This is a genomic window from Allobosea sp. MMO-172, assembly GCF_037147855.1.
Lineage (GTDB): Bacteria > Pseudomonadota > Alphaproteobacteria > Rhizobiales > Beijerinckiaceae > Allobosea.
Window position 1 is genome coordinate 504,005 of record NZ_JBBCUM010000001.1, and the last position, 109,770, is coordinate 613,774.

Annotated in this window: 109 protein-coding genes and 1 tRNA gene (2 of these 110 only partly in view); 45 read left to right on the forward strand and 65 right to left on the reverse strand. The window is 67.1% G+C overall.

Features of this window, described 5'->3' with window-relative positions:
* Nucleotides 1–1,042, reverse strand: the 5' portion of a protein-coding gene (locus WFK61_RS02345) for an ABC transporter substrate-binding protein (protein WP_336809918.1). Its footprint begins 341 nt before the window's first position; only the first 1,042 of its 1,383 coding nucleotides appear in the window; its start codon is at nt 1,040–1,042; the stop codon falls past the left edge of the window.
* Nucleotides 1,043–1,277: 235 nt separating this feature from the next.
* On the opposite strand from WFK61_RS02345, the gene WFK61_RS02350 reads away from it, so the two are divergent.
* From WFK61_RS02350 to WFK61_RS02360, 3 genes are all read left to right on the forward strand, one after another.
* Complete coding sequence (locus WFK61_RS02350) at nt 1,278–2,258, forward strand: ABC transporter substrate-binding protein (protein ID WP_336809919.1); 981 nt, start codon at nt 1,278–1,280, stop codon at nt 2,256–2,258.
* A 31-nt stretch (nt 2,259–2,289) separates the two neighbouring features.
* A complete protein-coding gene (locus WFK61_RS02355) occupies nt 2,290–4,041 on the forward strand; it encodes an ABC transporter permease (protein ID WP_336809920.1) in 1,752 nt (583 codons plus the stop codon).
* Between the two features lie 67 nt (nt 4,042–4,108).
* Nucleotides 4,109–5,410, forward strand: a complete 1,302-nt coding sequence (locus WFK61_RS02360; RefSeq protein WP_336809921.1) for a GGDEF domain-containing response regulator — start codon at nt 4,109–4,111, stop codon at nt 5,408–5,410.
* Nucleotides 5,411–5,412: 2 nt separating this feature from the next.
* Here the strand turns inward: WFK61_RS02360 and WFK61_RS02365 are convergent, their stop codons facing one another.
* Nucleotides 5,413–6,342 carry a LysR family transcriptional regulator gene (locus tag WFK61_RS02365; protein WP_336809922.1) on the reverse strand — a complete coding sequence of 310 codons (930 nt, stop codon included), beginning with the start codon at nt 6,340–6,342 and terminating at the stop codon, nt 5,413–5,415.
* A 122-nt stretch (nt 6,343–6,464) separates the two neighbouring features.
* Between WFK61_RS02365 and WFK61_RS02370 the strand changes: the two genes are divergently transcribed.
* Both WFK61_RS02370 and WFK61_RS02375 read left to right on the forward strand, forming a co-directional pair.
* On the forward strand, nt 6,465–7,961 hold the full coding sequence (locus WFK61_RS02370; protein ID WP_336809923.1) for a CoA-acylating methylmalonate-semialdehyde dehydrogenase: 1,497 nt from the start codon (nt 6,465–6,467) through the stop codon (nt 7,959–7,961).
* A 222-nt stretch (nt 7,962–8,183) separates the two neighbouring features.
* Nucleotides 8,184–9,338, forward strand: a complete 1,155-nt coding sequence (locus WFK61_RS02375) for an isobutyryl-CoA dehydrogenase (RefSeq protein WP_336809924.1) — start codon at nt 8,184–8,186, stop codon at nt 9,336–9,338.
* A 2-nt stretch (nt 9,339–9,340) separates the two neighbouring features.
* Here WFK61_RS02375 and WFK61_RS02380 read toward each other — a convergent pair whose 3' ends face one another.
* Both WFK61_RS02380 and WFK61_RS02385 read right to left on the reverse strand, forming a co-directional pair.
* The gene (locus WFK61_RS02380; protein WP_336809925.1) at nt 9,341–9,679 is read right to left on the reverse strand and encodes a HigA family addiction module antitoxin; all 339 of its coding nucleotides are present in this window, start codon (nt 9,677–9,679) and stop codon (nt 9,341–9,343) included.
* Nucleotides 9,654–9,932, reverse strand: coding sequence for a type II toxin-antitoxin system RelE/ParE family toxin (locus WFK61_RS02385; protein ID WP_336809926.1), 279 nt, complete (start codon nt 9,930–9,932; stop codon nt 9,654–9,656). The genes WFK61_RS02380 and WFK61_RS02385 overlap by 26 nt, the downstream gene beginning before the upstream one ends.
* 58 nt (nt 9,933–9,990) lie before the next feature.
* Between WFK61_RS02385 and mmsB the strand changes: the two genes are divergently transcribed.
* From mmsB to WFK61_RS02400, 3 genes are read left to right on the forward strand one after another with little or no spacing between them, the layout of a single operon-like run.
* Complete coding sequence (mmsB, locus tag WFK61_RS02390) at nt 9,991–10,878, forward strand: 3-hydroxyisobutyrate dehydrogenase (protein WP_336809927.1); 888 nt, start codon at nt 9,991–9,993, stop codon at nt 10,876–10,878.
* A gap of 43 nt (nt 10,879–10,921) precedes the next feature.
* Nucleotides 10,922–11,878, forward strand: a complete 957-nt coding sequence (gene nudC, locus WFK61_RS02395; protein ID WP_336809928.1) for an NAD(+) diphosphatase — start codon at nt 10,922–10,924, stop codon at nt 11,876–11,878.
* Between the two features lie 25 nt (nt 11,879–11,903).
* Nucleotides 11,904–12,281: a PaaI family thioesterase gene (locus WFK61_RS02400; RefSeq protein ID WP_336809929.1), complete on the forward strand. Its 378-nt coding sequence runs from the start codon at nt 11,904–11,906 to the stop codon at nt 12,279–12,281.
* Nucleotides 12,282–12,380: 99 nt separating this feature from the next.
* Here WFK61_RS02400 and WFK61_RS02405 read toward each other — a convergent pair whose 3' ends face one another.
* Nucleotides 12,381–13,235, reverse strand: a complete 855-nt coding sequence (locus tag WFK61_RS02405; protein WP_336809930.1) for a prephenate dehydratase — start codon at nt 13,233–13,235, stop codon at nt 12,381–12,383.
* A 56-nt stretch (nt 13,236–13,291) separates the two neighbouring features.
* The gene (locus WFK61_RS02410) at nt 13,292–14,026 is read right to left on the reverse strand and encodes a 3-deoxy-manno-octulosonate cytidylyltransferase (protein WP_336809931.1); all 735 of its coding nucleotides are present in this window, start codon (nt 14,024–14,026) and stop codon (nt 13,292–13,294) included.
* Between the two features lie 203 nt (nt 14,027–14,229).
* Between WFK61_RS02410 and WFK61_RS02415 the strand changes: the two genes are divergently transcribed.
* From WFK61_RS02415 to WFK61_RS02440, 6 genes are all read left to right on the forward strand, one after another.
* Entirely contained in the window at nt 14,230–14,769 is a 540-nt protein-coding gene (locus WFK61_RS02415; RefSeq protein ID WP_336809932.1) for a c-type cytochrome, read from the forward strand.
* 178 nt (nt 14,770–14,947) lie between these two features.
* Complete coding sequence (locus tag WFK61_RS02420) at nt 14,948–16,816, forward strand: extracellular solute-binding protein (RefSeq protein WP_336809933.1); 1,869 nt, start codon at nt 14,948–14,950, stop codon at nt 16,814–16,816.
* A gap of 7 nt (nt 16,817–16,823) precedes the next feature.
* Nucleotides 16,824–17,912: a microcin C ABC transporter permease YejB gene (locus WFK61_RS02425; RefSeq protein ID WP_336809934.1), complete on the forward strand. Its 1,089-nt coding sequence runs from the start codon at nt 16,824–16,826 to the stop codon at nt 17,910–17,912.
* A gap of 2 nt (nt 17,913–17,914) precedes the next feature.
* Nucleotides 17,915–19,090, forward strand: a complete 1,176-nt coding sequence (locus WFK61_RS02430; protein ID WP_336809935.1) for an ABC transporter permease — start codon at nt 17,915–17,917, stop codon at nt 19,088–19,090.
* Nucleotides 19,087–20,715 carry an ABC transporter ATP-binding protein gene (locus tag WFK61_RS02435; RefSeq protein ID WP_336809936.1) on the forward strand — a complete coding sequence of 543 codons (1,629 nt, stop codon included), beginning with the start codon at nt 19,087–19,089 and terminating at the stop codon, nt 20,713–20,715. The genes WFK61_RS02430 and WFK61_RS02435 overlap by 4 nt, the downstream gene beginning before the upstream one ends.
* Nucleotides 20,716–20,717: 2 nt before the next feature.
* Nucleotides 20,718–21,935, forward strand: a complete 1,218-nt coding sequence (locus WFK61_RS02440) for a phosphopentomutase (protein WP_336809937.1) — start codon at nt 20,718–20,720, stop codon at nt 21,933–21,935.
* A gap of 3 nt (nt 21,936–21,938) precedes the next feature.
* On the opposite strand, the gene WFK61_RS02445 is transcribed toward WFK61_RS02440, so the two are convergent.
* Nucleotides 21,939–23,396, reverse strand: a complete 1,458-nt coding sequence (locus WFK61_RS02445; protein ID WP_336809938.1) for a methyl-accepting chemotaxis protein — start codon at nt 23,394–23,396, stop codon at nt 21,939–21,941.
* On the reverse strand, nt 23,393–23,719 hold the full coding sequence (locus WFK61_RS02450; RefSeq protein WP_336809939.1) for a hypothetical protein: 327 nt from the start codon (nt 23,717–23,719) through the stop codon (nt 23,393–23,395). The genes WFK61_RS02445 and WFK61_RS02450 overlap by 4 nt, the downstream gene beginning before the upstream one ends.
* 227 nt (nt 23,720–23,946) lie before the next feature.
* Here WFK61_RS02450 and WFK61_RS02455 point away from each other — a divergent pair, with 227 nt between their 5' ends.
* Both WFK61_RS02455 and WFK61_RS02460 read left to right on the forward strand, forming a co-directional pair.
* Nucleotides 23,947–24,375, forward strand: coding sequence for a TadE/TadG family type IV pilus assembly protein (locus tag WFK61_RS02455; protein WP_336809940.1), 429 nt, complete (start codon nt 23,947–23,949; stop codon nt 24,373–24,375).
* Nucleotides 24,376–24,411: 36 nt separating this feature from the next.
* Nucleotides 24,412–26,145 (forward strand): pilus assembly protein TadG-related protein, encoded by a 1,734-nt coding sequence (locus tag WFK61_RS02460; protein WP_336809941.1) that lies wholly within the window; start codon nt 24,412–24,414, stop codon nt 26,143–26,145.
* A gap of 3 nt (nt 26,146–26,148) precedes the next feature.
* On the opposite strand, the gene WFK61_RS02465 is transcribed toward WFK61_RS02460, so the two are convergent.
* From WFK61_RS02465 to WFK61_RS02490, 6 genes are all read right to left on the reverse strand, one after another.
* Nucleotides 26,149–26,553 carry an arsenate-mycothiol transferase ArsC gene (locus WFK61_RS02465; protein WP_336810098.1) on the reverse strand — a complete coding sequence of 135 codons (405 nt, stop codon included), beginning with the start codon at nt 26,551–26,553 and terminating at the stop codon, nt 26,149–26,151.
* A 41-nt stretch (nt 26,554–26,594) separates the two neighbouring features.
* The gene (locus WFK61_RS02470) at nt 26,595–27,083 is read right to left on the reverse strand and encodes a UPF0262 family protein (protein WP_336809942.1); all 489 of its coding nucleotides are present in this window, start codon (nt 27,081–27,083) and stop codon (nt 26,595–26,597) included.
* A 103-nt stretch (nt 27,084–27,186) separates the two neighbouring features.
* Complete coding sequence (hisD, locus tag WFK61_RS02475) at nt 27,187–28,479, reverse strand: histidinol dehydrogenase (RefSeq protein WP_336809943.1); 1,293 nt, start codon at nt 28,477–28,479, stop codon at nt 27,187–27,189.
* Between the two features lie 38 nt (nt 28,480–28,517).
* Nucleotides 28,518–28,964 (reverse strand): DUF2948 family protein, encoded by a 447-nt coding sequence (locus WFK61_RS02480; RefSeq protein ID WP_336809944.1) that lies wholly within the window; start codon nt 28,962–28,964, stop codon nt 28,518–28,520.
* Between the two features lie 31 nt (nt 28,965–28,995).
* On the reverse strand, nt 28,996–30,285 hold the full coding sequence (gene murA / locus WFK61_RS02485; protein ID WP_336809945.1) for a UDP-N-acetylglucosamine 1-carboxyvinyltransferase: 1,290 nt from the start codon (nt 30,283–30,285) through the stop codon (nt 28,996–28,998).
* Between the two features lie 61 nt (nt 30,286–30,346).
* Nucleotides 30,347–30,508, reverse strand: a complete 162-nt coding sequence (locus WFK61_RS02490) for a hypothetical protein (RefSeq protein WP_336809946.1) — start codon at nt 30,506–30,508, stop codon at nt 30,347–30,349.
* Between the two features lie 439 nt (nt 30,509–30,947).
* Between WFK61_RS02490 and WFK61_RS02495 the strand changes: the two genes are divergently transcribed.
* The 4 genes from WFK61_RS02495 to WFK61_RS02510 all read left to right on the forward strand — a co-directional run bounded on the left by WFK61_RS02495 (nt 30,948) and on the right by WFK61_RS02510 (nt 37,405).
* The gene (locus WFK61_RS02495) at nt 30,948–31,889 is read left to right on the forward strand and encodes an enoyl-CoA hydratase-related protein (protein WP_336809947.1); all 942 of its coding nucleotides are present in this window, start codon (nt 30,948–30,950) and stop codon (nt 31,887–31,889) included.
* 166 nt (nt 31,890–32,055) lie between these two features.
* Nucleotides 32,056–34,392, forward strand: coding sequence for a putative bifunctional diguanylate cyclase/phosphodiesterase (locus tag WFK61_RS02500; RefSeq protein ID WP_336809948.1), 2,337 nt, complete (start codon nt 32,056–32,058; stop codon nt 34,390–34,392).
* A 107-nt stretch (nt 34,393–34,499) separates the two neighbouring features.
* Nucleotides 34,500–35,945, forward strand: coding sequence for an FAD-dependent oxidoreductase (locus WFK61_RS02505; protein WP_336809949.1), 1,446 nt, complete (start codon nt 34,500–34,502; stop codon nt 35,943–35,945).
* An 11-nt stretch (nt 35,946–35,956) separates the two neighbouring features.
* Entirely contained in the window at nt 35,957–37,405 is a 1,449-nt protein-coding gene (locus tag WFK61_RS02510) for a sensor histidine kinase (RefSeq protein ID WP_336809950.1), read from the forward strand.
* A 12-nt stretch (nt 37,406–37,417) separates the two neighbouring features.
* On the opposite strand, the gene WFK61_RS02515 is transcribed toward WFK61_RS02510, so the two are convergent.
* Nucleotides 37,418–38,047: a S24 family peptidase gene (locus tag WFK61_RS02515; protein WP_336809951.1), complete on the reverse strand. Its 630-nt coding sequence runs from the start codon at nt 38,045–38,047 to the stop codon at nt 37,418–37,420.
* A gap of 166 nt (nt 38,048–38,213) precedes the next feature.
* Between WFK61_RS02515 and WFK61_RS02520 the strand changes: the two genes are divergently transcribed.
* Both WFK61_RS02520 and WFK61_RS02525 read left to right on the forward strand, forming a co-directional pair.
* The gene (locus tag WFK61_RS02520; RefSeq protein WP_336809952.1) at nt 38,214–38,558 is read left to right on the forward strand and encodes a DUF952 domain-containing protein; all 345 of its coding nucleotides are present in this window, start codon (nt 38,214–38,216) and stop codon (nt 38,556–38,558) included.
* Nucleotides 38,555–39,643: a quinone-dependent dihydroorotate dehydrogenase gene (locus WFK61_RS02525; protein WP_336809953.1), complete on the forward strand. Its 1,089-nt coding sequence runs from the start codon at nt 38,555–38,557 to the stop codon at nt 39,641–39,643. Before WFK61_RS02520 ends, WFK61_RS02525 begins: the two co-directional genes overlap by 4 nt.
* Before the next feature lie 3 nt (nt 39,644–39,646).
* Here WFK61_RS02525 and WFK61_RS02530 read toward each other — a convergent pair whose 3' ends face one another.
* The 3 genes from WFK61_RS02530 to WFK61_RS02540 form a co-directional block, all read right to left on the reverse strand.
* Nucleotides 39,647–39,901 carry a DUF6460 domain-containing protein gene (locus tag WFK61_RS02530; protein WP_336809954.1) on the reverse strand — a complete coding sequence of 85 codons (255 nt, stop codon included), beginning with the start codon at nt 39,899–39,901 and terminating at the stop codon, nt 39,647–39,649.
* A gap of 102 nt (nt 39,902–40,003) precedes the next feature.
* A complete protein-coding gene (locus tag WFK61_RS02535) occupies nt 40,004–40,684 on the reverse strand; it encodes a response regulator (protein WP_257733878.1) in 681 nt (226 codons plus the stop codon).
* Between the two features lie 130 nt (nt 40,685–40,814).
* Nucleotides 40,815–42,452, reverse strand: a complete 1,638-nt coding sequence (locus tag WFK61_RS02540) for a cisplatin damage response ATP-dependent DNA ligase (protein WP_336809955.1) — start codon at nt 42,450–42,452, stop codon at nt 40,815–40,817.
* 107 nt (nt 42,453–42,559) lie between these two features.
* Between WFK61_RS02540 and WFK61_RS02545 the strand changes: the two genes are divergently transcribed.
* Nucleotides 42,560–43,342 carry an SGNH/GDSL hydrolase family protein gene (locus WFK61_RS02545; RefSeq protein WP_336809956.1) on the forward strand — a complete coding sequence of 261 codons (783 nt, stop codon included), beginning with the start codon at nt 42,560–42,562 and terminating at the stop codon, nt 43,340–43,342.
* A 136-nt stretch (nt 43,343–43,478) separates the two neighbouring features.
* Here the strand turns inward: WFK61_RS02545 and WFK61_RS02550 are convergent, their stop codons facing one another.
* Entirely contained in the window at nt 43,479–44,549 is a 1,071-nt protein-coding gene (locus WFK61_RS02550; protein WP_336809957.1) for a ligase-associated DNA damage response exonuclease, read from the reverse strand.
* Nucleotides 44,550–44,572: 23 nt separating this feature from the next.
* On the opposite strand from WFK61_RS02550, the gene WFK61_RS02555 reads away from it, so the two are divergent.
* From WFK61_RS02555 to WFK61_RS02575, 5 genes are all read left to right on the forward strand, one after another.
* Nucleotides 44,573–45,532, forward strand: a complete 960-nt coding sequence (locus tag WFK61_RS02555; protein ID WP_336809958.1) for a class I SAM-dependent methyltransferase — start codon at nt 44,573–44,575, stop codon at nt 45,530–45,532.
* Nucleotides 45,533–45,818: 286 nt separating this feature from the next.
* Complete coding sequence (gene argC / locus WFK61_RS02560; RefSeq protein ID WP_336810099.1) at nt 45,819–46,793, forward strand: N-acetyl-gamma-glutamyl-phosphate reductase; 975 nt, start codon at nt 45,819–45,821, stop codon at nt 46,791–46,793.
* 171 nt (nt 46,794–46,964) lie between these two features.
* Nucleotides 46,965–49,451 (forward strand): ligase-associated DNA damage response DEXH box helicase, encoded by a 2,487-nt coding sequence (locus tag WFK61_RS02565; protein WP_336809959.1) that lies wholly within the window; start codon nt 46,965–46,967, stop codon nt 49,449–49,451.
* A 50-nt stretch (nt 49,452–49,501) separates the two neighbouring features.
* On the forward strand, nt 49,502–50,164 hold the full coding sequence (pdeM, locus tag WFK61_RS02570; RefSeq protein WP_336810100.1) for a ligase-associated DNA damage response endonuclease PdeM: 663 nt from the start codon (nt 49,502–49,504) through the stop codon (nt 50,162–50,164).
* A gap of 111 nt (nt 50,165–50,275) precedes the next feature.
* Nucleotides 50,276–50,350 (forward strand) — tRNA-Thr (locus tag WFK61_RS02575).
* A 157-nt stretch (nt 50,351–50,507) separates the two neighbouring features.
* On the opposite strand, the gene WFK61_RS02580 is transcribed toward WFK61_RS02575, so the two are convergent.
* The 5 genes from WFK61_RS02580 to WFK61_RS02600 form a co-directional block, all read right to left on the reverse strand.
* Nucleotides 50,508–51,158 (reverse strand): ATP-binding cassette domain-containing protein, encoded by a 651-nt coding sequence (locus tag WFK61_RS02580; RefSeq protein ID WP_336809960.1) that lies wholly within the window; start codon nt 51,156–51,158, stop codon nt 50,508–50,510.
* Nucleotides 51,158–51,904: an ABC transporter ATP-binding protein gene (locus WFK61_RS02585; protein WP_336809961.1), complete on the reverse strand. Its 747-nt coding sequence runs from the start codon at nt 51,902–51,904 to the stop codon at nt 51,158–51,160. The genes WFK61_RS02580 and WFK61_RS02585 overlap by 1 nt, the downstream gene beginning before the upstream one ends.
* On the reverse strand, nt 51,901–52,824 hold the full coding sequence (locus tag WFK61_RS02590; RefSeq protein ID WP_336809962.1) for a branched-chain amino acid ABC transporter permease: 924 nt from the start codon (nt 52,822–52,824) through the stop codon (nt 51,901–51,903). Before WFK61_RS02590 ends, WFK61_RS02585 begins: the two co-directional genes overlap by 4 nt.
* Nucleotides 52,825–52,830: 6 nt before the next feature.
* Entirely contained in the window at nt 52,831–53,730 is a 900-nt protein-coding gene (locus tag WFK61_RS02595; protein WP_336809963.1) for a branched-chain amino acid ABC transporter permease, read from the reverse strand.
* A 75-nt stretch (nt 53,731–53,805) separates the two neighbouring features.
* A complete protein-coding gene (locus WFK61_RS02600) occupies nt 53,806–55,098 on the reverse strand; it encodes an ABC transporter substrate-binding protein (RefSeq protein ID WP_336809964.1) in 1,293 nt (430 codons plus the stop codon).
* Between the two features lie 206 nt (nt 55,099–55,304).
* Between WFK61_RS02600 and WFK61_RS02605 the strand changes: the two genes are divergently transcribed.
* Nucleotides 55,305–55,991, forward strand: coding sequence for a DUF2848 domain-containing protein (locus tag WFK61_RS02605; protein ID WP_336809965.1), 687 nt, complete (start codon nt 55,305–55,307; stop codon nt 55,989–55,991).
* Nucleotides 55,992–56,049: 58 nt separating this feature from the next.
* Nucleotides 56,050–56,715: a GntR family transcriptional regulator gene (locus WFK61_RS02610; protein ID WP_336809966.1), complete on the forward strand. Its 666-nt coding sequence runs from the start codon at nt 56,050–56,052 to the stop codon at nt 56,713–56,715.
* 18 nt (nt 56,716–56,733) lie between these two features.
* Here WFK61_RS02610 and WFK61_RS02615 read toward each other — a convergent pair whose 3' ends face one another.
* From WFK61_RS02615 to WFK61_RS02630, 4 genes are read right to left on the reverse strand one after another with little or no spacing between them, the layout of a single operon-like run.
* Nucleotides 56,734–58,086: an amidase gene (locus WFK61_RS02615; protein ID WP_336809967.1), complete on the reverse strand. Its 1,353-nt coding sequence runs from the start codon at nt 58,084–58,086 to the stop codon at nt 56,734–56,736.
* Between the two features lie 7 nt (nt 58,087–58,093).
* Nucleotides 58,094–58,474, reverse strand: a complete 381-nt coding sequence (locus WFK61_RS02620) for a DUF4437 domain-containing protein (RefSeq protein WP_257733863.1) — start codon at nt 58,472–58,474, stop codon at nt 58,094–58,096.
* A 17-nt stretch (nt 58,475–58,491) separates the two neighbouring features.
* Nucleotides 58,492–59,955 carry a 4-hydroxyphenylacetate 3-hydroxylase family protein gene (locus tag WFK61_RS02625; protein WP_336809968.1) on the reverse strand — a complete coding sequence of 488 codons (1,464 nt, stop codon included), beginning with the start codon at nt 59,953–59,955 and terminating at the stop codon, nt 58,492–58,494.
* Nucleotides 59,956–59,985: 30 nt separating this feature from the next.
* Nucleotides 59,986–60,504, reverse strand: a complete 519-nt coding sequence (locus WFK61_RS02630) for a flavin reductase family protein (protein WP_336809969.1) — start codon at nt 60,502–60,504, stop codon at nt 59,986–59,988.
* Between the two features lie 95 nt (nt 60,505–60,599).
* On the opposite strand from WFK61_RS02630, the gene WFK61_RS02635 reads away from it, so the two are divergent.
* Both WFK61_RS02635 and WFK61_RS02640 read left to right on the forward strand, forming a co-directional pair.
* Complete coding sequence (locus WFK61_RS02635) at nt 60,600–61,148, forward strand: MarR family winged helix-turn-helix transcriptional regulator (RefSeq protein ID WP_336809970.1); 549 nt, start codon at nt 60,600–60,602, stop codon at nt 61,146–61,148.
* Between the two features lie 59 nt (nt 61,149–61,207).
* The gene (locus WFK61_RS02640; protein ID WP_257733860.1) at nt 61,208–61,597 is read left to right on the forward strand and encodes a RidA family protein; all 390 of its coding nucleotides are present in this window, start codon (nt 61,208–61,210) and stop codon (nt 61,595–61,597) included.
* Here the strand turns inward: WFK61_RS02640 and WFK61_RS02645 are convergent.
* Genes WFK61_RS02645 through WFK61_RS02655 form a run of 3 tightly spaced genes read right to left on the reverse strand, consistent with a single transcriptional unit; the run spans nt 61,576 to nt 63,977 of the window.
* Complete coding sequence (locus WFK61_RS02645; RefSeq protein ID WP_336809971.1) at nt 61,576–62,793, reverse strand: cyanate transporter; 1,218 nt, start codon at nt 62,791–62,793, stop codon at nt 61,576–61,578. The two genes, WFK61_RS02640 and WFK61_RS02645, sit on opposite strands and share 22 nt — an antisense overlap.
* Before the next feature lie 4 nt (nt 62,794–62,797).
* The gene (locus WFK61_RS02650; RefSeq protein WP_336809972.1) at nt 62,798–63,271 is read right to left on the reverse strand and encodes a nucleoside deaminase; all 474 of its coding nucleotides are present in this window, start codon (nt 63,269–63,271) and stop codon (nt 62,798–62,800) included.
* Between the two features lie 13 nt (nt 63,272–63,284).
* Nucleotides 63,285–63,977: an ankyrin repeat domain-containing protein gene (locus WFK61_RS02655; protein ID WP_336809973.1), complete on the reverse strand. Its 693-nt coding sequence runs from the start codon at nt 63,975–63,977 to the stop codon at nt 63,285–63,287.
* Nucleotides 63,978–64,147: 170 nt separating this feature from the next.
* Here WFK61_RS02655 and WFK61_RS02660 point away from each other — a divergent pair, with 170 nt between their 5' ends.
* Nucleotides 64,148–65,005, forward strand: coding sequence for a LysR family transcriptional regulator (locus WFK61_RS02660; RefSeq protein ID WP_336809974.1), 858 nt, complete (start codon nt 64,148–64,150; stop codon nt 65,003–65,005).
* 6 nt (nt 65,006–65,011) lie between these two features.
* On the opposite strand, the gene WFK61_RS02665 is transcribed toward WFK61_RS02660, so the two are convergent.
* From WFK61_RS02665 to WFK61_RS02705, 9 genes are all read right to left on the reverse strand, one after another.
* The gene (locus tag WFK61_RS02665) at nt 65,012–65,896 is read right to left on the reverse strand and encodes a DMT family transporter (RefSeq protein WP_336809975.1); all 885 of its coding nucleotides are present in this window, start codon (nt 65,894–65,896) and stop codon (nt 65,012–65,014) included.
* A complete protein-coding gene (locus WFK61_RS02670) occupies nt 65,893–67,182 on the reverse strand; it encodes an ArgE/DapE family deacylase (protein WP_336809976.1) in 1,290 nt (429 codons plus the stop codon). The genes WFK61_RS02665 and WFK61_RS02670 overlap by 4 nt, the downstream gene beginning before the upstream one ends.
* Before the next feature lie 28 nt (nt 67,183–67,210).
* Nucleotides 67,211–68,827, reverse strand: a complete 1,617-nt coding sequence (locus WFK61_RS02675; RefSeq protein WP_442896251.1) for an ABC transporter ATP-binding protein — start codon at nt 68,825–68,827, stop codon at nt 67,211–67,213.
* Entirely contained in the window at nt 68,827–69,663 is an 837-nt protein-coding gene (locus WFK61_RS02680; RefSeq protein WP_336809978.1) for an ABC transporter permease, read from the reverse strand. The genes WFK61_RS02675 and WFK61_RS02680 overlap by 1 nt, the downstream gene beginning before the upstream one ends.
* Complete coding sequence (locus WFK61_RS02685; protein WP_336809979.1) at nt 69,660–70,637, reverse strand: ABC transporter permease; 978 nt, start codon at nt 70,635–70,637, stop codon at nt 69,660–69,662. Before WFK61_RS02685 ends, WFK61_RS02680 begins: the two co-directional genes overlap by 4 nt.
* Nucleotides 70,638–70,791: 154 nt before the next feature.
* Nucleotides 70,792–72,360, reverse strand: coding sequence for an ABC transporter substrate-binding protein (locus tag WFK61_RS02690; RefSeq protein WP_336809980.1), 1,569 nt, complete (start codon nt 72,358–72,360; stop codon nt 70,792–70,794).
* A gap of 124 nt (nt 72,361–72,484) precedes the next feature.
* Nucleotides 72,485–73,279, reverse strand: a complete 795-nt coding sequence (locus tag WFK61_RS02695) for a bestrophin-like domain (protein ID WP_336809981.1) — start codon at nt 73,277–73,279, stop codon at nt 72,485–72,487.
* A 115-nt stretch (nt 73,280–73,394) separates the two neighbouring features.
* Entirely contained in the window at nt 73,395–74,003 is a 609-nt protein-coding gene (locus WFK61_RS02700) for a helix-turn-helix transcriptional regulator (RefSeq protein WP_336809982.1), read from the reverse strand.
* Between the two features lie 185 nt (nt 74,004–74,188).
* Nucleotides 74,189–74,962 (reverse strand): GntR family transcriptional regulator, encoded by a 774-nt coding sequence (locus WFK61_RS02705; RefSeq protein WP_336809983.1) that lies wholly within the window; start codon nt 74,960–74,962, stop codon nt 74,189–74,191.
* A 70-nt stretch (nt 74,963–75,032) separates the two neighbouring features.
* On the opposite strand from WFK61_RS02705, the gene WFK61_RS02710 reads away from it, so the two are divergent.
* A complete protein-coding gene (locus tag WFK61_RS02710) occupies nt 75,033–75,974 on the forward strand; it encodes a ribokinase (RefSeq protein WP_336809984.1) in 942 nt (313 codons plus the stop codon).
* A gap of 120 nt (nt 75,975–76,094) precedes the next feature.
* The gene (locus WFK61_RS02715) at nt 76,095–77,231 is read left to right on the forward strand and encodes a helix-turn-helix transcriptional regulator (RefSeq protein WP_336809985.1); all 1,137 of its coding nucleotides are present in this window, start codon (nt 76,095–76,097) and stop codon (nt 77,229–77,231) included.
* Nucleotides 77,232–77,388: 157 nt separating this feature from the next.
* Here WFK61_RS02715 and WFK61_RS02720 read toward each other — a convergent pair whose 3' ends face one another.
* The 4 genes from WFK61_RS02720 to WFK61_RS02735 all read right to left on the reverse strand — a co-directional run bounded on the left by WFK61_RS02720 (nt 77,389) and on the right by WFK61_RS02735 (nt 79,381).
* Nucleotides 77,389–77,697, reverse strand: coding sequence for a DUF1330 domain-containing protein (locus WFK61_RS02720; protein WP_257733845.1), 309 nt, complete (start codon nt 77,695–77,697; stop codon nt 77,389–77,391).
* A 3-nt stretch (nt 77,698–77,700) separates the two neighbouring features.
* On the reverse strand, nt 77,701–77,988 hold the full coding sequence (locus tag WFK61_RS02725) for a DUF1330 domain-containing protein (protein WP_336809986.1): 288 nt from the start codon (nt 77,986–77,988) through the stop codon (nt 77,701–77,703).
* Between the two features lie 102 nt (nt 77,989–78,090).
* Nucleotides 78,091–78,798, reverse strand: coding sequence for an orotidine-5'-phosphate decarboxylase (gene pyrF / locus WFK61_RS02730; RefSeq protein ID WP_336809987.1), 708 nt, complete (start codon nt 78,796–78,798; stop codon nt 78,091–78,093).
* 115 nt (nt 78,799–78,913) lie between these two features.
* Nucleotides 78,914–79,381: a hypothetical protein gene (locus tag WFK61_RS02735; RefSeq protein ID WP_336809988.1), complete on the reverse strand. Its 468-nt coding sequence runs from the start codon at nt 79,379–79,381 to the stop codon at nt 78,914–78,916.
* Nucleotides 79,382–79,635: 254 nt separating this feature from the next.
* Between WFK61_RS02735 and WFK61_RS02740 the strand changes: the two genes are divergently transcribed.
* Nucleotides 79,636–80,400 carry a sulfite exporter TauE/SafE family protein gene (locus tag WFK61_RS02740; RefSeq protein ID WP_336809989.1) on the forward strand — a complete coding sequence of 255 codons (765 nt, stop codon included), beginning with the start codon at nt 79,636–79,638 and terminating at the stop codon, nt 80,398–80,400.
* A 585-nt stretch (nt 80,401–80,985) separates the two neighbouring features.
* On the opposite strand, the gene WFK61_RS02745 is transcribed toward WFK61_RS02740, so the two are convergent.
* The 3 genes from WFK61_RS02745 to epmA are packed head-to-tail and all read right to left on the reverse strand — an operon-like array spanning nt 80,986 to nt 83,794.
* The gene (locus WFK61_RS02745) at nt 80,986–81,648 is read right to left on the reverse strand and encodes a DsbA family oxidoreductase (protein ID WP_336809990.1); all 663 of its coding nucleotides are present in this window, start codon (nt 81,646–81,648) and stop codon (nt 80,986–80,988) included.
* Between the two features lie 17 nt (nt 81,649–81,665).
* On the reverse strand, nt 81,666–82,733 hold the full coding sequence (locus WFK61_RS02750) for a lysine-2,3-aminomutase-like protein (RefSeq protein ID WP_336809991.1): 1,068 nt from the start codon (nt 82,731–82,733) through the stop codon (nt 81,666–81,668).
* Nucleotides 82,730–83,794 carry an EF-P lysine aminoacylase EpmA gene (gene epmA, locus WFK61_RS02755; protein WP_336809992.1) on the reverse strand — a complete coding sequence of 355 codons (1,065 nt, stop codon included), beginning with the start codon at nt 83,792–83,794 and terminating at the stop codon, nt 82,730–82,732. The genes WFK61_RS02750 and epmA overlap by 4 nt, the downstream gene beginning before the upstream one ends.
* A 179-nt stretch (nt 83,795–83,973) precedes the next feature.
* Here epmA and efp point away from each other — a divergent pair, with 179 nt between their 5' ends.
* The 3 genes from efp to WFK61_RS02770 all read left to right on the forward strand — a co-directional run bounded on the left by efp (nt 83,974) and on the right by WFK61_RS02770 (nt 85,647).
* On the forward strand, nt 83,974–84,543 hold the full coding sequence (efp, locus tag WFK61_RS02760; protein ID WP_336809993.1) for an elongation factor P: 570 nt from the start codon (nt 83,974–83,976) through the stop codon (nt 84,541–84,543).
* A gap of 90 nt (nt 84,544–84,633) precedes the next feature.
* Complete coding sequence (locus WFK61_RS02765; protein ID WP_336809994.1) at nt 84,634–85,152, forward strand: DUF1993 domain-containing protein; 519 nt, start codon at nt 84,634–84,636, stop codon at nt 85,150–85,152.
* 15 nt (nt 85,153–85,167) lie between these two features.
* On the forward strand, nt 85,168–85,647 hold the full coding sequence (locus tag WFK61_RS02770; protein ID WP_336809995.1) for a GNAT family N-acetyltransferase: 480 nt from the start codon (nt 85,168–85,170) through the stop codon (nt 85,645–85,647).
* 508 nt (nt 85,648–86,155) lie between these two features.
* On the opposite strand, the gene WFK61_RS02775 is transcribed toward WFK61_RS02770, so the two are convergent.
* The 10 genes from WFK61_RS02775 to WFK61_RS02820 form a co-directional block, all read right to left on the reverse strand.
* Nucleotides 86,156–86,809, reverse strand: a complete 654-nt coding sequence (locus tag WFK61_RS02775; protein WP_336809996.1) for an MBL fold metallo-hydrolase — start codon at nt 86,807–86,809, stop codon at nt 86,156–86,158.
* Nucleotides 86,810–86,840: 31 nt separating this feature from the next.
* Nucleotides 86,841–87,164, reverse strand: a complete 324-nt coding sequence (locus WFK61_RS02780) for a hypothetical protein (protein ID WP_336809997.1) — start codon at nt 87,162–87,164, stop codon at nt 86,841–86,843.
* Nucleotides 87,161–88,777: a fumarate hydratase gene (locus WFK61_RS02785; RefSeq protein ID WP_336809998.1), complete on the reverse strand. Its 1,617-nt coding sequence runs from the start codon at nt 88,775–88,777 to the stop codon at nt 87,161–87,163. The genes WFK61_RS02780 and WFK61_RS02785 overlap by 4 nt, the downstream gene beginning before the upstream one ends.
* Before the next feature lie 119 nt (nt 88,778–88,896).
* The gene (ptsN, locus tag WFK61_RS02790) at nt 88,897–89,358 is read right to left on the reverse strand and encodes a PTS IIA-like nitrogen regulatory protein PtsN (protein WP_336809999.1); all 462 of its coding nucleotides are present in this window, start codon (nt 89,356–89,358) and stop codon (nt 88,897–88,899) included.
* Nucleotides 89,359–89,443: 85 nt separating this feature from the next.
* On the reverse strand, nt 89,444–90,028 hold the full coding sequence (gene hpf / locus WFK61_RS02795; RefSeq protein WP_336810000.1) for a ribosome hibernation-promoting factor, HPF/YfiA family: 585 nt from the start codon (nt 90,026–90,028) through the stop codon (nt 89,444–89,446).
* Nucleotides 90,029–90,158: 130 nt separating this feature from the next.
* Nucleotides 90,159–91,688, reverse strand: coding sequence for an RNA polymerase factor sigma-54 (gene rpoN / locus WFK61_RS02800; protein ID WP_336810001.1), 1,530 nt, complete (start codon nt 91,686–91,688; stop codon nt 90,159–90,161).
* 160 nt (nt 91,689–91,848) lie between these two features.
* Nucleotides 91,849–92,811 carry an LPS export ABC transporter ATP-binding protein gene (gene lptB / locus WFK61_RS02805; RefSeq protein WP_442896246.1) on the reverse strand — a complete coding sequence of 321 codons (963 nt, stop codon included), beginning with the start codon at nt 92,809–92,811 and terminating at the stop codon, nt 91,849–91,851.
* Nucleotides 92,741–93,457 carry an LptA/OstA family protein gene (locus WFK61_RS02810; RefSeq protein WP_336810002.1) on the reverse strand — a complete coding sequence of 239 codons (717 nt, stop codon included), beginning with the start codon at nt 93,455–93,457 and terminating at the stop codon, nt 92,741–92,743. Before WFK61_RS02810 ends, lptB begins: the two co-directional genes overlap by 71 nt.
* 1 nt (nt 93,458) lies before the next feature.
* Nucleotides 93,459–94,235 carry an LPS export ABC transporter periplasmic protein LptC gene (gene lptC / locus WFK61_RS02815; RefSeq protein WP_336810003.1) on the reverse strand — a complete coding sequence of 259 codons (777 nt, stop codon included), beginning with the start codon at nt 94,233–94,235 and terminating at the stop codon, nt 93,459–93,461.
* A gap of 158 nt (nt 94,236–94,393) precedes the next feature.
* On the reverse strand, nt 94,394–95,008 hold the full coding sequence (locus WFK61_RS02820; protein WP_336810004.1) for a ribonuclease D: 615 nt from the start codon (nt 95,006–95,008) through the stop codon (nt 94,394–94,396).
* A gap of 233 nt (nt 95,009–95,241) precedes the next feature.
* On the opposite strand from WFK61_RS02820, the gene WFK61_RS02825 reads away from it, so the two are divergent.
* The 3 genes from WFK61_RS02825 (at nt 95,242) to WFK61_RS02835 (ending at nt 97,534) form a co-directional block, all read left to right on the forward strand.
* The gene (locus tag WFK61_RS02825; RefSeq protein ID WP_336810005.1) at nt 95,242–95,670 is read left to right on the forward strand and encodes a DUF805 domain-containing protein; all 429 of its coding nucleotides are present in this window, start codon (nt 95,242–95,244) and stop codon (nt 95,668–95,670) included.
* Nucleotides 95,667–96,881, forward strand: coding sequence for a succinyl-diaminopimelate desuccinylase (gene dapE, locus WFK61_RS02830; RefSeq protein ID WP_336810006.1), 1,215 nt, complete (start codon nt 95,667–95,669; stop codon nt 96,879–96,881). Before WFK61_RS02825 ends, dapE begins: the two co-directional genes overlap by 4 nt.
* Before the next feature lie 68 nt (nt 96,882–96,949).
* Nucleotides 96,950–97,534, forward strand: coding sequence for a hypothetical protein (locus WFK61_RS02835; protein WP_336810007.1), 585 nt, complete (start codon nt 96,950–96,952; stop codon nt 97,532–97,534).
* A 12-nt stretch (nt 97,535–97,546) separates the two neighbouring features.
* Here the strand turns inward: WFK61_RS02835 and truA are convergent, their stop codons facing one another.
* The 3 genes from truA to def all read right to left on the reverse strand — a co-directional run bounded on the left by truA (nt 97,547) and on the right by def (nt 99,915).
* Nucleotides 97,547–98,299, reverse strand: coding sequence for a tRNA pseudouridine(38-40) synthase TruA (truA, locus tag WFK61_RS02840; protein WP_336810008.1), 753 nt, complete (start codon nt 98,297–98,299; stop codon nt 97,547–97,549).
* Nucleotides 98,299–99,228, reverse strand: a complete 930-nt coding sequence (gene fmt, locus WFK61_RS02845; protein ID WP_336810009.1) for a methionyl-tRNA formyltransferase — start codon at nt 99,226–99,228, stop codon at nt 98,299–98,301. Before fmt ends, truA begins: the two co-directional genes overlap by 1 nt.
* A gap of 150 nt (nt 99,229–99,378) precedes the next feature.
* Entirely contained in the window at nt 99,379–99,915 is a 537-nt protein-coding gene (gene def / locus WFK61_RS02850) for a peptide deformylase (RefSeq protein WP_336810010.1), read from the reverse strand.
* Nucleotides 99,916–100,028: 113 nt separating this feature from the next.
* Here def and WFK61_RS02855 point away from each other — a divergent pair, with 113 nt between their 5' ends.
* Nucleotides 100,029–101,213, forward strand: a complete 1,185-nt coding sequence (locus tag WFK61_RS02855; protein WP_336810011.1) for a DNA recombination protein RmuC — start codon at nt 100,029–100,031, stop codon at nt 101,211–101,213.
* Between the two features lie 307 nt (nt 101,214–101,520).
* On the forward strand, nt 101,521–103,590 hold the full coding sequence (locus WFK61_RS02860; protein WP_336810012.1) for a HAMP domain-containing methyl-accepting chemotaxis protein: 2,070 nt from the start codon (nt 101,521–101,523) through the stop codon (nt 103,588–103,590).
* Nucleotides 103,591–103,635: 45 nt separating this feature from the next.
* Here WFK61_RS02860 and WFK61_RS02865 read toward each other — a convergent pair whose 3' ends face one another.
* The 5 genes from WFK61_RS02865 to WFK61_RS02885 all read right to left on the reverse strand — a co-directional run bounded on the left by WFK61_RS02865 (nt 103,636) and on the right by WFK61_RS02885 (nt 107,668).
* Nucleotides 103,636–104,151 carry an OsmC family protein gene (locus WFK61_RS02865; RefSeq protein ID WP_336810013.1) on the reverse strand — a complete coding sequence of 172 codons (516 nt, stop codon included), beginning with the start codon at nt 104,149–104,151 and terminating at the stop codon, nt 103,636–103,638.
* A 42-nt stretch (nt 104,152–104,193) separates the two neighbouring features.
* Nucleotides 104,194–104,901, reverse strand: coding sequence for an ATP-binding cassette domain-containing protein (locus WFK61_RS02870; RefSeq protein WP_336810014.1), 708 nt, complete (start codon nt 104,899–104,901; stop codon nt 104,194–104,196).
* A gap of 158 nt (nt 104,902–105,059) precedes the next feature.
* Complete coding sequence (locus tag WFK61_RS02875) at nt 105,060–105,842, reverse strand: ABC transporter ATP-binding protein (protein ID WP_336810015.1); 783 nt, start codon at nt 105,840–105,842, stop codon at nt 105,060–105,062.
* 15 nt (nt 105,843–105,857) lie between these two features.
* Nucleotides 105,858–106,688: an ABC transporter permease gene (locus WFK61_RS02880; protein WP_336810016.1), complete on the reverse strand. Its 831-nt coding sequence runs from the start codon at nt 106,686–106,688 to the stop codon at nt 105,858–105,860.
* Nucleotides 106,689–106,705: 17 nt separating this feature from the next.
* Nucleotides 106,706–107,668, reverse strand: a complete 963-nt coding sequence (locus WFK61_RS02885) for an aliphatic sulfonate ABC transporter substrate-binding protein (RefSeq protein WP_336810017.1) — start codon at nt 107,666–107,668, stop codon at nt 106,706–106,708.
* Between the two features lie 308 nt (nt 107,669–107,976).
* On the opposite strand from WFK61_RS02885, the gene WFK61_RS02890 reads away from it, so the two are divergent.
* Nucleotides 107,977–109,770: the 5' portion of a [protein-PII] uridylyltransferase gene (locus WFK61_RS02890; protein ID WP_336810102.1), read on the forward strand. 975 nt of this gene lie beyond the right edge of the window; only the first 1,794 of its 2,769 coding nucleotides appear in the window; the start codon lies at nt 107,977–107,979; the stop codon falls past the right edge of the window.

The following is a 109,770-nucleotide window of genomic DNA, read 5'->3' on the forward strand; positions in this document are numbered from 1 at the left end:
CTTCGGCGAAGATCACCGCGGTCTTGACGGCGGCGAGGTTGGTCATCTTGCTGCCATCCGCCTTGAGCGGGAACTCGGCGGTGCGGATGTTGTCCTCGTAGTTCTTCTTGGCCGCGGCGCGCTGCTCGGCGGTGAGCGCCTGGTTGCTCATGTCGTCCATGTGCTTGCCGGCGATCGAGATCGTGGCGTTGTGCGTGGCGACGGTGGTGCGGTTGTGGAAGGCGACGTTGTTGTCGGGATCCAGCCAGTTCACCGAGGATGGCGGGGTGCAGCCACGCTGGAAGACGTTGGCGTAGGACTTCACCGCCTCGACCATCGCCTTCTTGTTCTCGGGCTGGTCGAGCACGATCTTGCCGTTCTCGTCGACGACCTTGGCATTATAGGCGTTGGCGAAGGTCAGGAACGAGTAGAAGGTGTCGGACGCCGCGATGCCCATCGGATGGCCGATGCCGTAGACGCGCTTGCCCTTGGCGCGCATCGCGCCCTGGACCTTGTCGCACCAGAAATCCCAGTAGCCGTTCCAGGTCTTGGGGATGTCGGCCTCCTTGAAGCCGGCCTCCTCCAGCATGTCCTTCCAGTAGGTGATGTGCATCATCTGCTGCTCGACCGGGAAGGCATAGTATGACTTCTTGCCGGCCTTGCCGTTCATCAGGAAGGTGGTCGAGAGCGCCATCGGCTGGAACTCGCCCTTCAGCGGCTCGATCACGTCCGAGACGTCCTCGAGCTTGCCGTCATAGGCCCATTTGCCGGTGGTGCGGAAATCGTAGGTGGTGCAGAAGCCGACATCCGGCGGCGTGCCGGCATCGACGGCGCCGACCGACTTGGTGACGCAGTCCTCGGTCGCGTAGAGCGAGAGCTCGACCTTGACGCCCGTCGCCTTCTGGAACTTGTCGACGACAGCAAGCAGCGCGTCGTCCTCGCCCTTGTAGAAGCCCTTGGTGAACCAGGCCGTCAGCGTCTCCTGCGCCATTGCGGCGCCGGACCAGCCTGCGACCACAGCCGCGACAGCCGTTCCCATGGCAAAATGCCGTACAAGCTTCATCCGATATCCTCCCGTTTAAACCGTTTTAAAGCGACCTTATGGTCGTCTTGCCGCGAGCCTAGTCGAAAAGCCCGGCACGAAACAAGCCGTGCCAGCCGGCTCGAAATAGTATTTCTAATTCCAGACTGCACAACCGTTCTACCGGAGAAACATTCGGCCACTTCATGGAACTGTCATGTGACGGGTCTACCGGCAGCGCCATCTCGCAACAGCGATCAAGAGATGGAGTACCGACATGCAGCGCAAGGCCCTGAGCGCCTTCATCCTCGCGGCGGGCCTGGCGGCCGCCCCGCAGGCCTTCGCCACTGAGGGCAAGCTGGTGCTCTATACCAGCCAGCCCAATACCGACGCCCAGCAGACGATCGACGCCTTCAAGGCGAAATACCCGAAGGTCGACGTCTCCTTCGTCCGCGACGGCACGCCGCGCGTGATGGCGAAGCTGAAGGCCGAGTTCGAGGCCGGCGCGCCGCAGGCCGACGTGCTGCTCATCGCCGACGCCGTGACCATGGAAGGCCTGAAGAAGGACGGGCGCCTGCTCGCCCATGACAAGGCCGACGTCGCGGCCTATCCCGCCGGCATCCACGACCCGCAGAAGATGTGGTTCGCGACCAAGCTGATCACCACCGGCATCGTCTACAACACCAAGGCCGCGATGAAGCCCGCGAGCTGGACCGATCTCGTCAAGCCGGAGGCGAAGAACCAGCTGGCCATGCCGAGCCCGCTGAACTCGGGCGCCGCACTGATCCACACGATCACGCTGACCAGCAACCTGAAAGACGGTTGGGGCTTTTACGAGAAGCTGAAGGAAAACGGCACACTGGCGGCCGGCGCCAATGGCGACATCCTGCGCCAGGTCGCCACCGGCGAAAAGCTCTACGGCATGATCGTCGACTTCATGCCGATCCGCGAGAAGGCCAAGGGCGCGCCAGTCGAGTTCGTTTTCCCGAGCGAAGGCGTCTCCGCCGTCAGCGAGCCGGTCGCGATCCTGAAGAGCAGCAAGAACCCGGAAGCCGCCAAGGCCTTCATCGACTTCCTGCTCTCGAAGGAGGGCCAGGAGCTCGCGCTGAAGCAGGGCTATGTCGCCGCTCATCCGGACGTCGCCCTGCCGGCCGGCTATCCCGCCCGCAGCGCGATCAAGCTGATGGCCTTCGACGCCGCCAAGGCGCTCGCCGACGAGAGAGCCGCCCGCAAGCGCTTCGGTTCGATCTTCGAGTGATGACGCATTCGCTGTCGCAGCGGCCGGCACGATGACGCTGGCCCTTGCCCGAAACAGCCGGCGGGAGCCCGCGATCGCGGCCCCGCCGGCTCCACGTTTGCGCCTGCCGGAAGGCTGGGGCCTGCCGGCGCTCGTCGTCGCGGTCGCGCTGCTGCTCGGCGGCCTGCCCTTCTTCCGGCTGGTTGCGGCTGCCTTCGCGCCCAGCTGGCAATTCGCGCCGGGCGAGGCCTTCGCCGAGATGACGAGCCGCGCGGCGATGACCGCGACCTGGCATACGCTGGAGACGGCCTCGCTCTCGGCGCTCGGCGCGCTTCTCGTCGGCGGCATCGTCGCGCTGGCGCTCGGCGTCACCGATGTCAGGGGCAAGCGCCCACTCGCCTTCGCCTTCGTCTTCTCGATGATGATCGCGCCGCAGGTGGCGGCGCTCGCTTTCCTGAGCCTGCTCGCGCCGAACTCCCAGATCCTGTCGCTGATCGGGCTCGCGCCGCCGCCGGGCACACCGAACCCGCTGCTCGGACGCGGCGGCGTCATCCTGGTCATGGCGCTGCATCACGCGCCGCTCGTCGCGATCACGCTCTGGACGGGCCTGCGCAGCATCCCGCAGTCGCTGGTCGAGGCTGCGCAGATGGAAGGGGCAGCGCCCGCGACCATCACCGCGCGGATCGTCATCCCGGTGCTGCGGCCACAGATCATCGCCGCCGGGCTGATCGCCTTCGTCGCGGGCGTCGGCAATTTCGGTATCCCCGCCCTGCTCGGCCTGCCCGTGAATTACCTGACGCTGCCGACGCTGATCTATCGCCGGCTGTCGAGCTTCGGCCCGTCGAGCCTCGGCGAGACGGCGGCGCTGGCCGTGCTCGTCGGCGCGGTCGCGGCGCTCGGCATCGTCGCGGCGGCGCTCGCCGCCCGCAACCAGCGCGGCAAGGTCGAGATCGAGCGCCCGCTGGAACCGTACTGGCTGCTCGGTCCGGCCCGCCCGCTGGTCGCCGCGGGCCTCTGGTTGCTGCTCACTCTCAAGCTTGGATTGCCGCTGCTCGCCCTGTTGAGCGAAGCGCTGACGCCGGCGCTGGGCGTCGCTCTCTCCTGGCAGACCTTGACCTTCGACAAGTTCACGGAAGTTCTGTTCCGGCAGGCCGTGACCATGCGCGCCTTCCGCAATTCGCTGCTCTTCGCCGGCAGCGCCGCCTTGATCCTCGCGATCCTTGCGATCGTCTTCGCCTATGCGCTGGAGAAGCGGCTCGGCAAGCTCCGGCGCGCGGTCGAACTGATGATCGAACTGCCCTATGCCCTGCCCGGCATCGTGCTCGCCATCGCCTGCATCCTGATCTTTCTGAAGCCTTTGCCGCTCGTCGGCGTCAGCATCTACGGCACGCCCTTCATCATCCTCTTCGCCTATCTCGCCCGCTTCCTGCCGCTGGCGCTGAAGGCGCCGGTCGCGGCGATGGCGCAGATCGAGGCGCATCACGAGGATGCCGCGAAGCTCGACGGCGCCGGTCTCACGCAGATGCTGCGCTTCATCGTCGCCCCGATCCTGGCGCCGGCTGCGGCGGTCTCGGCGCTGATGGTCTTTCTCGTCGCCTTCAACGAGCTCACCGTCTCGGCGCTGCTCTGGTCATCCGGCACCGAGACGCTCGGCGTCGTGCTGTTCAGCCTGAAGGAAGCGGGGCTTGCCGGCGAGGCGGCGGCGGTCGCGATCAGCGCCTGCGCCGTCATCCTCGCCGTGATGCTGGCGCTCGACCTGATCGGCCGCAACCGGCAGCACAACATCCTGCCCTGGCGGATTTGACGGGTCGCATAAGGCCTGACGGGCAGATGTGACGGAAAATTAAACTTGCGAGCGCCCTAGATGGAGCATGGGTGCCCATCAGACATTGCAGGCCAGGCCGGAGCCCGTACCGGACGACCGCCAGATCCTCGTCATCGAGGACTCGCGGACATTCTCGCTCGCGCTGCGGCAGTTGCTCCAGGCCGAGACCGGGCTGCCGGTCACGACCTGCGCCTCGCTGAAGGAAGTCAGCGACCTGATCGTCGCTGCGCCCGGCGCCTATGCGATCGCCGTCGTCGACCTCAACCTGCCCGACGCCCCGCGCGGCGAGGCACTCGACTGGACCGTGACCCACGGCATTCCCTCGGTCGTCTTCACCGCGACCTTCGACCTCGCGACGCGCGGCCGGATCATGGAGCGGGAGGTCATCGACTACGTCCTGAAGGACAATGAGTTCGCACTTCCCAACATCGTCGGCACGGTCCGGCGGGCGCTGAACAACCGCAACACCCGAATCCTCGTCGTCGACGACACCCGCACCACCCGCAAGGTGCTCGCGCGCATGCTGTCGATCCAGCAATATGCTGTGGTCGAGGCCGGGTCCGGGCAGGAGGCGCTGGCGGTCCTGGAGAGCAACCCCGATATCCAGCTCGTCGTCAGCGACTACTACATGCCCGATATGGACGGGTTCGAGCTGGCGCGGCGCATCCGCCGCCAGCATCCGGCGGTGCGCGTCCTCGGCATCTCCTCCTCGACAGACCGCCAGACCTCGGCCGGGTTCCTCAAGGCCGGCGCGCATGATTTCGTCTCGCGCCCCTTCGTGCTGGAGGAGCTGCAATGCCGCATCGCCTCCAATGTCGAGGTGCTCGACCAGCTCCGGCAGTTGCAGGACCTTGCGGCGCGCGACTTCCTCACCGGCCTGTTCAACCGCCGCCATTTCTTCGCGCGCGGCCGGCAGCTCGTCGGTGAAGCCCGCGACATGGGCCTGCCGATCTCGGTCGCCATCCTCGACATCGATCACTTCAAGCGGCTCAACGACCGGCATGGCCATGACGGCGGCGACAAGGCGCTGACGGCCGTCGCGCGGACGCTCAGCGTGATGGCCGAGCGCGGCTTCAACCTGCTCGCCCGCATCGGCGGCGAGGAGTTCGCCATCATCTTCCCGGGCGCCGATCTCGCCGAGGCCGAGCGCCTGTGCGGCGACATCCGGGCGGCGATCGCGAGCGCGCCCCTTGTCATCAACGGAGAGACCCTGCCGCTCACGGTCTCGATCGGCGTTGCCGCACTGACGCATGACGCCATGCTCGAAACCTGCCTCGGCCAGGCGGACGAGGCGCTCTACGTCGCCAAGCAGGACGGGCGCGACCGAGTCCGCACCGCCGCGGCCTGAACTTACTCCGCCGCGATGCGCGGCTCGGACCGCGGCTCGCCCATCAGCAGGGCGCGCGAGGCCTTCACTTCGCGCACGACGAAATCGACGATGGCACGCACCCGCGCCACGTCCTTCAGGTCGGCATGGACGAGCAGCCAGAAGGACCGCGTGATCGAGACCGTCTCGGGCAGGACGGGCACGAGCCGTTTCTCCCCTTCCGCCATGAAATGATGGATCACGCCGATGCCGGCGCCGGCCGTCACCGCGTTCATCTGGGCGATGACGCTGGAACTCTGGACATGGGCCCGCAGGCCCTTGGCGACCTCGTCGAGATAGTCGAGCTCGGGCGAGAAGATCAGGTCGTCGATATAGCCGATGATGCGGTGCTCGAAGAGATCCTCAGGCTTCGTCACCGGCGGCATCGCCGCGAGATATTCCGGCGAGGCATAGAGGCCAAGGCGATAGTCCGAGAGCTTGCGGGCGACGACCTTGCCCTCCTTGGGCGGCGCAAGCGTGATCGCGACATCCGCCTCGCGCTTCGACAGCGAGAGCAGGCGCGGCATGGCAATGAGCTGGATCTCCAGCCCCGGATAGGATTTCGCGAACAGTGCAAGCCGCGGCGCCAGGAACGAGGTGCCGAAACCGTCCGGCGCGCCGATCCTGACCGTGCCGGAGAGCGCCATATCGGCACCACCGATATCGCTCTGGATCGCCAGCGCCTCGGTCTCCATGCTCTCGGCCTTGGCGAGCAGGCGCTCGCCATGAGCGGTCAGCGTGTAGCCCTGCGGGCGGCGTTCGAAGAGCTTGGCCTTCAGCGCCTCCTCCAATGAGGTGATGCGGCGCGAGACGGTGGCATGATCGGCGCCGAGCCGGCGGGCGGCCGCAGTCAGGCGGCCCGAGCGCGCCACGGCCAGAAAGAAGCGGAGGTCGTCCCAGTCGAAGCGCTCCAAGGCTCTCTCCCATATTTGTGTTTTCGCACGACCAGCGTTTCACACTCGCTATAGCCGTGCACAAACGAGAATGGTAGGGAGATGGCAAGATCAACACACCACCAATTCGTAGGGAGGGCGCGATGCGTCAGGTTGGGCATTTCATCGGCGGCAAGCATGTCGCGGGCACTTCGGGCCGCACGGCCGACATCTACCAGCCGATGGACGGCACGATCATCGGCAAGGTCGCGCTGGCCTCGACCGCCGAACTCGACGCCGCCGTGCAGAATGCCGCCGAGGCGCAGCCGAAATGGGCCGCGACCAATCCGCAGCGCCGCGCCCGCGTGCTGATGAAGTTCCTCGACCTCATCGCGCAGAACAATGACGAACTCGCCGAGCTGCTTGCCCGCGAGCACGGCAAGACCATTCCCGACGCCAAGGGCGACATCCAGCGCGGCGTCGAGGTGATCGAGTATTCGCTCGGCGTGCCCGGCCTGATGAAGGGCGAGTACACCGACGGCGCCGGCCCCGGCATCGACATCTATTCGATGCGCCAGCCGCTCGGCGTCTGCGCCGGCATCACGCCGTTCAACTTCCCGGCGATGATCCCGCTCTGGAAGCTCGGCCCCGCGATCGCCTGCGGCAACGCCTTCATCCTGAAGCCCTCCGAGCGCGACCCCGGCGTGCCGATGCGCCTGGCCGAGCTCTTCATCGAAGCGGGCGGCCCTCCCGGCATCCTCAACGTCGTCAACGGCGACAAGGAATCGGTCGACGCCATCCTCGACAATCCCGAGATCAAGGCGGTCGGCTTCGTCGGTTCGACCCCGATCGCGGAGTACATCTACAGCCGCGGCTGCGCGAACGGTAAGCGCGTGCAGTGCTTCGGCGGCGCCAAGAACCACATGATCATCATGCCCGACGCCGACATGGACCAGACGGTCGATGCGCTGATCGGCGCCGGCTTCGGCTCGGCCGGCGAGCGCTGCATGGCGATCTCGGTCGCGGTTCCCGTCGGCAAGGCCACCGCCGACGAGCTGGTGAAGCGCCTGATCCCGCGCGTCGAGAGCCTGAAGATCGGCCCCTCGACCGACCTCACCGCCGATTACGGCCCGGTCGTGACCAAGGCGGCGATGGAGAAGATCAAATCCTATGTCGATATCGGCGTCCAGGAAGGCGCGAAGCTCCTGGTCGATGGCCGCGACTTCAAGATGCAGGGCTACGAGAACGGCTTCTATGTCGGCGGCTGCCTGTTCGACAACGTCACCAAGGACATGCGCGTCTACAAGGAGGAGATCTTCGGCCCGGTGCTCTCGGTGCTGCGCGCCGATACCTATGAAGAGGCGCTGAAGCTCACCAACGACCACGAATACGGCAACGGCACCGCGATCTTCACCCGCGACGGCGATGCGGCGCGCGACTTCGCCTCGAAGGTCCAGGTCGGCATGGTCGGCATCAACCTGCCGATCCCGGTTCCGCTGGCCTATTACACCTTCGGCGGCTGGAAGCGCTCGTCCTTCGGCGACCTCAACCAGCACGGCCCGGACTCGATCCGCTTCTACACCAAGACCAAGACGGTGACCGCGCGCTGGCCGAGCGGTATCAAGGACGGTGCGAGCTTCGTCATCCCGACGATGAATTGAGGCGCCACCAACGGAGGAGGCCATGGAGCGACCGCTGCGGAGCATCGCATCGTCGCTTCCGTCCTCCTTTCACACGCCTCGGCCAACCGACAATGCAGCCGGCGCATCGCGATCCGCCGGCCGCCCTTCCCCATCCCGATCCGACGTGAACAGGCCCGGCCTTTCGTCGCGATTGCGCACGGCTGCGCTACGGGACTATCTCAACGATCAGGAGGGCCAGCCTTGAACGCCTTCGCTCTCACCGAAGACCAGATCGCCATCCGCGATATGGCGCAGGACTTCGCCGCCGAGACACTGGCGCCCCATGCCGCGCGCTGGGACGAGGAGAAGCATTTCCCGATCGAGGAGATGCGCACCGCCGCGGCGCTGGGCATGGGCGGCATCTATATCCGCGACGATGTCGGCGGCTCCGGCCTGACGCGGCTGGATGCGGCGCTGATCTTCGAGGCGCTCTCGACGGGATGCCCGACGGTCGCGGCCTATATCTCGATCCACAACATGTGCGCCTGGATGATCGACCGCTACGGCGAGGACGAGCAGCGCCAGCGCTTCCTGCCGAAGCTCTGCACGATGGAGCATCTGGCGAGCTACTGCCTGACCGAACCCGGCGCCGGCTCCGACGCCGCCGCGCTGAAGACCAGGGCCGTGCTGGACGGCGACCACTATGTCCTCGACGGGCAAAAGCAGTTCATTTCCGGCGCCGGCGTCTCCGACATCTATGTCGTGATGGCGCGCACCGGCGAGGCCGGGCCCGGCGGCATCTCGACCATCGTCGTCGAGAAGGACACGCCCGGCCTCTCCTTCGGCGCCAACGAGAAGAAGATGGGCTGGAACGCCCAGCCGACGCGGGCGGTGATCCTCGAGAACTGCCGCGTGCCCGTGGCGAACCGGCTCGGCCCGGAAGGGATCGGGTTCAAGATCGCCATGGCCGGGCTCGACGGCGGACGGCTCAATATCGGCGCCTGCTCGCTCGGCGGGGCGCAAGGCGCGCTCGACCGCTCGCTCGCCTATGCCAAGGAGCGCAAGGCGTTCGGCTCGGCCATCGCCGATTTCCAGGCGCTGCAGTTCAAGCTTGCGGACATGGCGACGGAGCTGGAAGCGGCCCGCAGCCTGCTCTGGCGCGCGGCAGCGGCCCTCGATGCCAAGACGCCGGACGCGACCAAGCTCTGCGCCATGGCCAAGCGCGTCGCCACCGATACCGGCTTCGAGGTCGCCAACGACGCCCTGCAGATCCATGGCGGCTACGGCTATCTCGCCGATTACGGCATCGAGAAGATCGTCCGCGACCTGCGCGTCCACCAGATCCTCGAGGGAACCAACGAGGTGATGCGGATGATCGTCGCGCGCGGTCTGGTCGGCCGGTCCAAGGGTAACTGAGCCTATGCTGCGAGCGGCCTCACCCGGCTCTCGATCTCGCGGCCGGAGGCCAGCCGGGCTATGCGCAGGTCGTAATCGCTCTGCAAGGTCATCCACATTTCCGGCGATGTCGCGAAGAACTGCGCGAGGCGTAGCGCCGTGTCGGCCGTGATCGCCCGCTCTCCCTTGACCACGCCGGCGATGCGGCTGACCGGCACGTCGATATCGCGCGCCAAACGGTTCTGGGTGATGCCGAGCGGCTTCATGAATTCTTCCAGCAGGATTTCGCCGGGCGGAATCGGACTGAGAGCCGTCTCGCCGGCAGGCCCCTGCGGATCAGTGATAGTCGACGATTTCGACATCGTGCGGCTCTCCGTCCTTCCAAACAAAGCAGATCCGCCACTGATCGTTGACGCGGATCGAATGCTGCCCTGCCCGGTCGCCGCGCAAGGCCTCCAGCCTGTTGCCTGGCGGGATGCGCAGATCGTCCAATCTGGCAGCGGCGTGAAGCAGCAGAAGCTTGCGGCGGATGATACGTTCGATCGCCGCGAAGCGCCGGACCGGTCTGTCGTTGAAGAGCAGCTCGACGTCGCGCTGCGCGAAGGATCGGATCATCGACCGCTACACTATTCCGTTATGAGTATTCCGTCAAGAAGAATGGGAGAAGCGCAGCATGACCAACATCGCCTTCATCGGCCTCGGCAATATGGGCGGCCCGATGGCCGGGAACCTCGTCAAGGCCGGGCATAGCGTCAAAGCCTTCGATCTCGCGCAGGCCTCGAAGGATGCCGCCGCCGAGATGGGCGTCGGCATCACCGGCTCGGCGAAGGAGGCGGTGGCCGAGGCGGAGGTCGTGGTGACGATGCTGCCGGCCGGCAAGCATGTGCTCGCGGTCTGGGCCGATATCCTGCCGGCGGTGAAGCCCGGTACGCTCTTGATCGATTCCTCGACCATCGACGTCGAGAGCGCCCGCAAGGCCCATGCGCTGGCGGCCGAGCGCGGCTGCCTTTCGCTCGACGCGCCGGTCTCCGGCGGCACCGGCGGCGCCAAGGGCGCGACGCTGACCTTCATGGTCGGCGGCACGGAGGATGCCTTCGGCAAGGGCGAGCCGATCCTCGCCAAGATGGGCCGCAAGATCGTGCATTGCGGCGGCGCCGGCAACGGCCAGGCGGCCAAGATCTGCAACAACATGATCCTGGGCATCTCGATGATCGGCGTCTCCGAAGCCTTCGTGCTCGGCGAGAAGCTCGGCCTGTCGCATCAGGCGCTGTTCGACGTCGCCTCGACCTCGTCCGGCCAGTGCTGGTCGCTGACGACCTATTGCCCGGTGCCGGGGCCGGTGCCGACCTCGCCGGCCAATAACGAGTACAAGCCCGGCTTCGCCTCGGCACTGATGCTGAAGGACCTCAAGCTGGCGCAGGAAGCGGCGCAGGCGGCGGGCGCTTCGACCCCACTCGGCGCGGCGGCGGCGCAGCTCTTCGGGCTGCACAATGCCTGGGGTGAAGGTGGCACGGATTTCTCCGGCATCATCCACCTCCTGCGCGGACGCGGGGAGGCGTGAGAGGCGCTTGCGCGGCAAGGCGTCGCGGGTCTAGACCCGAAGCATGAACGACGCCCTGCCTCGCCGCGAACGCTCCTCCCTCACCGGCTTCGCGATCAACCGGCTCGACCGGCGCGAAGACCTGCGCAACAAGCCCGACGCGGTGACGGCCCTGCGCCACCGCTCGGATACGCGGATCGCGGTCGTCGCCGGCGAGACGCCGATCCTCAAGCGCCTCGACGGCGAGGCGCTGACGGTCTGGTTCAGCCATGGCGAGACCGAGATGCTCGGCCCGGCCGCCGAGGAAATCTTCATGGGGATGGCCGAGGACGGCACGCCCCGCTTCGGACGCCTGCTCGACAAGGCGCTGGCCGAGCCGCTGAAGGAACGCTCCGAGCTGTGCGTCACCGACCTGCGCTCGGTCGCGCTGAAGCGCATCGTGCCGGAGGACGAGGTCGGGCCCCTCGGCGAAGCGAAGGCCGTGCTCGACTGGCATGCCCGCCACCGCTTCTGCGCCCAGTGCGGCGGCTCGACCGTTGCCGGCGCCTCAGGCTGGCGGCGCGAATGCACCTCCTGCGGCGCGATGCATTTCCCACGCACCGACCCGGTCGTGATCATGCTGGTGACGCGCGGCGATGCCTGCCTGCTGGCGCGCCAGGCCCGGTTCGCGCCGGGCATGTATTCCTGCATCGCCGGCTTCGTCGAGCCGGGCGAGACGCTGGAGGACGCGGTCAGGCGCGAAAGCTGGGAAGAGGCGGGTTTGAGGGTCGGCAATGTCCGCTACCTCGCCTCGCAGCCCTGGCCCTTCCCCTCGTCGATCATGATGGGCTGTATCGCCGAGGCGCTCGGCGACGAGATCACGCTCGACATGACCGAGCTGGAAGAAGGCCGCTGGTTCCCGCGCGAAGAGGTGCTGCAGATGCTGGAGGGCAAGCACCCGGACGGGCTCACCTGCCCGCAGCATATCGCCATCGCCAACACGCTGGTGCGCGCCTGGGCGCTGGAAGGCGAGCGCATCTAGCCCGCCTCACATTGGAGCACCGGACATGACCTCCGAGCAGCATGCTATCGAGGAGCGCATCCGGTCGAGCTTCGCCAGGCAAGGCCTGATGGCGACGCTGGGAGCCAGCCTCGGCAGCATCGCGCCGGGCCGTGTCGAGATCGTGCTGATACCGGGCCCGGCCGTATCCCAGCAGCATGGATTCGTTCATGCCGGCGCGGTCAGCGCCATCGCCGATTCCGCCGCAGGCTATGCCGGCTTGAGCCTGATGCCGGCCGGACGCGGCGTGCTGACGACGGAGTTCAAGATCAATCTCGTCGCGCCAGCCCTGGGCGAACGCATCATCGCGCGCGGCGAGGTCGTGAAGAGCGGCCGGACGCTGACGCTGGCCCAGGCCAAGGTGTTCGCCGAGACGGGCAGGTAAGAGAAGCTCGTGGCCCTGCTGACCGCGACATTGATGGCCATCGAAGGACAGGAAGGCGTCAGCGACTGACGCCTTCCCCGATATGCCGGGAAGCGCGCCTTACTCGCCGGCTTCCTCGATCGTCGAGCGGAAATCATTGGCGGGATAGACGCCCATGATCTTCATCTCCTTGGAGAAATAGGAGAGTTCGTCGAGCGCGCGCCGCAGCGCCGGATCGTCGGGATGGCCCTCGACATCGGCATAGAACATCGTCGCCGAGAAATGACCGTCGACCATGTAGCTTTCCAGCTTGGTCATGTTGATGCCGTTGGTGGCGAAGCCGCCCATCGCCTTGTAGAGCGCCGCCGGGATGTTGCGGACGCGGAACATCAGCGTCGTGACGGTCTTGCCGACACCCTGGCGGGCATATTCCGGATATTTCGAGAGCACGACGAAGCGCGTGGTGTTGTGCTTCTCGTCCTCGATATCCTCCATCAGGATGTCGAGGCCGTAGACATCCGCCGCGATGCGCGGGGCGATGGCCGCGCGCGTCATGTCGTTGGCCTCGGCAACCTGCCGGGCGGAGCCGGCGGTGTCGGCCGCGACCTCGGCCTTGAGGCCGAGCTTGCGGATGATCTTCCGGCACTGGCCGAGCGCATGGATATGGCTCTGCACCGTCTGGATGGTCGCCAGCGTCGCGCCCTTCGCCGCCATCAGGTGGAAGCGGATCGGCAGGAAATGCTCGCCGATGATGTGCAGGCCCGAGCGCGGCAGCAGATGGTGGATATCGGCGACGCGGCCGGCGATCGAGTTGTCGATCGGGATCATGCCGTAGCGGGCCTTGCCGTCGCTGACGGCCGAGAGCGCGTCCTCGAAGGTGGCGCAGGGCAGAAGCTCGCAGTCCGGAAACACCTGGAGGGCCGCCTGCGAGGAGAAGGCTCCGGGCTCACCCTGATAAGACACGACGAAGGACATGGGACGACTTCAGGCTCCTCGGCTTCTTGTTATGACGCGGCTTGGCCGATCCGGCCTCAGCGCGCTTTCAGGACCGCGCGGGCGCGATCGAGATCGGGGGGCGTGTCGACGCCACGCGGCACATGGTCGATGACCATGGCGTCGATGCGCATGCCGTCTTCCAGCGCGCGCAGCTGCTCCAGCTTCTCGCGCAGCTCCAGCGGCGATTGCGGCAGGCTGACGAAACGGTCGAGCGCGGCGCGGCGATAGGCGTAGAGGCCGACATGGTGATAGAGCGGCCCCTCGCCGTAGGGCGCCGTGGCGCGGGTGAAATAGAGCGCGCGCATGTGGCCGGGCGCGATCTCGCTGCCGATGAGCTTCACGACGCTCGGCGCCGTCTTCTCCTCCTCGTCGTCGATCACGCCGGCCAGCGTCGCGATATCCACAGCCGGATCGGCCAGCGGCTTCACCGCCGCGGCGATGGCGGAGGGCGCCAATGTCGGGAAATCGCCCTGCACATTCACGATGATGTCGTAGTGACGCTGCGGATCCAGGGTGTCGGCAGCTTCCTTGATCCGGTCCGAGCCGGTCTGGTGATCGGCGCTGGTCATCACCGCCTTGCCGCCGGCCGCCTCGATCGCAGCCGCGATTTCCGGCGCATCGGTCGCCACCGCGACGTCTCCGGCCCCGGATTCGACCGCGCGGCGCCAGACATGGACGATCATCGGCTCGCCATGGATGTCGGCGAGCGGCTTGCCGGGCAGGCGCGTCGCCTGCATGCGGGCCGGGATCAGGATCAGCGGATGGGCCATTTTCTGAAGCGTGCTCGGCTGGGCTGCCACTGGCGAAAACCGGTGGCGGCAAAAAGTCTCAAAGAGTGCGTGCTTATACGAGTTGCAATGAAGCGCGCAAAGCGGTTAAGCAACGGCGGAAGCTGGAGCCTTTCAAGACTCCGGCCAAGCGCTATCTCGTCTCCCGCGCCCTGGGCCGCGGAGGGCACCAGGGTTCGGACACGATGAACATCGAAGCCAACAAGATTGCCGGCGCGGTTCTTTCCACGCTGCTCGTCGTGATGGGCCTCAACATGACGGCCGGCATCGTCTTCGCGCCCCGCAAGCCGGCCGTGCCGGGCTTCGACCTGCCGAGCGAGGAGCCTGCCGCGGCGGGCGGAGCGGCCGCCGCCGTGGCCGAAGAGCCGATCGCGGTGCGCCTCGCCAAGGCCGACATCGCCAAAGGCGAGAAGGCCACCGCCGCCTGCAAGGCCTGCCACACCTTCGACAAGGGCGGCGCCAACAAGGTCGGCCCGCATCTCTTCGGCGTTTTCGGCCGCAACGAAGGCTCGGTCGCCGGCTTCGGCTACTCGGCTGCGATGAAGGGCCGCACCGACAAGACCTGGGATGCCGACGCGCTCGACCATTTCCTGAAGAACCCGAAGGCCTACGTGCCCGGCACGATCATGGCCTTCGCCGGCATCGCCAAGCCCGAGACCCGCGCCGATGTCGTCGCCTACCTGAACTCGCTGGCGGATTCGCCGGTGCCGCTGCCGAAGCCCTGAGACGGCGCGGCCAACGGCTCATCAGCGATCACGAAGCCGGGCTTTGCCCGGCTTTTTCGTTTCCGCGCCTTGCTCCCGCCCCGCGCCTGCCCGCACAATCCGCCTCCTGCCAGCCATTGCCGTAACCTTGCGCGCAGGCGACACAGGACAACGGCGAATCAGACGGAGACGCGAAACGATGGCGATGCGCATCACACGCCGCAGATTGCTGGAAGCCGCAGGTACCGCGACCGTCGCGGGCACCCTGTCCCAGCTTCCCCAGGCGGCGCTGGCGCAGGAAACCGAATCGCACGGGCTCTCGACCTTCGGCGAGCTCGCACTGCCCGCCGACTTCCCGCATTTCGCCTATGTAAATCCCAAGGCGCCGAAAGGCGGCTCGCTGACGATCCAGATCAAGCGCGGCGGCGGCAACCAGAGCTTCGACACCTTCAACACGCTCAACACCTTCGTCCTCCAAGGCGACGGCGCGGCCGGCATGGAGGCCTGCTTCGACAGCCTGATGACCGGCTCCGGCGACGAGCCGGGCTCGCTCTACGGCCTGCTGGCGAAGAGCGTCGCGGTCTCCGCCGACAAGCTGACCTATCGCTTCCGGCTGCGGCCCGAAGCGAAGTTTCATGACGGATCGCGGGTGACGGCGCGCGATGCCGCCTTCTCGATGAACATCCTGAAGTCGAAGGGGCATCCGTCCTATCGCCTGCTGCTCAACGAACTCATCTCGTCGGAGGCCGAGGGCGACGACATCCTCGTGGTGAAACTCTCGCCCAAGCGCGGGCGCGACCTGCATCTCGTTGTCGCCGGCCTGCCGGTCTTCTCCGAAAAATACTGGTCGACGCGGGACTTCACGGCCTCGACGCTGGAGCCTCCGCTCGGCTCCGGCGCCTACAAGGTCGGGCGCCTCGAACAGGGCCGCTTCATCGAGTTCGAGCGCGTGCCGGACTACTGGGCGAAGGACCTGCCGGTGAATATCGGCACCAATAATTTCGACCGGGTGCGCTGGGAGTATTTCCGCGACCGGCAGGTGGCCTTCGAGGCTTTCAAGGGCGGCGCCATCACCTTCCAGGAGGAATTCACCTCGCGCATCTGGGCCACGGCCTATGATTTCCCGGCCGTGCACGAGGGCAAGGTCAAGAAGGAGACCTTGCCCAAGACCGAGCCGGTCGGCTCGCAGGGCTGGATCTACAACACGAGGCGCGAGAAATTCGCCGATCCGCGCATCCGCGAAGCGCTCGGCCTCGCCTTCGACTTCGAATGGACGCGCAAGAACATCATGTTCGGCTTCTTCGAGCGGATGACGTCCTATTTCGAGAACTCGGATTCGAAGGCCGTCGGCAAGCCCTCCGCCGAAGAGCTCAAGCTGCTCGAGCCCTGGCGCGGCAAGGTGCCGGACGAGGTCTTCGGCGAGCCCTTCCTGCCGCCGGTCTCGGACGGCTCGGGCAGCGACCGCAACCTGCTGCGCAAGGCCGACGAGATGCTGCGCGCGGCCGGCTGCAAGCGCGACGGCAATGTGCTCAAGCTGCCGAACGGGCAGCCCTTCGAGATCGAGTTCCTCGATTCCAACCCGGCCCTGCAACCGCATACGCAGCCCTTCCAGGCCAATCTGAAGCGGCTCGGCATCAACGCCACATCCCGCCTCGTCGACGCCGCGCAGTACCAGCGCCGCCTCGACGAGTTCGATTTCGACATCATCAGCCGGGCGCTCTCGGGCGGCGCGATCCCCAGCGACACGATGCGCATCGTCTATGGCTCGGAAGCGGCGAAGACCAAGGGCTCGCGCAATGTCGGCGGCATCAGCGACCCCGCCATCGACGCGATGATCGAGGCGATCGGCCAGGCCAGGACCTATGCCGACTGCATCATCGCCGCGAAATGCCTCGACCGGCTGCTGCGCGCCGGGCGCTACTGGATCCCGATGTGGTGGAACGACGAGGAATGGCTGGCCTATTGGGACATGTACGACCGGCCGGCGACCAAGCCGAAATTCGCCTCGGGCGCGCCGAGCATCTGGTGGTTCGACGCCGAGAAGGCCAAGCGGATCGGAAAGGCGTGAGCGGGGCATGCTGAGCTATATCGCCCGGCGCCTCGCGCTGATGGTACCGACCCTGTTCGGCATCCTGCTCGTCTCCTTCGTCATCGTGCAGTTCGCGCCGGGCGGGCCGGTCGAGCGTGTGATCTCGCAGCTGCAGAACCCGAACAGCGGCGGCGCGGCCGATCGTGTCGGCGGTGGCCAGATGGGCGATGCCGGTGCGCAGGGCGACGGATCGGCCTATCGCGGCGCGCAAGGGCTCGACCCCGCCTTCATCAAGGAGCTGGAAAAGCAGTTCGGCTTCGACAAGCCCGCGCATGAGCGTTTCCTGAAGATGCTCGGCGACTATGTCCGCTTCGATTTCGGCCGCTCCTATTTCCGCGACGCACCGGTGCTGCAGCTGATCAAGGAGAAGCTGCCGGTCTCGATCACGCTCGGCCTGTGGATGACGCTGATCTCCTACGCGATCTCCATTCCGCTCGGCATCCGCAAGGCGGTGAAGGAGGGCTCGCGCTTCGACACCTGGACGAGCGCCGTCGTCATCGTCGGCTACGCCATCCCGAGCTTCCTCTTCGCGATCCTGCTGATCGTGCTCTTCGCCGGCGGCTCCTTCTGGCAGATCTTCCCGCTGCGGGGCCTGACCTCCGACAACTGGGCCGAGCTCAGCCTGTTCGGCAAGGCCAAGGACTATCTCTGGCACATCACGCTGCCGGTGCTGGCGATGGCGCTCGGTGCCTTCGCGACCTCGACGCTTCTGACCAAGAACTCCTTCCTCGACGAGATCCGGAAGCAATACGTCCTGACCGCACGGATGAAGGGCCTCAGCGAGCGCGGCGTGCTTTACGGCCATGTCTTCCGCAACGCGATGCTGATCGTCATCGCCGGCTTCCCCGGGGCCTTCGTGCACGCGCTCTTCGCGGGATCGCTATTGATCGAGACGATCTTCTCGCTCGACGGGCTCGGGCTCCTGTCCTTCGAGGCGATCGTCAACCGCGACTACCCCGTGGTCTTCGCCAATCTCTACATCTTCTCGCTGATCGGCCTCGTCGTGCATCTCATCACCGATCTGACCTATAGCTGGGTCGATCCCCGCATCGATTTCGAGAGCCGGGAGGCGTGAGCATGAGCGACACGCTGATCGACGCCCCGCCCCCCGCACTGCGCAGCGACGTGCCCCTCGCGCCGACCGAGGCCAAGCAGGGCTGGCTCAAGCTCTCGCCGATCAACCGGCGCCGGCTCAACAACTTCAAGGCCAACAAGCGCGGCTGGTGGTCGCTCTGGCTGTTCCTCGCGCTGTTCGTGCTGTCGCTCTTCGCCGAGTTCATCGCCAACGACCGGCCGCTCGTCGTACGCTACAAGGACGAGTGGCTGTTCCCGGTCGCGGTGAACTACCCGGAAGAGAAGTTCGGCGGCTTCCTCGCCACGACCGATTACCGCGACCCGGTCATCGCCAAGGAGATCGCCGCCAACGGCTTCGCGATCTGGCCCCCCATCCGCTACTCCTATCGCACGCATAATCTCGACCTGCCGGTGCCGGCACCGGCACCGCCGACCTGGCTGCTCAAGGACGAGCAGTGCAAGACAATCGCGGAGCGCAATGGCGGATCGACCTGTCGCGACCTCGAATGGAACTGGCTCGGCACCGACGACCAGGGCCGCGACGTCGTCGCACGATTGATCTACGGCTTCCGCATCTCCGTGCTGTTCGGCTTGATCCTCTGCGCCTTCTCCTCGGTGATCGGCATCACGGCCGGCGCCATCCAGGGCTATTTCGGCGGCTGGACCGACCTGATCTTCCAGCGCCTGATCGAAATCTGGACCTCGATCCCGGCGCTCTACCTCTTGATCATCGTCGCCGCGATCATCACGCCCGGCTTCTTCGTGCTGCTCGGCATCCTCCTGCTGTTCTCCTGGGTGGCGCTGGTCGGCGTCGTCCGTGCCGAATTCCTGCGGGCACGCAATTTCGAATATGTCCGGGCGGCCCGCGCGCTCGGCCTCTCCAACCGCACCATCATGATCCGGCACCTGCTGCCGAATGCGATGGTGGCGACGCTGACCTTCCTGCCCTTCATCCTGAACGGCTCGATCACCACGCTGACCTCGCTCGATTTCCTCGGCTTCGGCCTGCCGCCGGGCTCGCCATCGCTCGGCGAGCTGCTGGCACAGGGCAAGTCGAACCTTCAGGCGCCCTGGCTCGGCCTGTCCGGCTTCATCGTGATCGCGTTGATGCTGTCGCTGCTGATCTTCATCGGCGAGGCCGTGCGCGACGCCTTCGACCCGCGGAAGACCTTCGCATGAGCGCGCCGCTTCTCTCCGTCGAAGACCTCTCCGTCGCCTTCCGCCAGGGCGGGCGGGAGACGCTTGCGGTCGATCATGTCTCCTTCTCGATCGCCAAGGGCGAGACGCTCGCGCTGGTCGGCGAGTCCGGCTCGGGCAAGTCGGTCTCGGCGCTCTCGATCCTGAAGCTCCTGAACTATCCGGCGGCGCATCACCCGTCCGGCAAGGTGCTGTTCAACGGGCAGGACCTGATCGCGGCCGACGAGGACGCGATGCGCAAGGTGCGCGGCAACGACATCACCATGGTGTTCCAGGAGCCGATGACCTCGCTCAACCCGCTGCACACGATCGAGCGGCAGATCGGCGAGATCCTCGAACTGCACAAGGGCCTGCGTGGCGAGAAGGCGCGCGCCCGTACGCTGGAACTGCTCGACCTCGTCGGCATCCGTGACGCGGCGAGCCGGCTCGATGCCTATCCGCACCAGCTCTCCGGCGGGCAGCGCCAGCGCGTGATGATCGCGATGGCGCTCGCCAACGAGCCGGAGCTGCTGATCGCCGACGAGCCGACGACCGCGCTCGACGTCACCGTGCAGGCGCAGATCCTGAAGCTGCTCAAGGAGCTTCAAGCACGGCTCGGCATGGCCATGCTGTTCATCACCCATGACCTCGGCATCGTCCGGCGCATCGCCGACCGGGTCTGCGTGATGCTGAAGGGCAAGGTCGTCGAGCATGGCCCCGTCGCCGAGATCTTCGCCAACCCGCAGCACGACTACACCAGGCGCCTGCTCGCGGCCGAGCCGAAGGGCCGCCCTGCCCCCGTCCCGGCGGACGCCGCGACGCTGCTGGAGGCCGGGCCGGTCAAGGTCTGGTTCCCGATCAAGTCCGGCCTGATGCGCCGCGTCAGCGGCCATGTGAAGGCGGTCGACGGCATCTCGGTGAAGGTCCGCGAGGGCGAGACGCTCGGCGTCGTCGGCGAGTCCGGCTCGGGCAAGACCACGCTCGGCCTCGCCATCCTCAGGCTGATCGCCTCGGAAGGCCCGATCGTCTTCCTCGGCGACCGGATCGACGGCTTGTCCAGCAAGCAGGTGCGGCCGAAGCGCAAGAACCTTCAGGTCGTCTTCCAGGACCCCTATGGCTCGCTCTCGCCGCGCATGTCGGTGGCCGAGATCGTGGCCGAGGGCCTCGCCATCCAGCAGCCCGATCTCAGCTATCAGCGCCAGCGCGAGATCGTGGCGCAGGCGCTCGCCGATGTCGGTCTCGATCCCGCGGCGATGGATCGCTATCCGCATGAATTCTCGGGCGGCCAGCGCCAGCGCATGGCGATCGCGCGCGCCATGGCGCTCGATCCGAAATTCGTCGTGCTGGACGAGCCGACCTCGGCGCTCGACATGTCCGTGCAGGCGCAGATCGTCGAGTTGCTGCGCGGGCTGCAAGCGAAGCGCAAGCTGGGCTATCTCTTCATCAGCCACGACCTCAAGGTCGTCAGGGCGCTGTCGCATCGGGTGGTGGTGATGCAGAACGGCAAGGTGGTCGAGGAAGGCCCGGCCGAGGCGATCTTCGCCCAGCCGCGCGAGGCCTATACGCAGGCGCTGCTCGCGGCCGCGCTCAACCTCGACACGGCCAGCACTGCCGCAGTGAGGGACTGAGCATGGCCCGCGCGCTCCTGATCGTGCTGGATTCGGTCGGCTGCGGCGGCGCGGCCGATGCGGCCGCCTATGGCGATGCCGGCTCCGACACGCTCGGCCATATCGCCGAGGCCTGCGCCGATGGGCGCGGCGACCGCGAGGGCCTGCGCAGCGGGCCGTTGAAGCTGCCGAACCTCGTGCGGCTCGGCCTCGCCCATGCCTGCGAGGCTTCGACCGGCAGGCCGTTGGCTGGCATCGCAAGGCCGGAGCGACCCGAGGGCCGCTGGGGCTATGGCGTCGAGGTCAGCCAGGGCAAGGACACGCCATCAGGCCATTGGGAGATCGCCGGCTGCCCAGTGCCGTTCCAGTGGGGCTATTTCACCGATCTCGAGAACTCGTTCCCGCCGGAACTCGTCGCCGGCATCGTCAAGGAAGGCGCGCTCCCCGGCATCCTCGGCAACAAGCATGCCTCGGGCACCGCGATCATCGACGAACTCGGACCCGAGCATATCCGGACGGGCAAGCCGATCTGCTACACCTCGGTCGACTCGGTGCTGCAGATCGCGGCGCATGAAGAGCATTTCGGGCTCGATCGGCTCTATGCCCTCTGCAAGGTGGCGCGCGGGCTCGTCGATCCCCTGCGGATCGGCCGCGTCATCGCGCGGCCCTTCGTCGGCTCGCCGGAAGAAGGCTTCACCCGCACCGGCAATCGCAAGGATTTCGCGATCCCGCCGCCGGACGAGACGATCCTCGACCGGCTGGCGACGCACGGGCGGACAGTCGTGACCGTCGGCAAGATCGGCGACATCTTCGCCCATCGCGCCACCGGCACCGAGATCAAACCCTTCGGCAACGCGGCGATGCTGGATGCGGCGCTGGAGGCCTGGGACGGCCTGCCGGATGGCGGCTTCTGCTTCGTCAATCTCGTCGATTTCGACACCGAATTCGGCCACCGGCGCGACATCCCCGGCTATGCCGCCGCGCTCGAAGCCTTCGACCGCCGCCTGCCCCATATCGAAGCCGCATTGAGGCCGGGCGACATCGCCGTCATCACCGCCGACCACGGCAACGATCCGATCTGGCCCGGCACCGACCATACCCGCGAGCATGTGCCGATCATCGCCTTCGGGCCGGGCATCGGTGCCGAGCCACTCGGGCGGCGCGGCAGCTTCGCCGATATCGCGGCAAGCCTCGGCGGTTTCCTCGGGATCGGGCCGGTCGGCCCCGGCCGCTCCTGGTAAGGATCAGGCGGTAGCCACGCGCCCGCAGAAGCTCGCGACGTCCTGACGGATGTCCTGCGCCTGCTGGGCGAGCGCGCTGGCAGCGCTCTGCAACTGCTGGGCGGCGCCATGGGTCTGGCGGGTCATGACCTCGAAGCCGCCGGCGACATCGGCGCTACGCTGCGCGCCTTCGAAGGACAGGCGAACCTGATGGGCGATCTCGGCCGTGGCGCGGCTCTGCTCGTCGACGGAGAGCGCGATCGCATTGGCGACGCTCTCGACATCGCCGATCGCGTCGACGATGTCGCGGATCGCCTTGAGCGAGCGCTGCGAGGCCTGCTGCATCGTGCCGATCTGATGCGAGACCTCGTCGGTCGCCTTGGCGGTCTGGGCCGAGAGCGTCTTGACCTCGCTGGCGACAACCGCGAAGCCGCGACCCATCTCGCCGGCACGCGCCGCCTCGATCGTGGCGTTCAGCGCCAGCATGCTGGTCTGGGCGGCGATGCCACGAATGATCTCGACGACGGCGCCGACATTCTCGCTGCTCTGCGCGAGATGCTCGATCTCGGCGCTGGCACGGCGCGCAAGCTCCGCGGCCACCTTTGAACCATCGGCCGACTGGCTGGCATTGCGGCCGATCTCGCCGATGGAGGCGACCAGCTCCGTGCTCGCAGCCGAGAGATGATCGATGCTGTCCATGGTGCCGGCCGCGGAATCGGAGACCATCGCGGTCTGGCGCCGGACATGGTCGGACGTGTCGGTCAGCGCGCCCGCCTCCGTCTTCATCGCGGCGGCCGAGTTGTCGAGCACCGCCATCGCCTGCTCCATCTGCGAGCGGAAGCCGGCGACGACATCGCGCAGCATCTCGGCGCGCCGCCCGAGTTCCTCGGCGAGGTTGCGCTCCTTGTCGCCGGCGATGCGCTCGCGCTCGGCCACTTCCCGCGCCCGCGCCAGATTCTGCTCGTTCACGGCGAACATGCGTTGCAGCACCACGGCGAAGATCGCGAGGAATGCCGTCTCGATGATGACGATCACCGCATGGAGCAGCACGCGCAGCAGGCTGCCGCCCTGATAGAACACCGCAGCCGGCAGGACATATTGCAGCACGAGATGGTGCGCGGCGGTCAGCGCGGCTCCCATCAGGATAGGCCGCCAGTCGCAGAAGCCGGCGAGCAGCGCCAGCACCGCGAAATAGTACATATGGATGTCCGGCTGCCAGGGATGGCCGGCGAAGCTGAACACCAGGATCGAAACCTGCCCGATCAGCATGGTGGCAACGATCAGCTGCGTGACGATGGCCGGCCCAGCCAGGCGATAGCTCGCTATAGCCACGAGAACGATCAGCGCCGCCATGGCGACCGGGATCGTGCCCGAGCCGCCATTGACCCAGAAGCCCAGAGCCAGGAGCGGCACATGCAGCAAGCCGAGCGCGAGCAGGGCCTGCGTGACCCGATGGCGCACCGCTGACAGGGTCCAGATCATGACGTGGCTTCCGTGCGGCCGGGATTATCGAGGCATCCGGCGAGACCGGCGAGGACAAGCGAGAACCATGCGCCTTGCGGCAATGCGGCGACCTGCCCGCTCGGTGTCGGCGCTACGACGACGATCGCGGAAAGGCGACCGCTGCGCAGGACACGATGGCCGGCGGCGAAACTGCGCGCGATAGCCTCGGTTCCGTCGGTCCAGGGCGGGAAGACGATGGCGACCGGCACAGTGCCGTCGGCCGGCCGGGGCAGGCTCGCGAAGGCGCCGAGGGTGACCAGGAGGCAGATCAGCCCAACGAGGAAGCCACCGGCAGGCGACAACCGCTCCGCGCAAGCCGCACTGGGTTCCGCAGGGGATGTCGAAGGCATTGGCGGGGATTCACTCGGGACAGCGGCGACGTATCCGCGAAGCAATCGCAGCCGTGTAAAATTTTACTTAAGCCGTTCACCCGCCCTGAAGGCCAACTGCTTGCGCGGCCACGCATTTACCTTTCATCAACGGGAGAAAATTACAACTAATAGTTGTATTCATTCTGCGAGGAACGGCCATGCTGCCTGCCCTGTCCCGCTTCCGCCGAAACCAGCGCGCAACGTCTGCCATCGAGTTCGCCTTCGTCGCGCCGATCCTGCTGCTGCTGCTCTTCGGCATCATGGGGTACGGCTATGTCTTCGGCATCTACCACAGCATCCAGCAGATCGCGGCGGAGGCGGCACGCTCGTCCGTATCGGGCCTGAGCGACACCGAGCGCTCGCAGATCGCCCGTGACTTCATCACGGCCCATGCCGGCTCCTACGCCTTCATCGACCCGGCGAAGCTGAGGGTCCGCACCGGCCAGACCGGGCCACAGATGCAGAGCTTCGAGGTCGCTGTCGCCTACGACATGAGCGGCTCGCTCTACGACAGCTTCAGCCGAATGGTTTCCCTTCCTCAACCCATGATTGAACGCCGGGCCATCGTCCAGCGCGGCGGATACTGAACGTATTTTCGAGAACTCAAGGCGCGGGGGGCACCCATGCTCAGGCTCAAGAACTTCGCCCGGAACCAGAAGGGCGGCGCGGCCATCCTGTTCGCGATCTCCGCAACGGTGGTGATCGGCTTCGGTGCAATGGCCGTCGATGTCGGCAACTTCTTCTACGAGAAGCGCAAGCTGCAGACCGCCAATGACCTCGCAGCCCTCGCGGCGGCGAGCGATCTGCCGCGGGCGCAGGCCGCGGCACAGGCCAGCACGACGCAGAACGGCTTCCCGGGAAGCACGATCCAGCTGCTGCAACCCGGCATCTACACGCCCGATCCGAACAAGGCGCCGAACGCGCGCTTCGTCCCAAGTTCGGTCACGGCTGCGAATGCCGTCAGGATCGACATGCGGACGACCACGCCGCTGCTGCTCGGCCGGGTCCTGTCATCGTCCACCACCACCACGCCGGCGCCGGGCACCGTTCCGCCCCAGGCGGGGAACACGACCGTCGCGAGCTTCAGCAGCGGCGACGTGCCGATCGGCTCCAGCGCGGTCGCCTTCCAGGATGCCCAGGCCTCGTTCGCCGTCGGTTCGCGCCTGCTCAAGCTCGATGGCGGCCTGCTCAACGGCCTTCTGGGCGGATTGCTCGGCGGCGGCGTGTCGCTGACGGTCATGGACTATGACGCGCTGGTCAAGGCGCGGGTCGACCTGTTCGACTTCTCGAAGCGCCTCGCGACCCGCCTCAATCTCACGGCAGCGACCTATGACGACGTCCTGAAGGCCGATGCCGAGCTCGGCGACGTGCTGGCCGCCGTGGTCGACGCTTCCCGCGACCACGACACCCGCAGCGGCACCGCGACGGCCGCGCTGGGCCGGCTCGCCGCGGCATCGGCGAGCGGCCTGCCGGTCAAGCTGTCCTCCCTGATCTCCTTCGGCCCGGCCGGCGACAAGCCGCTCTCCGGGCCGAAGCCGCTGGCGGCCTCGCTCTCGGCGCTCGACATCGTCTCGGCCGTCGCGCAGATCGCCAATGGCAGGCGCCAGATCGATGTCGGGCTCAACCTCAACCTGCCCGGCATCGCCGCGGCCTCGCTCAAGCTCGGCATCGGCGAGCGACCGGTCGGCACCAGCCTGATGCGGGTCGGCCGCGCCGGCGCGAGCGTCCATACGGCGCAGACGCGCCTCCTGCTGACCGTCGATCTCGTCGGCTCGGGCGCAGCCTCTCTGGTCCGGCTGCCGCTCTATCTCGAGCTCGCCTCGGCCACCGCCCGGCTGACCGGCATCCAGTGCAACCCGGGCGCCGTCTCGACCTCGCGGGTCACGCTGGGCGTGACGCCGGCCCTGGTCGATGCCTGGATCGGGCAGGTCTCGATGGCAGAGTTCAACAATTTCAGCACGGCACCGAACCCGCCGGCCGCGACGCTTCTCAACGTCGCCGGGCTCGCCAAGGTCTCGGGCCGCGCCCATGTGACGATGACCAACCTCTCGGAGGCGGCGGTCAGCTTCAGCTATCCCGAGATCCTGCGCGGCGACAAGAAGACGACTTCGACCCAGAACTTCGTCGCAACCCTGCTCGGGCGCCTCGTCGGCGACCTGGAATTGCGTGTGGAGGCGCTCGGGCTCGGCCTCGGGCTGCCCGGGCTCGACGGGCTGGTCAGCGGCGTGATCGCCAATGCCGCGACGCCGCTCGACCAGATCCTCAACGGCGTACTCGGTACGCTCGGCATCGGGCTCGGCCAGGCCGACAGCTGGGTCACCGGCGTGCGCTGCGGCGGGGCGGTGCTGGTGCAGTGACCTTCAGCTCTGGAGCCGCTGCTTGATCCGCTTGATCAGGCCGTCCCGGACGTCGCGATAGGCATCGAGCTTCTGCTCGCGTGAACCCTGGAACACGGTGGGGTCGACGGTCGGCCAGTACTCCACCTCGGCGGCATGGGTCCGCGTCAGGTCCAGCGCCTTGTGATGGGCCTCGGGCGAGAGCGTGATGATCAGGTCGAAATTGAGCCCCTCCCACTCCTCCAGCTCCTCGATCGATTTCGGCTTGTGGCGGCTGAGATCGATCCCGATCTCGTCGAGCACCGTCGCCACGAAACCATCGACCTCGCCTTTGCGGGCGCCGGCCGACTGGACATAGATCGACTTGCCGAAGAAGTGCTTGGCCAGAGCCTCCGCCATGGGCGAGCGCACGGCGTTCATCGCGCACATGAACAGCACGCTCTGGACCTTGCGCGGGGCCTCCAAGCGCGTCAGCCCTTCCAGTGCAGGGCGTAGATCAGCGTGAAGAGGCGGCGGGCCGTGTCGAAATCGACCTCGACCTTGTTGGCGAGCCGCTCGGCCAGGATGCCGGCTGCCTCGTCATGCAGGCCGCGCCGGCCCATGTCGATCGCCTCGATCTGCGTCGGCGTCGCGGTCCGGATCGCCGCGTAATAGCTGTCGCAGACCAGTTCGTAGTCCTTGATGATGCGCCGGAACGGGCTGAGCGAGAGGTGATGCGTTACCACCGGCGCGCCATGAGCCTCCTTGATCTCGAAGACGAGACGCCGTTCGACCATGGCCAGATGCGCCAGATAAGGCCCGCCGTCATGGCCGGGAACGACGAAGCTGTTGCGCTCGATCAGGTCGTAGATCGCGACGGCGCGCTCATGCTCCTGATCGGGCGTGCCGCGACCGAGGGAGTTCTCGTCGAGGGTCAGGCCGACCAGACGCTGGGTGGTGGCAGTCGAGACGTCGGACATCGCTCCTCCGGCCATGGCGCCGCCTGTCGGACGGAGCCGAAATCACTAAGCTTCAGAGCATTGCGCTTGCGAAAAACCGGTTCCCGCTTTCTCGCGCAATGCTCTAGCGATTCAGCCTGATCGTCACGGATCGGCCGTGCGCCTGCAAGCCCTCCGCTTCCGCCAATTGCGTCGCGGCGGAAGCCAGCGCGCGCAGCCCCTCGGGGCCGCATTTCAGAAGCGAGGTCCGCTTCATGAAATCGCCGACGCCGAGGCCCGAGGAGAAGCGGGCCGAGCGGGCCGTCGGCAGGACGTGGTTGGGGCCGCCGACATAGTCGCCGATCGCTTCCGGCGTATGACCGCCGAGGAAGATCGCGCCGGCATTGCGGATCAGTCCGGCGAGGCGATCCGGATCGGCCGTCATGATCTCCAGATGCTCGGGCGCGAGCCGGTCGACCAGCGGCACGGCGGCCTCGAGATCGGCGACGTGCAGGATCGCGCCGAATTCCTGCCAGCTCCTGCCGGCAATCTCCGCCCGCGGCAGCGTCGCGAGCTGCGCCATGACCGCCTTCTCGACCTCGGCGGCGAGCGCGGCATCGTCGGTCATCAGGATCGACTGCGCGGAGACGTCATGCTCGGCCTGCGCCAGCAGGTCTGCGGCGATCCAGTCGGGATTGGCGTTGCGGTCGGCGATGACCAGCACCTCGGAGGGTCCGGCGATCATGTCGATGCCGACCTGACCGAAGACGCGGCGCTTGGCTGCCGCGACATAGGCATTGCCGGGGCCGACGATCTTGGCAACAGGCGCGATCGTGGCCGTGCCATAGGCGAGCGCCGCGACGGCCTGCGCGCCGCCGATGCGGTAGACCTCGTCGACGCCGGCGAGACGGGCTGCGGCAAGCACGAGCGGATTGGTCTCGCCACGCGGTGTCGGCGCGACCATGACGATGCGCGGCACGCCGGCGACCTTGGCCGGAATGGCGTTCATCAGCACCGAGGAGGGATAGCTCGCCGTGCCGCCGGGCACATAGAGCCCGACCGCCTCGATTGCGCTCCAGCGCCAGCCGGTGCCGACGCCAGCCGCGTCCTCGAGCCAGGAATCGGCCGGCTTCTGGCGGCGATGATAGGTCTCGATGCGCTCCCGCGCCGTCTCAAGCGCGGCCAGAAGTTCGGGCGAGCAGGCGGCGACGGCCGCGTCGATCTCGGCCTCGGAGACGCGCAGGGTCTGCGGCGTCAGGTCGAGCGCGTCGAAGCGGGAGGTATAGTTGATCAGCGCCGCATCGCCCTTCTCGCGGACATCGGCAATGATGTCGGCGGCGACGCGATCGACCTCCTCCGAGACCTCGCGCTTGGCGGAGAGCAAAGCCGCGAAGCCCTCAGCGAAGCGGGCATCCCTGTCGTCGAGCCTGATCGGCATCGCTTGGGTCCTTCGGTGATGTCGGAAAGGCTGGAGGTTCAGGCGCCGTCGGGATGGCCGGGCGTCGCCACGGCTTCCCAGACCGGGCCGAGATCCTTCATCTGGGCCTCGATGCATTCGACTGAAAGGCGGATCGCCGCCCCTTCCGAGAAATGCAGGGTCACGTCGCCGGCCGGCTCCTCGCCCAGGTCGAAGGTGACGGCGAGGAGGTTCAGGACCTTGTCGGGATCGTTCTTGTCGAGCTTGGCACTGCGCACGGACTGGACGCGGTCGAAATGCAGCGCGGTCAGGCGGCGGCGGCGCTGGCCGCGCTGTGCCCCTTCCCAGTCGAAGCGGCGCAGCGCGAGCGCAAAGCGCTTCTCGCGCGGAAGATAGACGATATCGGCCGCCTTCAGCACCGCATCCTGGAGATGGGCTGAGACAATCGCGAGATCATCGGCATCGAGTGCGATGAGCTTGAGCGGGTCGGCGGCATCGTCTGACATGATTTTGTTCTGACGAGCCGCCCCGAGAAAATCAACCGCTGATGCGCTCCACCAGCGCGCCGCAGCGGCTGAGCTTGGCTTCCAGCGCCTCGAAACCGCGGTCGAGATGGTAGACGCGGTTGATCGTGGTGTCGCCTTCGGCCGCCAGACCGCCGATGACCAGCGAGACCGAGGCGCGCAGATCGGTCGCCATCACCGGCGCGCCGGTGAGCTTCTCGACGCCCTCGACATGGGCGACATCGCCGTCCAGCCGGATCTTCGCGCCGAGCCGGGCGAGCTCCTGCACATGCATGAAGCGGTTCTCGAAGATGGTCTCGCGGATGCGCGAGGTGCCCTTGGCCCGCGTCATCAGCGCCATGAACTGCGCCTGCAGGTCGGTGGGGAAACCCGGGAAGGGATCGGTATCGATATCGACCGCCGTCAGGCCATGGCCATTGCGGCGCACGCGGATGCCCTCGTTGGTCGAGTCGATCTCAACGCCGGCCTTGGTAAGCACGTCGAGCGCCGACTGCAGCAGCTCGGGCCGGGCGCCTTCCAGCACGACGTCGCCGCCGGTCATCGCCACGGCCATCGCATAGGTGCCGGCCTCGATGCGATCCGGCAGCACGGCGTGATGCGCGCCGCCGAGGCGCGCGACGCCGGTGACCACGATGCGCGAGGTGCCGGCGCCCTCGATCTTGGCGCCCATCTTGACGAGGCAGGCGGCGAGATCGGTGACCTCAGGCTCGCAGGCGGCATTCTCGATTACGGTCGTGCCCTGGGCGAGCACGGCGGCCATCAGCGCCGTATGGGTGCCGCCGACTGTGACCTTCGGGAAGACGATCTCGCCGCCCTTCAGCCCCTTCGGCGCACGCGCCAGCGCGTAGCCGTTCTCGATGGCGATCTCGGCGCCGAGCTTCTCCAGCGCCATCAGCAGCAGGTCGACCGGGCGCGTGCCGATGGCGCAGCCACCCGGCAGCGAGACCTTGGCCTCGCCCATGCGGGCCAGGATCGGCGCGATCACCCAGAAGCTCGCGCGCATGGTCGAGACCAGCTCATAGGGCGCGCAGGTATCGACGATCTGGCGGGCGGTGAGCGCGATGGTCTGGCCGGTCTCGGCGGACTGGCCGATGCGCTTGCCGGCGACGGTGCGGTCCACGCCCTGGTTGGACAGGATGCGCGAGAGCGCCGTCACGTCCGAGAGGCGCGGCACATTGGTCAGCGTCAGCGTCTCGTCCGTCAGCAGGCTCGCGATCATCAGCGGCAAGGCGGCGTTCTTCGCGCCTGAAATCGGAATGGCGCCATTGAGGCGCTGGCCGCCGGTGATGCGGATCTTGTCCATCGTCGGGTCCTGCTCGGCCGGCCGGGCACAAGGCCGGCGGCACATGGGAGAATAAGGAAATTCAGGTCCGGGAGGTATCGGCCTGAGAGGGCGGCGCCGGCTCACGCGCTTGCGCTTCGTCCGAACGGCGAGCGCGAGCCTGGGCCTTGCGGCGCTTCAGGTTCTCGCGGAGCGCGGCGGCAAGGCGCGCCTGCTTCTCGTCCTCGGCTGTCTGGCGGGTCACGGCGTCAGCTCGACTTTGGGTGTTTGATTTGGGTGTTTGAACGCGGGAACGCGGCGAATTCGCGGCGGTATCGTTAGACCCTGCGCCGCCGTCGGACAAGCGCCTGAGCGGCCAGACGGCCATCTGCCTCATCCTGGGCCAGCACCGTCCCGGATGAGGCCAGCTCCGGCCTCCCCTCCCTTCGCCGGGAACAATCCTTCTCCGTTGAGCGGCGGGACGATCCGTTTGCTTCACCCCATCAGCCTGACGCGAAATTTTCGTTCGGGCCGCGACGGCGCAGCTCTTGCTGAACTTCATCCGGCGGCGGCTCCGAAGGCCCCGCCTGACGCTTGGTCAAGTAAAAATCCTTAATGCTATTAACCATTTCCGGGAGATTTCGTTTACACTTCGTTAAGAACGTTTACGTTGCCCGTCATCAAGGAGTTTGTGGGGTAGCGTCATGTTGCAGTCCTTGAAGTTGGGAACAGGAAGCCTCGCACCGACCCTGTTGGAGAGCTGCGAAGTCATCGATGCGATCCGCTACAAGGCGGGCTTCCTGCCGGAGGTGGAGATCGCCTATGAGCCGGAGATCAAGACGCTCTGGGTCACGATCCGGCCGGAGCTGAAGCCGGTCTTCACGCTGCAGTTGCTCGACAGCCTGGTGAAGATTCAGAGCGCGATCGTCGCGCTCTGGGGGGCTCCGGATCAGTATCACCGCGCTCCGGTGCGCTTCCTCGCCTTCCGCGGCGCGGGGCCGTTCTTCACGCTCGGCGGCGATCTCGATTTCTACCTGGACTGCCTGGCCAAGAACGACCGCGCCTCGCTGGCGGAATATGCCCGGCTCTCGGCGGAAGGCGCGATCTGGAATTCCGGCGGCCTCAACGGCCTCGTGGTGACGCTCTCGACGATCCACGCCAAGGCGATCGGCGGCGGCATCGACGCGCCACGCTCATGCAATGTCATGATCGCCGAGGAACAGGCCTCGTTCGTCTACCCGGAGATCAAGTTCAACCATTTCCCGATCACGGCGGTGGCGATCCTGTCGCGGCGCATGGGCCAGCGCGCAGCCGAGCAGATGCTGCTCTCCGGCGAAGAGATGAGCGCGCAGGACTTCATGGCGGCCGGTGGCCTCGAGGCGGTCGTCCCGACCGGCACCGGCGAGGACTGGATCCGCAAATACTGCGCCGACTCGCTGCCGATCCACGCCGCCAAGACCGCCCTGTTCTCAGCCTTCAACCGCCGCTCCGGCGACCTGCGCGAGGAACTCGGCCATCTCGGCCAGATCTGGACGGACTGCATGCTGCGCCTCAGCCCGAGCGCGATCTCGAAGCTGCAGCGCATCGCCCAAACCCAGGACCGGATGCTGGCGCGCGTCTACCAGCGCCACCTCGCCCCGGTCTGAGCGCCGCAGAAAATCCGAGCCGAAGAGCTCGCCGCAAGCCTCCGGGGACAACAGCCCCCGGAAAACCACACGAAGCATTTACCTCTGCTCTCGTACAAACCTCGCATGATGCGCGACGTGCGGAATCCGCACATCGCACCGCGCGGGGCGGCAAAGGCAGGAGTAGATGGCAGGCGCTCTCAAGCGACTGATGATTGCGGGCGGGCGCGAGCAGGGCGAGAACATCGACCTGACCGGCTATACGCTGCTGGTCAGTTCGCTGTTTTCGTCGCCGGCCTCGATCATCCCCGGCGGCATCGCCGGCATCCTGACGCCGTTCCTGTGCTGGATATCCACCGGCATGGATATCTTCATGAGCCTCACCATCCTGGTGACGCTCATCGTCATCCTGCGCATCGTGACGGTGATCGCTTACCGGCGACGCAACCACGCCAATGACAGCTATGCGCAGACCCGGCGCTGGGATCGCGACTATTTCATCGGCGCCACGATGTTCAGCGCCGTGCTCGGCTACAGCTGCTATGTCGCGCTGGTTCAGACGGACGATCCGGCCGCACATATCACGTCGGTGGCTTCGACCATCGCGCTGGCCTCGGGCTATGTCGCGCGCAATGCCGGCCGGCCGAAATTCGTCGCGGTGCAGCTCCTGACCTTCTGCATACCGATGGCCATCGGACTGATCGGCGCCCATAACCCCTATTACCGCTATATCGGCTATTTCGCCTTCCTCTACGTGGCGGCCAATATCGCGATCACCAATTCGCTGCACCGGAACCTGCTGGCGTTGAGCGACGCCAACAAGCAGTCCAAGGCGCTGGCCTCGGCCCTGCATTCGCAGAACCTGACGCTCGATGCCGCGCTCAACACCATGATCGACGGGCTGGCGATGTTCGATCGCAGCCTCAAGCTCGCGGTCAGCAACGCGCCTCACAGCACGCTTTACGGCCTGCCGGAGACGCTCGCCCTGCCCGGCACGCCCCTGACCGCGATCGCGCGCTTCCTGGTCGAGCGGCAGGTGATAAGCCAGGAGCAATTGCGCGACATCCGCACGGCATTGACCGAAGTGCAGACGACGCAGCAGGCCACCAGCCGCGAAGTGGTGACGCGGGGCGGGCTCGTGCTGGTCGTCACGCTCGCGCCCGCGGCCGAGGGTGGCATCCTGATGCTCACGGAGGATGCCACCGAGCGCAAGGCGACGGAGGCGCGCATCGAGCAGATGGCGCGCTTCGACGAATTGACCGGGCTCGCCAACCGCTTCGAGTACACCACGCAGATCAACGAGACCTTCGCCAAGCTGGAGCGCACGGGCGACGGTTTCGCGCTGCTCTATCTCGATCTCGACGGCTTCAAGCAGGTCAATGACAGCCTGGGCCACGATATCGGCGACCATGTCCTGATGGAGACCGCGAGCCGCCTGCGCGGCGCGATCCGCAGCAACGACATGCTCGCCCGCTTCGGCGGCGACGAGTTCCTGCTGATCCTGCCCTCCTCGGACCATCTCGTCGTCACCGCCATCGCCCAGCGCATGATCGACGTGATGGCGCGGGCCTTCGATGTCGACGGCAAGACCGTCTACGTGACCGCCAGTATCGGTATCGCGATGGCGCCGCTCGATGGCGGCAACCCGGCCGACCTGCTGCGCCATGCCGATACCGCCCTCTACAAGGCCAAGTCCGCCGGCCGGAACATGCTGATGTTCTTCAACCCGGCCATGGCCGAGGAGATGATGGAGCGGCATGAGATCGAGGTCGATCTGCGCAAGGCCTGCATCGACGGGTCGCTCGAGCTCTATTATCAGCCGATCATCGACCTGAAGACCCAGAAGGTCGTGTCGCGCGAAGCGCTGATGCGCTGGCGCCACCCCACGCGCGGCATGGTGCCGCCGAGCGTGTTCATCCCGATCGCCGAACAATCCGGCCTGATCGCCGGCATGGGCGACTGGGCGATCCGCCAGGCCTGCCGCGATGCCGCGAGCTGGGAGCCGGGCATCGGCGTCTCCGTCAACGTCTCGCCGCTGCAGTTCCGCGAGCCGCGCCGGATCGTCGAGACGGTCAAGGAGGCCCTCCTCGCCTCGCAGCTCGAATCGCGGCGTCTGATGCTGGAAGTCACGGAATCGCTGCTGATCGAGGACGACAAGCTGGCGCTTTCGGTGCTCGACGAGTTGCGGGCGCTGGGCGTGACCTTCGCGCTGGACGATTTCGGAACCGGCTATTCCTCGCTCGCCTATCTCTCGACCTACCCGTTCGCGCAGGTGAAGATCGACCAGAGCTTCGCTCGCGAGGTCCATACCAACGAGGCCTCCAAGGCCGTCATCGAAGCGGTCTGCCAATTGGCACGCCGGCTCCAGATGAGTGTCGTGGTCGAGGGCATCGAGACCGAGCAGCAGCGCATCGCCGTCCAGTTGCTCGGCGCCCACCGCGCCCAGGGCTTCCTGTTCGGCCGCCCGGAGGCGCTGGCCAGCATCAAGGACCGCAACGGCAGCGGCAATCGCAGCGTCGCCTGAGCCGGCCGACCTTTCGCTTTAATTCGGGAACGGCGGTGCAACGGCCTTGATTCCGCCGGCCCGGCGACGCATCAGCGTTCAGGGACGACAGCGAAACGGGACATCCGGTGAGCGACGGCACGGCCAAGGCGGCGAAACCAGCCGCGTTGACACCCGATATCTGCGTCATCGGCGCGGGCGGTAACGGCATCGCGCTGGCGATCGCCGCGGCGGCTTTCGGCGCCCCCGTCGTCCTGATCGAGCGGGACGCCATCGGCGGCGACATAGGCGCACTCGCCATTCGCGCGCTGATCGAGAGCGGAGCGCGTGCGCAAGAGCTGCGCGAGGCCGGGCGGCGTGGTCTTGCGGCAGCCGAGCCGCAGCCGAAACCGGCCCAGATTCACGACCATATCCAGCGGGCCCTGACGGCTGACCGGGCCAATCACACAGCCGAGCGATTGGCCACGCTCGGCATCATCGTCATCCGGGGCGAAGCCCGTTTCACCAGCCGCAGCACGGTCACCGTCAACCAGCAGCCGATCAAGGCGCGCCGCTTCGTCATCGCCACAGGCGCTCGCGCCGTCCCGCCCGCGATAGCGGGGCTCGATGCGGTGCCGGTTCTCCGCGAGGCCGATCTTGCCGGCCTGACCCGGTTGCCGGAGCGGCCGATCGTGCTGGGCGGCGCGGGGGCTGCCCTGGCCCAGGCCCTGCGCCGGCTCGGCTGCGCCGCGACCCTCGTCGCGCCCGAAGGCTTGCTGGCGGGCCATGACGCCGAAGCGGCGACGATCCTGCGCCGCCGCCTGCTGCGCGAGGAGCTGGCACTTTACGAGGACGGCGAGCCGCTGCGGGCGGAACGCACGCGCTCCGGGCTTCGCCTGATCCTGGCCTCGCCTTCCGACGAAACCACGGTCGAGGGTTCGCATCTCATCCTCTGCGGCCCGCGCCGCCCTGCGATCGATGCACTCGACCTCGATCTCGGCGGCATCCGCCACGATGCTTCCGGCATCACCGTCGATCGCAGCCTGCGGACGAGCAATCGACGTGTGCATGCGCTGGGCGCCTGCGCGGGCGGGGCGGCGACCGCCCCATTCGATCGTGCGGGCGACGACCATGTCGGGCTCGTGCTGCGCAGCATCCTGTTCCGCCAGCCGGTGAAGATCGATCCGGCCAGCGAGCCGCGCGTCGTCTGGAGCCGACCGCAGGTCGCCTCGCTCGGACTGTCGGAGGCTCAGGTCCGCAGGACGGCCGGGACGGTCCGGGTGCTGCGCTGGCCGTTTTCCGAGAATGCAGCAGCCCAGGCGGCTGGCGAGACCGAGGGCTTCGTCAAGGCGATCGTCGATCGCAAGGGCCGCATCCTCGGCGTCACCATCGTCGGCGAGGCTGCGGGCGAATTGATCGCACCCTGGTGCATCGCGATGCGGACCGGGCTCGGCATCGGCGATCTCGCCGGCATCCCCCTGCCGGCCGATGCCCGCTCGGATGCATCACGCCGCGCCGCCCTCTCCTTCCATGCGGCTTTGACCACGCGGCCGGCTTTACGCCGCCTCATCGGCTTTCTGCGTCGTTTCGGCTAAGATCACCGGCGATGCATGCACCCAAGTCAGCCTTGTCGGTCAGCCAGCCGCGCGGCCTCACGCGCCTCGGCCTCTCGGCCAAGCTGCTGCTCGTCACCGTGCTCTTCGTCATGCTGGCGGAGGTGCTGATCTACCTGCCCTCCATCGCGAATTTCCGGCGCAACTGGCTGCATGACCGGATCGCCGCCGCCCAGGTCGCAGCACTGGTGCTGGAGGGCGCCCCCGAAGACGGCCTGCCCGAGGGCAGCGAAAACCGCCTGCTGATGGGTGTCGGCGCCCGCGCGATCGCGGCGCGCGTCGGCGGGGCGCGGCGCCTGCTCAGCCTCGATTCGATGCCGCCGCCGGAGGTCTCGCGTTCGGTCGACCTGCGCAATCTCAGCTGGCTCAGCGCGATCGAGGAGGCGCTCGCCGTACTGGTCTCGCCCGCGACCATGCCGATCCGCGTGGTCGGCGAGGCGGTGGGCGGCGCCGATTTCGTCGAGATCGTCATCGACGAGGCGCCGCTGCGCCGGGCAATGCTGAAATTCTCGTGGAGCCTGCTGCTGATCTCGCTGCTGATCACCGGCCTGACCGCGCTCGCCGTCTATATCGCGCTCAATGCCCTGATCATCGGGCCGATCCGGCATCTGGCGGCGAACGTCATGGAGTTCGAGGCGGACCCCGAGAACCCCCGGCGGATCATCGAACCCTCTTTGCGTGCCGACGAAATCGGCGAGGCGGAGCGCGCACTCGCTCGCATGGAAGCGACGCTCGCCGACGAATTGCGCACCAAGAAGCACCTCGCCGAGCTCGGCCTCGCCGTCTCCAAGATCAACCACGACCTGCGCAACATGCTGGCGGCGGCGCAGCTCATGTCCGACCAGCTCATCGAGACCCGCGACGCCAAGATCCGCCGCTTCGCGCCGCGCCTGATCGCGACGCTGGGGCGCGCCATCGATTTCTGTCAGGCGACCCTCGCCTATGGCCGCGCCGCCGAGGCGACGCCCGCGATCCGCGACGTCCCGCTGCGGCAGCTCGTCTCCGAGCAGGCGGAAATGCTCGGCCTCGGCGAGGGCAAGCAGCCGCGCTTCGAGAACCGGGTTCCGCCCGAATTGTCGGCCCCCTGCGACCCCGACCAGATGGCGCGCGTGCTGACCAACCTGATGCGTAACGCGATCCAGGCGCTGACGCGCGCGGGGGCCGAGGCCGGCGACCTGCCTGTGCTGATGGTCACGGCCGGGCCGGAGAACGGCTCGGTCGCCTTGCGCGTCATCGACAACGGTCCCGGCGTGCCGGAGCGGGCGCGTGCCAACCTGTTCCAGGCCTTCCGCGGCTCGGTGACGCCCGGCGGCACGGGGCTTGGGCTGGCTGTCGCGGCCGAGCTGGTCCGGCTCCATGGCGGCTCGATCGCGCTGGAACCCTCAAATACGGGCGCGGTCTTCGCGGTGATGCTGCCGGCGCGGCGCGCCAACGGGCACTGACCGGCGGCGTGTCTACTGGCTCGCCCAGATCACCCGCGCCATGAAGGCGATCTCGGCATTGTTCAGCACGCGGTCGGCATGCTCCGGATTGAGCGAGGCCAGCTCCACCGTCTTGGCCGTCTGGCGCTTGAGCTGCTTGGCCAGCACCTCGCCCTCCACCGTCTTGACCACGACCCGGTCGCCACGCCTCACCGTCGCGGTCGGCGAGACGATGATGGTGTCGCCATCGCGATAGAGCGGCAGCATCGAATCGCCGGAGATTTCCAGCGCATAGGCCTTCTCGTCGGCGACGCCGGGAAAGGCGACCTCCTCCCATCCGGTGCCGACGGGAAAGCCGCCATCGTCGAAGAAGCCGCCCGAGCCGGCCTGAGCGAAGCCGATCAAGGGGATCGTGCGCGCCGGCGCCGGCTCCCGGCGCAGCACCACGCTCATGAACTCGTCGAAGGAGGCGCCGGTCGCGGCCAGGATCTTGGAGATCGATTCGGTCGAAGGCCAGCGCTCGCGCCCGTCGGGGGCGACGCGCTTCGAGCGGTTGAAGGTGGTGGCGTCGAGCCCGGCCTTGCGCGCCAGACCCGAGGCGGTGAAGCCGTAGCGCTGGGCCAGCGTGTCGATCGCCCCCCAGATCTGGTCATGTGACAGCATCGCTGAGGGCCTCGCTTCGCTCTTGCCGTCCGGCGGGGATTGAAGATAGGAAATATCCCCTATCGTATAAGATTTCAATCCGAATCTCGCCACAATCGGACAACGGCTTGCGGAATCCTCCTGCCAGCGTTTAAGCCGTTGCCGACATTCGCGCGCGAGACCTCCGGTGCCCCTGATCTACAAGATATGCCCTGCCGCGCTCTGGTCGGAAGCCGAGGCCAAAGGCCGCTTCGACGGCGCCCCGGTCGATCTCGCCGACGGCTATATCCATTTCTCCACGGGCGCCCAGGTCGCCGAGACTGCGGCGAAGCATTTCGCCGGGCAGGACGGGCTCCTGCTCATCGCCATCGATGACGAGCGCCTCGGCCCGACCCTGCGCTACGAGCCCTCGCGCGGCGGCGCCCTGTTCCCGCATCTCTATGCCCCGCTCGATCCGAAGGTCATCCGCTGGATCGCCCCCATGCCGCTGAAGACCGACGGCAGCCACATTCTACCGGAGACGCTCGCATGATCGGCGGCCTGTTCAACCTCGCGCGCCCGCTGATCCACCGCATGGATGCGGAGACGGCGCATCGTCTGACCGTCACGGCGCTGGCCACGGCGCCCGCGCTCAAGCCGGGGGCGGACGACCCCGTGCTCGCCACCGAGGCGTTCGGGCAGTCCTTCTCCAACCCGGTCGGCCTCGCGGCCGGCTTCGACAAGAATGCAGAAGCGGTCGACGGTGCGCTGGGTCTCGGCTTCGGCTTCGTCGAGGTCGGCGGCGTGACGCCGCTGCCGCAGCCCGGAAACCCGCGCCCGCGCGTCTTCCGCCTGTTGGAGGACGAGGCCGTCATCAACCGTTACGGCCTCAACAGCGAGGGCATGGAGGCGGTGGCGAAGCGGCTCGAGGCCCGTCTGCGCCGCAATGGGCTCGTCGGCGTCAATCTCGGCGCCAATAAGGAATCGGTCGACCGTGCCGCCGATTACGCGACTTTGGCACGCCGGCTCGCCCCGCTCGCCGATTTCCTGACGATCAACGTCTCCTCGCCGAACACGCCGGGCCTGCGCGACCTGCAGGCGGAAAGTGCGCTCGACGATCTCGTGGCGCGCACGCTCGCGGCGCGGGACGAGGTCGCGGTCGGCGGCAGGCCGACGCCGATCCTCATCAAGATCGCGCCGGACCTGACATTGCCCGAGCTCGACGGCATGATCGCGGTTGCCCGCAAGCGGAATATCGACGGGCTGATCGTCTCGAACACCACCATCGCGCGCCCGGACAGCCTGCGCAGCGCCAGCAAGGCCGAGACCGGCGGGCTTTCCGGCAAGCCGCTCTTCACCGCCTCGACCCGCATGCTCGCCGAGGCCTTCCTGCGCGTCGAAGGGCAGTTCCCGCTGGTCGGCGTCGGCGGCGTCGATTCGGCCGAAGCCGCCTTCGCCAAGATCCGCGCCGGAGCGACGCTGGTGCAGTTCTATTCGGCGATGGTGTTCAAGGGGCCGGGGCTGGCGAAGGAGATCAAGACCGGCCTCGCCACGCGGGCACGGCGCGCCGGGCTGACGCGCCTGACCGCACTGATCGGGCGGGATGCGGCTGCGATCGCGCGCGGCGAAAGGCTGTAAAGCTTACTTCCGCGCCGCGAAGAGCCGCATCAGCAGCCAGAGCGGCACGACGATCAGCGCGCCGGTGATGACCCATTGGCCTACTTTGCGCACCGTATCGAAACCTAGGCCGGTGATCGAACGGACAAAGCGCACGGCCGATTCGTAGAGATCTGGAGGCGACAGGTCGAGGTAAGTCATGGCCGCGCCGACCAGCAGCGAGATGAAGATCAGGCGGACGAGGACGCTGAGGGGCGAGCCGCCGAGAAACCGTTCCATGGAAGCAATCGCCATCCTGTTGCGCCCCAAGCCTATGCGGGGCGCTTCCGCGCTGTCTTAACCTGAAACCCGTTGCGCTTGAACGGGGACTGAACGGGCGCGTCAGGCGGTCGCCGCGGCCCCTGCCGTCGCCCAGGCGGTGCCGGCGATCTTCGAGGCGGCGATCACCGCCTGCGTGCGGCTGTCGACGTCGAGCTTGGTCAGGATCGCCGAGACATGCGCCTTCACCGTCGCCTCGGAGACGCCAAGCTCATAGGCGATCTGCTTGTTGAGAAGTCCCTCCGACAGCATCATGAGCACGCGCACCTGCTGCGGGGTCAGCGTCGAGAGGCGGCGGACCATGTCGGCGACCTCGGCATCCACAGGCGCGGAGAGATCGACGCCGGGCGGTGTCCAGACGCCGCCGTCGAGCACGGCGCGGATCGCCTCGCCCATCTGCGCGACATCCGCCGTCTTGGGCAGGAAGCCGAGCGCACCGAACTCAATGCAGCGGCGAATCACCGCCGGGTCGTCATTGGCGGAGACGACGATGACCGGAATCTCGGGATGGTCGGCGCGCAGAAAGAGCAGGCCGGAAAAGCCCTGCACGCCCGGCATGGTCAGATCGAGCAGGACGAGATCGGCGTCGCCGCCGCTGGCCAGCGCCTCGGTCAGGGCTTCGAGCGAGCCCACTTCGCTGACCTCGGCTCCGCCGATGGCGCTCGACACTGCCTGACGCAGCGCGCCGCGAAACAGCGGGTGGTCATCCGCGATGACGATCCGCGTCGAAGGCTGCTTGCTCATGGCCCCACTCCCTAAAGCCTGCCCCGGCTCCGTCCGAACCGGGCCGATGCCTTGTTCGACCCGGACATTTTGCCCCAGCCCGGGCGTGCACCACAAGCACTGCAAACGCAAGGCTGCAACCCGTCACGGCTCAACCATTGGTCGGCAACAGCGCCTCCAGCACCTCGATATGGTCCGCCTCAACAGGCGGCTTGTCCCAGCGGATGCGGTTGATCCGGGGAAACCGCATGGCGAGGCCGGATTTGTGCCGCGTCGAGCGCTGCAAGCCCTCGAAGGCGACCTCGAAGACGAGGCCAGCCCCAGCCTCATGCGTGACCTCGCGCACCGGGCCGAAGCGATTCAGCGTGTTCTTGCGGACATATTTGTCGATCTCGATCAGCTCCTCGTCGGTGAAGCCGAAATAGGCCTTGCCGACCGGGACCAGCTCCTGCCCGCCATCCTCGTCCACGCGCCAGACGCCGAAGGTGTAGTCGGAATAGAAGGAGGAGCGCTTGCCGTGGCCGCGCTGGGCATACATCAGCACGCAATCGACGAGCCGGGCATCGCGCTTCCATTTCCACCAATAGCCCTTGGGGCGGCCGGGCAGATAGGCTGAATCGCGGCGCTTGATCATGCAGCCCTCGACCGCTTCCGCATCGGCGCCCGCTCCTGCCCCCGCCGGATCGGCGCGGGCCGCCGCCAGCTCATCCCAGGAGGCGAAGGGGATCACCGGCGAGAGATCGAAGCGGGGGCTGGCGAGGCGCGACAGGAAGCCCCCCAGCCGCTTCCGCCGCTCCTCCAGCGGCAGATGCCGGACATCTTCCTCGCCGTCGACGAGCAGGTCGTAGACACGGATATGGGCGGGGAATTCGCCCAGCATCTTGGCGGTGACGGTCTTGCGGTTCAGCCGCTGCTGGAGGGTGTTGAAGCTCTGGACCGTGCTCTCGCGCATCACCAGCAATTCGCCGTCGAGCGCGCCATCTGTCGTCAGCTCTTCCACGAGGTCTGGAAAGGCGGCGGCGATGTCCTCGCCGGTGCGCGAATAGAGCCGCGTCACGCGCGAACCGTCGGCTTTGCGGCCGCTGACGGCCTGGACGCGGATGCCGTCCCATTTCCATTCGGCCGCGAATTCGGCCGGGTCGAGCTTGTCGAAATCGCCGTCCTCGATCGGATGCGAGAGCATGACCGGGCGGAACGGCGCGGGATCACGCGCCTCGGGCCGCGCGCCCCTACCCTCCAGCCAGGCGAAAAGCTCGGCATAGGGCGGCTCCAGCCCGTGCCAGACCTGTTCGACCTCGTCTGGCGGCACGCCGCCGAGGCTGGCAGCGGCCGTCTTGGCGAGGCGGGCGGAGACGCCGATGCGCAAGGCCCCGGTGATGAGCTTGAGCAGGGCCCAGCGCCCGGTCTCGTCGAGCGCATCGAGCCAGCCGGCGACGAGACGCGGCAGGTCGGTCTTGCCGGCCTCTCTCAAGCCCTCGACCACCTCCGGCAGATGCGGCACCGCATTGGCGCCGTGCCGGGCCGGCCACATCAGCGCAACCGTCTCCGAGAGATCGCCGACATAGTCATAGGACAGCGCGAAGAGCACGGGATCGGTGCGCTCGGCGATCAGGGCGCGGATCAGCCCGGCCTTGGCGTTGCGGAAGACGAGCCCGCCCGTCATCGCCGCCAGCGCATAGCCGCGATCGGGATCGGGTGTCGTACGCAAGTAATCGGCGATCAGCGCAATCTTGGCGTTGCGGCGCGGCTCATAAGCGAGGCGATCGAGCAGCCAGGCGAAGCGGTTCATGCTGTCGCCCCCGCGCCACACCGCATCGGTTCGTTTCTGTTGCACCGCATCGTTCAGATACCGTTCATGAAGCAAACCTTAACGGCAGCGGAGTAGCTGGGAGAGCCATGCCGATGCGCGTAGCGATGCGGTTTCTTGCCTTTGCCTTGCCTGCCATCGCTGCCACGTTTTCGGTCGGAGCCCCCGCGCAGGCGGCGAGCTTCTCCTGCCGCGAGACGCCGATCGTGCGCTCGAACGCCGCGCTTGCGCCGCTCTCCGCCAAGGTCTCGCAGGGCAAGGCCCTGACGATCCTCGCCATCGGCTCGTCCTCGACCGAAGGCGTCGGCGCCAGCGCCAAGGACAAGACCTATCCCGCCCGCCTGCAGGCGCTGCTCGCCAAGTCCTGGCCCAAGTCCCAGATCGAGATCGTCAATGCCGGCATCGGCGGCGAGACCGCGCCGCAGACGCTCGCCCGGCTGAAGGCTGCCCTCGCCGCGCGTCCCTACGACCTCGTGATCTGGCAGGTCGGCACCAACGACGCCGTCAGGGGTGGCGATCTCGATGCCTTCAAGGCGATGATCGGCGAAGGCATCGCGCTCGTCCGCGAGGCCGGCCCGGCTCTCACCATCCTCGACCCGCAGTTCTTCCCTTCGGTGCGCGACCCGCAACGCTACGGCCAATATGTCGAAGCGGTTGGCGAGGTCGCCCGGCGCGAGGCTGTGCCGGTGTTCGGCCGCTACGACGCGATGCGCGAATGGCATCGCAGCGATGCCGAGGCCTTCAAGGCCGCGCTCTGGACCGACGGCTTCCACATGAGCGATGCGGGCTATGACTGCCTCGCCCGCGACATGGCCAATGCCATGGTCGGCATGGCCGCGCCCGCGCGCCCTGTGGTTGCGGCCTCGCGCTGATCCAACCTTCAAGCCCTCATCCTGAGGAGCGCTTCCCAGAAGCGCGTCTCGAAGGATGATCCAGCAATCTCCAGAGCCTCCTGGAGCATCCTTCGAGACGCCGCTGCGCGGCTCCTCAGGATGAGGGCTGGAGGAACTAGCTGGCATTCGCATCGGCCGCCTCCCCGACCGGATCAGCCTCGCCCTCGTCGCCATAGCCGACGAGATGCAGCGGCTTGGCCTTCAAGCCCGCCGTGCCGCACCAATGGACGAGCGCGTCCGCCTCGCCATGGGTGACCCAGATCTCGCCCGCCTGAACCTCCCTGATCGTCGCGAGCAGGTCGTCCCAGTCGGCATGGTCCGAGACGACGAGCGGCAATTCGACGCCCTTCTGGCGCGCCCGCGCCCTGATCCGCATCCAGCCCGAGGCGAAGGCCGTCACCGGATCGGGAAAGCGGCGCGCCCACAGGTCCTGCGTCGCGCTCGGCGGGCAGATGACGATCTCGCCGCCCAGTGTCTTGCGATCCGTATCCGCGACCAGCCTGACCTCGCCGAGCGGGATGCCTTCGGCCTCGTAGAACGCCGTGATCTTCTCGACGGCACCGTGGATATAGATCGGGCGTTCGTAGCCGGCCTCGCGGATCAGGGCCATGACGCGCTGCGCCTTGCCCAGCGAATAGGCCCCGACGATATGCGTTCGCTCAGGGAAGAGCCTGACCGATTCCAGGAGCTTGGCCACCTCCCCCGCCGCCCGCGGATGGCGGAAGACCGGCAAGCCGAAGGTGGCCTCGGTGATGAAGATATCGCAGGGCACGGGCTCGAAACCGGCGCAGGTCGGATCGCGCTCGCGCTTGTAGTCGCCGGAAGCGACGATGCGCAGGCTCCGGCTCTCGACGGCAATCTGGGCGGAGCCTAAGACATGCCCCGCCGGCACGAAGGTGAAATCGACCTCGCCGATACGGACGCTCTCGCCGGGCACCGCGACCTGCTGCGAACCGGCGAAACCCTCGCCATAGCGCAGGGCCATGATCGCCAGGGTCTCCCGCGTCGCCAGCACGGCGCCATGCCCGGCACGGGCATGGTCGGAATGGCCATGGGTAATGAGAGCCCGCGCCACGGGCCGCACAGGATCGATATGGATGTCGGCCGGCGGGCAATACAGCCCGGCCGGCGTCGGCAGCAGCAATTCGGAGGGGCGCCAACGGGCGCTTTGTCTGGCCAGCGTCACACTCCTGGGCTAGATCGGACGGTATGACCGATACAGGCTCGACCACGCATTTCGCCTCGTCCGGCGACCCCGTGCTCGACCGCCGCTATGGCTGGGCCGAGGCTGCGCTGAAGGACGGGGACGCGCAAGCGGCCGTCGAGATCCTCGACCAGACCCTGTCGCAGGCCTATCACTTCACCGCGGCATGGCATCTCTACGGGCTGGCGCAAGAGGCGCTCGGCCACAGGGAGGACGCCGCCACTGCTTGGCGGCAATGCCTCGATCTCGACCCCAACGACCATTTCGGTGCGCGGCTCGATCTCGCCCGCATCGGCGCCCTGCCGGCCGAGCAGGCGACCTCGGAGAATTTCTCCGGTGCGCTGTTCGACGCCTATGCCGACCGTTTCGACAGCCATCTCACGCAAACCCTGCATTACAACGCGCCCGACCTGCTGAAGGCGGCGCTCGTCCGCTGCTGCAGCAACGCCGGCCGGCCCTTCCGGTTCGACATCGTCTACGATCTCGGCTGCGGCACCGGGCTGATGGGCGAGGCGATCCATGAGCAGAGCGGCTTCATCGCCGGCTGCGATCTCTCGCCGCGCATGATCGAGCGGGCCCGGACCAAGCTCGCGCCGGACGGTACGCCGCTCTACGACAAGCTCGCCGTCGCCGGCCTGACGAGCTTCCTCTCCAGCCGGCCGGACGCTTCCGCCGACCTCGTCGTCGCAGCCGATGTCTTCGTCTATCTCGGCGAGCTCGCCCCCTGCTTCGCCCAAAGCGCGCGCGTGCTGGAACCCGACGGGCTGCTCGCCTTCACGGTGCAGAGCCATGACGGCGAAGGCGTCGTGGTGGGTGATGACAGGCGGTTCGCGCATGCGGAAGGCTGGCTGAGGGAGCGGCTGGTGGAAGCCGGGCTCACTCCCGTACTCGTCGAGCCCGCCAGCACGCGGCAGGATCGCGGCGCGCCCGTGCCGGGGCTGCTGGTAGTGGCCGAGAAGCGGTGAGGCTGGGCGCTGCCCGAAACCGCCAGCGGACATTCCGCTTGACGATGAACAGGGGCCGCGACAGTGTCGCCGGACATGCTCAGGAACCGGACAGTTTGTGATCGACGCCGACGTCGCTGCACCCATGCGGCGGCTCTTCAGGCTGCGCGTCGTTCAGTGCCCTTCCGCGTGGTGGCGGCCTCACGATAGGTCCACATGCCGAAGCGGCCCCCGGCCCGCGTTCCTGAACCTCCGCAGCCCTCGGCTCCGGGGGTTTTCTTTTGCCTGCACCCAGAAGGACCTCATCATGAGCATTCGCGTCGGCATCGTCGGCATCAGCGGTTTTGGCGGCGGCGAAGCGCTGCGCCTGATCGCGAGCCACCCGTCCTTCGAGCTGGTCTACGCTGCCGGCGAGAGCAGCGCCGGCAGCCGGCTGCTGGAGCGCTTCCCCGGCGTGCCGGCGAAATTGGCCGAGCTGGTAATCGAGCAATGGAATCCGGCAACCCTGCCGAAGCTCGACGTGCTGTTCGCATCACTGCCCACGGGCGCCTCGGCCGACGCACTGGCGCGCGTGCCCAAGGACGTGAAGATCGTCGATATCGGCGGCGACCATCGCTATGTCGAGGGTTGGGCCTATGGTTTGGCCGACATCTGGCCAGCCGAGATCGAAGGCCGGACCCGCGTGGCCAATCCCGGCTGCTTCCCCGCCGCAACGCTGAACGCGCTGGCACCGCTCCTCGCTAACAAGCTGATCGAGCCGGGCAACATCGTGATCGACGTGAAGACGGGCATCTCCGGCGCCGGCCGGGGCGGCGACAGCAAGTTCGGCTATGCCGAGAGCAACGAGAACCTGGTGCCCTACGGTCTGCTCAAGCACACCCACATGCCCGAGATCGCCAGCACGATCGAGCGGCTGAGTGGCGGCAGCGCGGCCGGACTGGTGTTCACGCCGCATCTGGTGCCGATGACCCGCGGCATCCTTGCCACCATCTACTGCCGCGGCCGCGCCACCACGGATCAGTGCCTGGACGCGGCCCGGCGCTTCTATGCCGGGCGCTCCTTCGTCCGCGTGACCGAAAAGCCGCCGCAGACCAAATGGGCGACCGGCTCGAACCTCGCCTTCGTCAGCTATGCGGCCGATCCGGAGCGTAACCTTGTGATCGCGATGGGCGTAGTCGACAATCTCGGTAAAGGCGCGGCGGGCCAGGCCGTGCAGAACGCGAACCTGATCTGCGGCCTGCCCGAAACCGCAGGGCTGGACGGCTTGCCTGTCTGGCCCTGACAAACACAGGCCTCCGGGGCAGTAGACCAAGCTACTGCGTGGGACCGCGACGGGTCGAAGCGATCCGTCCGGTAGCCACGCAGCAACGGTCCCCCAGCCTCGCGGCGAGTGTCTTGCGCGATCCTTGATTCCCCTTTCGTTCTCCCTCATCACCCCCTATCTTCGGCCGGCATGGCCGCCCCCTCCCCGCTCCCTCCTGCCTTCGAGGCCTGGTTCACCGGCCGCGGCTGGAGCGTGCGGCCGCACCAGCTCGCCCTGCTGGAAGAGGCCCGCGCCGGACGCTCGACCCTGCTGGTTGCGCCGACCGGGGCCGGCAAGACGCTCGCCGGCTTCCTGCCCTCGCTGGTCGAGCTGGCCGAGCACAAGGGCAAGCATGACGGCCTGCACACGCTTTACATCTCGCCGCTGAAGGCGCTCGCCGTCGATATCGCCCGCAATCTCGAAGCGCCCGTGGGTGAGATGGGACTACCGATCACCATCGAGACGCGCACCGGCGATACCTCCGCCGCCAAGCGCACGCGCCAGATCCGTACGCCCCCGGATATCCTGCTGACGACACCGGAGCAGCTCGCGCTGCTGGTCTCGCATCGCGACGCGGCGCCCTTCTTCGCCAGCTTACGCCGCATCGTGCTCGACGAATTGCATGCGCTCGTCACCTCCAAGCGCGGCGACCTGCTGGCGCTCGATCTCGCGCGCCTGAAGGCATTGGCGCCGCAGGTCTCAGGCGTAGGCCTTTCGGCGACGGTGCGCGAGCCGGCCGATCTCCAGCGCTATCTCGGCGGCGCCGCGACACCGGCCGGGCTCGTCACCGTCGCAGGCGGGGCAAAGCCGCGCATCGGCATCCTCGACACGCAACGGCGCCTGCCGATCGCCGGCCACACGACACTGCATGCGATGGCCGAGGTCTATGAGGCGATCCGCACGCACAAATTGACGCTCGTCTTCGTCAATACGCGCATGCAGGCGGAATTTGCCTTCCAGGCCTTGTGGAACCTCAACGACGACAGCCTGCCGATCGCGCTGCATCACGGCTCGCTCGACGCCCAGCAGCGCCGCAAGGTCGAGGCCGCGATGGCCGACGGACGCCTCAAGGCCGTGGTCTGCACCGCGACGCTCGATCTCGGCATCGACTGGGGCGATGTCGATCTCGTCGTCAATCTCGGCGCGCCCAAGGGCGCGAGCCGGCTGATCCAGCGCATCGGCCGCTCCAACCACCGCATGGACGAGCCCTCGGAGGCGCTGCTGGTGCCCTCCAACCGCTTCGAGCTGCTGGAGTGCCGCGCCGCGCTCGAAGCCGTCCACGAGGCTGCGCAGGACACACCGCCGCCACGCATCGGCGCGCTCGACGTGCTCGCCCAGCACATCCTCGGCGTCGCCTGCTCCGATGGTTTCGAAGCAGACGCCCTCTACGAGGAGGTCCGCACCGCCTCGCCTTACGCCGATCTCGCCCGCGCGGATTTCGACGCCGTCGTCAATTTCGTCGCCACCGGCGGCTATGCGCTGAAGAGCTATGAGCGCTTCGCCAAGCTCCGGCAGGACAAGGCCGGCCTCTGGCGCGCCAGCCATGCCCGCGTCATCCAGCAATACCGCATGAATGTCGGCACCATCGTCGAGGCGACGATGCTCAAGGTCCGGCTCGGCCGGGCGCGCGCCGGAAAGCCAGGCCAGCCCGGCATGATCACGCGCGGCGGGCGCGTGCTCGGCGAGATCGAGGAATATTTCGCCGAGACCATGGTGCCGGGCGACACCTTCGTCTTCGCCGGCGAGGTGCTCCGTTTCGAAGGCATCGTCGAGAACGAGGCGGTCTGCTCGCGCGCTGCGGCAGGCACCGATCCGAAGATCCCCTCCTATGACGGCGGCAAGTTCCCGCTCTCGACCTTCCTTGCCGCCCGGGTGCGCGCCATCCTGGCTTCGCCGGGCCTCTGGCACACGCTGCCGGAGGAGGTCTCGGCCTGGCTGCACGCACAGAAGCGGATATCGCGCCTGCCGCAGCCCGGCGAATTGCTGGTCGAGACTTTCCCGCGTGCCGGGCGCTTCTATCTCGTCGCCTATCCGTTCGAGGGCCGCCTCGCGCACCAGACACTCGGCATGCTGCTGACGCGCCGGCTGGAGCGCGCCCGCATGCGCCCGCTCGGCTTCGTCTGCAACGATTACGGCATGGCCTGCTGGGCGCTGGGCGACATGACGGCGGCGATCGCACGCGGCGCCCTTAATCTCGACGAGCTCTTCGCGCAGGACATGCTCGGCGACGACCTTGAGGACTGGATGGCGGAATCGGCGCTGATGAAGCGCACCTTCCGCTCCTGCGCCATCATCGGCGGGCTGATCGAGCGCCGTTTCCCCGGCCAGGAGAAGAGCGGCCGGCAAGTGACGATCTCGACCGATCTCGTCTACGACGTGCTGCGCCGGCACGAGCCGGACCATATTCTGCTCAAGGCGGCGCGGGCCGATGCGGCGACGGGCCTGCTCGACATTCGCCGGCTTGGTGAGATGCTGACACGGATCAGCGGCCGAATCGTGCATCAGCCGCTCGACCATGTCTCGCCGCTCGGCGTCTCCGTGATGCTCGAGATCGGGCGCGAGGCGGTCTATGGCGAAGCGGCGGACGAGATCCTGGCGGAAGCAGAGGCGATGCTGACGGAAGAGGCGATGGCGTGACGGCGGCGGCAGCGCTGACCGAAAGGTCCGGAGAGACGAGCGAGGCCTTCATGCTGGGTCGGCTCGCGCTCGTGCCTGACCTGTCGGGCGCGCTCTGGCTGCCGGAGGAGCGCACGCTCGTCGTCGCCGATCTGCATCTGGAGAAGGGCTCCGCCTATGCGGCGCGCGGCGTGATGCTGCCGCCCTATGATTCGACCGCGACGATTGCCACGCTGGCCGCGGCGATCCGGCGCCATCAGCCGGCGCGCGTGATCGCGCTCGGCGATAGCTTTCATGACCGCGATGCCGAAAACCGCCTCGCCCCGGAGGCGCGCGCCGCACTCGGCGCGCTGCAGCAGGGCCGCGACTGGCTCTGGATCACGGGGAACCATGATCCAGCCATCGGCCGTGCCATGGGCGGCGAGAGCGCGGCGGAGATCGTGCTTGCCGGCGTGACCCTGCGCCATGAGCCGACCGCGTCGGAAGGTGGCTGCGAGATCGCCGGACATCTGCATCCGGCGGCCAAGGTCCGGATGCGCGGACGGGCGATCCGGCGGCGCTGCTTCGCGCTTTCGGCGCGGCGCTGCGTGATGCCGGCGATGGGCGCCTATGCCGGCGGCCTCAACCTGCGCGACGCCGCTTTCCGGCCGTTGTTCCGCAGCGGACTGAGCGCGCATCTCCTCGGCGACGGCCGGCTCTTCCGGATCGATCCACGGTTATTGTTGCCGGATTGATCGAGCGGGTTGCGTCCGTCACAAGGTTGTGGCATCAGGGCGCCGCTTCGGAACGACGCCAGCGCCCGCAACCGCCTCAGAGCAACCGCGAACGCCCCGGCCGCCGGACCTGCTGCGGTAGCTCAGTGGTAGAGCACTCCATTGGTAATGGAGAGGTCGAGAGTTCAATCCTCTCTCGCAGCACCAGCATTCTCTGACAGGTCTACAAAATTCGACGGCGCGCTAAACCGTGCGAATGCCGATATCGGCCTTCGCCAAGGCGCCATCAGCAATCGACCCGCCGCACGCCATCAAGCGCGGGCGGGCCGGAATATTGTGAAGGGCCGCGCCGGGCCGGGTCGGCTCAGTTGATCTCGCCGCGCTCGATCTGGAGCGTCTCGTCGGCGATGGCGTCGAGCAGTGCCGGCGTCGATTCCGTGACGAGGATGGCGAGGTCGGGGCGGTTGCGCCGGAGCTCGCCGAGCGTGCGCGCATATTCGAGCGCCAGCGCCGGAGCGAGACCCTGGAAGGGCTCGTCGAGTAGGAGCGCCGTGCGGGCAACCATCAGCGCGCGGCCGAGCGCCACCATCTTGCCCTGCCCGCCCGAGACGCCGCCGCCCGGCCGCTTGCGCATGGTCTTGAGCTGCGGCAGCAGCGCATAAACCTCGTCGAGACGCCGCCCTCTCTCGGTCGCCGGCAGGCTAAGCGCCAGCGCCGGCAGCAGAATGTTGTCCTCGACGGTGAATTCGGGAACCAGCCTGCGATCCTCGGGCGCGTAGCCGATACCCTGCGCCGCGCGGCGATAGGCCGGCGTCGTGCCGATCTCCTCGCCGCCGAGCCGAACCGTGCCGCCCTGCACCGGCAGCAGGCCCATGATCGCCCTGAGCGTCGTGGTCTTGCCGGCGCCGTTGCGGCCGATCAGGATCGTCGTCTTGCCCGATGCCAGTCCGAGCGAGACCGAGCGCAGCACCTGCACGCCAGCGATCGCGGCGCTTACCCCTTCGATCCGAAGCATCACGCCACCCCCACGACGTTGCGCAGCACCCGATCGTCCTTGAACACCACGGAAGGCGGGCCCTCGGCCATGACGCTGCCGGAATCCCAGACGACAACGCGGTCGGCATAGCGCTGCACCACGTCCATGTCGTGCTCGACGAAGAGCGCCGTGACCTTGGCCTGGCGCAAGGCTCCCATCAGCGTCTCCATCAGGGTGAAGCGCTCGATCGTGCTGACGCCGCTGGTCGGCTCGTCGAGCAGGACGAGGCGCGGCTTCAGCGCCAGCGCGATGACGATGTCGAGCAGCTTGCGCCGCCCTTCCGGCAGCGTGCCGGCGAGCTGCCCGGCCTCACGGTCGAGCCCGACCAGCGCCAGCAGCTCCTCCGCCTCCCGGCGGCGCCCCTCGGCACCGAGCGCGCGAAACGGCACCCAGATGCCGCGCCGCGCCGCGACCGCGATCATCAGGTTGTCGAGCACCGTCTGGTCGAGGAAGAGCTGCGGGATCTGGAAAGCCCGCGCGATGCCGCGCCTTGCGATGGTGCGCGGCGCCATCGCGGTGATCGGCTTGCCGTCGAGATAGACCTCGCCCGAGCTCGGCCTGAGATAGCCGGTGCAGAGATTGAGGAAGGTCGTCTTGCCGGAGCCGTTGGGCCCGATGATCGCGAGGAACTCGCCCTCGCGGATTTCGAGATTGACGCCGTCGGCCGCCTTCACGCCGTAGAAGGCGATGCGCAGGTCCTTGGCCTGGAGGAGAGGCGTGGTCATGCCGGTTCTCCGCTGCGGCGCCGGATGAGGCCGTAGAGCCCGCTCGGCAGGAAGAAGATGACGCCGATCAGCGCGACGCCGATGATCAGGTTCCAGGCATCGGTGACGCCGACCGCGACGGTGTGCAGCACTTCGAGGAAGAGCGAGCCGATGAAGGGGCCGGCGACGCCGCCGATGCCGCCGAGCACCGCGACCAGCACGAGATGGCCGGACGCCGTCCAGAAGGCGAATTCCGGCAGGATATGGCCGATCGCCAGCGCCGCGATCGCCCCGCCGATGCCGGCGAGCGCGGCCGAGATCGTGTAGGCGATCAGCAGCACGACCCGGACGGGCACGCCGAGATATTCGAGCCGGAGTTCGTTGGTATGCACGGCCGAGAGCGCATGGCCGAGCGGGCTTGCGAGATAGCGCTGCACGCCGTAGCCGACGCCGACCATCAGCACGATGCCGGCATAGTAGAGCGCGGTGTCGAAGCGCGGCTTGTCGAGCGTGATGCCGAAGAAGCTGGGCACCGCGACGCGCATGCCATCCGTGCCGCCGGTGATGCCGTAGAGCTTCGAGATCAGCGCGTAGAGCACCATCGACATGGCGAGGTTGAGCATGGCGAAGAAGATCGCGCGGTAGCGCACCAGGAAGGCGCCGACGACGAGGCCTGCGACCGCCGAGGCCAGCGTGCCGAGTAGCAGCAGCAGGACGAATTCGTTCACCCCGGCCCGGGCCAGGAAGGCGATGGCATAGGCGCTGACGGCGTAGAACATGGCATGGCCGATCGAGATCAGCCCGCCGCGCAGCAGCACGGCGACGCCGAGCGCGGCGAAGCCCTTGGCGATGGCGAGCGTCAGCACGAATTGCAGCCAGGGCGCGGCGACGGGCGCAAGCGCCAGCGCGGCCAGCGCGATGAGGAAGAGGGCAACGCGCATGGCGGGTCAGATCCTCCGGGTCGCAGCCTGGCCGAACAGCCCGTAAGGGCGGATCAGCAGCACGACCAGCATGACGATGTAGGGGGCGACGGCATCGAGCGAGGGCGCGAAATAGATGGCGAGCACGCGGGCGAGGCCGACGATGATCGCCGCCAGAGCAGCGCCCTCGATCTGGCCGAGCCCGCCGATGGCGGCGACCGCGAAGGCGAGTACCATGGTCTCGGCGCCGAGGCCGGGCGCGGCGCCCGCCGTCGGCGTCGCCAGCGCACCGCCCAGGGCCGCGAGGAAGACCCCGAGCGAGAAGGAAAGGATAAAGACGCGGTTGGTGTTGATGCCGATGCTCTGCGCCATCTCGCGATCGGCGACGACGGCCGTGACGAGACGCCCGATCCGGGTCTTGGTCAGCAGCACGCGCAGGCCGATGACGACCAGCGCCGCAAGCGCGATCAGCAGGAGCTGATAGTTGAGATAGACCACGCCGCCGATCCGGGTCGAGCCCAGCAATTGCATCGGGGTATCCTCGGCGAGCGACGAGACGCCGAAGACGATGCGCTGCAGGTCTTCCAGGATCAGGAACAGGCCGAAGGTGACGAGAATCTGGATCGCTTCGGACTTGCCGTAGGTCCAGCGCATCAGGCAGCTTTCGACCAGCGGGCCGAACAGCGCCGCGACGATGGCCGCGCTGAGGATCAGCGCCGGGAAGGAGAGCCAAGGATTGAGCCCGGCCCCGGCGATCCAGAGGCCGATCGAGGCCGCGACATAGGCGCCGATCGAATAGAAGCTGCCATGTGCGACGTTGAGCACGCGCAGGACGGAAAAGACGAGCGTCAGCCCGACCGCAACGAAGAAAATCAGCGCCGCGCTGGCCAGGCCATCGACGGCGAGCGGAATCAGGGTGTCGAGCATGGGCGGCACCTGGAAATGACGATGAGGGAATGAGCGGGAGGGCTCGAAGCCGCCCTCCCCGTGTATCTGTCGCGCTTACTTGTAGCTGCCGGGCTTCGGCTGCGCGGCGAGGAAGGCCGGCGTCAGCGTGCCCACCCATTTGATCGCGTCCTCGCCCTGCGGCGGCATCAGGGCATCGCCCTTGTAGCGGACCATGCCGCCGATGACCGGGAACTTGTAGTCGGCCGATTTCGTGGTGACGCCGACGATCTGGTCGACCAGGCCGTCATTGTCCTTGCGGGTCACGGTGGTGCCGGTCAGCGTCTTGACCGTGCTGCCGCGCATGGCCTCGGCGAGCTCGTCGCGGCTCGGCCATTTGCCGCCGTTCTTCTTCATCGCGGCCTCGTAGCCCGCCTTCATGTAGACGATGGCATTGGCCATCTTCACCGAGGGGAAGACCGGGTATTCGCCGTAGCGCTTCTGATAGGCCTCGACGAAGCTCTTGGTGTCGGGATTGGCCTTGGCGTCCGGCGACATCCACCAGCCATCGCCGAGCACGCCGACGATCACGCCTTCCGGCAGCGCGACGCGCTGGAGCACGGTCTCGCCGAGCGCGAGCACGACCTGGCTGGAGGTGAACAGCCCGCGCGGCTGGGCCTGACGTACGAAATTCTCGAGATCGGCACCCCAGAGATTGGAGAACACCACATCCGGACGCGAGGCCGAGAGCTTCGAGATCTCGGTCTGGAAATTGGCCGAGCCGAGCTTCGGGAAGAGCTCCGCGACGACCTCGACATCGGGCTTCAGCGCCTTCATCGCGGTCTTGAAGATCAGCGCCGCATCATGGCCGAAGGCGTAGTCCGGGTTGACGATGGCGATGCGCTTCACGTCCGGCTTCTGCTGCAGCAGGTAGAGCGCGTAGGCGACGAATTCGGGGATCGTGTTGCCGTTCGGGCGGAAGTAATAGCGGCTCTTGCCGTCGAGCAGGAGCTGGTGCGTGTCGCAGTTCCAGCCGATCGTCGGGGCCTGCAGCTGCTCGGCCAGCGGCGCCAGCGCGAGGCAGTTGGCGCTCGACAGGGCCGCGATCATCACCTGATTGGTCTTGTCGTCGGCGAGGCGGCGATACTCGGCGATGACGCCCTGCGTACCTTGCGCCTCGTCGACATAGGTCGCCTTCAGCGGCACGCCGGCGATGCCGCCCTTGGCGTTGATCTCGTCGATCATCAGCTCGGCCGCATTCTTGCCGGGCATGCCATAGGCGGCGGCCGGGCCGGAGGTGAAGGTGAGCACGCCAACGCCGAGCGCGGCCGGCTTGTCCTGCGCGAAAGCCGGCGCGGCGAGCGCCCCGAGCGAAACCGCCAAGGCGGCCATCCAACCTGACTTGATCATCACTGCTCCTCTCCGTTTGCCGGCTGCCCGGTTTCGGGCTCCGCAGCCTGGGTCGCCGGCCTGCGACATCCCCGCGCCATTTCCAGCGCTTGAAGGCACCATAAAAATCCTTGTGAAACTTCACAAGGATTTTTATGGTGCAGCCCAGAACTTTTTTGCGGCCGGCTGCCTACGGAACAGGCGGCTCAATCCTGGAAGGTGATGCGATGAAGACCCTGGACCTGACCGTGGAGAGCCGCAGCGGCTCAGCGCCCCTCTCGGCCACGATCGACGAACTGGTGATCGGCGGCTGGGCCGGGCGCGACAAGGCCGCGATGGAGCACCACATGGTCGAGCTCGAGGCACTGGGCGTGAAGCGCCCGGCCTCGACGCCGGTCTTCTATCGCGTCGCGGCCGCCCGCCTGACGACCGATCCGGTGATCGAGGATGTCGGCGCCAACAGCAGCGGCGAGGTCGAGGCCGTGCTCTTCGCCTGTGGCGGCAGGACCTATGTCGGCGTCGGCTCGGACCATACCGACCGGCAGGTCGAGACCTACGGCATCAGCGTCTCCAAGCAGGTCTGCGACAAGCCGGTCGCGGATACCGTCTGGCCCTACGAGGAGGTCGCCGGCCATTGGGACGAGCTGATCCTGCGCAGCTTCGCGGTGATCGACGGCGAACGCCGCAAGTATCAGGAAGGGCCGATCTCCGGCCTGCTCGCCCCGGCCGACCTGATCCGCGGCTTCAGCGAGAACGGCGAATTGCCCGAGGGCACGGCGCTCTTCGGCGGCACCATGCCCGCGATCGGCGGCATCCGCATGGCCAGCCGCTTCGAAGGGGAGCTGGAAGACCCGGTGCTGAAGCGTAGCCTGCGTTTCGGCTATGATCTGAAGATTCTCCCCATCCGGGGTTGATCCGGCCCTCATCCGGAAGAACGATGCTGGCGACCTCTCCGACTCGGTGCAGAGACACGTGACGCTTCTGGATATGCACAAGGGCGCGCAGCGGCATGTCTCGCTGCGCGAACAGGCCTACGGCGCGATCAAGCGCCTGATCATCACCTGCGAGCTGAGGCCGGGCGAGATCCTGAGCGAGCCGGCGCTCAGCAGCCAGCTCGATATCGGCCGCACGCCGATCCGCCAGGCCATCGACCGGCTGCTCGGCGACGGGCTGGTGGAGGTGATGCCGCGCAAGGGCACGATCGTGAAACCGGTCAGCCTCGACGAGATCTTCAACATCATCGATGTGCGCGTCGTGAACGAGACCTTCTGCGTGCGCGTCGCCGCGGCACAGGCAGGGCCGGATGTCGCGCTGCAGCTCAAGCGCAATCTCGATGCCATGCTGGCCGCCGCCCACCAGCGCGAGATCGAGACGATCGCCGGGCTCGACCAGCAGTTCCACGCGCTGATCGCGGGCTCGGTGCGCAACCCGGTGATGAGCGATCTGCTGCGGAACCTGCACGAGCGCTCGGCGCGGATGTGGTTCATCTCGCTCAGCGCCAACGAGCAGCACCTGCGCATCTGCGACGAGCATGCCGCCATCGTCGACGGCATCGCCCGGCAGGACCCCGATCTCGCCGAACGGGCGATGCGGGCGCATATCCAGTCCTTCCGCGCGAACATCACGCGGCAGGTCTGAAGCGCCCCTCGCCTTCGCTTAGCGACCGGCCAGCGCGGCTTCCGCCGCCGCCGCGATCGCAAACAGCGCCGCATCCTCGCCGCCGGCCCGGGCCAGCATCAGCCCGGCCGGAGCCTCGCCGGCACGGTGCATCGGCAGCGAGATCGCGCAGCCATCCATGACATTGATCAGGGTCGGGTTGCGCAGCATCAGCAGGTTGATGCGGGTGAAGGCCTCATCATCCTCGGCCAGCTCCGCGATCGTCGGCGCGATCGTCGGCACGGTCGGCATCGCCAGCACGTCGAAGGCGGAGACCTCGGCGCGCATCGCCGCGACGAAGGCGGCCCGCGCCTGGACGAGCTGGATGTAATCGGCGGCATCCTGGTTGCGGCCGCGCAGCACCCGTGTGCGCACCCGCTGATCATAGCCATCGCCCTTGGCCTCGATCAGGTCACGGTGATGGGCATAGGCCTCCGAGGGCGCGAAGCCGCCCTTGGCGTTCAGGCGGGCGACCTCGGCGAAGCGGGCGAAGGGTACGTCGATGATGGTCGCGCCAGCCTTGGCGAGCAGGTCCAGCGCCCGGTCGAAGCTTGCGGCGACATGGGCATCGAGTCCGTCGAGCGCGACCGTCTGCGGCACGGCGATGCGCAGGTCCTTGAGGCTCGACGGCCCTTCCTGTGCAAGCGTCGCGCCGCTCATGATCTCGTGCAGGATACGGCAGCATTCGACGCTGTTGGCGAGCGGCCCGATCGAGTCGAGCGTCTGTGACAGCGGGAAGGCGCCCTCGCGCGGCACGCTCGCAGCGGTCGGCTTGTAGCCGGTGATGCCGCAGAAGGCCGCGGGAATGCGGCAGGAGCCGCCGGTATCGGAGCCGATGCCGGCGAAGGCCATACCGTCCGCCACCGAAACCGCGGCGCCCGAAGAGGAGCCGCCCGGAATCCGGCGCGTCGTGGCACGTTCGTAAGGAGAGGCCGGCGTGCCGTAATGCGGATTGAGGCCGAGGCCGGAGAAGGCGAACTCGGTCATGTTGGTGCGGCCCATCACGATGAAGCCGGCGCTGCGCAGCCTGGCGATCGCAGGGGCGTCGCGCTCGGCCGGCGCGGCATCCGCCAGCACGGTCGAGCCGGCCGTGGTCGGTTCTCCGGCAAGATCGAACAAATCCTTCACCGAGATCGGGATGCCGGCGAAGCGCGACGGGGCAATGCCCGCCGCACGGAGCCTGTCCATCGCCTCGGCCGCGGCGAGCGCCGCCTCGCGATGGACCTTGATGAAGGCCAGCTTCCCCTCCCCGTCCGGGGCGTCGATCCGGGCGAGAGCCTCGCGCACGAGTGCGAGCGCGCTCGTCCGGCCGGAGGCGAGATCGTCGGCAAGGGCGGAAAGGGTGCGAGCCATGGGCGTATCAGACCGGGTCGAAGTAATGGATTTCGAGGAGCAGGCAGCCGCCCTCGGACTTGAACGGCCCATGTTTGGCATGCGGCGGACGAACCGCATAGGTGTGCGGCGGGAAAGCCGTCCCGCCATTGCCGCTGGCATCGTTGCCGACGGTCAGGTCGCCCTCGACCAGATAGACCTCCTCCCAATAGTCATGGGAGAACGGCGCGGTGGTGTAGACGCCGGGCTGGAAGCGCAGCAGGCGCGTGCGCGTGCCGCGATTGTTGACCTCGTCCAGCGCCCCCGAGAGGATCTTCTGCTGGATGCCGGCGGGATAACCGGCCGGGACTTCCCAGCCGCTAGTCATGTCGAGCGTGTAGAACTCGTCGTGCTGCTTGTTGACGGGCATGGCTTTTCCTTTCGCGCTCAGGCGGCGGGCTTGCTGTCGAGATCGTAGGAATCCAGCATCGACTGGACGATGCCGCCGGCCTTGCCCCAGTCGTAGGTCCGGAAGGAATGACCCTTCGTCACGAAGGTCGCCCCGGCATAGAACATCTCGTACTGGTGATGGCGCGAGCCGAACTCGGAGCCGACCGCATCCCAGGCGAGCTTGTAGAACTTCACCCGGTCATGCGAGTTCGCGGCCGGCGACTGCTGGGTCTTCTCGATCATCGCGGCGATCTCGGGATTGGCGAAATCGGCAATCGAGGAGGGCAGCATGATCATGCCGCCGCCGGCGAGCTCGCGCAGCGAGTTCAGGATCTTCGGATACATCTGCTGGGTCAGCACCTGCGCCGAATAGAGCATGTGCCGGTCGGGCACGAAGTAGGGGCCTGCCTGCGTGCCCTTGGCCTCCATGGCGTTGACGAAGGCATCGACCATCGCCGCTTCAGCAGCGAGCTGGCCGAGGATCTCGCGGACCTGCGGGAACTGGGTGATGCCGTTGGTCTGGGTGGTGCGATGGGCGATGCCCATCAGGAACTGCAGCTTCACCTTGAGGCGGATCATCGCCTGGTAGTTCTGGTAGACATGCGCCGGGGTCGCGTGGAACTGCTTCTGGCACATCTCGACGCTGCCATCGATGAAGACGCGGTCCCACGGAACCTTCACGTCGTCGAAGAACAGCACGGCGTCGTTCTCGTCGTAGCGGCTCGCCAGCGGGTTGTCGAAGATCGAGCCGGCCTGCGCCTCATACGACTTGCGCGAGAGCATCTTCAGGCCCTTGCTGTTCATCGGGATGGCGAAGGAGACGGCATAGCGCTCCTCGCCCGGCTGCATCGGCTGGATCGTGGTGACGAAGACCTCGTTGGCGACGACGCCGCCGGTCGCCAGCATCTTGGCGCCGCGGATGGTGATGCCTTCGGCATCGCGATCGACCACGCCGGCCGTCAGGAAGGGATCGGCCTGCTCGGCCGCGTTCTTGGAGCGGTCGGCCTGCGGATTGATGATGACATAGGTCAGGTAGAGGTCGTTGTCGCGGGCGTAGCGGTGGTAGTTTTCCAGAGCCGCGGCGCGGGCGGGATCATAGCCCTCGAAGACCGGCAGGCCCATGCGCATGCCGGAGATGCAGGAGGCGACATGGTCCGGCGCGCGGCCGAGGAAGCCGCCATGGATCGCGGTCCAGGCCTCGAGCGCGCGGCGGCGCTCGACGAGATCGGCATAGGAGGTCGGCAATTGCCAGATGCGATTGGCCCGGCCGCCGGCCTCGGTCTCGAAGGTCATCAGCTCGCGGCGCGAGGCATCATTGGCGAAGTCGAAGAGACCGCCGACCGAGCGCGCCACATTGCGGAAGGCACGATGCGTGGTGACGTCCTCGACGCGCGCGCCGTCGATGAAGATCGAGCGGCCGTCGCGCAGGCTGGCGAGATGTTCCTGTCCCGTCTTGGTCATGGGTATCCCCTCTCCGGTTGTCGTGATGGTTCAGTAGTGGATGGGCAGCGGCCAGGACGGCTCACGCTCGGTCTCGTCGACGAGGTCGCGGTAACGGCCGCGGAAGAACACCAGCGGCGCCGGATTGCCGGCGCGCACCGCATGGCGCAGCACCCGCACGACGAAGATCACATGGTCGCCGCCGTCGTAATTGGCGTAGGGCTCGCATTCGAAATGGGCGAGCGCGCCGGTGATCAGGGGGGCCTGGGCATGGCCGACCGTGCGCTTGACCTCGGCCCATTTATCGCTGAGGGCGCGTGCGAAACGGTTGGAAATCTGCTCCTGCTCGCGCGCCAGCACATTGACCGCGAAGCCCTTGGCTTCGAGCATGGCCGGCAGGCTGTTCGCCCGCCTGTCGACGCTGAACAGGACGAGCGGCGGATCGATCGAAACGGAGTTGAACGAACTCATGGTCATGCCGATGAGATCTTCGCCGCTGCCCTGCGCGGTGATGACCGCCACCCCCGTAGCGAACTCGCCCAGGGATTGTCTGAAGGCCCTGCCGTCCATCGTTCCCTCCGGTTGCCATCCGCAACGCTCATTTGTTAGATAGCTTTATTACAAAGCTATCTAACAAAGTCAATAACCCGCATGACGGACGAACCATGTCGATCGAGAACCGGCGCCTGACCGTGGCGAAGCCTGATTTGCTGGAGGGCGGAAACGACGCGCGCTTCCGCGACATGCTCTATGACTTCTTCGCCTTCGGCAGCCGGCTGGAGGAGGCGCGCGCGCGTTTCGCGGCCTATATCGGGCTGACGCCGCCGCAATACCTGATCCTGATCGCGGTCGGCCGCGGCGCGCCCGATAACGAACTCGGCGTCGCGCAGGTGGCCGAGCGGCTGCATCTCAGCGGCGCCTTCGTGACCATCGAGCTGAACAAGCTGGTGAAGAGCGGCCTCGTCGAGAAGCGCCCGCATCCGAGCGACGGGCGCCGGGTCACGCTCACCGTCACAGCGGCCGGGTTCGAGAAGCTGGAGCAGCTGGCCTCGCTGCAGCGCCCGGTCAACGACGCCCTGTTCGCGCCGCTCGACCGCGAGGCTTTCGAGGCGCTGAGCGGTGTGATGCGCCGCCTCGCCTCCGGATCGGAGCAGGCCATCCATCTCGCGGACCACATCATCGCCAGCGAGACATCGCCGGGGACGCGGAGCTAGCCCGCATTCCTTCCGGCGTTTGCGGCCGCTAGGGTGAACTTCCCTAGACGGAGCCTGCCATGCCCAAGCGCATCATTACCTCGGACCGCATCCACAAGGGCCGCCTGCCCTTCGCCCAGGCGACTGTCGCCGGCGGCTTCATGTTCGTCTGCTGCGTCGGGACCGACAAGGACGGCAAGCTCGCGATCGGCGATCCCCGGGCGCAGACCCAGCAATGCATCGACAATATCAAGGCGCTGCTCGAAGAGGCCGGCGGCAGCCTCGACGATGTCGTGAAATGCACGGTCTACGTCACCGATCGCGCCTATTGGGAGCCGATGAACGAGGTCTATTTCGCCAATTTCGCCGAGGCGACGCCGCATCGCGTCTCCTGCATCGTCAACGGGCTCGGCTCGCCGAACTGCATCGTCGAGATCGACGCGACCGCCTATCTCGGCGACAAGGCCTGATCGGCGTCAGGCGAGAGCTGCATCGCGCGGGCATAGCCGCGCGGTGCGAAGCGCAGCGCCATCAGCCCCGCCAGGACGGCGCAAGCCATGTGCATCAGCCAGCCGGCGGTGAAGCTGCCGCCGGCATCGCGCAGCAATGCGACGATCCAGGGCGGGATGGCGGAGATCAGGAAGCCGCCGCCCTGCATCAAGGCCGAGAGCGCCCCGGCATTGGCGGGGTTGTCGAGATGGTCGAGCGCCACGATCAGGAAGAGCGCGAAGCCCGCGCCGAGCCCGACGCCGATCGCCACCGCCCAGACCGTCGGCGCCACGAGCGGCCACCAGGCGAGGCCAGCGAAACCGACGACCTGACAGGCCAATGCGAGCCAGATCCAGAAGCGGCGGTCGGGATTGCGGGCCGCCAATGCGGGAATGCCGAGCGCCGCCACGGCCTGGCTCGCCGCCATGACCGCCAGCAGGCCACCGCTCTCAGCCCCCGACCAACCCATCGCCTGATAGGCGGGCGCGAGCCAGGCGACCACCGAGGCATAGCCGCCGTTCACCAGCCCGAAGCAGATCATCAGGAGCCATGTGCGCGGGCGGCGCAGCAGGGCCAGCGCCGGCAAGCCGCCGCCCTGCCCAGATCGACCGGGTGGCAGCGCCACCGCCGAGACCAGAACCGCGATCGCCGCCGGCAGGGCGATCCAGCCGAGGCCGAGATGCCAGCTTCCGGTCTGTTGGGCGATCAAGGGCGAGAGCTGCGCACCGAGCGCGCCGCCGCCCATCAGCATCGCCGAATAGAGCCCCATCACCAGCGCGACCCGGTCCGGGAACTCGGCCTTGACGATGCCCGGGAAGACCGATTGCACCACCGCGACGCCAAGCCCGCACAAGGCCGCCGTCGCGATCAGCGCCTCTCCGTTTGCGATGACCAGCCGCAGCGCTGCCGCCGCACAGAGGATGCAGAGCGCACCGACGACCGCTGCCCGCGCCCCGAGCGTGCGCTGGAGCCAGGGACCGGCGAAGGCGCAGACGCCCATCAGCAGCATCGGCACCAGCGTGAACAGCGAGAGGCTGCCAAAACCCAAGCCCGTCGCGGCCTGGATCTCCGCCGCGAGCGGGCCGATGCCAGTCAGGAACGGGCGCAGGTTCAGGCCAACGAGCACCACGGCCGCGAGCAGCAGCGCGCGAGACGCGCCGGATCGTTCAGGCGTCATCGGCTCAGACCGGCCCGGTCTGGCGCCGCTTCCATTCCGCATAGAGATCGGGCCCGGATTCGAGACGCACGGGCCTGTAGGCGATCTTCATCGACTGCTCGGCGAAGGGCTTCGCCAGATCGGCATAGATCGCCGCCGTCGACAGACCAAAGGGCGCGCCGTCATCGTTGGAATAGGCGTAGTAGACCTCGCTGACGCCGGAGAGCCGCATCGCCGCCATGCACATCGGGCAAGGATGGCCGCTGGCATAGACCGCGCAACCGGCGAGGTTCGGCGAGCCGAGCTTGCCGCTCGCGGCGCGCAAGGCCGTCATCTCGGCATGGGCGGTCGGGTCGTTGGTCGCAATGATCTCATTAACGCCGGTCGCGACGACTTCGCCGTCGCGGACGATCACCGCGCCGAAAGGCCGCCCGCCCTGCTCCATGTTGGCCCGCGCGAGTTCGATCGCCTCACAAAGGAAACGCTGTGTCTGGCTCATGATCGGCCTCCGCTCAGCGACCGCCGGCAGCGAGCAGGATCTGCTGCATCCTGGTCTGGCCGCGGCTGCGGGCATGCTGAAGCGGGGTGACGCCGTCGCGATCGGCGAGGTTCACATCGGCGCCGGCCGCGAGCAGGTCCTTGACGATCTGCTGATGCTTCTCGCCGCCGTCGCTCAAGATGATCGCCTCCAGCAGGCCGGTCCAGCCGAGATTGTTGATATGGTCGACCTTGACGCCAGCCGCGATCAGCGTGCGGACCGTCTCGACATGGCCGCGCTCGCAGGCCGGAATCAAGGCCGTGCCGCCATAGCGGTTGGTGCTCTTCAGGTCGGCGCCATGTTCGAGCGTCAGCTTGAGGATGGCGAGGTGGCCGCGCGCGCCGGCATAGAGATAGGGGCTGTCGTTCATCGCGTCCTTGGCGTTCACGTCGGCCCCGGCCTCGATCAGGGCGCGGGCGGCGTTGACGCGGTTCTCATGGGTCGCGGCCAGCAAGGCGGTGCGGCCACGCTCGTCGCGTGCATTGATCGCAGCCCCCTCGGCGAGGAGGCGCTTGATCCCGGCGACATCGTCCTTGGCCGCGGCGGCATGCAATCTGGTGTCGGTCATGGCTTGTCCGAAGGCTGTCTGCGGGCCGCAGGCCAGCAGGAGAAGAACGAAGGCAAGGATCGGCGAAAATCGGGTCAATTCCGTCTCCCTGATAGGCATGGACGGCATCGCCTTGGGCGGCATCATCCCTGTCTTGCGGGCAAGGCAAGCTTGCCTTGATCTCTGGATAACGGCGCGAGCGTCCATCTGAAAATTAAATATCTGGATATCACCCAGTGGCTTTGCGAATATAGCCGGCATTCCCGCTCCCGAGATGCGGTACTGGCCCGATGCTTGATCCCCGCCTGCTCCGTTCCTTCGTCGCCATTGCCGATACCGGCAGCTTCACCCAGGCGGCCGAGCGGCTCAACATGACGCAATCGACCATCAGCCAGCAGCTGGCGCGGCTGGAGGAAGCGGTGGGGCGCGGATTGATCGACCGTGTCGCCCGCCCGGTCCAGGCTACGGCCTCGGGCGAGCGCCTGCTCGGCTATGCCCGGCGCATCCTGACGCTGCAGCAGGAGGCCGAGACCATGCTGGGCGATTCCGCCGGTACGGCCTCGATCCGCATCGGCGTGCCCGACGATATCGTCACCGGCAACATGGCGCAGGTCTTCGCCGGCTTCATCCGGCAGCATCGCGAAGTCCGGCTCGACGTGGTCGCGGGCCTCAGCCGCGAATTGACACGGCGCTACCGGGCCGGCGAGTTCGACGTCGTCATCGTCAAGGAGCCATCCGCCAGCTCCGACCACCGCGCCAGCTACCCAGAGGCGATGGCCTGGTTCGAGAGTGTCGATGCACCGGAAACCTGGCCGGAGCCGCTGCCGCTGGTCACCTTCCCGCCCGGCGGGCTCTATCGCGACGCCATGTTCGAGCGGATCGAGCGCGAGCGGCATCGTTGGTACATCGCCCTGTCGAGCAGCAATCTCTACAACGTCATCGTTGCGGTCGAGGCCGGGCTCGGGCTCTCGCTCCTGCCCGTCGGCACGACGATCGGCCGCCGGGTCAGGCCGTATGAAGCCTTCGGCATGGAGCCAGCGATGGTGGTCTCGATCTATTCCTGGGAGAAGGGCGGCCTCATCGCGGAGCTCGTCGCCGCGATGAGCGCGGTGCTGGCGCAGCGCTACGCCATTCCCGGCCAGAGCTGAGCGGCGTCAGGCGCGGCGGGCGGGGATCAAGATTGCGCCGGAAGCCGCGATCACGAGGCAAAGACCCAGCCAATCGGTCGGCGTCGGCCGCTCGCCAAGCAGCAGCACCGAACCGAGCACGCCGACAGCCGGCACCATCAGCGTGCCGAGGCTGGCGATACCCGCCGGCAGGCGCGCGACCACCGTGAACCAGAGGAAATAAGCGAGCGCCTGCGCGCCGATAATGTGGAAGCTCAGCGCCGTCAGCACACGCGGCGACAGGAGCTTCGGCACCGGCAGCCCTTCGAAGACGAGCATGCCGATGCCGGCGACCACGCCGCCGATCAGCAATTGCCAGGCGGCGATGGTCAGCGCCGGGGCCGAGACCGGCCAGCGCTTGGTCACGATCGTGCCGAACGCCCAGCTCACCGCCGCGAGCAGCGCCAGCGTCAGGCCGAAGGAAAGCTGTCCGGCGAGGATCAACGGCAGGCCGAGGCAGACGAGGCCGGAGATGCCGAGCGCGAGCCCCGCGAGGCGCCGGCCATCGAAGGCCTCGCCCAGCACGAAGCGGGCGAGCAATGTCGCCCAGATCGGCATGGTGAAGGTCAGGATGGCGGCGCGCGAGGTCGGCGCCGCCAATTGCGCGAAGGCGAGCAGCACGTTGAAGGCGGCGATCGAAAGGAAGCCGGCGATGACCAGCCGCGGCCATTGCCCACGCGGCACCGCAAGCGGAACGCCGCGCGCCAGCGCGATCGCGACGAGGACCAGTCCGGCGAAGCTCATGCCGGCCGCGCGCAAGGTCCAGGGCGCGATCTCGGTCAGCGATATCCGCACCGCCGGCCAGTTGAAGCCCCAGAGCAACCCGAGCAGGGGAACGAGCAGCAGCGCCCGGCTCGATGTGGAGGCGTTCAAGCCTCGATGCTTTCGAGTCCGCACCATTCGGCGACGAAGAGCGCCATGGCTCCGGTGATCCGCTTCACCGAGGCGAGGCTGACGCGCTCGTCGAAGGCGTGGATGTTCTCGCCCATCGGGCCATAGCAGAGCGCCGGAATCTTGTCGTAGAGCGCGTGGACGCGGGTATCGAGATAGGCCGCCGTCATGAAGCTCTTGAGCGGCTTGCCGAGCGCCGCCTCATGGGCGCGGGCGAGCACGGCCTCCGCCTCGCTGCCGGGCTCCAGCACATAGCCCTCGGCCCAGAAGCCGTTGAACGTCACCTTCGGCGGGTTGTTCGCCAGGAAGGAATCGCCGCGCGCCGCCTCGCGGATGCAATCCTCGATGCGCTGCGCCGTCTCCTTGGCGGTGACGCCGGGATAGAGCCCGACGCGGCAATCGACCCGGCACCAGCAGGGCACGGAGGAGGCCCAGTCGCCGCCCTCGATCTTGCCGATATTCAGGTTGATCGGGTGCGGATCATCCTCGAAATGCTCGCGGCCGGCCTTCTCGAGGTTGAACTGTTCCTCGAGCTTGCGCAAAGCCGCGACGACCCGGTAGGCGGCGTCGATCGCATTGGCGCCGGTGCCCATCTCGCGGACATGGGCGGGGATGCCGCGCACCTCGAACTGGAACCAGAGCACGCCGGCATTGGCGCGGGCCAGCATCTCGTATTCCGGCTCGGGGATCAGCGCGGCCTCGGCGCGATAGCCGCGCAAATGCGTCATCAGCGCGCCATTGCCGGTCGATTCCTCCTCGACGACGGATTCGACATAGACCGTCGCCGCCGGCTGCATGCCGATGCGGCGCAATGCATCGAGGCAGAAGAGATTGGCGGCGGAGCCAGCCTTCATGTCGGCACTGCCGCGGCCATACATCCAGTCGCCCTCGATCACGGGGTCGAAGGGCGGATGCTTCCACTGGTCGACGGGGCCGGCCGGAACGACATCGACATGGGCCTGCAGGATCAGCGAGCGGCCCTTCTCCTCGCGGGGGCGATGGATGCCGACGACAATCGGGGCTTCGGAATGCGTGTCGGAGAAGGGCGCGCCGCCGGGATGGGCCGCGATCGCCTCCCTGTCCATGGCGAAGCGGTCCATGGTGAAGCCGCGCTGTTTCAGGGCGCGGAAGATGAAGTCCTGGACCGTGTGCTCCTGCCCGCGGGTCGAGGCGAAGCGGACCAGCTCCTGCGTATAGGCGACCTGTTCATCGAAGCCCGCCTCGACGGCGGCGAGGATCTTGTCACGCAAGGCGGGATCGAGAGGCATGGCGCAGGCTCCGGCTGGGTATCGTCTATTAGTGCCCGAAGCGCCCGCCGCCCGGCACCGCCGCCAGCAGTTGCCGCGTATACGCGTGCTGCGGGTCGGCGAAGATCGCGGCCGTCGGCCCGCTCTCGACGATGCGCCCACGCTGCATCACCGCGATCCGATCGCAGATCTGCGCGGCGACGCGCAGGTCATGCGTGACGAAGAGGATCGCGAGGCCGAGCCGGCTCTGGATATCCTTGATCAGCTTGAGGATCTGGGCCTGCACGGAAACGTCGAGCGCCGAGACCGCCTCGTCCGCCACGAGCACGTCCGGTTCGAGCGCAAGCGCGCGGGCGATGCCGACACGCTGGCGCTGCCCGCCGGAGAACTCATGCGGGTAGCGGTCGATGGCGTTGGCGGAGAGGCCGACCAGCTCCAGCAGTTCCTTCGCCCGCGCCAGAGCTTCCTTGCGCGGCGCACCATGGGCGACCGGGCCGTCCGAGATGATGCGGCCGACGGTCTGGCGCGGGTTGAGCGAGGCGAAAGGGTCCTGGAAGACCATCTGGATACGCTTGCGCTGGCGGCGCAGTTCGGCCGGCTTCAGTTCGGAGAGGACGAGATCGCCGAGCGCGATGCGGCCGCGATCCGGCTCGATCAGGCGCAGGCAGCAGCGCCCGACCGTCGACTTGCCCGAGCCGGATTCGCCGACGAGGCCGAGCGTCTCGCCGCGGACGAGCGCGAAGGAGATGTCGTCGGCCGCCTTGACCTCGCGCGCGACGCCGAAGAGCGAGCGCTTGCGATAGGTCTTGCCGAGCCCCTCGACGCTGATGACCGGCGCCGTATCCGGCAGCGGCGGCAGCACGGCCGGCGTCAGCGAGGGCACGGCGGCGAGCAGCTTCTGCGTATAGGGATGGCTGGGTGAGCCGAGCACCTGATCGGCCGTGCCCTCCTCGACCAGAACGCCCTTCTCCAGCACGGCGATGCGGTCGGCGATCTCCGCGACCACGCCCATGTCATGGGTGATGAAGAGCACGGCCGTGCCGTGGCGATGGCGCAGGTTGTCGATCAGCTTGAGGATCTGCGCCTGGGTGGTGACGTCGAGCGCGGTGGTGGGCTCGTCCGCAATCAGGAGCTTGGGTTCGAGCGCGAGCGCCATCGCGATCATCACGCGCTGGCGCTGGCCGCCGGAGAGCTCATGCGGATAGGCCTTCGCGAGGCGCGGCGGATCGGGCAGGCCGACCTCGGTCAGGAGATCGATCGCACGCGCCCGGCGCGTCGCCCTGTCGTGCAGGCCATGGGCCTCGAAAGTCTCGACGATCTGGTCGGAGATGCGCATGACCGGGTTCAGCGAGGTCATCGGCTCCTGGAAGATCATGCCAACCTCGCGGCCGCGGACGTCCTGCATCGCCTCTTCGTCAAGCGCGAGGAGATCGCGGCCCGCGAGCCTGATCGCACCGGCGACCGGCTTCACCGCCTTGGGCAAGAGGCCCATGACGGCATGGGCGATCATCGACTTGCCGGAGCCGGACTCGCCGACGACGCAAAGCGTCTCGCCGGGCTGGATGGCGAGCGTGACCTTCTCGACCGCGTTGGGACGGTCGGCCATGGCCGGTAGGGCCAGCGTCAGCCCTTCGATGGAGAGCGCGGGGGCGGTCGTTCGCGCCATCATTCCCGCCCCCTGGCCAGACGCGGATTCAGGGCGTCGTTCAGCCCCTCGCCGGCGAGGTTGAGCGCGAGCACCGTCAGGAAGATCGCGAAACCCGGGAAGAACGAGATCCACCAGGCATCGAGCAGGCGCGTGCGGCCGGCGCCGACCATATAGCCCCAGCTCATCAGGTTGGGGTCGCCCAGGCCGAGGAAGGAGAGCGAGGATTCCAGCAGGATCGCCGAGCCGATCATCAGCGAGCCCATGACGATGATCGGCGCGATGGTGTTGGGCAGGACCTGGCTGAAGATGATCCGCGGCGTCGACTGGCCGATGGTGACCGCCGCCTGGACATATTCGCGACTTCGCAATGAGAGCACCTCCCCTCGCACCAATCGCGCCACGGGTGGCCAGCTGACCACGCCGATCGCCAGCACGATCGAGCCCAATTGCGGCTGCAGGATCGCGACCAGCACGATCGCGAGCGCGAAGGAGGGAATGGTCTGGAAGAACTCGGTGAAGCGCATCAGCGCATCATCGACGAAGCCCCCGGCATAACCGGCGACGGCACCAAGCGGCACGCCGATCACCAGCGCGACCAAGGTCGAGACCACGCCGATCATCAGCGAGACGCGCGCGCCATGGACGAGGCCGGCGGCGAGGTTGCGGCCGAGCGTATCGGTGCCGAGCGGGAAGCGCTCGTTGACGAAGGGCGCGAGGAAGGGCCGCGCCACCGGGCGCCAGGGCGATTGCGGATAGAGCGTCGGCGCCAGGATCGCGAAAGCGACGACGGCGAGCAGAATGACGATGCCGATGACGGCGCCGCGATTGCGGATGAAGCGCTTGAGGAAATTCATGCGTGCGCCTCGATGCGCGGATCGACGATCCGGTAGACCAGATCGGTCGCGATGTTGAAGCAGACGACCATCGCCGAGGAGACGAAGAAGACGCCGAGCAGGACGGAATAGTCGCGCTGGACCAGCGCATCGAACATCAGGCGGCCGATGCCCGGCCACGCGAAGACGGTCTCGGTCAGCACCGCGCCGCCGACGAGCTGGCCGGCCTGGAGACCCGCCAGCGTCACCACCGGCAGGATGGCGTTGCGCGCGACATGCCGGCGCCAGACGCGGGGCTGCGACACGCCCTTGGCGCGCGCCGTCTTGACGAAATCGGCGCCAGCCACCTCCAGCATCGAGGCGCGCATCATCCGGGCATAGAGCGCCGTGAAGAACAGGCCGAGCGTCAGCGAGGGCAGGATGAGGTGCTGGCCGATATCGAGCGCGCGGGCGAGGCCGGTATAGTTCGCGCCGATGGTCTCGTAGCCGACATTGGGGACGAGCCCGAGCTTCAGCGCGAAGACGATCTGGCTCATCAGTGCGATCCAGAACAGCGGCGTCGCGTAGAAGATCAGGGCGAGCGTGGTGATCAGGCTGTCCGACCATTTGCCGGCCCGGCGGGCGGCGAGCGCGCCCATCGCCGTGCCGACGACGAGCGAGACGAGGAAGGCCGCGCCCGTCAGCAGCAGCGTCGCCGGCAGGCGCTCCATGATCAGGTTCAGCACCGGCTGCTGCTGGCGATAGCTGAAGCCGAGATCGAAGGTGAGATAACCCTTCAGATAGATCCAGAGCTGGGTCAGAAAGGGCTGATCGAGGCCGAAGCGGGCGCGAAGCTGCTCAAGGAGCTGCGCATCGGCGGCGCCCGCCTCGCCGGCGAGCACCTGAGCTGGATCGCCGGGCGCGGCCCGGATCAGCAGGAAATTCAAGATCGCGATCGCGAAGAGGACGATGACGCCCTTCACGAGCCGGCCGGCGAGGAATTGCGCGAGGTTCATTCAGGACTTTCGTGAAGCCTGTCATCCCGCGCGCGCCGCGGCACGAAGTGCCGCTGCGCAGACGCGGGACCGTCATCGGAACAGGGCGCCGCGGAGGCTGGCCCCGATGCGACCCCGGATCGCCGCTTCGCGGCGTCCGGGATGACGCGAGCGGTCACTCCTTCCAGGCGTCGCGGAAGCCGTCATTCACGCCGACGCCGGTGGTGACGAGGTTCTTGACGTTGCAGCGGTAGATGGTCGGGAAGTCCATCTCCAGCAGCCAGAGCACCGGCAGTTCGTCGGCGAGGATCTTCTGCACCTTGGTGTAGAGTTCCTGACGCTCCCTGTCGGTCGGCGCGATCGCGGCATCGGCGAAGAGCTTGTCGACTTCCGGATTGGAGTAGCCGCCGACATTGGCGAAGGGATTGCCCTTGGCGATGTTGGAGGAGATGTAGGAGCGCGCCACGCCCATGGCGGGGTCGCCAAGCTGGTAGAGGAAGTTGAAGTTCAGGTCGAAGTCCCAGTTCGACGCCCTCTGCGTCCAGCCGGGCACGTCGGTGTTCTCGATCTGCACCTTGACGCCGACATCCTCGAGATTCTGCTTGATCGCCTCGGACCAGCGGCTCCAGGTCTCGCCATAGGGCAGGTTCAGGAGCTTGATCGTCTCGCCCTTGTAGCCGGAGGCCTTGATCAGCTCTTTCGCCTTGGCGGGGTCGTAGGTGTATTTCGGCACGTCGCCCGAATAGAACTTGGTCTTGGACGAGATCGGCCCGGTCGGCAGCTTGCCGAGGCCGCCCCAGACCACGTCCTTCCCGAATTCGCGGTCGATCGCGTACATCAGGCCCTGGCGGAACTGCTTGTTGCCGAGGATGCCGTTGCGCACGTTGGGCGTGAGCCAGGCATGGGGGGCGAACATCTCCCAGCCCTTGGTCGTCATGCAGGTATTGGGCAGCTTGGCGAGGCGCGCCACGTCGTAGACATCGACCGAGCCGCCGGTCAGCACGTCGACCTTGCCCGTCTCATAGGCAACGGCGCGGGCAGCTGCATCGGGAATGATCTGCCAGTAGATCTCGTCGAGGTTCGGCTTGCCCTTCAGCCAGTAGTCCTCGTTCTTGACGAGGTGGATATAGGAGCCCTTCTTCCACTCCTTGAGCTTGAAGGGACCGGTGCCGATCGGTGTGTTGTTGGCGGGGTTCGCGCGATAATCCGTGCCGTCATAGATATGCTTCGGGATCATCGGCGCGGAGGCGACCTCCTGCGTCATGATCATCGGGCCGAAGGGCTGCTTCAGCGTGATCTTGACCGTGAGATCGTCGACCTTCTCGATCTTCTCGACCTGGGCGTTGACGATCGGGCGCCAGCGCGGATGGACGTCGCGCAGGAACTTGTCGAGGGTGAAGACGACGTCGTCGGCGGTGAACGGCTTGCCGTCATGCCATTTCACGCCTTCCTGCAGCTTGAAGGTGTAGGTCTTGGCGTCCGGCGAGATTTCCCAGCTCTTGGCGAGCGAGGGCTGCGGCTCGAGCTTCTCGTTATAGCGCAGCAGCGACTCGTAGATGTTGCCGGCGACCATGTTGGTCGGGCCGTTCTGGTTGAGGCCCTGCATCAGCATCGGCGGCTCGGGCTGGACCACGACATGGACCGTCCCGCCCTTCTTCGGCTCCTGCGCCTGCGCCACGCCCAGCGCCAGAACCGACGCCGCCAGCGCCAGACTCAACCGCAATCCCGTCATCCCACGCACCATCTGCTCGTTCCCCTGCCTCGTATCGAGATCATATCGTTTGAATCGGGCCTCATCGGACCGGACCGGGGCCATCGCACCCGATCCCGAGCCTCTTGGCAAGCGCCGCGCCAACCCGTCCCGCGCCTCAGCGGGCCATGCCCGTCAGCGCGTCGCGCATTGAGGTGCTGGAAATGCCGAACAGGCCGCCATAATGCGTCTCAAGATCGGTGATGACGAACATCACGGTCGAGATCGAGACAATGCCGATCGCGAGCACGATCGCGGCAAGGCGCCGGCGCGGGATCTGCAGGCCGAAGCTCAGGAAGACCAGCATCAGCCAGAAGGTCATGACGCTGGTGAACAGTGGCGAGATAGGGCCGTGCACATCCTCGATCACCGCCCAGCGCCGCTGCTGCACCCGCTGATAGGTCGCCCGGCACTCCGCCGCGACATTGGCGCGGAGCGTATCGGCCGGAGCGAGGCCATTGATCGCCCGGCCGATGCGCGCGATCACGGCGCCGAGCGAGGGGTCAAAGCCTTCGCGGGCCATGGCTGTCGTATCAGGGTACGACACGCCTTCCGGCTTCGGCTCCAGCGGCCAGGTGCTGGCGATGACGCCGGCCGTATAGCTGCGCAGGTCGAGCCGGATCGGATCGGCCTCGGCCCCGTAGCTGCGCAGGCATTCGTCGAGCTGCGCGAGCACGGCCGCATCGGCGTTGCGATCACGATAGGCCTGATCGAAGGTGCCCTTGACGCTGGAGAGCTGGAGGCTGAGCACCAGCGCCGCGAAGGTGACGAGCAGGCTCGTCACCAGCCGGATCGCTTCAAGCGTGCGCTCGGAGAGATGCTCCTCGGACAGCCAGCCCCGCAGCTTGACGCCGAAGATAGCGCTGCCGCTCAGCAAGGCGCAGAAGATGAAGGCTGCCAGCGTCTCGGCCATGGTCGCGATCGCTCCGGACGGGTGCGGTGCTTGCGCATGCCGGTCCAGATGGGCGTGCGATCGCAGGCCCTGTCAATATCTCCGGCGCCGATGCGCAGGCGCCGGGTTCCGGCCGTCAGCGGAGCTCCTCGACATAGGTCGCGACGAAGCGGACGAGCTCGCTCTGCCGGGCGGTGCCGGTCTTGGCGAAGAGACGCTGGAGATGGGTGCGGGCCGTGGTCGGCGCGATGCCCAGCCGCTTGGCGGCGATGATCGTGTCGAGCCCCTCGACCATCAGGGCGAGCATGCGCTCCTCGGTCGGCGTCAGGCCGCAAGCCTCGCTGACCCGGGCGACGTTGCGGTCGATCGCGCTCTCGGGGTCGTCCACCGTCAGGACGAACAATTCGATGCTGGCGAGATGGACGGCATCGACCGCGATCTGGCGGCCGTTGCGCAGCACCAGCGGCAGCCGTGTCTCGCCGGCCGCGCTGCCATTGCGGCAACGCTTCAGCCAGACCTGCAATCGCGCCATGAAATCCTTGTCGCTGGCGGTGAAGCGGTCGAGGCCGCCCAGCCCATCACGGGCAAGCGCCTCAGCGCCGCGATTGCCAAAGCGCTGGTTCAGCTCGGCATCGATGACGAAAACCGGCCTGGAAGCGCGCCCGAAGGCCTCAGGGGCCACATCATGGCGCGGAGGGAACGGGGTGTAGCTCGTCCTGCCGACAATCGAGACATGAAGCGACATCGCAATATCCATCCCTGCAATCGAAGGAGCGCCATGCCTGCCGCCCGGGACATCCCGGGCTTGCCGGATACGGCTTCCGTCTCTCTTGGTCGCGGCGGGAAGGAGGGAGGTTCAATGCCTTCGCTTTGGGCTGCTATTGGATATCCAAAGGGGAAATCCCATGCAGCTTCTGCCACCACAGGATGTCAGGCGGTCAGCGTCAGCTTGTAGGTATAGGTATCGCCCCGGAACAGGCCCTCGACATATTCGAGCATGTCGCCATCGGCGCCATAGCTGCGTCGCTTGATCAGCAGGCAGGGCGCGGGAGCGGTGAAGCCGAAGATCGCGCATTCCTCGACCGTCGGCGCCGCCGCCTCGATGGTCTGGTCGCAGCGGGTCAGCGGCAGGCCGAGCGCGGCAAGCCTAGCGTAGACGGAGCCGGAGAGATCGCTCTCGGCCAGATCAGGCGCGCGCTCAAGATTGTACCAGGCGACCTCGCGCGACATCGGGATGCCGTCGCCGGAGCGAATGCGGACCAGCTTGAGGAAGCGCGCATGCGAGGAGTGGCCGAAGATCGAGGCGATCGACCGGTCCTGCACCACCGACCGCTCGACGATCCGCGACGACGGCACCCGGCCGAGTTCCTTCATCTCCTCGGTGAAGCCCTTGAGACGGTCCATGCCGGAATGCAGGCGCGGTCCGGAGCCCTGGACGATCGAGCCCAGCCGGCCCTGCGCACTCAGCAATTTGCGCTCGCGCAAGGCGTTGTAGGAGCGCTGCACGGTGGCACGGCTGATACTCAGGCGCTCGGCAAGCTGGCGCTCGGCGGGCAGCGTCGTGCCCGGCGGCAGGGTGCCGTTGCCGATCAGATGGGACAGTTGATCCTCAAGCTGCTGATAGAGCGGCTTGGCGGTGTCGGTGCGCAGTTCCAGCAGGTCCTGGAAGGGCGGCTTTGGGAGAGTAGACTTAGGCACTGTCATCGTTGGCATGAGCGTGACACAACCCGCGTAGCAGTTCGAGAATGGGTAAGGCAAATCGCTGGAGACTGTCATGGCCGGCAAAGCGGTTTTCGTGCTCGGCAGCTTCGTCGTCGCGTGCTCGGCGAAGGTCGCCCGCTTTCCACGCCCGGGTGAATCGCTCGCGGCCGAAACCGTGACGATCGAGCCCGGTGGCAAGGGCCTGAACCAGGCGATCATGGCCCGGCGCCTCGGCGCCGAGGTGCAAGGCCTGCTCGCCGTGGGCGACGATCTTGCAGCCGCCTTCGCCCCGCCTGCTCTCGAACGCGCCGGCCTGCCGCCATCGATGCTGGTCCGGGTGGCGGGCAGCACCGGCAGCGGCATCGGCCTCACCGATGCCAGCGGCGAAACCTGCGTCGCCATTGCCTCTGGCGCCAATCTCGCCCTCTCGGCCGAGCATGTCCGGCAGCGGGCGCCGGCGATCACCGAGGCGGCGCTGGTGACGGGCCAGTTCGAAATCGGCAACGCGCCGATCGAGGCGGCTTTCGCCCTGGCCCGGCGAGCTGGCGTGCCGACCCTGCTCAACCCGTCGCCCTTCCGTGAGATCCCCGACGCGGTCCTGAAGCAAACCTCGATCCTGATCGTCAACGAAACCGAGGCCCGCAGCCTTTCGATCGCGCTGGGGCTGCAGCCCGGCGGAATGACCGGGCCTCAGCGTTTCGCGGCGAAGCTTGCACCCGCATTGCTGGAACAGGGGCCGGAGCTCGTCGTCCTGACGCGGGGGGCGGCCGGGGCCATCGCCGTCACGGCGGATGGCCAGGTCATCACGCAGAAGGGCTTTGCCGTCGAAACCGTCGATTCGCTCGGTGCCGGCGATGCCTTCGCCGCGACGCTCGGTGTCCGCCTGGCGACGGGGCATTCCTTGCCCCAGGCCCTGCGCAATGCCGCGATCGCCGGGGCCCTGACCACCACCCGAAACGGCGTCTTCGATGCGCTCCCGACCCTTGCCGCCATAGAGGCCATGGCTGGTGAATGAGGCCAGCCGGAATCGATAAAAAACTTTGGATTGTTTTTGGACTTTTCCAGAACAACCCATGCTGCTACCTTCGGCGTGGCGCATCTCGCATGCGCCTTCCGTGGCCAGCCGGGATTTCTCATGCCGCGCCTCGATGTCGATACCGTCATGTCCGCGATCGACCAGTTGCTGGCCGGCGCGATGAACGAAGAGCAGATGCAGGCCGCGGCCGAAGCGATGCGGCAATTGTTCAACGGCTCGAAAGCCTGCTTCGCCGGCTTCGGGCCGAGCCCGGAGGACTGGGCGTCCCATGCGACCAACCCCGACGCCGCGCTGCAGGAGCGCTGCTTCGGCGATCTCGCATCCGACTTCATCGAGATGGGCAGCGCGCTGCGCGACATCCCTCTCGGCGTGATCTACCGCGACAACGAGGTGTTCGGCGAGGATGCCCTGCGCAACACGCGCGTCTGGCAGGAATGGATGCGCCCGCAGGACATGTATGGCGGCATGGCCTGCCGCCTCGCCAAGAACGGGGAGGCCTTCTGGTTCTTCGACGTCCAGCGCGGCCGGCAGCAGGAGGCCTTCGACGCCGAGGAGGTCGCCCTGCTCGAAAAGCTCTATCCGGTGCTCAGGCGCGTCGTCGAACTGCGCCGCCATATCGGCCGGGTGACCATCCAGCGGGACGAGGCGCGCAGCGCGCTCGACCGCGTCGCCATGGGCATCGCGATCCTCGACCAGGATATGCGCATCGCCTACGCCAACGAGGGTGCGGACGAGATCCTGTCCGATCCCGACAGCGCGGTCGGCTTGCGGCAGGGGCGGCTCTTCGCACGCCAGCCGGCCGATCAGCGCCAGCTCAAGCTGCTGATCGAAGGCGCCCTGCGCAGCGCGCAGGATCCCCTCGCTCCCGCGCAGGCCAGCATGATCCTGCATGGCGAGGACGGCTCTCATTCGCTTTCCGCCTGCGCCATGCCGGCGCCCCCCTCCCCGCAGGCTCATGCGGCCGGCAAGGTGCTGATCGCGCTGCGGCGGCTGGAAACGGCGACCAATCTCGTGGCATGCGCGCGCCAGCTTTTCGATCTCACCGACGCGGAAGCGAAGTTCGCCTCCGCACTCGCAAGCGGATCATCCCTGACGGAAGCGGCCGAAGCCCAGGGCGTTCGGATCTCGACCGCACGCACGCATCTGGCGCGCATCTTCCAGAAGACGAACACACGCCAGCAAAGTCAGCTCGTTTCACTGCTGCGCAGCGCTGCGCTCCCCCTGCGCCCGCGCTGAGACATCGACATCGCGGCTGGGTCGGGACGCCTCCGCGAGCCTCGCCCCCGGCTCGCGCGCCCGATATCCCCTCCGTCAGGCTACGGAGGGGAGACTAAGGGAACCCGCACAGGCGTTTCGTCATCCAAATGACGGAGAAGGCAGCGTCCGGACAGGCCTATTCGCCCGGCTGCGGGCCGTCATAGCCGCCGATGATGACCAGATCGGACTGGCCGGCGGCGCTGAGATGCTTCACCGCCTCCTGATATTCCGGCGAGGCATAGCAGGCGCGGGCCGTCTCCTCGTCCTTGAACTCGATGACGACGTTGTGCTTGCGGCCCTCACCGCGGGCGAGCTTGTACTCGCCGCCGCGGACCAGGAACTTCGCACCGTATTTGGCGAAGGCGACCGCGTTGAGCGAACGGTACTTGGCATAAGCCTCGGCGTTCTCGACGTCGACGCGCGCGATCCAGTAGCCCTTGGCCACGGCTCAGGCCCCTTCGACGGCGACGAGATCGATCTCGCCGGCACCTTCGCGCAGCTTCCGCGCCTCGGCATATTCCGGCGAGAACAGATAGGCACGCGCCGATTCGAAATCCTTGAACTCGATCACGACGTTGCGGGCGCGGCCTTCGCCCTCGCCCACCGTCATCTGGCCGCCGCGCACGATCGGCGCGCCGCCATAGATCTTCATGACCTCGGAGGCCTTGGCGGCATAGCCCGCCCATTTGGTCGCGTCGGAGACCTTGGCGCGGCCGATGACATATCCCTTGGGCATGGTGCTATCCGTTGCTTGAATCGAGTCCGGGGCTATTCTTCTGTTCGGTCATCGGATTGATCCGAAAAGTGGAAGCCACTTTTCGGTCCGATGCCCCGGAGCTTACGAAGCCGCGACGATCTCGTCCATGACCGCGCCCGCCGCCGCGCGCGGGTCTGCCGCGCGGATGATGGGACGCCCGACGACGAGATGATCGGCGCCGATGCGGATCGCCTCGGCCGGGGTGAGCGTGCGCTTCTGGTCACCCGCAGCGCTCCCGGAGGGGCGGATGCCGGGCGTGACGATGGCCATATCCTTGCCGATGACCTCGCGCACGATTTCCGCCTCGGCGGCCGAGCAGACGATGCCGTCGATGCCGGCGGTTCGGGCCTGCTCGGCGCGCAGGCGCACGAGATCGCGCACAGCGAGCCCATAGCCGGCATCGCGCAGGTCGCCGTCGTCATAGGAGGTCAGCGCGGTGACCGCGAGCAGCTTGAGAGCAGCATCGCCGCGCCCCTCGACCGCGCCGCGCATGGTCTGCGGATAGGCATGGACCGTGAGGAAGGTGACGCCGAGCTTGGTCAGCGAGTCCACGCCCTCGGTGACGGTGTTGCCGATGTCGTGCAGCTTGAGATCGAGGAAGACCTTCTTGCCTTCGGCGACGAGTTGGCGCGCGAGATCGAGCCCGCCGGCAAAGGCGAGGCGATAGCCGATCTTGTAGAAGGTGACGCCGTCGCCCAGCGTCGAGACGAGGCGATAGGCATCCCACACGGTCGGCACGTCGAGGGCGACGATCAGGCGGTCGCGGACATCGTTGATCTTCTGGTTCATCAACCGGCTCCCTGAGTTTCGAGGGAAGGCGCACGATTCGAAGCGGGATGCAAGGGCGTGCGCGCGCCCGGCCCGTGACGAGGCCGGCGGCTGGAAGACCGGATCGTTCAGGCGGTCACTCGACCGGCGTGCACTCCATCCGCACGCGCCCGCCGGGCTGGCTGGCGGTCTGGCAGGCGACCTTGGCCGGCAGCAGTGGCGGCGATGCAGCATCGGCCGCCGGAGCGGGCGCGGCAACCGGAGTCACGGCAGCCGCGGGAACGGCGATCGGGGCAGCGATCGGAGGCACGGGCCGTGCCCGCGACGAGGCCAGCTGCGGCTCCGGGCGGGGCATGGGCCTGGCCTGCGGCTGCACAGCCGGCCGCTCCTTGACGGGTTCGGCCACCGGAGCCGGATCTTGTGCAGCGACCACCACCGGTCGAGGCTGATCGGGAGACGAGCGCCAGGGCGTCCATGAACCGAGCCGGGTGAAGGCTTCCATGGTCGGCCGCGTGATCGTCTCGGCGGTAGGCATCGACTGCATGCAGCCGGAAAGCGCAAAGCCGAAAAAGCATACGGCTGCGCGGTTCGGAATCGACAGCATCTTCGCCGCTCCTGCTGTGGATTGATCGCGAGCGGGTGGATCGTGCCCGCCCAGTCACCGCCAAGTCAACCTTCGGCCGTGTCCATAGCGGGCAGAACGACCACCGGCGTGGCCCATGGGCAACGGCAGCATGACGCCGCGATGACGATGCGGTCCGCCGGCCCTCGACGCGCATCGGCCTTGCCGGAAAATGAATTCCGGCCGGGGCGGCGATGCTCTAGGCCTCGCGCTCCGCTTCCTCGGAGACGCCATCGATGTCCCTGGCTGCCCTGATCGGGTTCCTGCTGCTGACCGGCATGGCGGCCTATGTCCAGACGCTGACCGGCTTCGCCTTCGGGCTGATCACCATGGGTGGCGTAGGGCTGACCGGGCTGCTGTCGCTGCCGGATGCGGCGATGCTCGTCAGCATCCTCACCCTGGTAAACGCGACGCAGATGCTGCTCAAGGGCTGGCGCGATGTCGACTGGCGCAAGTTCGGGCTGGTCCTGGTCGCAAGCTGGCCCTTCGTCTTCACCGGCTTCCACCTGCTGGAATGGCTCGCCGCGAGCCGGGCCGATCTGCTCAGGCTGGCGCTCGGCCTCGTGATCATCGTCTCCAGCCTGCAGCTGGCACGGAAACCCGATCCGCTGAAGCAGCCTTCAGGCGGGCCGAGCTACCTGTTCTTCGGCAGCATAGCCGGACTGATGGGCGGGATGTTCTCGACCGCCGGCCCGCCGCTCGTCTACCACTTCTACCGGCAGCCGATGCCGCTCGTCGTCATCCGGGAAACGCTGGTCACGATCTTCGCGCTGAACGCCCTGTTCCGCACAGGGCTGGTCATCGCCACCGACCAAATCCCCGCACCCGCGACACTCTCGGGGCTCTTCGCCATTCCGGCGGTGATGCTGGGCACGCATCTGGCGCGGCGCTATCCGCCGTCGCTGTCGCAGGCCGTCATGCGGCAGATCGTGTTCCTGCTGCTGTTCCTGTCAGGCGTCTCGCTCGGCGCGCCGGCCGTCGTTCATCTGCTCGGGCTCTGAGACCAGCCAATATCACGTGGAATCACGCGTTATTACATGCGCGTCAAAGCACCCAAGAAAACCATCTGAACGATAAAATCACGCGAGGCATTACAAATAAACACCTCGGACAATGCGCCTATATCTTACGTCGAAATATATAACGAATATTATTTATGACTATTATCTAATAGTATAAATATAAAAACCAAATACACTCTATGTTTTTATATCATAATTCAATTATCTTTAGTATTATCTTGTTTTTCTTTTATTTCAGACCGCTCTACATCAATAATATATCCAATAAAGCAACAAATAATCAAAGATGAAATTGCCGTATACATATTTACAAAATTAGTTAGCTCTAAAATTATGGCAATTATCAAAAGCAAAACACTCGATATTACCAATGATGGCCAAGTTAAAAATGAATTACAAACAGACACGATATACCTTACCATCGGATACCCCGTGAATTATTTTAGGACGACACGCGATAATCAATTGCGCTCGGCCTTAGAATATAAACTCAGAGGAATAATCGATTCTCTACCGAATCCGCCCTTGAATCACCTCACCATCTGGCATCCCGCAATGACAGTGTCAGAACTGCGGTTCCTGCGGGGCCCGCGCGGCGAAGACCTGCTGGAAGACCTGCGCCCAGACATCCGGCGGCTGCGCGCCTGAAACCGCGAGCTTGCTGTCGATGATGAAGAAGGGCACGCCGGTGACGCCGACCTTGCGGGCGTGATCCTCCAGCCCGATCACCGTCTCGCGCAATTCGTCATTGGCGAGCTCGTCGCGGGCAGCCTGCTCGTCGAAACCCTGCTCGACCGCAATCTGGACCAAAATCTCGATATCGCCGATGTCGCGCCCGTCCTGCCAATAGGCCTTGAACAGGGCGGCGGTCATGTCGCCGCCACGCTGGACGGTCGAGGCGGCCGCGACCAGCATGTGGGCCATGCGGGTGTTGACGCTGCGCGTCACCTTCGCCCAGTTGAAGGTGACGCCGCTCTCCAGCGCCGCTTCCGACAGGCGGATTTCGATCTCCTTGCGCTTGCCGGGGCCGAACTTGCTTTCGAGATATTCGTTGCGGTCCATGCCCTCGGCGGGCATTTCCGGGTTCAATTCATAAGGCAGCCAGGTGATGGCGAAGCGCTCTGTCAGGCCATAGCGCTCCAGCGCCGTCTCCAGCCGCGCGCGGCCGATGAAGCACCAGGGGCAGGCGATGTCGGAAACGATCGCGAGCGGCAGCTTGTCCTGCATGTCGGTATCCTCAGGTATCAGGCGGGCGGGTAGGCGTGCTGCCCGCCGTGACGGTCTTCGGCGACCGCCTCCACGCCCGGCGTCTCGCAGCCGGAGAGGAAGGCGGGGCCGACCGGAATCTTGCCGGCACCGCCGGGGATGTCGAGGATATAGGTCGGCTGGCACAGCCCGGAAAGGTTGCCGCGCAGGCTTTTGACCAGTGCCTGCCCCTCTTCCAGCGTCAGGCGGAAATGCGAGGTGCCGGGCGCGAGATCGGGATGGTGCAGGTAATAGGGCTTGATGCGGTTCTCGACGAAGGCGCGCATCAGGGCGCCCAGCGTCTCGACATCGGCATTGACGCCCTTGAGCAGCACGGACTGGCTGAGCAGGACATGGCCGGCATCGGCGAGCGTCGCGATCGCCGTGCGGGCATCTTCGGTGAACTCGCGCGGATGATTGGCGTGGATGGCGATATAGCTCGCCTTGCCGGGGATGCGCAGAGCCCTCGCATAATCCGGCGTGATCCGGCCGGGATCGACGACGGGTACCCGCGTATGCCAGCGCGCGACCTTGATATGCGGGATCGCCGCGAGTCGCTTCGCTACCTCGCGAACGCGCCGCGCGGAGAGAATGAAGGGATCACCGCCCGTCATGATCACCTCCCAGATCTCCGGCCGGGAGGCGAGATAGGCGAGCGCGGCGTCGAGCTTCTGGCCCGTCAGCGCGTCGCCGCCGGGGCCGACCATCTCGCGCCGGAAGCAGAAGCGGCAATAGACCGGACAGGCATGGACGAGCTTGAGCAGGGCGCGGTCGGGATAGCGATGCACTACGCCCTCGACCGGGGAATGGGCATCGTCGCCGATCGGGTCGGCCAGTTCCTGCGGCAGCGTCGTGAGCTCGGCCGCATCGGGGATGAACTGGCGCGCGATCGGATCGGCCGCGTCACTCGGATCGATCAAGCCCGCGACGGCAGGCGTGACCGAGACGGCATAGCGTTCCGCCACCTTCTGCAGCGCCTCGCGGCGCGCGGGCGCGGCCAAGCCGGCTTCGACGAGCGCGTCGATGCTGCGCAGCGGCTGGCCACCGGGGGGCTGGTGAACGGTCATGCCCTTCCCCTGCCCGGTTCCGCGACCGGCGTCCAGAGCACATCCTCGATCCGGCGTGCGCCCACGCAGAGCATGACGAGCCGGTCGAAGCCGAGCGCGATGCCGGAAGCAGCCGGCATCAGCGCCAACGCCGCCAGGAAATCCTCGTCGACAGGATAGCGCTCGCCATAGATGCGCGCCTTCTCGTCCATATCCGCCTCGAAACGGCGGCGCTGCTCGGCCGGATCGGTGAGCTCGCCGAAGGCATTGGCGAGTTCGACGCCGCAGGCATAGAGCTCGAAGCGCTCGGCCACGCGCGGATCACCGGGCTTTGGCCGGGCGAGCGCGGCCTCGCTAATCGGGTATTCGCAGAGGATCGTGGCACGGCCGCGGCCGAGATGCGGTTCGATGCGCTCGGAGAGGATGCGGCTGAAGATGTCCGACCAGCTGTCGTCATCGACGACACGGATTCCGGCCTCGCTCGCGTCGGCAGCCAGTCCGCCGCGATCGAGTTCCCGGTCGGCGGTCACCGTGCGCAGCAGGTCGATCCCGGCATGGCGCCTGAAGGCTTCCTGCAAGGTCAGCCGTTCGGGCTCGGCGAAGGGATCGGCCTCGATGCCGCGCCAGCGCAGCGTCGTAGCGCCTGCTGCGCGCGTGGCTTCGGCCAGCAGCACCGCACAATCCTGCATCAGGGCCTCGTAACCCTCGCCGGCACGGTACCATTCCAGCATCGTGAATTCGGGATGGTGCAGGGCCGTGCGCTCGCGATTGCGGAAGACGCGGGCGAAATCGAAGATGCGGGCCTCGCCGGCAGCGAGCAGCTTCTTGGCCGCGAATTCCGGCGAGGTGTGCAGATAATAGGGATGGCTTTCGGCCGCGTTGTCGATCAGCGTCGTGCCGAAGCCGTGCAGATGCGTCTCGTTGCCGGGCGAGAGCTGGAGGATCGCCGCCTCCACCTCGGTAAAGTCGCGGGCCTCGAACCAGCGCCGCAGCGCCGTCTTGATCCGCCCGCGCGCCAGCAGGGCCGGGCGGCGGTCGGCATGGACATCGGGCCGCCAGAACGGCGTCGGGGACGAACTCATCGAATCTCGCGTCGAATGCGTCGGAAAGCTTTCGTTTCGCGCGCGAATGCGGTAGTTGCGCGGCGACAGAATTCGCATAGAGCATCGCGCGAAAAAGTGGGAACCGGTTTTTCGCGAAAGTGATGCTCTGAGTTTTAAGTTTGGCGCGGGGACGGCCCGCGCACCAGAAGGACATTCACGTGGTCAAGGTCATCGCCTCTTCCGTCCGCAAGGGCAACGTCCTCGAGCTCGACGGACATCTCTGCACCGTCATCTCGGCCGAGAGCTTCTTTCCGGGCAAGGGCACCCCGACGACGCAGATCGACATGCGCCGCATCTCCGACGGCACGAAGATGACGCAGCGCTACAAGACGACCGAGCAGGTCGAGCGCGCCTATGTCGAGGACCGCGACTTCACCTATCTCTATCAGGACGGCGAGCAGTACGTCTTCATGAACCCGGAGACCTACGACCAGATCCCGGTCGACAAGGACGTGATCGGCGATGCCGCTCCCTATCTCCAGGAGAACATGAAGGTCTCGCTCTCGGTGTTCGAGGACAAGGCCGTCGCGATCGAGCTGCCGCAGCGCGTCACGCTCGAGGTCGTCGAGACCGAGCCGGTGACCAAGGGCCAGACGGCCTCCTCCTCCTACAAGCCGGCGATCCTCTCGAACGGCGTGCGCAGCGCCGTGCCGCCGCATGTCGGCGTCGGCACCCGCGTCGTCGTGATGACCGCCGACGGCTCCTATGTCGAGCGCGCGAAGGATTGATCTGCTGGCGCAGAGCGCCGCGAAAAATTCTCCTCTATAGCTTTACGCAGCGGGCCCTTTCCGGGCCCGTTGTCGTTTCCGAGGACATTCATGACGCTCTCAGTCAAGGCCGCCGCCCTTTCCGGCTTCGTGCAGACGCTCAAGGCGCTCGACGCCATTCTCGACAAGGCCGTGGACCAGGCCGAGACTCGCAAGATTCAGCCGGAAGTCCTGCTCTCCGCCCGGCTCGCGCCGGACATGCTGGCCTTCACCCGCCAGATCCAGCTCTGCTGCGACTTTGCCAAGAATGCGGTTGCGCGCCTCTCCGGCGGCGAGAATCCGCGCTTCCCCGACGAAGAGAAGAGCTTCCCGGAACTGAAGGAGCGCATCGCCAGGACGCTCGCCTTCATCGCCGCCGCCGACGGCGCCGCGCTCGATGCCGGGCTTGCTCGCGAGGTCACCTTCCCGCGCGGCCCCTCTGCGACCGTGACGATGACAGGCGAGGCCTATCTCACCCGCTTCGCCATCCCGAACTTCTATTTCCACGCCACGACGGCCTACGACATCCTGCGCCAGAACGGCTTCCAGATCGGCAAGCAGGACTTCCTGCTCGGCGTCTTCGACGCCTGAGGCCAGCCTTCGGGCATGAGCGCGGCGCCAGCCATCACGATCGAACGCGCCTCTCCCCGGGATGCCGGGGAGATCGCGACGCTCTATCTGGCATCGCGCGCGGAGGCCCTGCCCTATCTGCGCCGGGTCCATAGCGACGATGAGGTGCGGGGCTGGATCACGCATGTCAGGCTCGTCAGCGGCGAGACCTGGGTTGCGCGGGAGGCCGGGCGCATCCTCGGCTTCCTCTGCCTCGACGGCGAGGACCTCGACCAGCTCTATCTGATGCCCGGACAGTTCAGGCGCGGCATCGGCTCATTGCTGCTGGCCAAGGCGAAAGAGCGCAGCCCGGAGCGGCTCCACCTGTTCACCTTCCAGCGGAATGCCGCTGCGCGGGCCTTCTACGAGCGCCACCGCTTTCGCCTCGTCGATCTCAACGACGGCGAGCGCAACGAGGAGGGCGAGCCGGACGCGCTCTACGAGTGGCGCCGATCTTTTTCAGGCGAGCCCTTGTAATCGGGAAGCACCGCTCCCATCTCAGGATCACGGCGATGTCGAGAGCGTTCCACAGCTCTCCGTTGCCGCTGAAGACGGCCATGAGCCGAACGAGTGACGCCGGATGTACGCGCACCGTTCCGCTGCATGGCCGTTGGCATTTCTGGGGATCACCAGCAAACGGGCTCTTGAGCGAGAGCCTCGTATCCAAAATAGCGGATATATAGTCCCTTGCCGTCGATCACAGTCACGACGGAGTAGACATCGTCACTGTTCAATCTCTCGGCAATCTCAGCTGGGACCAAGTCCCGAAGCCGAGCCCTGGCGCCGACATCCTGCTGGCCAACGCTGGAGAGTTTGTAGTGTTGCGGCGCGAAACAATGCAGCCTGCCGCTTCCCCGGCTTTCGAACGCGACAACACTCAGAGGCTTGAGGCCGCTGCCGCTTCCTCTCCACAGTATTAGAAGTGCGCTCGCGAGAACGCCCAGGAGCAGGACGGCTAGGAACCAAGCCCCCCTCATCGCAAGCCTTACCCCTGCAGGAACGGATTATTCTGCCGCTCCTCGCCCAGCGTGCTCGCAGGGCCGTGGCCGGGCAGGAACTGGACGTCGTCGCCCAGCGGCAGGAGCTTGGTCTTGATCCCCGAGATCAGCGCCTCATGGTCGCCATAGGGGAAATCGGTGCGGCCGATCGAGCCGGCGAAGACGGTGTCGCCTGCCAGCAGGAAGCGCAGGTCCTTCTGGAAGAAGGTGACATGGCCCGGCGAATGGCCGGGTACATGCGCGACCGCGAAGGTCAGGTCCCCGAGCGAGACCGTATCGCCCTCGTTGAGCCAGCGCGTCGGCACGACAGCCTTCATGCCGGGAATATCGAAGCGCAATCCCTGCTCCGGCAAGGCATCGAGCAAGGGCTTGTCGCCCTCATGCGGCCCGATGATCGGGATTGAGAGCGCCTGCGCCAGTTCGGTCGCGCCGCCGGCATGGTCGAGATGGCCATGGGTCAGCCAGATCGCGACCGGCGTGACGCCAAGCTCCTTGATGGCGGCCTGCAGGCGGGGCACGTCGCCGCCGGGATCGACGATCGCGGCTTCGTTCGACTTCGGCTCCCAGACGATGGAGCAGTTCTGCTGGAACGGCGTCACCGGCACGACGGCGATCTGGAGCGGCGGCTGCTGGTCGGTCATGCGATGCCTTTCGACTTATCTGGGAAGGCTCTTACCGCCCGCCGCAGCGATTGGCGATCAGCGCGCGATAGTTCACCAGCTCCGAATCCATCTCCGCGACATTGCGCGCGCGCTCCGCGCCGTCCTGACAGGTCGCGAAGACCGAGCGGGATTTCTGGAGATAGGCGACATGCTCGCGATAGGTCCGGCATTGCGTCGCCTGGTCGGCACTCGCGACCGAGGCAAGCCGCGTCTGCTGCAGGCGGAAGCCGGCCTCGTTCTGGAAGAGGTCGCGCGAGCAGGTCGCCGGACGCTGCTGCTGGGCCAGCACGGGAGCGGCCAGCAGAAGCGCGGTCAAGGTCAGCGCGAGCCTCATCCGAGGTTCAGCTCCTTGAAGAAGTCGTTGCCCTTGTCGTCGATGACGATGAAGGCGGGGAAATCCTCGACCTCGATCTTCCAGACCGCTTCCATGCCGAGCTCGGGATATTCGAGCACCTCGACCTTGCGGATGCAGTCCTGCGCCAGCCGCGCGGCCGGGCCGCCGATCGAGCCGAGATAGAAGCCGCCATGGGCCTTGCAGGCCTCGCGCACCGCCGCCGAGCGATTGCCCTTGGCCAGCATCACCATCGAGCCGCCGAAGGACTGGAACTGATCGACGAAGGAATCCATGCGGCCGGCCGTGGTCGGACCGAAGGAGCCGGAGGCGAAGCCCTCGGGCGTCTTGGCCGGGCCGGCGTAATAGACCGGATGGTTCTTGAAATAGTCGGGCATGCCCTCGCCGCGCTCCAGCCGCTCGCGGATCTTGGCATGGGCGAGGTCGCGGGCGACGACGATCGTGCCGGTCAGCGACAGGCGGGTCTTGACCGGGTGCTTCGACAGCGTGGCGAGGATTTCGCTCATCGGCCGGTTGAGATCGATCCTAACGACCTCGCCGCCGAGCTTCGCTTCGTCGACATCCGGCAGGTACCTGGACGGATCGGTCTCCAGCGCCTCCAGGAAGATGCCATCCCGGGTGATCTTGCCCTTGGCCTGGCGGTCGGCCGAGCAGGAGACGCCGAGGCCGATCGGCAGCGAGGCACCATGGCGCGGCAGGCGGATGACGCGGACATCGTGGCAGAAATACTTGCCGCCGAACTGCGCACCGACGCCGAGCGCCTGCGTCATCTTGTGGACCTCCTCCTCCATCTCGATATCGCGGAAGGCATGGCCGGAGGGCGAACCCTTGGTCGGCAGTGCATCGAGATATTTGGTCGAGGCGAGCTTGACCGTCTTCAGGTTCTGCTCGGCCGAGGTGCCGCCGATGACGATGGCGAGGTGATAGGGCGGGCAGGCTGCGGTGCCCAGCGTCAGGATCTTCTCCTTCAGGAACGCCATCATGCGGTCCTTGGTCAGGAGCGAGGGCGTCGCCTGATAGAGGAAGGTCTTGTTGGCCGAGCCGCCGCCCTTGCAGACGAAGAGGAATTTATAGGCGTCCTCGCCCTCGGCATAGATGTCGATCTGGGCCGGCAGGTTGGTCGCGGTGTTCTTCTCCTCGAACATCGAGAGCGGCGCGAGCTGCGAATAGCGCAGGTTGCGCTTGAAATAAGCGTCCGCCACGCCCTCGCCGAGCGCCGCCTCATCCTCGCCATCGGTCCAGACCTTGCGGCCCTTCTTGCCCATGATGATCGCCGTGCCGGTATCCTGGCACATCGGCAGCACGCCGCCGGCGGCGATATTGGCGTTCTTCAGGAGGTCGTAGGCGACGAACTTGTCGTTCGAGGTCGCCTCGGGATCGTCCAGGATCTTGCCGAGCTGGGCGAGATGGCCGGGGCGCAGCAAGTGGTTGATGTCGATGAAGGCCTGTTCGGACAACTGGCGGATCGCCTCGCGCGAAACGTTCAGGACCTCGCGGTCGCCGATCTTCTCGACGCTGACGCCTTCGCTGCCGAGCTTGCGATAGGGCGTCGTGTCCTCGCCGAGCGGGAAGAGATCGACATGCGTATAGGCCATGACCAGCGGCTCCGAAACAGGGCGCGCCGCGATCAGGACATGGAAGACGCGACGCCGATCCAGTCGGGGTCATAGCCCGTCGGCCGGGATCGTCCAAGCAGTCTTTAGTGCTTTTAAGTCTAGGCCGCCTGCGCGGCCGATTCGGCGAGGATCGCGTAGATCGCCGAGGGATCGCGGACCTTGCGGACCTGTTCCAGAACCGACTGGTTACGAAGCACGCGGGCGACGCGGGCAAGCGCCTTGAGATGGTCGGCGCCGGCGCCTTCAGGGGCGATCAGCACGAAGATGATATCGACCGGCTGGCCGTCGAGCGCGTCGAAATCGATCGGCTTCTCGGTGCGGGCGAAGAGCCCGACGAGGCGATCGATGCCGGGCATGCGGCCGTGCGGGATCGCGATGCCCTCGCCGATTCCGGTAGAGCCGAGGCGCTCGCGCTGGAGCAGCGCTTCGAACAGCTCGCGATCGGGCAAGCCCGTCAGCGTGGCGGCATGCTGGGCAAGCTCCTGCAGAGCCTGCTTCTTGCCGTTGGCCCGCAGCGGCGAAATCACCGCGGCGGGGCTCAGAAGATCGGTCAGCGTCATTCGCCCGTCCATGCATGTCCCGTGCCGGCCGAAAAACCGTCGGCACGGGTCAGGTTCGACGGCCGGAGCGGATCGCCCGCCGGCCTCAGGACAGCGATGCCGGCGGGTCGATCCAGCCGATATTACCGTCGCCGCGGCGATATACGATGTTCATGCGGCCATTGCCAGCGTGCCGGAAGACGACGACCGGCGCGCCGGTCAGGTCCAGCTCGGCAACCGCGTCGCTAACCGTCCTCACATGCAGGGATTTGGTCGATTCCGCGACGATCACCGGGTTGTCGCCGGCCGAAGCGCCGTCGAAATCCTCGACATCGTCATCCGGGGCCGCGATCACATAGCTGGGGATTTCGATCCCGGCATCGCGGCCATTGGCGCTGGAACGGTCCTTCAGCCGGCGCTTGTAGCGTCGCAGCCGCTTCTCGATGCGCTCAGCCATCTTGTCGAGACTGGCATAGGGATCGTGGGCGGTGGCGGAGGCTTCCAGCGTGATCCCGGAGGAGAGGTGCAGGACACCGTCGGTCCGGAAGGCGGAGCCATCCTTGTCGACCGTGACATGGCCCTGATAGCCGCCCTCGTAATATTTGCTGACCGCCGCAGCGACCCGCTCCTCGGCCTGGCCGCGCAGGGCCTCGCCGACGTCGAGATTCTTGCCGGAGATTCGCAAGCTCATGGACTGCTTCCCCTTGGTTTAGCCATGGCCCTGTTCGGCCATCTCTAGGAGCTAAGAACCGGGAGTCGGGGTTGTCAATGAGCCGGCGCAGTCATGGCGCGCATGCACGGCGCCTTTGGAACAAATTCGCTTAACGTTCTGCCGCGGCCATCGCGACCTTCTCGCGCCGCCTCTCCATCGAAGACGGGATTCTCAGGGATTCGCGGTATTTCGCCACAGTGCGCCGGGCGATATCGATGCCGCCGTCCTTCAAACGGGTCACAATCGCATCATCCGAGAGAACCGCCGAAGGGCTCTCGTCGTCGATCATCTGCTTGATCCGGAAGCGGACGGCCTCGGCAGAATGCGCCTCGCCATAGCCGGTGGCGGCAATCGCGGCCGAAAAGAAATATTTCATTTCGAAGACCCCGCGCGAGCAGGTCAGGTATTTGTTCGAGGTCACGCGCGAGACGGTCGATTCGTGCATGCCGATGGCGTCGGCCACGGTCTTCAGGTTGAGCGGCCGCAGATGCTCGACGCCATGGGCGAAGAAGCCGTCCTGCTGGCGCACGATCTCGCTGGCGACCTTCAGGATCGTCCGGGCGCGCTGCTCCAGCGAGCGGGTCAGCCAGTTCGCCGTCTGCAGGCATTCGGCGATGAAGGCCTTGTCCGCATCGTTGCGGGCCGCCCTGGAAACGCGCGCGTGATAGGTCTGGTTGACGAGCAGGCGCGGCAAGGTGTCGGGGTTGAGGTCGATCAGCCAGGAGCCGTCCGGCGCGGCGCGGATGAAGACGTCCGGCACCACGGTCTCGGCGGCCGAGCCACCGAAGGCGCGGCCGGGCTTGGGGTCGAGACGACGGATTTCCCCAACCATGTCGGCGATATCCTCGTCATCGACGCCGCAGAGGCGCTTCAAAGCAGCGAAATCGCGCTTGGCGACGAGGTGCAGGTTCGCCACCAGCGCCTGCATCGCCGGATCGAAGCGGTTGCGGTCGCGCAGCTGGATGGCGAGGCACTCGGCGACGTCGCGGGCCGCGACACCGGAGGGATCGAAGCTCTGGATGACGCGCAGGACCGTCTCGACCCTGTCCGTGGCGACCCCGAGGCGCTCGGCGATCTCCGCGAGGGGCTCGCCGAGATAGCCGCTGTCATCGACGGCATCGATGATGTGGCGGCCGATGATGCGCTCGGCCGGCGTCACGACGGCCAGGTCGAGCTGCGCGACGAGATGATCGTGCAGCGAGGCGTCCGCCGTCAGGCTGCTCTCGAAGCCCTCGGGATCGCCGTCGAAGGAGCCGCCTGTCGCGCCATAGGCCCCGCCGACGATCGGCAGGCTGTCGGCACCGCTCGCCTCGCTGCGGGCGGCTGTCGGCTGCTCGTTCTGGAAGACATTGTCGAGGCCGGTGCCGAGCCTGCCCTCCATGCCCTCCTGCGTGTGCAGGCTCTCGGCCCTGGCGAAGCTCTCGGCATCGGCGGCGTGCGGACTGTCGGCGTCGTCGGCGCGCGCCGGCTGCTCCGGCCCCTCGTCGCGCTCCAGCAGCGGGTTTCGCTCCAGCTCGCCCTCGACGAAATTCTGGAGTTCGAGATGCGAGAGCTGCAGGAGCTTGATCGCCTGCAGCAGCTGCGGCGTCATCACCAGGGACTGTCCCTGGCGCAGCTCCATGCGCGGCATCATCGCCATACGCGAAAGGCCCTTCCCGCTCGCGCGCCATCGGCACGCTTCTTGCTTGCGGAAGGGACACTAGCGCCGGCTCACCGCCGCGTCAAAGGCTCAGCCATGGCTGCGGCCGGAAAATTGATGCACCGCAACAAAACCGCCACGACAACAGAGCGACAGCGCCTCAGAGGCGGAAATCCTCGCCGAGATAGACGCGCCGGACATCCGGATTGGCGATGATCTCGGCCGGAGAGCCTTCGGTCAGCACACGCCCGGAATGGATGATATAGGCGCGATCGACGAGGCCGAGCGTCTCGCGGACATTGTGGTCGGTGATCAGCACGCCGATGCCACGATCGGTGAGCTGCCGCACCAGCGCCTGGATGTCACCGACCGCGATCGGGTCGATGCCGGCGAAGGGCTCGTCGAGCAGGATGAAGGAGGGCTTGCCGGCAAGCGCACGCGCGATCTCGCAGCGGCGGCGCTCGCCGCCCGAGAGCGCGATCGAGGGCGACTTGCGCAGGCGGGCGATGGTGAACTCTTCGAGCAGCTGGTCGAGCTGGCGCTCGCGCGCCTTCCGGTCGGGCTCGACCACTTCCAGCACCGAACGGATATTGTCCTCGACCGAGAGGCCGCGGAAGATCGAGGCCTCCTGCGGGAGATAGCCGATGCCGAGGCGGGCGCGCTGATACATCGGCAGCGCGGTGATGTCGTTGCCTTCGAGCGAGATGACGCCGGCATCGGCCGCGACGAGGCCGGTGATCATGTAGAAGATCGTGGTCTTGCCGGCGCCGTTGGGCCCGAGCAGGCCGACAGCCTCGCCCTGGCGCAGGTGAAGGCTGGCATCCGAGACGACCGCGCGGCCGCCATAGCTCTTGCGCAGGCCCGAAACGGCAAGGACCCCTGCCCCGCCGATGGCAGTGACGCCGGCAGGCGCCGGCCTGGCGCCGGCCTGATCGCTTTTGCCGAACAACCCGCGCAGGCGGCCGAAGGCGCCGGGCGATTGCGGGCGTGGAGCCTGCCGCGCCGGCGCGGCCGAGGGACGAGGCGCTTCGGAAACGGTCACTGCAGCACGATCAGTTGGTGGGCTTCGGGGCCGGCTTGGCACCGGGCTTGTTGGCGTCAGCCTTGTTGGCATCGGCCGCATTCGGCACGAACAGCCCCTGCACGCGCCCGCCCTCGACATTGGCGACGCCGGTCACGGTGTCATAGGTCAGCTTCTGGCCACGGGTGACGTTGGGGCCGTCGTTCAGCGCGACGTTGCCGGTCATGATGACGAGATTTCGGGCCCGGTCGAACTCGGCATTGTCCGAGGTCGCGGCCTGCGTCTTGGAGACGACGGTCACCGGCCCCTTGCACAGGATGCGCTTGATCGAGCTGTCATTGTTCTGCCCGCCAGCGGCCGGCGTCGCGGAAGCCGGGGCGGGCGTCGCGGGTGCCGCGGCCGGCGTCGCCGGACGGCCGGCGGTTCCGCCCGGGCCGCCGCGGCCTTCGTAAAGCACGGTCATCACCGTGCAGCGAACCGTCGTCTCGCCCTGAACGGCGACGACATTGCCCGAGAAGACCGCCTTGTTCTCCTTGTCGACCACGTCGAGCTTGTCGGCATCGATCTTGATCGGCTCCTTGCTGTCGCCGCCGAGCCCGCCCAGCGCCGACGATCCGCCGCGCGCCTTGGCCGGCGCGGCCTGCGCGAAAGCCTCCTGCGGCGCGCCGATGAGCGCGAAGCCCGCCGCAAGCAGCAGCGCGGCGTCACGGGCATGCGCGAAACGGAGCATCTGGCCAACCTTGGTCATGTCACTGTCTCTTCCCATTCCCGGCGTCGCCTGCCGGCACCCCATCTGCGGGGGGAACCCGATTCGCGTTCAGCAGTTCCGGCATCGGCGTGCTGCCCTCGCGTTCGGGGCCGGCGAGCGTACCTGCTGGCGCGTTCCGGATGAAGACCCGCACCCGCCCCTCGAAAGCGATCAACTCGCCATTGTTCTTCACGTCAAGTGTGTCGGCATCGACGGTGGTCTCGCCGAGGCTGACCTTGACCGGGTCCTTCGAGACCACGGTGCCGGATTTGAAGTCGACATCGGCGGTCTTCATCTGCATGTCGTGGCCGCTTTCGGTGCGGATCTTGACGTTGTCGACGAGGCGCAGCTTTTCCTTCTGCGTGTCGAACAGGCCCGTCTTCGCGTTCACCGTCACCCAGCCCTCGCGCTCCATCTGGATGCGCGCCGTCAGGGCCTGCAGCTCGACCTGAGTCGGGTTCCTGATTTCCTGGAAGGCGTTCTCGGCCGTGACCTGATACGGGCGATTGTCCTTGCGATAGCCGGAGAGCTTCGGCGTCTCCATCTTGACCTTGCCGCCGGTGATGCCGACGGAGCTGACCGAGACATTGGCCAGCTTGCCGCCGAGCGGCGAGAGGAACGGCACCACGACCAGCGCCAGGACCAGCACCACGGCGGCGACGGGAATCGTGCGGCGCAGCAGATGGACCACCCGCGTATGGCGTCGCGCAGCAGCAAACGCCGCGCGTCGGCGCAGCGCCTGCGCGGACAGCCCCGCCGCCGGGTCGTTGAAGGTCATTGCCAAAGTCATGCCCCGCGCAATGGCAGCCGCTCACGGCATTTTCGTGTCACAGGGCAAACCACATCGCGCCCCCGCGCAGCCCGCCCATGCGGGGTCGAGCGCATCGCCGCGCGCTCCACCCGCGGGCAGACTGACGCAAGAAGCCTTAGAAATTGTCAAGTGTGGGCGAAGATATCGGTCTCGTCCCAGCCAGCGAGATCGAGCTCCGCGCGATAGGGCAGGAACTGGAAACAAGCCTGGGCGAGATGCCGGCGGCCTTCGCGCGCGAGCATCGTCTCCAGCTTCTCGTGCAGTGCATGCAGATGCAGCACGTCGGAGGCGGCATAGGCGAGCTGGGCCTCGCTCAGCGTGTCCGCGCCCCAGTCGGAGGATTGCTGCTGCTTCGAGAGCTCGACGCCGAGCAATTCGCGCACGAGATCCTTGAGCCCGTGCCGGTCGGTATAGGTGCGGGTGAGCTTCGAGGCGATCTTGGTGCAGTAGACCGGCGCGGTGACCACGCCGAAGGCATGCTTGAGCACGGCGACGTCGAAACGGGCGAAGTGGAAGAGCTTCAGCACCGCCGGGTCCTCGAGCAGGCGGATCAGGTTCTTCGGCCGCTCGCCGCCCTTCGGGATCTGCACGACATCGGCGGTGCCGTCGCCGCGCGACAGCTGGACGACGCAGAGACGGTCGCGATGCGGATTGAGGCCGAGCGTCTCGGTGTCGATCGCGACGCTCGATCCGGCGTCGTAGCCGTCCGGCAGGTCGCCGCGATGGAAGCGGATGGTCATGCTCGAAACCTCACTGGGGCCGCGCGAACGCGCCCTTCAACTGCACTTCACGAGAGGGGAAAGACAGGCCGCGCGCCCAGGAACGGCGCGCTTCCCGCAGCTAACGGCCAGCCCCGCCCCATTCAAGCCCTTTCTGGGCCGCAGTAAACTCTTATGCGCCCCGTTAACCTTTTATTGACCATACGGTTCTCCTGGGGGACGGTCCGTGCGACAACGGGGCATCGGAGTTCCTGATGTCCCTGATCCGCCTTTTCAGCGATTTCGACGGCCGCATCGGGCTGCGGACGTTCTGGCTCGGCAGCATCGCCCTCGCGCTGACCGTGCTCGCGATCCAGCGCGTCGCGCCGCTGCTGGCCGAGCGCCAGAACGCTCTCGTGATCATCGCCTTCGCCAATGCCTTCGCTCTGTTTCCCTGGGCGGCGCTGGCCGCCAAGCGCGCAAACGACCGCGGCAGCACGCCGCTTTTCGGCATTCTGCTGATCTGCGCCATCGTGCTGCCGGAGCAGCTCCGGCCTTTCCTGTCGATCGGCTGGCGCCCGTCGCTGGAGGCGATCTCGACCATGGCCTGGATCGTCGCCATCATCGATCTCGGACTGCTGCCGGCCGCGGCCGAGCAGGATGGGGTTGCGGCGCAGCCGGTGGGTGCTAAAGCGGCGGAATGAGCGCCGCACCGACCTCCTCCTCCGCCCCCGCCCTCTCCTTCGATCCGACAGATCCGGTCGCCCTGACGCAGGCTCTGGTCCGCTGCCCCTCGGTGACGCCCGAGGAAGGCGGAGCACTGGTCCTGCTCGATGCCGTGCTGTCGGCCGAAGGCTATGACGTGCACCGCCCCGTCTTCAGCGAACCGGGCACGCCGGATGTCGAGAACCTCTATGCCCGGATCGGCAGCACAGCTCCCGTCTTCGTGATCGCCGGCCATACCGATGTCGTGCCCGTCGGCGATGCCGCCGCCTGGACGCGCGAGCCCTTTGGCGGAACGATCGAGAACGGCACGCTTTACGGCCGCGGCGCCTGCGACATGAAAGGCGGGCTCGCCGCCATGGTCTCGGCTGCGATCCGCTACCGGCGCGACAATCCCGATGCGCCAGGCTCGATCGCCTTCCTGGTCACCGGCGACGAGGAAGGTCCCTCGGTCAACGGCACGGTCAAGCTGCTAGCCTGGGCCCATGAGCGTGGCGAGCGTTTCGACCATTGCATCCTCGGCGAGCCGACCAATCCCGCCGCGATGAGCGACATGATCAAGATCGGCCGACGGGGCTCGCTGACCGGCAAGCTCATCGTGCAGGGCACGCAGGGCCATGTCGGCTATCCCCACCTCGCCGACAATCCGATCCGCGGGATGGTGCGCCTGCTTGCCGCCCTCGACGCGGCGCCGCTCGACGGCGGGACCCAGCATTTCGACCCGAGCAATCTCGAAGTGACCACGCTCGATGTCGGCAACCCCGCGAGCAACGTCATCCCGGCGCAGGCGAAGGCGGTCTTCAATATCCGCTTCAACGATACCTGGACGCCCGAGACGCTCACGGCCGAACTGGAACGGCGCCTGCGCGAGGCGGCCGGGAACAAGGTGCGCTACACGCTCGAGGTCCAGCCGACCAATGCCGTCGCTTTCCTGACCGAGCCCGGTCCCTTCGTCGCGCTCGTCGCCGAGGCCGTCGAGGCCGAGACCGGCAAGCGCCCGGCTCTCTCGACCACGGGCGGCACCTCGGACGCGCGCTTCATCAAGAATTACTGCCCCGTCGTCGAATACGGCGTCGTCGGCAAGACGATGCACCAGATCGACGAAAGCGTCGCCGTCGCCGACCTCATGTCGCTCCAGCGGATCACGCATCGTTTACTCGCCAGCTATTTTGCAGCGCAACACCGGGCTTGACGCGCCGGAACCACGGTCCATTATCCCCGTTAGACGAAAGTCTAACACCGCAGATGATGGAGACCGTGATGAGGCTGGCAGCCGATGACGTCGCGCGTTCGCTGCGCGGCTCCTGGCACCTGATGACCCGCGGGGCCGAGGCCCTGCCCGAACTCGACCTGACGCGGGACGGGTTCTGGCGCTCCTTCCTCGCCTTCGCGCTGATGCTGCCGGCGACGATCGCCATCCTCGCAGCGGTGCGGCTGACCGCGGGGCTGCCGAACAGCGCCGGGCTCTTCACCGCACCGGCGCTGGTTCTGTCCGTGATCGCCGCGCTCGCCCTGACCATCCTGGCGGTGCCGGCGCTGCTGATCGCGCTGCGCCCGGAACTTGCGCAGACGCCGCGCTTCACCAGCTTCGTCATCGCCTGGAACTGGGCCGGCATCGTCTCGGCCAGCCTGATGGCGGTTCCGGCCGCGATCTACGCGATCGGCTGGGCGCCGCCGGCGCTGGCCACCGTGCAGTCGCTGTTCTTCGCCATGATCGTGCTGCGGCTGCGCTATTGCGTGGCGCGCGCCGTGTTCGGACCGGAGAGCCGGGGCATCGCCATGATGCTGGTCGTTGCCAGCGTGATGCTCGATTACGGCGTCACGCGTCTGTTCGGGCTGTTCTGAAGGCTCCAAGCCTCAGCCTGACGGCTCGACATAATCGACGCCGGCGAGATACAGCCCGCAGGAAGGCGCCAGTGCGGCGCATTGCGAGCGATCGCGCGCGGCCAGCACCTTGCCGACCTTGTTCTCAGGCCAGCGCCCCATCCCGACCATCTTCAGGCAGCCGACGATCGAGCGGACCTGATGATGCAGGAAGGAGCGGGCGTGGACATAGACCACGATCTCGGAGCCCTCGCGGCGGACATCGCAGCGGTCGAGCGTGCGGATCGGGCTGTTGGCCTGGCATTCGGCGGCGCGGAAGGTGGTGAAGTCGTGCTGACCGAGCAGGGCCTTGGCGGCGCGGTCCATCGCCTCGTGATCGAGCTTGACCGGCACATGCCAGACCCGGTCCCGGTCGAGCGCCGGCTGGGCCCGGCGATCGAGGATGCGATAGACGTAGTAGCGGCGCCGCGCCGAGATGCGGGCGTCGAAATCGTCGGGCACCAATTCGGCGCTGAGCACCGCGACCGGAATCCGTTTCAGCCGGGCATTGGTGGCGTCGCGCACGACATCGGTGCGCCACTCCTTGTCGATATCGACATGGGCGACCTGATGGGTGGCGTGAACGCCGGCATCGGTCCGGCCAGCGCAATGCAGCCGGACGGGATGGCCGCAGAAGGCCTCGACCGCCTCCTCGACGCTCTGCTGCACGGACGGGCCGTTGAGCTGGCGCTGCCAGCCCGAGAACGGCGTGCCGTCATATTCGATGACGAGCTTGTAGCGCGGCATCAGAGCTTGCTGCCGGCTCCGAGCCGGGCGCCGCGCAGGAACTCGGCCCCGCTCATCGGCGCCTTGCCGGCGCGCTGGACCTGCAGCAGCTTCACCGCGCCGACGGCGCAGGCGACCGTGCTCTCGTCGTCGAGCAGCGTACCGGGCTCGGCCGCGCCGCCGGCACGGGCGGTGCGGAGAATCTTCAACCGCTCCGGCCCCTTGCCGAGATCGATCTCGGCGAAGGCGCCCGGGAAGGGCGAGAGGCCACGCACGAGGTCATGGACCTGCTGCGCCGGCAGGGCCCAGCTCAGCTTCGCCTCGGCATTGGTGATCTTGCTGGCATAGGTCACGCCCTCTTCCGGCTGCGGCGTGAACTGCAGCCCACCGCGGCCGAGCGCCGCGAGCGCGCGCACCATCAGGTCGGCGCCGAGAATGCTGAGCTGGTCGTGCAATTCACCGGCCGTCATGTCCGGGCCGATCGTCAGGTTCTCGACCATGGCGACGGGGCCGGTATCGAGGCCGGCCTCCATCTTCATGACGCAGACGCCGCTTTCGGCATCACCCGCCATGATCGCGCGCTGGATCGGCGCCGCGCCGCGCCAGCGCGGCAGCAGCGAGGCATGGAGATTGAGGCAGCCGAGCTCGGGCAGATCGAGGATCGCCTGGGGCAGGATCATGCCATAGGCGACGACCACGGCGACATCGGCCTGATGCGAGGCGATGATCTCGGCCTGCTCCGGCGTCTTCAGCGTGGCGGGGGTGAAGACCGGGATGCCGAAGCGCTCGGCGGCGCGATGCACCGGCGAGGGCTTCAGTTCGAGGCCACGGCCAGCCTGCGCCGGAGCGCGGGTATAGCAGGAAACGACCTCGTGGCCCTGGCCGACGATCTCGGTCAGCACCGGCACGGCGAAATCCGGCGTGCCCATGAAGATGACGCGCAAACTCATACGCTCGACCTTACCTAAAAAACGAATGTCATCCCGGGCGACCGCAGGGAGACCCGGGATCCATTTCGGAACCTTTCCCACCGGCGCTCCGGCATGGATCCCGGCTCTGCGCTTTGCTCCGTCCGGGATGACGGGCGCGGATTGGAAACCTCAGGCCGCCGAGCGCTTGGCCGACTTGGCGAATTTCTTGGTGACGCGCTCGCGCTTCAAACGCGAGAGATGGTCGATGAAGAGCACGCCGTTGAGATGGTCGATCTCGTGCTGCAGGCAGGTGGCGAGCAGACCATCCGCCGCGATCTCCTGCGTCTTGCCGTCGAGATCCATGAAGCGGACCTTCACCTCGGCAGGACGCTCGACCTCCTCGTAATATTCGGGGATCGAGAGGCAGCCTTCCTCGTAGACGCTGAACTCGTCAGAGGACCAGGTGATCTCCGGGTTGATGAAGACCTGCGGCTTCCGCGGCTCGGGCTCCTCGCCTTCCTTCGCCTCGGGCTTCGACAGGTCGATCGTCACCACGCGCAGCGGCACGCCGATCTGGATCGCTGCCAGCCCGATGCCCGGCGCGTCGTACATCGTCTCGAACATGTCCGCGACCAGGGTCTTGATCTCGGGCGTGACCGCCTCGACCGGCTTCGAGACGAGGCGAAGCTGGGCGTCGGGCAGGATGACGAGCGGGCGAATGGCCATGGGATTCCAAGGGAAAAGAGCTGTTGAGCCCGGGACATAAGCATTTGTGGAGGAGCGGTCAAACTGTTCCGCTTTCGTTCGCCATTCCCCGCCGAATCGGCTAGGCTTCTGCGATGAACGAGATCGCCTTCACCTTGCTGGAACGCCCGGTGACCTGGGCCGAGGCTATCATCGGCTTCGGGGTCTCGAGCCTCGTCCTGTTGCTGCTGGCGGTGATCGCCGGCTGGCGTGGCGGCCAGAGCCGCGCGATCGAGGCCGCGATGGCGGCCGAGCGCGCCCGCGAGATGGACGACAAGGTCGCGGAGATGAACCGCCAGCAGGCCGAGCTTGCCGGCCGGATGCAGTCCATGGCCGAGATTCTCTCGACCCGGCAGGGCGATCTTGCAAGGCTCGTCGCCGAGCGGATGGACGGCTTGCGCCAGCAGGTCGGTGCCGGGCTCGAACGCAATGTCCAGCAGACCACCGAAAGCCTCGGCAAGCTGCAGGAGCGGCTGGCGGTAATCGACCACGCCCAGAAGAACCTGACCGACCTCACCTCCGAGGTCGTGACGCTCCGGGACGTGCTCGCCAACAAGCAGGCACGCGGCGCCTATGGCCAGGGCCGAATGGAGGCGATCATCCGCGACGGCCTGCCCGCCGCCTTCTTCGCCTTCCAGCCCCAACTCTCGAACGGCAAGCGGCCGGACTGCCTCGTCACGCTGCCGGGCGACGGGCGCGGCCTCGTCATCGACGCCAAGTTCCCGCTGGAGAGCTTCACGCTGCTGCGCGAGGCGCGCGGCGAGGAGGCGAAGAAGGCCGCCGGCCAGCGCGTGCGCAGCGATGTCGGCGTGCATGTGAAGGATATCGCCGAGCGCTATTTCCTGCCCGGCGAGACGCAGGACGTGGCGCTGCTCTTCGTGCCCTCGGAATCGATCTACGCCGATCTACACGAGCATTTCGACGATGTCGTCCAGCGGGCGCACCGGGCCCGCATCATGATCGTCTCGCCCTCGCTGCTGGCGCTGGCGATCCAGTTGATGCAATCGCTGGTGCGCGATGCCCGGATGCGCGAAGAGGCGCAGGTGATCCAGACCGAGGTTGGCAAGCTGCTCGACGACGTGCGCCGTCTCGGCGAGCGCGTCGACAAGCTCGACACACATTTCCGGCAGGCGCAGGACGATGTCGGCCAGATCAAGACCTCGGCCGGCAAGGTCACCAGCCGCGCCGAGAAGATCGGCGCGCTCGATTTCGACGACGAGAAGAGCGAGCCGAAGCTGCCCTTCGCCAAGGGGCTGGAGCTGAAGCGCGCGGCCGAATAGCGCCCCGGAGTCCACGGCCAGAAGCGATCGTCGGACAGCGCTGCCGCGCCAGCGCTTGAGCCCTCGACCAGCCCCCTGTCACGCAGCAGGGCAGCGCAACTCATGCGCGCCGTCGCCTGCGCTTTCCGTTAGAGCAACCTTAAGCATTCTCTGAAAATTTCAGGAGAAATCGCAACCCGAATACAGTCGCCTGTCATGATTCGAACCGGACGAGCCTGACGATTGCCTAGAAAATAGGCATATCCACATAGACCATCACCGCCTCTCCTCATCATCGCGATCGCGGCCTCTCCCCGGAAAGTTCATCATGGCCCTGAGCATCAAGACCAAGCTGGCGGGCGCGCTCGTCGCGCTGACGCTTTGCGTCCTCATCGTCGGCGCCTGCGGTTTCCTCGCCCTTCGATCCGTGACGCAGCGCATCGACGAAGTGGTCCAGAACAACGTCATCCCGATGGAGCAGTTGCGGACCGTCAGCGACATGTATGCGGTCAACATCGTCGATACGATCTGGAAGGCGCAGAGCAACCAGATCACCTGGACGAACGCGCTGAAGAGCGTTCAGGACGCGGTGGAGAATATCGACAAGGGCTGGAAGGCCTATCTGCCCAGCATCGCCGCCACGGACGAGAAGCAGCTGGCCGATCAGGCGACGCTGCTGATGAAGACCGGTGATGCTGCCGTCGCAAAGCTGATCGGCATCCTGAAGGAGCGTGACGAGAGCGCGCTGCGCATGTTCGCCACCGACGAGCTTTATAAGGCGATGGACCCGATCACGGCCAAGATCGGAGAGCTGACCGCGCTGCAGCTCTCCCAGGCCCGCAACCAGGGCCAGGAAGCCCAGTCCACCGCCGGTTCCGCCAGCATCCTGCTGCTGATCGCGGCCGGCGGCGCCCTGCTGGTCGCGGCCCTGGCGCTGGCCTTCGTCATCGCCGGCATCGTGCGTCCCCTCGCCGGCATGACCGACGCGATGAAGCGTCTCGCCGGCGGCGAACAGGACGTCACCGTGCCCAGCATCGGGCGGCGCGACGAGATCGGCGACATGGCCGGGGCTTTGCAAATCTTCCAGGAGAATGCCGCCCGCGTCCGGGCGCTGGAAGAACAGGAGCGCGCCGCTGCCGCCGCGCGCCTCGCCCGTGCCCAGTCGATGGAAGCGGTCGTCTCCGATGTCTCCGAAGTCGTGGCTGCGGCTGCGGCCGGCGATTTCTCGGCCCGCCTCCAGATCGACGATGGCGACGAGCAGATGCAGCGGCTGGTCTCCGGCATCAACGAGATCAACCGCGTCGTCGACAGCGCCACGACCGAATTCGCCGACATTCTCCAGTCGATCGCGGGCGGCGACCTGACCCGCCAGATCGGCACCGGCTATCGCGGCCGCTTCGCCGATCTGAAGGGCGCGATCAACGAGACGGTGGACCGCCTCTCGGCGACGGTCGCGACGATCCAGACAACCTCGGCCGATGTCGGGCTCGCCGCACGCGAGATCAGCATGGGTGCCGACGATCTGTCGAAGCGTACCGAAGAACAGGCCTCTTCGCTGGAGCAGACGGCCGCGACGACCGAGGAGCTTGCGGCTTCCGTCAAGGCTTCGGCTCAGGCCTCCCGCTCCGCGGCGACCGCGGCCGACGAGGCAGCGAACGCCGCGCGTTCGGGTGGCACCATCGCCGGCCAGGCGGTCGACGCCATGGCCCGGATCGAGACCGCTTCGCAGAAGATATCCGATATCATCCGGGTGATCGACGACATCGCCTTCCAGACCAATCTGCTCGCGCTCAACGCCGCGGTCGAGGCGGCCCGCGCCGGTGACGCCGGCAAGGGCTTCGCGGTGGTGGCTTCCGAGGTTCGTACGCTGGCGCAGCGTTCCAGCGAAGCGGCCAAGGACATTTCCGAGCTGATCTCCTCGTCCAATGCCGAGGTCGGCGAAGGCGTGAAGCTGGTGCGCAAGGCCGGCGAAGCCCTGACGCAGATTCTCGCGGCCTCGCAGAAGGTCGCGGCCACGATCGCCGACATCTCGGCGGCGTCCGGCGAACAGGCCAACGGCATCGACGAGATGAGCCAGGCGGTCGCGCATCTCGACGAGATGACCCAGCAGAACGCGGCCCTGTCCGAGCAGAGCGCGGCCTCGGCCAATTCGCTCTCCGGCCGGATCGAGCAGCTCAACGCGCTGGTCGCGACCTTCAGGACCAATCAGGGCGGTTCTGCCGTGTCGCGCGCACCCGCCTCGATCAGCTCGGCTGCATCCGAACCGGATCGTTTGCGTCAGCTCGCCGAAGCGGCCTTCCAGCAGTCACGGCGCCCTGCGACGGCGGAAGCGAAGCCCCTCCCCGCGAAGCGCACGGTCAATGCCCGCAACGGCAGCACCGGCTGGGAAGAGTTCTAGCCCCTCTCCCCATCCAACCCGTTTCAAGGCGCCTCCTGACCCGTGTCAGGAGGCGTTGTTTTGCAGGGTCGCCGAGAGTTCCGGCTTCACGTTCAGCGTCTGGAAGACCACGCAATAGCGTTCGGTCAGCTTGAGCAGCGTGTCGAGCTTCTCCTGCGGCGCATCGGTCTCGACATCGAAGGACAGGCGGATCGCCTTGAAGCCAACGGCGGCATCCTTGGCGACGCCGAGCGTGCCGCGGAAATCGAGATCGCCCTCGGCCCGGACCACGCCCTTCTTCAGGTCGATCTCCAGCGCTGTCGCGACCGCCTTCAGCGTCACGCCGGCGCAGGCGACCAGCGCCTCCAGCAGCATGTCGCCGGAGCAGAGTTCGGCGCCCGAACCGCCGGTGGCGGGATGCAGGCCGGCCAGCGCGATGGCACGGCCGGTCTCGACCTTGCAGGCAATGTGCTGGTCGTCGAGCTCGCCATGGGCCTTCAGCGTGATGACCGCCGCTTCGGGATTGGTGCGGTATTCGTCCTTGAGCGGAGCCTGCAAGGCGCGCAGCGCGGTGACGTCCATGATCGTATTTCTCCTAGGGCGGCCCGGCGGCTTGTAGCCGGTTCAGGCCGCCGCCTCCACCTCCGGCGCGGCCGGCCGGGTTTCCTTTTCGAGCGCCCGGCGCAATTCGCGTCGCAGGGTAACGAAGCCGACCGAGCGCTCATCGCGCGGGCGCGCCAGCAGGTTGTCGAGGCTGAAAGCGACCGGTCCCGCCTGCGGCAGGACATGGATGCGATCAGCCAGGCGCAAGGCCTCCTCGACGGAACCGGTGGCGATGACGACGGCGGGGCGCGCCTGCGTACAGAGCTCCGGCAGGAAGGCGCTCAACCGTGCGCGCGTCTCGGCATCGAGCGCGGCAAAAGGTTCGTCGATCAGCAGCAGGCGCGGCCTGACCAGCAGGAGCCGGGCGATGGCGAGCCGCAACAGCCCCTCCGGCGAGAGTTCGGCCGGCCGCCGCTTTGCCTGATCGGCCAGCCCGAGACGGACCAGCACATTGGCGATCAGACCCTCGCGCTCGAACGGCGTCGCCTTCGGCAGGGCGAAAGCGAGATTCTCGGTGAGATCGAGCCAGGCAAAGAAACGTGGCCGGGCACAGAGCAGGCCGATCTCGGCCGTCGGCACCGCTCCCTCATCGGATTTCAGTCCGGCGAAGGCGCGCAACGCGGCCTTCCGCACCTCGGGCGAACCGAGCAGGGCAACGATCTCGCCGGCCCGAGGGCGCGGCAGGGCCTGTTCGGGAGAGCGGGAGAAATCGTGAATCGTGCCGGACATCGCTGGCTCCATCCATGAACAGGCGGAAGGAGCGCAGACGGCATCAGCCGTCCCGTCGTCCCGCGCTTTAGCTGCATTTGTTTCGCGCCCGCAAGCTGAGGCTCAAATCGGCGCGTGTCCTCTTCTAAGGTCTGAGCGTCCGTTTTGTCAAACGATACTCACCACCACATGCCGGCCGTCTCGGCCGCTTTCTCCTGATGCGGGGCCTCGTCGCGCAACGAGCGGTCGAGCGCGCGCAAGGCCTCGCGCTTCGTCGCCTCGAAGGCCGGCGAGAGCCGGTCACGCGGGCGGGCGAGCGGATTGTCGAGCTCGTCGAAGATGCGGCCGGGCTTGGGCTGCATCACGACGATGCGGTCTGCCAGCGTCACGGCTTCCTCGACATCGTGTGTGACCATGACCACGGTCGGCCGGCTCTCCTGCCAGAGTGCGAGCAGATGGCCATGCAGGCTCGCCCGCGTCGTGGCGTCGAGCGCCGAGAAGGGCTCGTCCATCAGCAGGAGCTTCGGCCGGGTGACGAGGGCGCGCGCGATGGCGACGCGCTGCTGCTGGCCGCCGGAAAGCTCGCGCGGCCAGCGCTTCTCGTGGCCGGCGAGGCCAACACGGACGAGCGCGTTGGTCACCAACCCGTCGCGCTCGAAGGCGGAGAGATGCGACAGCCCGAAGCCGGCATTCTCGGCGACGTTGAGCCAGGGGAAGAGCCGCGGCTCCTGGAAGATGACGCCGACATCGGCGCGCGGCTCGGCGATCGCCTCGCCATCGAGGCGGATCGCGCCCTCGCTCGGCCGGTCGAGCCCGGCGACGAGGCGCAGCAAGGTGGTCTTGCCGCAGCCGGAGCCGCCGAGCAGGGCGACGATCTCGCCGCGCCCGACATCGAGCGTGATCGCCGACAGCGCGCGCGTGCCGTCGGCATAGGTCTTGGACAGCCGGTCGAAACTCAGCATGGCGTTACCGCGCCCTCAGAGCTTGTCGCGCGCCGTATCCTGCCAGATGAGGAACGGCCGCGTGATGGCGACGAGCAGGCCGTCCGCCAGCTTGCCGAGCACGGCAAAGCTGATGATGGCCGCGATGATGGTGTCGGGGCGGCCGAGCTGCTGGCCGTCCACGAGCAGATAGCCCAGCCCTTCGCTCGCACCCATGATCTCGGCCGCGACCACGAACATGAAGCCGAGGCCGAGCCCGGAGCGCAGAGCCGTGATCCAGGCCGGCAGGATCGCCGGCAGCAGGACGCGGCGCACCATGGCGAGGCGTGAGAGGCGGAAGACGCGGCCGACCTCGACGATCTTGCGGTCGATGCCCTGGATCGCGGCGGCGACGCCGAGATAGACCGGGAAGAAGACGCCGACCGCGATCAGCGCGACTTTCGAGGCTTCGAAGATGCCGAGCCAGAGGATGAAGAGCGGCACCCAGGCAATCGAGGGGATGGCGCGCAGCGCCTGCAGGGTCGGGTCGAGCAGGCTGCGGGCGACAGGCAGAGCCCCCGTGACCGCGCCGAGCACCGTGCCGGCGAGCGCGCCGAGGCCGAAACCGGCGGCGACCCGCCAGAGCGTCGCGCCGGCATGGGTCAGAAGCTCGCCCGAGGCGGCAAGGCCCCAGAGCGTGCGCCCGACGACGCTGGGCGGCGGCATCAGACGGCCATTGGCGATGCCGGCTGCGACGAGGCCTTCCCAGAGGATGGCCAGCACGATCGGCAGGACAAAACCGGCGACCGCGAGCCGATAGGAGCCGCGCGGGGCAGCGGGACGCCGCTCCGGCTCATCCACGGCGGCTGCGATCTCCAGGACGCTCATCGCCGCGCGCCCGCCCGTCAGTTGGTAGCGGCGAAGCGCCGGTCGACGAGGCTATCGACGGCAGCCTTCACATCGGTCGCGGCCGGCAGCACGCCCGCTTCCTTGAGCGCGAGCCCGGCGGCGGTGATGGTGTCGACCTGCGCCTGGCCGATCGCCGAATGGGTCAATTCGGTGCGGGTGAGCTGGCGCTCGATCACCGGCTCGGAGAGCTTGGTGTACTCGACCAGAACCTTCTTGAGCTCGGCCGGGTTGGCGCGCGCATAGGCGCGTGCCTCCTCGTAGGCGGCCAGCACCTTCTTCACCAGCGCCGGGTTCTCGTTGGCGAAGGCCTCGCGGACATTGAGGATGCCCCAGGTGTTGTCCTCGGCCTTGCGGTAGAACAGCTTGGCGCCGCTCTCGACCTCGGCGGCGGCCATTAGCGGGTCGAGCCCGGCCCAGGCATCGACATCGCCGCGCTCCAGCGCGAGGCGGCCATCGGCATGCTGGAGCAGGACGAGCTTGACGTCCTTCTCGGTCAGCTTGGCATCGGCCAGCGCCCGGACGAGGAAGATATGCGGATCGGTGCCGCGGGTGACGGCGACGCGCTTGCCCTTGAGATCGGCGACCTTGGCGATCTCGCTCTTGGCGCCGGTGACCAGCGCCGTCCATTCCGGCCGCGAATAGACATAGACCGACTTGATCGGGTTGCCGTTGATCTTGCCGATCAGAGCGGCCGCGCCGGCGGTCGAGCCGAAATCGATCGAGCCGGCATTGAGGAATTCGAGCGCCTTGTTCGACCCGGCGGACAGGACCCAGCGCACCTTGATGCCATCAGCCTCGAGCGCCTTCTCGAGGATGCCGCGCTCCTTCAGCACGAGGCTGACGGGGTTGTAGGTGGCGTAGTCGATCCGGATTTCCTTGGGCGCCTGCGCGAAGGCCGGCGCGGCGAGGCCGGCGGCGGCAACGAAAGCGAGCGCGAGGCGGCGGGTGATGCTGGTCATGGGGCGTGTCCCTCTATCGATGATGCGAGGGATCGGGACAGGTGGCGTCCTTTGCCCCACGCTTTAGCTGCACTTGTTTCGCGCCCGCAAGCTGGTGGCTCAAATCGGCGCGTATCCGACTTTTAGGTCCAATCGTTCTGTTTGTCAAACAACACGGTCAGCATCGTCTTTATCTATATTTCACATCATCTAATGTTTAATTTTACTCTCTCCCTGCGCTCCCCTGCCATGTTACGAAGGGGGATGCCCGCTGGAACGGAGCCTACGTGACCACGCCTCCCGCCAAGCCCGCCCTGCCCCTCGCCGAGATGCTGCACAGCCCCGAGGCCGGGATCACGCGGCTGTTCGAGACGATCAGCCGGCGGGACAAGGCCAAGATGCGGCAGGCGCTCATCGCGGGCTTGAGGCAATTGCTCGACGAAGGCCATGCCTCGGCCCGGGCGATCCTGGCGGGCCCGCGCGGCGGGCTTGCCTGCGCGCATCGCCTGTCGGCCGTGATGGATGCCGTGGTGCGCGGGCTGCACAGCGCGGCGACCACCTATTTCTACCCGGCCGACAATCCCTCGCAGTCCGAGCGGATCGCGGTCGTCGCCGTCGGCGGCTATGGGCGCGGCACGCTGGCGCCGGGCTCGGATGTCGACCTGCTCTTCCTGTTCCCGCACAAGCAGACGGCCTGGGGCGAGAGCGTGGTCGAATCCATGCTCTATCCGCTCTGGGACCTGAAGCTGAAGACCGGCCATTCGGTGCGCTCGATCGACGATTGCGTGCGCGAGGCCCGCGCCGACATGACGATCCGCACCGCCCTGCTGGAGGCGCGCTTCCTGGTCGGAGACCGCGCGCTCTTCGACGAGATGGTCAGCCGGTTCGACGCCGAGGTGGTCGAAGGCACGGCCCAGGTCTTCACCGAGGCCAAGCTCGCCGAGCGCGAGCTCCGGGTGCAGCGGGCCGGCGCCTCGCGCTATCTGGTCGAGCCCAACGTCAAGGACGGCAAGGGCGGCCTGCGCGACCTCAACACGCTGTTCTGGATCGCCAAATATTCCTACCGCGTCCATGACGTGCGCGAGCTGGTCGAGGCCGGGCTGTTCGACCAGCAGGAACTGCAGATGTTCCAGCGTTCGGAGGAGTTCCTCTGGCGCGTGCGCTGCTGGTTGCATTTCATCACCGGCCGGGCCGAGGAACGGCTGTCCTTCGACCTGCAAAGGCAGGTCGCGGCCCAGATCGGCTATGCCGGCCGCAGCGGGCAGGCGCCGGTCGAGCGCTTCATGAAGGCCTATTTCCTGATCGCCAAGGATGTCGGCGACCTCACGGCCATCGTCTGCGCCGCGCTGGAGGCCCGCCAGCAGAAGCCGCGCGCGACGCTCTCGCGGCTGTTCGACACGCTCGCCAAGCGCAAGCGGGAGCGTTCGCTCGGCCATACCGATTTCAAGCTGACGAGCCAGCGCCTCGACGTGGTCGACGACAGCGCCTTCGAGCGCGATCCCGCAAACCTGCTCCGGCTCTACGCCATCGCCAGCCGCGAGGACCTCGCCATCCACCCGGATGCCAGCCGCCTGGTGACGCAGTCGCTCCGGCTGGTGACGCCCGGCCTGCGCAGCGACCCGGAAGCCAACCGCATCTTCCTGGAGATCCTGACCGGCCGGCGCTCGCCGGAAGTGGTGCTCAGGCGCATGAACGAATCCGGCCTTCTGGGCCGCTTCGTCCCGGATTTCGGCCGCGTCGTCGCGATGATGCAGTTCAACATGTACCACCACTACACGGTGGACGAGCACCTGATCCGCGCGATGGGCGTGCTGGCCGAGATCGATGCCGGCGTGCTGGAGGCCGAGCACCCGCTCGCCAACGAGATCATGCCGACCATCGCCAACCGGCGGGCGCTCTATGTCGCGCTCTTCCTGCACGACATCGCCAAGGGCCGCCCGGACGACCATTCGATCGCCGGGGCGCGGATCGCCCGCAAGCTCGGCCCGCGCTTCGGTCTGACGCCGGCGCAGACGGAAACCGTCGCCTGGCTGGTCGAGCACCATCTGGACATGTCGACGGTGGCGCAGAGCCGCGATCTCGGTGACCCCAAGACGATCGAGAGCTTCGCCGCCACCGTGCAG

Bases quoted from the DNA above. Each gene is read 5' to 3' on its own strand.
- WFK61_RS02630 (WP_336809969.1), bottom strand. From the start codon at position 60,504: ATGGACGGCAGGGCCTTCAGACAATCCCTGGGCGAGTTCGCTACGGGG.
- WFK61_RS02565 (WP_336809959.1), top strand. From the start codon at position 46,965: ATGGCCGCCCCCTCCCCGCTCCCTCCTGCCTTCGAGGCCTGGTTCACC.
- WFK61_RS02515 (WP_336809951.1), bottom strand. From the start codon at position 38,047: ATGCTGTCACATGACCAGATCTGGGGGGCGATCGACACGCTGGCCCAG.
- WFK61_RS02590 (WP_336809962.1), bottom strand. From the start codon at position 52,824: ATGCGCGTTGCCCTCTTCCTCATCGCGCTGGCCGCGCTGGCGCTTGCG.
- WFK61_RS02675 (WP_442896251.1), bottom strand. From the start codon at position 68,827: ATGGCGCGAACGACCGCCCCCGCGCTCTCCATCGAAGGGCTGACGCTG.
- WFK61_RS02385 (WP_336809926.1), bottom strand. From the start codon at position 9,932: ATGATCCGATCCTTCGCGCAGCGCGACGTCGAGCTGCTCTTCAACGAC.
- WFK61_RS02670 (WP_336809976.1), bottom strand. From the start codon at position 67,182: ATGCCTCTCGATCCCGCCTTGCGTGACAAGATCCTCGCCGCCGTCGAG.
- WFK61_RS02690 (WP_336809980.1), bottom strand. From the start codon at position 72,360: ATGGTGCGTGGGATGACGGGATTGCGGTTGAGTCTGGCGCTGGCGGCG.
- WFK61_RS02715 (WP_336809985.1), top strand. From the start codon at position 76,095: ATGCCGCGCCTCGATGTCGATACCGTCATGTCCGCGATCGACCAGTTG.
- WFK61_RS02600 (WP_336809964.1), bottom strand. From the start codon at position 55,098: ATGATCAAGTCAGGTTGGATGGCCGCCTTGGCGGTTTCGCTCGGGGCG.
- WFK61_RS02480 (WP_336809944.1), bottom strand. From the start codon at position 28,964: ATGTCAGACGATGCCGCCGACCCGCTCAAGCTCATCGCACTCGATGCC.
- WFK61_RS02405 (WP_336809930.1), bottom strand. From the start codon at position 13,235: ATGTCCTTCGTCGTGTCTTATCAGGGTGAGCCCGGAGCCTTCTCCTCG.
- WFK61_RS02460 (WP_336809941.1), top strand. From the start codon at position 24,412: ATGCTCAGGCTCAAGAACTTCGCCCGGAACCAGAAGGGCGGCGCGGCC.
- WFK61_RS02825 (WP_336810005.1), top strand. From the start codon at position 95,242: ATGTCCCTGATCCGCCTTTTCAGCGATTTCGACGGCCGCATCGGGCTG.
- WFK61_RS02645 (WP_336809971.1), bottom strand. From the start codon at position 62,793: ATGACGCCTGAACGATCCGGCGCGTCTCGCGCGCTGCTGCTCGCGGCC.
- WFK61_RS02870 (WP_336810014.1), bottom strand. From the start codon at position 104,901: ATGTCCGGCACGATTCACGATTTCTCCCGCTCTCCCGAACAGGCCCTG.
- argC (WP_336810099.1), top strand. From the start codon at position 45,819: ATGAGCATTCGCGTCGGCATCGTCGGCATCAGCGGTTTTGGCGGCGGC.
- rpoN (WP_336810001.1), bottom strand. From the start codon at position 91,688: ATGGCGATGATGCCGCGCATGGAGCTGCGCCAGGGACAGTCCCTGGTG.
- WFK61_RS02360 (WP_336809921.1), top strand. From the start codon at position 4,109: ATGGGTGCCCATCAGACATTGCAGGCCAGGCCGGAGCCCGTACCGGAC.
- WFK61_RS02400 (WP_336809929.1), top strand. From the start codon at position 11,904: ATGACCTCCGAGCAGCATGCTATCGAGGAGCGCATCCGGTCGAGCTTC.
- WFK61_RS02735 (WP_336809988.1), bottom strand. From the start codon at position 79,381: ATGCTGTCGATTCCGAACCGCGCAGCCGTATGCTTTTTCGGCTTTGCG.
- truA (WP_336810008.1), bottom strand. From the start codon at position 98,299: ATGCCGCGCTACAAGCTCGTCATCGAATATGACGGCACGCCGTTCTCG.
- WFK61_RS02655 (WP_336809973.1), bottom strand. From the start codon at position 63,977: ATGCCTATCAGGGAGACGGAATTGACCCGATTTTCGCCGATCCTTGCC.
- WFK61_RS02540 (WP_336809955.1), bottom strand. From the start codon at position 42,452: ATGAACCGCTTCGCCTGGCTGCTCGATCGCCTCGCTTATGAGCCGCGC.
- nudC (WP_336809928.1), top strand. From the start codon at position 10,922: ATGAACGACGCCCTGCCTCGCCGCGAACGCTCCTCCCTCACCGGCTTC.
- WFK61_RS02495 (WP_336809947.1), top strand. From the start codon at position 30,948: ATGTTGCAGTCCTTGAAGTTGGGAACAGGAAGCCTCGCACCGACCCTG.
- mmsB (WP_336809927.1), top strand. From the start codon at position 9,991: ATGACCAACATCGCCTTCATCGGCCTCGGCAATATGGGCGGCCCGATG.
- WFK61_RS02425 (WP_336809934.1), top strand. From the start codon at position 16,824: ATGCTGAGCTATATCGCCCGGCGCCTCGCGCTGATGGTACCGACCCTG.
- WFK61_RS02525 (WP_336809953.1), top strand. From the start codon at position 38,555: ATGATCGGCGGCCTGTTCAACCTCGCGCGCCCGCTGATCCACCGCATG.
- WFK61_RS02695 (WP_336809981.1), bottom strand. From the start codon at position 73,279: ATGGCCGAGACGCTGGCAGCCTTCATCTTCTGCGCCTTGCTGAGCGGC.
- WFK61_RS02740 (WP_336809989.1), top strand. From the start codon at position 79,636: ATGTCCCTGGCTGCCCTGATCGGGTTCCTGCTGCTGACCGGCATGGCG.
- WFK61_RS02605 (WP_336809965.1), top strand. From the start codon at position 55,305: ATGAAGACCCTGGACCTGACCGTGGAGAGCCGCAGCGGCTCAGCGCCC.
- lptC (WP_336810003.1), bottom strand. From the start codon at position 94,235: ATGACCTTCAACGACCCGGCGGCGGGGCTGTCCGCGCAGGCGCTGCGC.
- WFK61_RS02785 (WP_336809998.1), bottom strand. From the start codon at position 88,777: ATGGCCTATACGCATGTCGATCTCTTCCCGCTCGGCGAGGACACGACG.
- WFK61_RS02545 (WP_336809956.1), top strand. From the start codon at position 42,560: ATGCCGATGCGCGTAGCGATGCGGTTTCTTGCCTTTGCCTTGCCTGCC.
- WFK61_RS02555 (WP_336809958.1), top strand. From the start codon at position 44,573: ATGACCGATACAGGCTCGACCACGCATTTCGCCTCGTCCGGCGACCCC.
- WFK61_RS02355 (WP_336809920.1), top strand. From the start codon at position 2,290: ATGACGCTGGCCCTTGCCCGAAACAGCCGGCGGGAGCCCGCGATCGCG.
- WFK61_RS02745 (WP_336809990.1), bottom strand. From the start codon at position 81,648: ATGCAGGACAAGCTGCCGCTCGCGATCGTTTCCGACATCGCCTGCCCC.
- WFK61_RS02635 (WP_336809970.1), top strand. From the start codon at position 60,600: ATGTCGATCGAGAACCGGCGCCTGACCGTGGCGAAGCCTGATTTGCTG.
- pdeM (WP_336810100.1), top strand. From the start codon at position 49,502: ATGCTGGGTCGGCTCGCGCTCGTGCCTGACCTGTCGGGCGCGCTCTGG.
- WFK61_RS02370 (WP_336809923.1), top strand. From the start codon at position 6,465: ATGCGTCAGGTTGGGCATTTCATCGGCGGCAAGCATGTCGCGGGCACT.
- WFK61_RS02465 (WP_336810098.1), bottom strand. From the start codon at position 26,553: ATGTGCGCGATGAACGCCGTGCGCTCGCCCATGGCGGAGGCTCTGGCC.
- WFK61_RS02435 (WP_336809936.1), top strand. From the start codon at position 19,087: ATGAGCGCGCCGCTTCTCTCCGTCGAAGACCTCTCCGTCGCCTTCCGC.
- WFK61_RS02865 (WP_336810013.1), bottom strand. From the start codon at position 104,151: ATGGACGTCACCGCGCTGCGCGCCTTGCAGGCTCCGCTCAAGGACGAA.
- WFK61_RS02420 (WP_336809933.1), top strand. From the start codon at position 14,948: ATGGCGATGCGCATCACACGCCGCAGATTGCTGGAAGCCGCAGGTACC.
- WFK61_RS02775 (WP_336809996.1), bottom strand. From the start codon at position 86,809: ATGACCGACCAGCAGCCGCCGCTCCAGATCGCCGTCGTGCCGGTGACG.
- WFK61_RS02855 (WP_336810011.1), top strand. From the start codon at position 100,029: ATGAACGAGATCGCCTTCACCTTGCTGGAACGCCCGGTGACCTGGGCC.
- WFK61_RS02510 (WP_336809950.1), top strand. From the start codon at position 35,957: ATGCATGCACCCAAGTCAGCCTTGTCGGTCAGCCAGCCGCGCGGCCTC.
- WFK61_RS02615 (WP_336809967.1), bottom strand. From the start codon at position 58,086: ATGGCTCGCACCCTTTCCGCCCTTGCCGACGATCTCGCCTCCGGCCGG.
- WFK61_RS02640 (WP_257733860.1), top strand. From the start codon at position 61,208: ATGCCCAAGCGCATCATTACCTCGGACCGCATCCACAAGGGCCGCCTG.
- ptsN (WP_336809999.1), bottom strand. From the start codon at position 89,358: ATGACGCTGACCGATCTTCTGAGCCCCGCCGCGGTGATTTCGCCGCTG.
- WFK61_RS02705 (WP_336809983.1), bottom strand. From the start codon at position 74,962: ATGACAGTGCCTAAGTCTACTCTCCCAAAGCCGCCCTTCCAGGACCTG.
- WFK61_RS02620 (WP_257733863.1), bottom strand. From the start codon at position 58,474: ATGCCCGTCAACAAGCAGCACGACGAGTTCTACACGCTCGACATGACT.
- WFK61_RS02680 (WP_336809978.1), bottom strand. From the start codon at position 69,663: ATGAATTTCCTCAAGCGCTTCATCCGCAATCGCGGCGCCGTCATCGGC.
- lptB (WP_442896246.1), bottom strand. From the start codon at position 92,811: ATGCGGCCGATGCCAACAAGGCTGACGCCAACAAGCCCGGTGCCAAGC.
- WFK61_RS02350 (WP_336809919.1), top strand. From the start codon at position 1,278: ATGCAGCGCAAGGCCCTGAGCGCCTTCATCCTCGCGGCGGGCCTGGCG.
- WFK61_RS02430 (WP_336809935.1), top strand. From the start codon at position 17,915: ATGAGCGACACGCTGATCGACGCCCCGCCCCCCGCACTGCGCAGCGAC.
- WFK61_RS02580 (WP_336809960.1), bottom strand. From the start codon at position 51,158: ATGCTTCGGATCGAAGGGGTAAGCGCCGCGATCGCTGGCGTGCAGGTG.
- WFK61_RS02500 (WP_336809948.1), top strand. From the start codon at position 32,056: ATGGCAGGCGCTCTCAAGCGACTGATGATTGCGGGCGGGCGCGAGCAG.
- hpf (WP_336810000.1), bottom strand. From the start codon at position 90,028: ATGAGCTTGCGAATCTCCGGCAAGAATCTCGACGTCGGCGAGGCCCTG.
- WFK61_RS02835 (WP_336810007.1), top strand. From the start codon at position 96,950: ATGAGGCTGGCAGCCGATGACGTCGCGCGTTCGCTGCGCGGCTCCTGG.
- WFK61_RS02860 (WP_336810012.1), top strand. From the start codon at position 101,521: ATGGCCCTGAGCATCAAGACCAAGCTGGCGGGCGCGCTCGTCGCGCTG.
- WFK61_RS02595 (WP_336809963.1), bottom strand. From the start codon at position 53,730: ATGCTCGACACCCTGATTCCGCTCGCCGTCGATGGCCTGGCCAGCGCG.
- WFK61_RS02810 (WP_336810002.1), bottom strand. From the start codon at position 93,457: ATGACCAAGGTTGGCCAGATGCTCCGTTTCGCGCATGCCCGTGACGCC.
- WFK61_RS02445 (WP_336809938.1), bottom strand. From the start codon at position 23,396: ATGATCTGGACCCTGTCAGCGGTGCGCCATCGGGTCACGCAGGCCCTG.
- WFK61_RS02660 (WP_336809974.1), top strand. From the start codon at position 64,148: ATGCTTGATCCCCGCCTGCTCCGTTCCTTCGTCGCCATTGCCGATACC.
- WFK61_RS02770 (WP_336809995.1), top strand. From the start codon at position 85,168: ATGAGCGCGGCGCCAGCCATCACGATCGAACGCGCCTCTCCCCGGGAT.
- WFK61_RS02820 (WP_336810004.1), bottom strand. From the start codon at position 95,008: ATGACCATCCGCTTCCATCGCGGCGACCTGCCGGACGGCTACGACGCC.
- epmA (WP_336809992.1), bottom strand. From the start codon at position 83,794: ATGAGTTCGTCCCCGACGCCGTTCTGGCGGCCCGATGTCCATGCCGAC.
- WFK61_RS02410 (WP_336809931.1), bottom strand. From the start codon at position 14,026: ATGGCCCATCCGCTGATCCTGATCCCGGCCCGCATGCAGGCGACGCGC.
- WFK61_RS02875 (WP_336810015.1), bottom strand. From the start codon at position 105,842: ATGCTGAGTTTCGACCGGCTGTCCAAGACCTATGCCGACGGCACGCGC.
- fmt (WP_336810009.1), bottom strand. From the start codon at position 99,228: ATGAGTTTGCGCGTCATCTTCATGGGCACGCCGGATTTCGCCGTGCCG.
- hisD (WP_336809943.1), bottom strand. From the start codon at position 28,479: ATGCCGATCAGGCTCGACGACAGGGATGCCCGCTTCGCTGAGGGCTTC.
- pyrF (WP_336809987.1), bottom strand. From the start codon at position 78,798: ATGAACCAGAAGATCAACGATGTCCGCGACCGCCTGATCGTCGCCCTC.
- WFK61_RS02765 (WP_336809994.1), top strand. From the start codon at position 84,634: ATGACGCTCTCAGTCAAGGCCGCCGCCCTTTCCGGCTTCGTGCAGACG.
- WFK61_RS02650 (WP_336809972.1), bottom strand. From the start codon at position 63,271: ATGAGCCAGACACAGCGTTTCCTTTGTGAGGCGATCGAACTCGCGCGG.
- WFK61_RS02685 (WP_336809979.1), bottom strand. From the start codon at position 70,637: ATGAACCTCGCGCAATTCCTCGCCGGCCGGCTCGTGAAGGGCGTCATC.
- WFK61_RS02535 (WP_257733878.1), bottom strand. From the start codon at position 40,684: ATGAGCAAGCAGCCTTCGACGCGGATCGTCATCGCGGATGACCACCCG.
- WFK61_RS02625 (WP_336809968.1), bottom strand. From the start codon at position 59,955: ATGACCAAGACGGGACAGGAACATCTCGCCAGCCTGCGCGACGGCCGC.
- WFK61_RS02585 (WP_336809961.1), bottom strand. From the start codon at position 51,904: ATGACCACGCCTCTCCTCCAGGCCAAGGACCTGCGCATCGCCTTCTAC.
- dapE (WP_336810006.1), top strand. From the start codon at position 95,667: ATGAGCGCCGCACCGACCTCCTCCTCCGCCCCCGCCCTCTCCTTCGAT.
- WFK61_RS02780 (WP_336809997.1), bottom strand. From the start codon at position 87,164: ATGAGGCTCGCGCTGACCTTGACCGCGCTTCTGCTGGCCGCTCCCGTG.
- WFK61_RS02415 (WP_336809932.1), top strand. From the start codon at position 14,230: ATGAACATCGAAGCCAACAAGATTGCCGGCGCGGTTCTTTCCACGCTG.
- def (WP_336810010.1), bottom strand. From the start codon at position 99,915: ATGGCCATTCGCCCGCTCGTCATCCTGCCCGACGCCCAGCTTCGCCTC.
- WFK61_RS02725 (WP_336809986.1), bottom strand. From the start codon at position 77,988: ATGCCCAAGGGATATGTCATCGGCCGCGCCAAGGTCTCCGACGCGACC.
- WFK61_RS02455 (WP_336809940.1), top strand. From the start codon at position 23,947: ATGCTGCCTGCCCTGTCCCGCTTCCGCCGAAACCAGCGCGCAACGTCT.
- WFK61_RS02750 (WP_336809991.1), bottom strand. From the start codon at position 82,733: ATGACCGTTCACCAGCCCCCCGGTGGCCAGCCGCTGCGCAGCATCGAC.
- WFK61_RS02710 (WP_336809984.1), top strand. From the start codon at position 75,033: ATGGCCGGCAAAGCGGTTTTCGTGCTCGGCAGCTTCGTCGTCGCGTGC.
- WFK61_RS02700 (WP_336809982.1), bottom strand. From the start codon at position 74,003: ATGTCGCTTCATGTCTCGATTGTCGGCAGGACGAGCTACACCCCGTTC.
- WFK61_RS02530 (WP_336809954.1), bottom strand. From the start codon at position 39,901: ATGGAACGGTTTCTCGGCGGCTCGCCCCTCAGCGTCCTCGTCCGCCTG.
- WFK61_RS02440 (WP_336809937.1), top strand. From the start codon at position 20,718: ATGGCCCGCGCGCTCCTGATCGTGCTGGATTCGGTCGGCTGCGGCGGC.
- WFK61_RS02885 (WP_336810017.1), bottom strand. From the start codon at position 107,668: ATGACCAGCATCACCCGCCGCCTCGCGCTCGCTTTCGTTGCCGCCGCC.
- murA (WP_336809945.1), bottom strand. From the start codon at position 30,285: ATGGACAAGATCCGCATCACCGGCGGCCAGCGCCTCAATGGCGCCATT.
- WFK61_RS02880 (WP_336810016.1), bottom strand. From the start codon at position 106,688: ATGAGCGTCCTGGAGATCGCAGCCGCCGTGGATGAGCCGGAGCGGCGT.
- WFK61_RS02380 (WP_336809925.1), bottom strand. From the start codon at position 9,679: ATGTCGAAATCGTCGACTATCACTGATCCGCAGGGGCCTGCCGGCGAG.
- WFK61_RS02470 (WP_336809942.1), bottom strand. From the start codon at position 27,083: ATGTCCGACGTCTCGACTGCCACCACCCAGCGTCTGGTCGGCCTGACC.